The organism is Salinispora vitiensis, from assembly GCF_000378825.1.
In the GTDB taxonomy this organism is placed as follows: Bacteria; Actinomycetota; Actinomycetes; order Mycobacteriales; family Micromonosporaceae; genus Micromonospora; species Micromonospora vitiensis.
Genome location: NZ_KB900388.1, coordinates 2898116 through 3010662, shown reverse-complemented (window position 1 = coordinate 3010662; position 112547 = coordinate 2898116). Strand labels below are relative to the sequence as shown.

107 protein-coding genes, 2 tRNA genes, 10 pseudogenes and 1 riboswitch (2 of these 120 running past the window's edge) are annotated in these 112547 nt (G+C 69.6%); of the genes and pseudogenes, 66 read left to right on the top strand and 53 right to left on the bottom strand.

Annotated features, from left to right (window positions below; all coding sequences use genetic code 11):
- A pseudogene (locus tag SALPAC2_RS26695) lies at nucleotides 1-126 on the bottom strand (condensation domain-containing protein) (its annotated part extends 363 nt beyond the left edge of the window); the annotation flags it as partial.
- A 243-nt stretch (nucleotides 127-369) separates the two neighbouring features.
- Here SALPAC2_RS26695 and SALPAC2_RS27920 point away from each other — a divergent pair.
- The gene (locus SALPAC2_RS27920) at nucleotides 370-654 is read left to right on the top strand and encodes a hypothetical protein (RefSeq protein WP_223874153.1); all 285 of its coding nucleotides are present in this window, start codon (nucleotides 370-372) and stop codon (nucleotides 652-654) included.
- On the opposite strand, the gene SALPAC2_RS0114040 is transcribed toward SALPAC2_RS27920, so the two are convergent.
- Nucleotides 611-1288 (bottom strand): response regulator, encoded by a 678-nt coding sequence (locus SALPAC2_RS0114040; RefSeq protein ID WP_018217273.1) that lies wholly within the window; start codon nucleotides 1286-1288, stop codon nucleotides 611-613. The genes SALPAC2_RS27920 and SALPAC2_RS0114040 overlap by 44 nt on opposite strands.
- Entirely contained in the window at nucleotides 1285-2478 is a 1194-nt protein-coding gene (locus SALPAC2_RS28195) for a sensor histidine kinase (protein WP_018217272.1), read from the bottom strand. Before SALPAC2_RS28195 ends, SALPAC2_RS0114040 begins: the two co-directional genes overlap by 4 nt.
- A gap of 111 nt (nucleotides 2479-2589) precedes the next feature.
- On the opposite strand from SALPAC2_RS28195, the gene SALPAC2_RS0114030 reads away from it, so the two are divergent.
- The 4 genes from SALPAC2_RS0114030 (at nucleotide 2590) to SALPAC2_RS26180 (ending at nucleotide 4961) form a co-directional block, all read left to right on the top strand.
- Nucleotides 2590-3507: an ABC transporter ATP-binding protein gene (locus SALPAC2_RS0114030; RefSeq protein WP_026184729.1), complete on the top strand. Its 918-nt coding sequence runs from the start codon at nucleotides 2590-2592 to the stop codon at nucleotides 3505-3507.
- Entirely contained in the window at nucleotides 3504-4346 is an 843-nt protein-coding gene (locus SALPAC2_RS0114025) for an ABC transporter permease (protein ID WP_018217270.1), read from the top strand. The genes SALPAC2_RS0114030 and SALPAC2_RS0114025 overlap by 4 nt, the downstream gene beginning before the upstream one ends.
- Nucleotides 4347-4421: 75 nt before the next feature.
- A complete protein-coding gene (locus SALPAC2_RS0114020; protein WP_018217269.1) occupies nucleotides 4422-4682 on the top strand; it encodes a PLDc N-terminal domain-containing protein in 261 nt (86 codons plus the stop codon).
- Nucleotides 4683-4814: 132 nt separating this feature from the next.
- Nucleotides 4815-4961 carry a hypothetical protein gene (locus SALPAC2_RS26180; RefSeq protein ID WP_397540882.1) on the top strand — a complete coding sequence of 49 codons (147 nt, stop codon included), beginning with the start codon at nucleotides 4815-4817 and terminating at the stop codon, nucleotides 4959-4961.
- A 49-nt stretch (nucleotides 4962-5010) separates the two neighbouring features.
- Here the strand turns inward: SALPAC2_RS26180 and SALPAC2_RS0114010 are convergent, their stop codons facing one another.
- Together SALPAC2_RS0114010 and SALPAC2_RS27310 are read right to left on the bottom strand one after the other, a co-directional pair.
- Nucleotides 5011-5658 (bottom strand): LysE family translocator, encoded by a 648-nt coding sequence (locus SALPAC2_RS0114010; RefSeq protein ID WP_018217268.1) that lies wholly within the window; start codon nucleotides 5656-5658, stop codon nucleotides 5011-5013.
- A 35-nt stretch (nucleotides 5659-5693) separates the two neighbouring features.
- Complete coding sequence (locus tag SALPAC2_RS27310; protein WP_018217267.1) at nucleotides 5694-5834, bottom strand: hypothetical protein; 141 nt, start codon at nucleotides 5832-5834, stop codon at nucleotides 5694-5696.
- Between the two features lie 84 nt (nucleotides 5835-5918).
- On the opposite strand from SALPAC2_RS27310, the pseudogene SALPAC2_RS27900 reads away from it, so the two are divergent.
- Nucleotides 5919-6087 (top strand): annotated as a pseudogene (locus tag SALPAC2_RS27900) (NAD-dependent epimerase); the annotation flags it as partial.
- Nucleotides 6088-6188: 101 nt separating this feature from the next.
- Here the strand turns inward: SALPAC2_RS27900 and SALPAC2_RS0114000 are convergent.
- From SALPAC2_RS0114000 to SALPAC2_RS26955, 3 genes are all read right to left on the bottom strand, one after another.
- Nucleotides 6189-7949 (bottom strand): ABC transporter ATP-binding protein, encoded by a 1761-nt coding sequence (locus SALPAC2_RS0114000; protein WP_018217266.1) that lies wholly within the window; start codon nucleotides 7947-7949, stop codon nucleotides 6189-6191.
- Complete coding sequence (locus SALPAC2_RS0113995) at nucleotides 7946-9751, bottom strand: ABC transporter transmembrane domain-containing protein (protein ID WP_018217265.1); 1806 nt, start codon at nucleotides 9749-9751, stop codon at nucleotides 7946-7948. Before SALPAC2_RS0113995 ends, SALPAC2_RS0114000 begins: the two co-directional genes overlap by 4 nt.
- Before the next feature lie 148 nt (nucleotides 9752-9899).
- On the bottom strand, nucleotides 9900-10022 hold the full coding sequence (locus SALPAC2_RS26955) for a LysR family transcriptional regulator (RefSeq protein ID WP_223874154.1): 123 nt from the start codon (nucleotides 10020-10022) through the stop codon (nucleotides 9900-9902).
- 270 nt (nucleotides 10023-10292) lie between these two features.
- Between SALPAC2_RS26955 and SALPAC2_RS24815 the strand changes: the two genes are divergently transcribed.
- Nucleotides 10293-10772 carry a hypothetical protein gene (locus SALPAC2_RS24815; RefSeq protein ID WP_018217264.1) on the top strand — a complete coding sequence of 160 codons (480 nt, stop codon included), beginning with the start codon at nucleotides 10293-10295 and terminating at the stop codon, nucleotides 10770-10772.
- 11 nt (nucleotides 10773-10783) lie between these two features.
- Here SALPAC2_RS24815 and SALPAC2_RS0113985 read toward each other — a convergent pair whose 3' ends face one another.
- On the bottom strand, nucleotides 10784-11770 hold the full coding sequence (locus tag SALPAC2_RS0113985; protein WP_018217263.1) for a hypothetical protein: 987 nt from the start codon (nucleotides 11768-11770) through the stop codon (nucleotides 10784-10786).
- A gap of 78 nt (nucleotides 11771-11848) precedes the next feature.
- On the opposite strand from SALPAC2_RS0113985, the gene SALPAC2_RS0113980 reads away from it, so the two are divergent.
- Complete coding sequence (locus SALPAC2_RS0113980) at nucleotides 11849-12070, top strand: hypothetical protein (RefSeq protein WP_018217262.1); 222 nt, start codon at nucleotides 11849-11851, stop codon at nucleotides 12068-12070.
- Between the two features lie 11 nt (nucleotides 12071-12081).
- Here the strand turns inward: SALPAC2_RS0113980 and SALPAC2_RS0113975 are convergent, their stop codons facing one another.
- Nucleotides 12082-12771: an N-acyl homoserine lactonase family protein gene (locus tag SALPAC2_RS0113975; protein ID WP_026184728.1), complete on the bottom strand. Its 690-nt coding sequence runs from the start codon at nucleotides 12769-12771 to the stop codon at nucleotides 12082-12084.
- 73 nt (nucleotides 12772-12844) lie between these two features.
- Here SALPAC2_RS0113975 and SALPAC2_RS26170 point away from each other — a divergent pair, with 73 nt between their 5' ends.
- The 4 genes and pseudogenes from SALPAC2_RS26170 to SALPAC2_RS28510 all read left to right on the top strand — a co-directional run.
- Nucleotides 12845-13066, top strand: coding sequence for an NUDIX domain-containing protein (locus SALPAC2_RS26170; RefSeq protein ID WP_162173369.1), 222 nt, complete (start codon nucleotides 12845-12847; stop codon nucleotides 13064-13066).
- 541 nt (nucleotides 13067-13607) lie between these two features.
- Complete coding sequence (locus SALPAC2_RS0113970) at nucleotides 13608-13922, top strand: nuclear transport factor 2 family protein (RefSeq protein WP_018217260.1); 315 nt, start codon at nucleotides 13608-13610, stop codon at nucleotides 13920-13922.
- Between the two features lie 22 nt (nucleotides 13923-13944).
- Nucleotides 13945-14442, top strand: a complete 498-nt coding sequence (locus SALPAC2_RS0113965; RefSeq protein ID WP_018217259.1) for a GNAT family N-acetyltransferase — start codon at nucleotides 13945-13947, stop codon at nucleotides 14440-14442.
- A 34-nt stretch (nucleotides 14443-14476) separates the two neighbouring features.
- Nucleotides 14477-14533 (top strand): annotated as a pseudogene (locus SALPAC2_RS28510) (hypothetical protein); the annotation flags it as partial.
- A 55-nt stretch (nucleotides 14534-14588) separates the two neighbouring features.
- Here SALPAC2_RS28510 and SALPAC2_RS28190 read toward each other — a convergent pair.
- From SALPAC2_RS28190 to SALPAC2_RS28625, 14 genes and pseudogenes are all read right to left on the bottom strand, one after another.
- Nucleotides 14589-14870 (bottom strand): annotated as a pseudogene (locus SALPAC2_RS28190) (transposase); the annotation flags it as partial.
- Nucleotides 14813-15430 (bottom strand): IS256 family transposase, encoded by a 618-nt coding sequence (locus tag SALPAC2_RS24810; protein WP_018217258.1) that lies wholly within the window; start codon nucleotides 15428-15430, stop codon nucleotides 14813-14815. The pseudogene SALPAC2_RS28190 and the gene SALPAC2_RS24810, both read right to left, overlap by 58 nt.
- A 90-nt stretch (nucleotides 15431-15520) precedes the next feature.
- Nucleotides 15521-15646: pseudogene (locus SALPAC2_RS28505) on the bottom strand (IS110 family transposase); the annotation flags it as partial.
- A gap of 865 nt (nucleotides 15647-16511) precedes the next feature.
- Nucleotides 16512-17063 (bottom strand): annotated as a pseudogene (locus tag SALPAC2_RS0113950) (transposase); the annotation flags it as partial.
- Nucleotides 16978-17577 carry a reverse transcriptase/maturase family protein gene (locus SALPAC2_RS28500; protein WP_223874159.1) on the bottom strand — a complete coding sequence of 200 codons (600 nt, stop codon included), beginning with the start codon at nucleotides 17575-17577 and terminating at the stop codon, nucleotides 16978-16980. The gene SALPAC2_RS28500 and the pseudogene SALPAC2_RS0113950, both read right to left, overlap by 86 nt.
- A 585-nt stretch (nucleotides 17578-18162) precedes the next feature.
- The gene (locus tag SALPAC2_RS26145) at nucleotides 18163-18471 is read right to left on the bottom strand and encodes a hypothetical protein (protein ID WP_263404679.1); all 309 of its coding nucleotides are present in this window, start codon (nucleotides 18469-18471) and stop codon (nucleotides 18163-18165) included.
- A gap of 293 nt (nucleotides 18472-18764) precedes the next feature.
- Nucleotides 18765-19052: an ISAs1 family transposase gene (locus SALPAC2_RS27305; protein ID WP_018217256.1), complete on the bottom strand. Its 288-nt coding sequence runs from the start codon at nucleotides 19050-19052 to the stop codon at nucleotides 18765-18767.
- Between the two features lie 46 nt (nucleotides 19053-19098).
- Entirely contained in the window at nucleotides 19099-19455 is a 357-nt protein-coding gene (locus SALPAC2_RS26140) for a hypothetical protein (protein WP_018215572.1), read from the bottom strand.
- Entirely contained in the window at nucleotides 19452-20609 is a 1158-nt protein-coding gene (locus tag SALPAC2_RS0113930) for a hypothetical protein (protein WP_027657354.1), read from the bottom strand. Before SALPAC2_RS0113930 ends, SALPAC2_RS26140 begins: the two co-directional genes overlap by 4 nt.
- Before the next feature lie 72 nt (nucleotides 20610-20681).
- Complete coding sequence (locus SALPAC2_RS0113925) at nucleotides 20682-21143, bottom strand: hypothetical protein (protein WP_018217255.1); 462 nt, start codon at nucleotides 21141-21143, stop codon at nucleotides 20682-20684.
- Between the two features lie 83 nt (nucleotides 21144-21226).
- On the bottom strand, nucleotides 21227-21550 hold the full coding sequence (locus tag SALPAC2_RS28495) for an ISAs1 family transposase (protein WP_050563100.1): 324 nt from the start codon (nucleotides 21548-21550) through the stop codon (nucleotides 21227-21229).
- An 8-nt stretch (nucleotides 21551-21558) separates the two neighbouring features.
- Entirely contained in the window at nucleotides 21559-22215 is a 657-nt protein-coding gene (locus SALPAC2_RS28490; RefSeq protein WP_162561337.1) for a transposase family protein, read from the bottom strand.
- A gap of 153 nt (nucleotides 22216-22368) precedes the next feature.
- Nucleotides 22369-23679: a glycosyltransferase 87 family protein gene (locus SALPAC2_RS26135; RefSeq protein WP_080636919.1), complete on the bottom strand. Its 1311-nt coding sequence runs from the start codon at nucleotides 23677-23679 to the stop codon at nucleotides 22369-22371.
- Between the two features lie 179 nt (nucleotides 23680-23858).
- Nucleotides 23859-24119: pseudogene (locus SALPAC2_RS28625) on the bottom strand (IS30 family transposase); the annotation flags it as partial.
- 237 nt (nucleotides 24120-24356) lie between these two features.
- On the opposite strand from SALPAC2_RS28625, the pseudogene SALPAC2_RS24800 reads away from it, so the two are divergent.
- Nucleotides 24357-24911, top strand: a pseudogene (locus SALPAC2_RS24800) (phosphatase PAP2 family protein); the annotation flags it as partial.
- 213 nt (nucleotides 24912-25124) lie between these two features.
- Here SALPAC2_RS24800 and SALPAC2_RS0113910 read toward each other — a convergent pair.
- The 4 genes and pseudogenes from SALPAC2_RS0113910 to SALPAC2_RS24795 form a co-directional block, all read right to left on the bottom strand.
- On the bottom strand, nucleotides 25125-26177 hold the full coding sequence (locus SALPAC2_RS0113910; protein WP_018217252.1) for an ISAs1 family transposase: 1053 nt from the start codon (nucleotides 26175-26177) through the stop codon (nucleotides 25125-25127).
- Between the two features lie 28 nt (nucleotides 26178-26205).
- Nucleotides 26206-26439: pseudogene (locus SALPAC2_RS28620) on the bottom strand (transposase); the annotation flags it as partial.
- A 639-nt stretch (nucleotides 26440-27078) separates the two neighbouring features.
- Complete coding sequence (locus tag SALPAC2_RS0113890; RefSeq protein WP_018217249.1) at nucleotides 27079-27588, bottom strand: hypothetical protein; 510 nt, start codon at nucleotides 27586-27588, stop codon at nucleotides 27079-27081.
- Between the two features lie 17 nt (nucleotides 27589-27605).
- Nucleotides 27606-28313: a TetR/AcrR family transcriptional regulator gene (locus SALPAC2_RS24795; protein WP_223874185.1), complete on the bottom strand. Its 708-nt coding sequence runs from the start codon at nucleotides 28311-28313 to the stop codon at nucleotides 27606-27608.
- Between the two features lie 86 nt (nucleotides 28314-28399).
- On the opposite strand from SALPAC2_RS24795, the gene SALPAC2_RS24790 reads away from it, so the two are divergent.
- Together SALPAC2_RS24790 and SALPAC2_RS28615 are read left to right on the top strand one after the other, a co-directional pair.
- Nucleotides 28400-29863 carry an MFS transporter gene (locus SALPAC2_RS24790; RefSeq protein ID WP_223874895.1) on the top strand — a complete coding sequence of 488 codons (1464 nt, stop codon included), beginning with the start codon at nucleotides 28400-28402 and terminating at the stop codon, nucleotides 29861-29863.
- Nucleotides 29767-30807, top strand: coding sequence for a glycosyltransferase family protein (locus SALPAC2_RS28615; protein ID WP_033662095.1), 1041 nt, complete (start codon nucleotides 29767-29769; stop codon nucleotides 30805-30807). Before SALPAC2_RS24790 ends, SALPAC2_RS28615 begins: the two co-directional genes overlap by 97 nt.
- Before the next feature lie 56 nt (nucleotides 30808-30863).
- Here SALPAC2_RS28615 and SALPAC2_RS0113870 read toward each other — a convergent pair whose 3' ends face one another.
- Nucleotides 30864-31778: an NADP-dependent oxidoreductase gene (locus tag SALPAC2_RS0113870; RefSeq protein ID WP_018217245.1), complete on the bottom strand. Its 915-nt coding sequence runs from the start codon at nucleotides 31776-31778 to the stop codon at nucleotides 30864-30866.
- A gap of 412 nt (nucleotides 31779-32190) precedes the next feature.
- Entirely contained in the window at nucleotides 32191-33768 is a 1578-nt protein-coding gene (locus SALPAC2_RS0113865; RefSeq protein ID WP_018217244.1) for an ATP-grasp domain-containing protein, read from the bottom strand.
- Nucleotides 33769-33771: 3 nt separating this feature from the next.
- Here SALPAC2_RS0113865 and SALPAC2_RS27880 point away from each other — a divergent pair.
- Nucleotides 33772-34146, top strand: a pseudogene (locus SALPAC2_RS27880) (tetratricopeptide repeat protein); the annotation flags it as partial.
- Between the two features lie 245 nt (nucleotides 34147-34391).
- Here SALPAC2_RS27880 and SALPAC2_RS0113855 read toward each other — a convergent pair.
- Together SALPAC2_RS0113855 and SALPAC2_RS26125 are read right to left on the bottom strand one after the other, a co-directional pair.
- Nucleotides 34392-34823, bottom strand: a complete 432-nt coding sequence (locus SALPAC2_RS0113855) for an Imm1 family immunity protein (RefSeq protein WP_018217242.1) — start codon at nucleotides 34821-34823, stop codon at nucleotides 34392-34394.
- A complete protein-coding gene (locus SALPAC2_RS26125) occupies nucleotides 34823-35557 on the bottom strand; it encodes a DddA-like double-stranded DNA deaminase toxin (RefSeq protein WP_018217241.1) in 735 nt (244 codons plus the stop codon). The genes SALPAC2_RS0113855 and SALPAC2_RS26125 overlap by 1 nt, the downstream gene beginning before the upstream one ends.
- A gap of 325 nt (nucleotides 35558-35882) precedes the next feature.
- On the opposite strand from SALPAC2_RS26125, the gene SALPAC2_RS0113845 reads away from it, so the two are divergent.
- Entirely contained in the window at nucleotides 35883-36539 is a 657-nt protein-coding gene (locus SALPAC2_RS0113845; protein WP_018217240.1) for a GNAT family N-acetyltransferase, read from the top strand.
- Nucleotides 36540-36657: 118 nt separating this feature from the next.
- On the top strand, nucleotides 36658-36909 hold the full coding sequence (locus SALPAC2_RS24775) for a hypothetical protein (protein WP_033662097.1): 252 nt from the start codon (nucleotides 36658-36660) through the stop codon (nucleotides 36907-36909).
- A gap of 256 nt (nucleotides 36910-37165) precedes the next feature.
- Here SALPAC2_RS24775 and SALPAC2_RS0113835 read toward each other — a convergent pair.
- From SALPAC2_RS0113835 to SALPAC2_RS0113825, 3 genes are all read right to left on the bottom strand, one after another.
- Nucleotides 37166-37238, bottom strand: a tRNA-Arg gene (locus SALPAC2_RS0113835).
- Nucleotides 37239-37273: 35 nt separating this feature from the next.
- Nucleotides 37274-37364: transfer RNA gene (locus SALPAC2_RS0113830), tRNA-Ser, on the bottom strand.
- 103 nt (nucleotides 37365-37467) lie between these two features.
- Nucleotides 37468-38238 carry a CPBP family intramembrane glutamic endopeptidase gene (locus tag SALPAC2_RS0113825; protein WP_018217237.1) on the bottom strand — a complete coding sequence of 257 codons (771 nt, stop codon included), beginning with the start codon at nucleotides 38236-38238 and terminating at the stop codon, nucleotides 37468-37470.
- Between the two features lie 143 nt (nucleotides 38239-38381).
- On the opposite strand from SALPAC2_RS0113825, the gene SALPAC2_RS0113820 reads away from it, so the two are divergent.
- On the top strand, nucleotides 38382-39500 hold the full coding sequence (locus SALPAC2_RS0113820; RefSeq protein WP_026184723.1) for a globin domain-containing protein: 1119 nt from the start codon (nucleotides 38382-38384) through the stop codon (nucleotides 39498-39500).
- Nucleotides 39501-39594: 94 nt separating this feature from the next.
- Here SALPAC2_RS0113820 and SALPAC2_RS0113815 read toward each other — a convergent pair whose 3' ends face one another.
- On the bottom strand, nucleotides 39595-41115 hold the full coding sequence (locus tag SALPAC2_RS0113815) for a peptide deformylase (RefSeq protein WP_018217235.1): 1521 nt from the start codon (nucleotides 41113-41115) through the stop codon (nucleotides 39595-39597).
- A 307-nt stretch (nucleotides 41116-41422) separates the two neighbouring features.
- On the opposite strand from SALPAC2_RS0113815, the gene SALPAC2_RS0113810 reads away from it, so the two are divergent.
- A complete protein-coding gene (locus SALPAC2_RS0113810) occupies nucleotides 41423-42202 on the top strand; it encodes a hypothetical protein (protein WP_018217234.1) in 780 nt (259 codons plus the stop codon).
- A gap of 15 nt (nucleotides 42203-42217) precedes the next feature.
- On the opposite strand, the gene SALPAC2_RS0113805 is transcribed toward SALPAC2_RS0113810, so the two are convergent.
- Nucleotides 42218-44029, bottom strand: coding sequence for a hypothetical protein (locus SALPAC2_RS0113805; protein WP_018217233.1), 1812 nt, complete (start codon nucleotides 44027-44029; stop codon nucleotides 42218-42220).
- Nucleotides 44030-44238: 209 nt separating this feature from the next.
- Here SALPAC2_RS0113805 and SALPAC2_RS0113800 point away from each other — a divergent pair, with 209 nt between their 5' ends.
- Entirely contained in the window at nucleotides 44239-44952 is a 714-nt protein-coding gene (locus SALPAC2_RS0113800; protein ID WP_026184722.1) for a class I SAM-dependent methyltransferase, read from the top strand.
- A 99-nt stretch (nucleotides 44953-45051) separates the two neighbouring features.
- Here SALPAC2_RS0113800 and SALPAC2_RS0113795 read toward each other — a convergent pair whose 3' ends face one another.
- Entirely contained in the window at nucleotides 45052-45585 is a 534-nt protein-coding gene (locus SALPAC2_RS0113795) for a YbhB/YbcL family Raf kinase inhibitor-like protein (RefSeq protein WP_018217231.1), read from the bottom strand.
- A 564-nt stretch (nucleotides 45586-46149) separates the two neighbouring features.
- Here SALPAC2_RS0113795 and SALPAC2_RS0113790 point away from each other — a divergent pair.
- Both SALPAC2_RS0113790 and SALPAC2_RS0113785 read left to right on the top strand, forming a co-directional pair.
- Nucleotides 46150-47625: an FAD-binding oxidoreductase gene (locus SALPAC2_RS0113790; RefSeq protein ID WP_026184721.1), complete on the top strand. Its 1476-nt coding sequence runs from the start codon at nucleotides 46150-46152 to the stop codon at nucleotides 47623-47625.
- A 190-nt stretch (nucleotides 47626-47815) separates the two neighbouring features.
- Nucleotides 47816-49201: an MFS transporter gene (locus tag SALPAC2_RS0113785; RefSeq protein WP_026184720.1), complete on the top strand. Its 1386-nt coding sequence runs from the start codon at nucleotides 47816-47818 to the stop codon at nucleotides 49199-49201.
- 48 nt (nucleotides 49202-49249) lie between these two features.
- Here the strand turns inward: SALPAC2_RS0113785 and SALPAC2_RS0113780 are convergent, their stop codons facing one another.
- From SALPAC2_RS0113780 to SALPAC2_RS0113765, 4 genes are all read right to left on the bottom strand, one after another.
- Nucleotides 49250-49969, bottom strand: a complete 720-nt coding sequence (locus tag SALPAC2_RS0113780; protein WP_018217228.1) for a PP2C family protein-serine/threonine phosphatase — start codon at nucleotides 49967-49969, stop codon at nucleotides 49250-49252.
- A gap of 78 nt (nucleotides 49970-50047) precedes the next feature.
- Nucleotides 50048-50404: a hypothetical protein gene (locus SALPAC2_RS0113775; protein ID WP_018217227.1), complete on the bottom strand. Its 357-nt coding sequence runs from the start codon at nucleotides 50402-50404 to the stop codon at nucleotides 50048-50050.
- 29 nt (nucleotides 50405-50433) lie between these two features.
- Nucleotides 50434-50679, bottom strand: a complete 246-nt coding sequence (locus tag SALPAC2_RS0113770) for a hypothetical protein (RefSeq protein ID WP_026184719.1) — start codon at nucleotides 50677-50679, stop codon at nucleotides 50434-50436.
- 82 nt (nucleotides 50680-50761) lie between these two features.
- Nucleotides 50762-51445, bottom strand: a complete 684-nt coding sequence (locus SALPAC2_RS0113765) for a FadR/GntR family transcriptional regulator (RefSeq protein ID WP_018217225.1) — start codon at nucleotides 51443-51445, stop codon at nucleotides 50762-50764.
- Nucleotides 51446-51777: 332 nt separating this feature from the next.
- Here SALPAC2_RS0113765 and SALPAC2_RS0113760 point away from each other — a divergent pair, with 332 nt between their 5' ends.
- Nucleotides 51778-52962, top strand: a complete 1185-nt coding sequence (locus SALPAC2_RS0113760; RefSeq protein ID WP_026184718.1) for an MFS transporter — start codon at nucleotides 51778-51780, stop codon at nucleotides 52960-52962.
- On the opposite strand, the gene SALPAC2_RS0113755 is transcribed toward SALPAC2_RS0113760, so the two are convergent.
- Nucleotides 52941-53318, bottom strand: coding sequence for an STAS domain-containing protein (locus SALPAC2_RS0113755; RefSeq protein ID WP_018217223.1), 378 nt, complete (start codon nucleotides 53316-53318; stop codon nucleotides 52941-52943). The genes SALPAC2_RS0113760 and SALPAC2_RS0113755 overlap by 22 nt on opposite strands.
- A 95-nt stretch (nucleotides 53319-53413) precedes the next feature.
- The gene (locus tag SALPAC2_RS0113750; protein ID WP_018217222.1) at nucleotides 53414-53614 is read right to left on the bottom strand and encodes a hypothetical protein; all 201 of its coding nucleotides are present in this window, start codon (nucleotides 53612-53614) and stop codon (nucleotides 53414-53416) included.
- 44 nt (nucleotides 53615-53658) lie between these two features.
- Between SALPAC2_RS0113750 and SALPAC2_RS0113745 the strand changes: the two genes are divergently transcribed.
- Nucleotides 53659-54603 carry a threonine ammonia-lyase gene (locus SALPAC2_RS0113745; RefSeq protein ID WP_026184717.1) on the top strand — a complete coding sequence of 315 codons (945 nt, stop codon included), beginning with the start codon at nucleotides 53659-53661 and terminating at the stop codon, nucleotides 54601-54603.
- Here SALPAC2_RS0113745 and SALPAC2_RS0113740 read toward each other — a convergent pair.
- Entirely contained in the window at nucleotides 54600-56702 is a 2103-nt protein-coding gene (locus tag SALPAC2_RS0113740; RefSeq protein ID WP_018217220.1) for a S9 family peptidase, read from the bottom strand. The two genes, SALPAC2_RS0113745 and SALPAC2_RS0113740, sit on opposite strands and share 4 nt — an antisense overlap.
- A gap of 54 nt (nucleotides 56703-56756) precedes the next feature.
- Nucleotides 56757-58856, bottom strand: coding sequence for a SpoIIE family protein phosphatase (locus SALPAC2_RS0113735; protein ID WP_026184716.1), 2100 nt, complete (start codon nucleotides 58854-58856; stop codon nucleotides 56757-56759).
- A 182-nt stretch (nucleotides 58857-59038) separates the two neighbouring features.
- Here SALPAC2_RS0113735 and SALPAC2_RS0113730 point away from each other — a divergent pair, with 182 nt between their 5' ends.
- Together SALPAC2_RS0113730 and SALPAC2_RS0113725 are read left to right on the top strand one after the other, a co-directional pair.
- On the top strand, nucleotides 59039-62029 hold the full coding sequence (locus SALPAC2_RS0113730) for a response regulator (protein WP_018217218.1): 2991 nt from the start codon (nucleotides 59039-59041) through the stop codon (nucleotides 62027-62029).
- Nucleotides 62026-62583, top strand: a complete 558-nt coding sequence (locus SALPAC2_RS0113725) for a response regulator (RefSeq protein ID WP_018217217.1) — start codon at nucleotides 62026-62028, stop codon at nucleotides 62581-62583. The genes SALPAC2_RS0113730 and SALPAC2_RS0113725 overlap by 4 nt, the downstream gene beginning before the upstream one ends.
- A gap of 3 nt (nucleotides 62584-62586) precedes the next feature.
- On the opposite strand, the gene SALPAC2_RS0113720 is transcribed toward SALPAC2_RS0113725, so the two are convergent.
- Complete coding sequence (locus SALPAC2_RS0113720) at nucleotides 62587-62910, bottom strand: STAS domain-containing protein (protein WP_018217216.1); 324 nt, start codon at nucleotides 62908-62910, stop codon at nucleotides 62587-62589.
- A 136-nt stretch (nucleotides 62911-63046) separates the two neighbouring features.
- Here SALPAC2_RS0113720 and hemL point away from each other — a divergent pair, with 136 nt between their 5' ends.
- The 9 genes from hemL to SALPAC2_RS0113675 all read left to right on the top strand — a co-directional run bounded on the left by hemL (nucleotide 63047) and on the right by SALPAC2_RS0113675 (nucleotide 72364).
- On the top strand, nucleotides 63047-64384 hold the full coding sequence (gene hemL, locus SALPAC2_RS0113715) for a glutamate-1-semialdehyde 2,1-aminomutase (RefSeq protein WP_018217215.1): 1338 nt from the start codon (nucleotides 63047-63049) through the stop codon (nucleotides 64382-64384).
- Entirely contained in the window at nucleotides 64384-65037 is a 654-nt protein-coding gene (locus SALPAC2_RS0113710) for a histidine phosphatase family protein (RefSeq protein ID WP_018217214.1), read from the top strand. Before hemL ends, SALPAC2_RS0113710 begins: the two co-directional genes overlap by 1 nt.
- Nucleotides 65037-65612, top strand: coding sequence for a TlpA family protein disulfide reductase (locus SALPAC2_RS0113705; protein WP_018217213.1), 576 nt, complete (start codon nucleotides 65037-65039; stop codon nucleotides 65610-65612). Before SALPAC2_RS0113710 ends, SALPAC2_RS0113705 begins: the two co-directional genes overlap by 1 nt.
- Nucleotides 65612-66469, top strand: coding sequence for a cytochrome c biogenesis CcdA family protein (locus tag SALPAC2_RS0113700; protein ID WP_018217212.1), 858 nt, complete (start codon nucleotides 65612-65614; stop codon nucleotides 66467-66469). Before SALPAC2_RS0113705 ends, SALPAC2_RS0113700 begins: the two co-directional genes overlap by 1 nt.
- Entirely contained in the window at nucleotides 66469-68106 is a 1638-nt protein-coding gene (gene resB / locus SALPAC2_RS0113695) for a cytochrome c biogenesis protein ResB (RefSeq protein WP_018217211.1), read from the top strand. Before SALPAC2_RS0113700 ends, resB begins: the two co-directional genes overlap by 1 nt.
- On the top strand, nucleotides 68106-69083 hold the full coding sequence (ccsB, locus tag SALPAC2_RS0113690; protein WP_018217210.1) for a c-type cytochrome biogenesis protein CcsB: 978 nt from the start codon (nucleotides 68106-68108) through the stop codon (nucleotides 69081-69083). The genes resB and ccsB overlap by 1 nt, the downstream gene beginning before the upstream one ends.
- A gap of 185 nt (nucleotides 69084-69268) precedes the next feature.
- Nucleotides 69269-70729 carry a menaquinone biosynthesis decarboxylase gene (locus tag SALPAC2_RS0113685; RefSeq protein WP_018217209.1) on the top strand — a complete coding sequence of 487 codons (1461 nt, stop codon included), beginning with the start codon at nucleotides 69269-69271 and terminating at the stop codon, nucleotides 70727-70729.
- Nucleotides 70729-71679 (top strand): menaquinone biosynthesis prenyltransferase MqnP, encoded by a 951-nt coding sequence (gene mqnP / locus SALPAC2_RS0113680; protein ID WP_018217208.1) that lies wholly within the window; start codon nucleotides 70729-70731, stop codon nucleotides 71677-71679. Before SALPAC2_RS0113685 ends, mqnP begins: the two co-directional genes overlap by 1 nt.
- A gap of 55 nt (nucleotides 71680-71734) precedes the next feature.
- On the top strand, nucleotides 71735-72364 hold the full coding sequence (locus tag SALPAC2_RS0113675; RefSeq protein WP_018217207.1) for a UbiX family flavin prenyltransferase: 630 nt from the start codon (nucleotides 71735-71737) through the stop codon (nucleotides 72362-72364).
- 100 nt (nucleotides 72365-72464) lie between these two features.
- Here SALPAC2_RS0113675 and SALPAC2_RS0113670 read toward each other — a convergent pair whose 3' ends face one another.
- Nucleotides 72465-72737: a BldC family transcriptional regulator gene (locus SALPAC2_RS0113670; protein ID WP_018217206.1), complete on the bottom strand. Its 273-nt coding sequence runs from the start codon at nucleotides 72735-72737 to the stop codon at nucleotides 72465-72467.
- A gap of 270 nt (nucleotides 72738-73007) precedes the next feature.
- Here SALPAC2_RS0113670 and SALPAC2_RS0113665 point away from each other — a divergent pair, with 270 nt between their 5' ends.
- A complete protein-coding gene (locus tag SALPAC2_RS0113665) occupies nucleotides 73008-73466 on the top strand; it encodes an Lrp/AsnC family transcriptional regulator (RefSeq protein WP_018217205.1) in 459 nt (152 codons plus the stop codon).
- Nucleotides 73467-73579: 113 nt separating this feature from the next.
- Nucleotides 73580-74680 carry an L-cysteine desulfhydrase Cds1 gene (locus SALPAC2_RS0113660; RefSeq protein ID WP_026184715.1) on the top strand — a complete coding sequence of 367 codons (1101 nt, stop codon included), beginning with the start codon at nucleotides 73580-73582 and terminating at the stop codon, nucleotides 74678-74680.
- A gap of 34 nt (nucleotides 74681-74714) precedes the next feature.
- Here the strand turns inward: SALPAC2_RS0113660 and SALPAC2_RS0113655 are convergent, their stop codons facing one another.
- Nucleotides 74715-76127, bottom strand: coding sequence for a DEAD/DEAH box helicase (locus tag SALPAC2_RS0113655; RefSeq protein WP_018217203.1), 1413 nt, complete (start codon nucleotides 76125-76127; stop codon nucleotides 74715-74717).
- 1463 nt (nucleotides 76128-77590) lie between these two features.
- Nucleotides 77591-79204, bottom strand: a complete 1614-nt coding sequence (locus SALPAC2_RS24765; protein WP_050563098.1) for a C40 family peptidase — start codon at nucleotides 79202-79204, stop codon at nucleotides 77591-77593.
- A 266-nt stretch (nucleotides 79205-79470) separates the two neighbouring features.
- Between SALPAC2_RS24765 and mqnE the strand changes: the two genes are divergently transcribed.
- The 7 genes from mqnE to SALPAC2_RS0113605 all read left to right on the top strand — a co-directional run bounded on the left by mqnE (nucleotide 79471) and on the right by SALPAC2_RS0113605 (nucleotide 86642).
- A complete protein-coding gene (gene mqnE / locus SALPAC2_RS0113635) occupies nucleotides 79471-80640 on the top strand; it encodes an aminofutalosine synthase MqnE (RefSeq protein WP_018217200.1) in 1170 nt (389 codons plus the stop codon).
- A gap of 37 nt (nucleotides 80641-80677) precedes the next feature.
- Entirely contained in the window at nucleotides 80678-81100 is a 423-nt protein-coding gene (locus SALPAC2_RS0113630) for a hypothetical protein (protein ID WP_018217199.1), read from the top strand.
- Nucleotides 81101-81134: 34 nt separating this feature from the next.
- Nucleotides 81135-81467 carry a DUF4229 domain-containing protein gene (locus SALPAC2_RS0113625; RefSeq protein WP_018217198.1) on the top strand — a complete coding sequence of 111 codons (333 nt, stop codon included), beginning with the start codon at nucleotides 81135-81137 and terminating at the stop codon, nucleotides 81465-81467.
- Between the two features lie 118 nt (nucleotides 81468-81585).
- Entirely contained in the window at nucleotides 81586-83466 is a 1881-nt protein-coding gene (locus tag SALPAC2_RS0113620; protein WP_018217197.1) for a M14 family zinc carboxypeptidase, read from the top strand.
- 89 nt (nucleotides 83467-83555) lie between these two features.
- A riboswitch (cobalamin riboswitch) is annotated at nucleotides 83556-83679 on the top strand.
- An 82-nt stretch (nucleotides 83680-83761) separates the two neighbouring features.
- The gene (locus SALPAC2_RS0113615) at nucleotides 83762-84697 is read left to right on the top strand and encodes an ABC transporter substrate-binding protein (RefSeq protein ID WP_018217196.1); all 936 of its coding nucleotides are present in this window, start codon (nucleotides 83762-83764) and stop codon (nucleotides 84695-84697) included.
- Nucleotides 84698-84729: 32 nt separating this feature from the next.
- Entirely contained in the window at nucleotides 84730-85830 is a 1101-nt protein-coding gene (locus SALPAC2_RS0113610; RefSeq protein ID WP_018217195.1) for a FecCD family ABC transporter permease, read from the top strand.
- Nucleotides 85827-86642: an ABC transporter ATP-binding protein gene (locus SALPAC2_RS0113605; RefSeq protein WP_018217194.1), complete on the top strand. Its 816-nt coding sequence runs from the start codon at nucleotides 85827-85829 to the stop codon at nucleotides 86640-86642. The genes SALPAC2_RS0113610 and SALPAC2_RS0113605 overlap by 4 nt, the downstream gene beginning before the upstream one ends.
- Here the strand turns inward: SALPAC2_RS0113605 and SALPAC2_RS0113600 are convergent.
- Entirely contained in the window at nucleotides 86629-87387 is a 759-nt protein-coding gene (locus SALPAC2_RS0113600; protein WP_018217193.1) for a VOC family protein, read from the bottom strand. The genes SALPAC2_RS0113605 and SALPAC2_RS0113600 overlap by 14 nt on opposite strands.
- Before the next feature lie 571 nt (nucleotides 87388-87958).
- On the opposite strand from SALPAC2_RS0113600, the gene SALPAC2_RS0113590 reads away from it, so the two are divergent.
- From SALPAC2_RS0113590 to SALPAC2_RS0113570, 5 genes are all read left to right on the top strand, one after another.
- The gene (locus SALPAC2_RS0113590) at nucleotides 87959-89212 is read left to right on the top strand and encodes a peptidoglycan DD-metalloendopeptidase family protein (RefSeq protein WP_018217191.1); all 1254 of its coding nucleotides are present in this window, start codon (nucleotides 87959-87961) and stop codon (nucleotides 89210-89212) included.
- Between the two features lie 160 nt (nucleotides 89213-89372).
- A complete protein-coding gene (locus tag SALPAC2_RS0113585) occupies nucleotides 89373-89951 on the top strand; it encodes an RNA polymerase sigma factor (RefSeq protein WP_018217190.1) in 579 nt (192 codons plus the stop codon).
- Nucleotides 89951-90880 (top strand): hypothetical protein, encoded by a 930-nt coding sequence (locus SALPAC2_RS0113580; protein ID WP_018217189.1) that lies wholly within the window; start codon nucleotides 89951-89953, stop codon nucleotides 90878-90880. Before SALPAC2_RS0113585 ends, SALPAC2_RS0113580 begins: the two co-directional genes overlap by 1 nt.
- A 229-nt stretch (nucleotides 90881-91109) precedes the next feature.
- Nucleotides 91110-93275 carry a HelD family protein gene (locus SALPAC2_RS0113575; RefSeq protein WP_018217188.1) on the top strand — a complete coding sequence of 722 codons (2166 nt, stop codon included), beginning with the start codon at nucleotides 91110-91112 and terminating at the stop codon, nucleotides 93273-93275.
- 133 nt (nucleotides 93276-93408) lie between these two features.
- Nucleotides 93409-94260 carry a menaquinone biosynthetic enzyme MqnA/MqnD family protein gene (locus SALPAC2_RS0113570; RefSeq protein ID WP_018217187.1) on the top strand — a complete coding sequence of 284 codons (852 nt, stop codon included), beginning with the start codon at nucleotides 93409-93411 and terminating at the stop codon, nucleotides 94258-94260.
- 76 nt (nucleotides 94261-94336) lie between these two features.
- Here SALPAC2_RS0113570 and SALPAC2_RS0113565 read toward each other — a convergent pair whose 3' ends face one another.
- Nucleotides 94337-95269: a serine hydrolase gene (locus tag SALPAC2_RS0113565; protein ID WP_018217186.1), complete on the bottom strand. Its 933-nt coding sequence runs from the start codon at nucleotides 95267-95269 to the stop codon at nucleotides 94337-94339.
- Nucleotides 95269-96204, bottom strand: a complete 936-nt coding sequence (locus SALPAC2_RS0113560) for a serine hydrolase (RefSeq protein ID WP_018217185.1) — start codon at nucleotides 96202-96204, stop codon at nucleotides 95269-95271. The genes SALPAC2_RS0113565 and SALPAC2_RS0113560 overlap by 1 nt, the downstream gene beginning before the upstream one ends.
- Nucleotides 96205-96554: 350 nt before the next feature.
- On the opposite strand from SALPAC2_RS0113560, the gene paaA reads away from it, so the two are divergent.
- The 16 genes from paaA to SALPAC2_RS0113480 all read left to right on the top strand — a co-directional run.
- Nucleotides 96555-97625 (top strand): 1,2-phenylacetyl-CoA epoxidase subunit PaaA, encoded by a 1071-nt coding sequence (paaA, locus tag SALPAC2_RS0113555; protein ID WP_018217184.1) that lies wholly within the window; start codon nucleotides 96555-96557, stop codon nucleotides 97623-97625.
- Complete coding sequence (gene paaB / locus SALPAC2_RS0113550; RefSeq protein WP_018217183.1) at nucleotides 97622-97942, top strand: 1,2-phenylacetyl-CoA epoxidase subunit PaaB; 321 nt, start codon at nucleotides 97622-97624, stop codon at nucleotides 97940-97942. Before paaA ends, paaB begins: the two co-directional genes overlap by 4 nt.
- Entirely contained in the window at nucleotides 97939-98763 is an 825-nt protein-coding gene (gene paaC / locus SALPAC2_RS0113545; RefSeq protein WP_018217182.1) for a 1,2-phenylacetyl-CoA epoxidase subunit PaaC, read from the top strand. The genes paaB and paaC overlap by 4 nt, the downstream gene beginning before the upstream one ends.
- Nucleotides 98760-99236: a 1,2-phenylacetyl-CoA epoxidase subunit PaaD gene (gene paaD / locus SALPAC2_RS0113540; RefSeq protein WP_018217181.1), complete on the top strand. Its 477-nt coding sequence runs from the start codon at nucleotides 98760-98762 to the stop codon at nucleotides 99234-99236. Before paaC ends, paaD begins: the two co-directional genes overlap by 4 nt.
- Nucleotides 99233-100342, top strand: a complete 1110-nt coding sequence (gene paaE / locus SALPAC2_RS0113535) for a 1,2-phenylacetyl-CoA epoxidase subunit PaaE (protein WP_018217180.1) — start codon at nucleotides 99233-99235, stop codon at nucleotides 100340-100342. The genes paaD and paaE overlap by 4 nt, the downstream gene beginning before the upstream one ends.
- Nucleotides 100343-100468: 126 nt before the next feature.
- On the top strand, nucleotides 100469-101659 hold the full coding sequence (gene mqnC / locus SALPAC2_RS0113530; RefSeq protein ID WP_018217179.1) for a cyclic dehypoxanthinyl futalosine synthase: 1191 nt from the start codon (nucleotides 100469-100471) through the stop codon (nucleotides 101657-101659).
- Nucleotides 101660-101998: 339 nt separating this feature from the next.
- Nucleotides 101999-103234: a hypothetical protein gene (locus SALPAC2_RS0113525; RefSeq protein WP_018217178.1), complete on the top strand. Its 1236-nt coding sequence runs from the start codon at nucleotides 101999-102001 to the stop codon at nucleotides 103232-103234.
- Between the two features lie 126 nt (nucleotides 103235-103360).
- Complete coding sequence (locus tag SALPAC2_RS0113520) at nucleotides 103361-104068, top strand: demethylmenaquinone methyltransferase (protein WP_018217177.1); 708 nt, start codon at nucleotides 103361-103363, stop codon at nucleotides 104066-104068.
- A gap of 204 nt (nucleotides 104069-104272) precedes the next feature.
- Nucleotides 104273-105544: a geranylgeranyl reductase family protein gene (locus SALPAC2_RS0113515; RefSeq protein WP_018217176.1), complete on the top strand. Its 1272-nt coding sequence runs from the start codon at nucleotides 104273-104275 to the stop codon at nucleotides 105542-105544.
- Nucleotides 105545-105655: 111 nt separating this feature from the next.
- A complete protein-coding gene (locus SALPAC2_RS0113510; RefSeq protein WP_018217175.1) occupies nucleotides 105656-106021 on the top strand; it encodes an NADH-quinone oxidoreductase subunit A in 366 nt (121 codons plus the stop codon).
- 14 nt (nucleotides 106022-106035) lie between these two features.
- On the top strand, nucleotides 106036-106716 hold the full coding sequence (locus SALPAC2_RS0113505) for a NuoB/complex I 20 kDa subunit family protein (protein ID WP_018217174.1): 681 nt from the start codon (nucleotides 106036-106038) through the stop codon (nucleotides 106714-106716).
- 43 nt (nucleotides 106717-106759) lie between these two features.
- Nucleotides 106760-107497 carry an NADH-quinone oxidoreductase subunit C gene (locus SALPAC2_RS0113500; protein ID WP_018217173.1) on the top strand — a complete coding sequence of 246 codons (738 nt, stop codon included), beginning with the start codon at nucleotides 106760-106762 and terminating at the stop codon, nucleotides 107495-107497.
- Nucleotides 107498-107593: 96 nt separating this feature from the next.
- Nucleotides 107594-108919 (top strand): NADH-quinone oxidoreductase subunit D, encoded by a 1326-nt coding sequence (locus SALPAC2_RS0113495; protein WP_018217172.1) that lies wholly within the window; start codon nucleotides 107594-107596, stop codon nucleotides 108917-108919.
- Nucleotides 108920-108951: 32 nt separating this feature from the next.
- Nucleotides 108952-109860, top strand: coding sequence for an NADH-quinone oxidoreductase subunit NuoE (nuoE, locus tag SALPAC2_RS0113490; protein WP_018217171.1), 909 nt, complete (start codon nucleotides 108952-108954; stop codon nucleotides 109858-109860).
- Nucleotides 109857-111188, top strand: a complete 1332-nt coding sequence (nuoF, locus tag SALPAC2_RS0113485; protein ID WP_018217170.1) for an NADH-quinone oxidoreductase subunit NuoF — start codon at nucleotides 109857-109859, stop codon at nucleotides 111186-111188. Before nuoE ends, nuoF begins: the two co-directional genes overlap by 4 nt.
- Nucleotides 111188-112547, top strand: partial view of an NADH-quinone oxidoreductase subunit G gene (locus SALPAC2_RS0113480; protein WP_018217169.1) — the 5' portion only. The gene runs 1160 nt beyond the window's last position; the window shows 1360 of its 2520 coding nt (coding positions 1-1360); the start codon lies at nucleotides 111188-111190; its stop codon lies off the right edge, out of view. The genes nuoF and SALPAC2_RS0113480 overlap by 1 nt, the downstream gene beginning before the upstream one ends.

Here is a 112547-nt window from a genome sequence, read left to right as displayed (position 1 = left end):
GATGAGCCCCGGTCGGCCCCAGTCGAACCCGGAACCGCGCTCGAACCATTCGTTGGCTGTCTCGGTGTTTCCGACCGCGTCCAGGACGGTGCGGGAGGGCTCGACTGAGGCGTGGACGAGTTGCATCGGAACGGGTGACGCCTCCAGGTGGAACGCGGTACGCATGGTTTCGCAGGAGTCGATCATACGGCGCAGTTGGGCACGAAGCACCACCTGAGCTCCCGGCATGAGCGAACTGGCCGGCATCGCCGTGCGCACGCCGCATCGCTGTCAGGGCCTCGCGGGCGCGATCACCACCTCACCGAGCGGCTCTTCGCAGCCGGTGTGGATCTCGCTTGGCTGCTGCGCAAGAGGGCCGGGATGCGGTACATGATGAACGCGATAGGCCTGGACGTCGGCGCCCGGGCGGTCCGCGGGTCGCACGGCCGGCTGCCCGGCGATCCGCGTGACGAACCGGTGCTGATCTGCACCGACCCGGCGTACGGCCGGGAGGGTTTCGCCGCGACCGAGGTCAAGGATCTGCTCCTGTGCCTGGCCGGTCTGGCCGGATGGCACGGGATGCCGGCCCCACGTGGTATGTGTCCATGTCTTTCGTGGGTGGCCGAACGGATCAGTGGGCGCTCGGCCGTACCAATCCCGACTCGTACGCGGTGATCACCAGCTGCGCGCGGTCCCGGACACCCAGCTTGCTCAGCAGCCGGGTGATGTGCGTCTTCACCGTTCCCACGCCCAGGTGCAGGTGCTCGGCGATCTCGGTGTTCGACAGCCCGCGGGCGATCAGGCCGAGCACCTCACGCTCGCGTTCGGTGATCATGTTCAGCCCGCGCGGTGTGGCCGGCTCGCCCTGCCCGGTGAAAGTGGCGATCAGCCTCCGGGTCACCCGCGGGGCCAGCAGCGCCTCCCCGGCGGCCACCAGCCGGATGCCGTTGAGCAGTTCCGCCGCCGTGGCGTCCTTGACCAGGAAGCCACTGGCGCCGGCCCGGAGCGCGGAGTACACGTATTCGTCCAGGTCGAAGGTGGTCAGGATGAGCACCTTCACGTCCGCGGTCGCCGGTGCCGAGCAGATCTGCCGAGTCGCCTCGATGCCATCCATCTTGGGCATCCGGACGTCCATCAGCACCACGTCCGGCCGAAGCTGCCCGGCCATCCGGACGGCCTCGGCGCCGTTGCACGCCTCGCCCACCGGCGTGTAACCGGGGGAGACGTCGAGCAGCGCCCGGAAACTCTCCCGCATCAGGGCGTGGTCGTCGGCGAGGAGCACGGCGACGTCCGGCGCAGCCTCGGTCATGCGATCTCCTCGTTCGCGGTGTACGGGATGTCGGCGGTGACGCGGAAGCCACCCTCGGGACGGGTCTCGGTGGACAGCGTGCCGCCGTACATCGTCACACGCTCGCGCATGCCGACGAGCCCCTGCCCCGCACGGCCCCGGTTCTGCCTACGGCCCCGGCCGTTGTCGCTCACCTCGATGTGCGCCACGCCGTCCGCCGCCCGCACCGTCACCCGGCACCGGCTCGCCTCCGCGTGTTTCATCACGTTGGTCAGCGACTCCTGGACGATCCGGTAGACGGTCAGCCCGACCGCCGTCGGCAGGTCCTCCGTGCCGCTCACCGCCAGGTAGACCCGGAACCGCGGCGACTGCAGCCGTTCGACCAGATCGGCCAGGTTGGCGGCGCCGGGGGAGGGCGTCAGCTCCACGCCCTTGTCGTCGTCGGCGCGCAGCACATCCAGCAGCCGCCGGATCTCGGTGAGCGCCGACCGGCTGGTCTTCTCGATGGTCTGCAGCGCGGCCCGGCTCTCGGCCGGCCGCTCGTCGGCGATGTGGTTGGCCACGGTCGCCTTCACCGCGATCAGGCTCAGGCTGTGGCCCACGATGTCGTGCAGCTCGCGGGCGATTCGCAGCCGCTCGTCCGCGACCGCGTCCCGGGCCGCTCGGCGGGCGTGATCGGCGCGGATCGCCCGCCGCCACCGGACCAGCCGGCCGATGACCCAGGCCGTGACCATGCTGACGACGACCACGCTCAGCTCGACCTGCCACCACAGCGGCACTTCGCTGTCCGGAGCGTCGGCAGGGGTGGTGCCGGTACGCGAGTAGAGCCACGGGATGGTGACCGCGCTGGCGGCCACGGTCCCGATCAGCGCGACCGCAGACATCACCCGGCGGGCCGTGGCCGCCGCGGAGTACAGCATCGGCGCGATCGGCAACCAGGTCATGATGAGGACGCCTATCCCGGCCGCACCGGCGGCGGTGGCGACCGTGACGGCCGTGACCGCGACGGCCCATGCCGGAAGCGGCCATCGGCGACGGACCACCAGGGGCAGACAGGCCGCCGAGGCGGCCAGCCACGCCACCCCCGCCGATTCGGTGATCCGCGGTCCCGGTGGGTCCAGCGTGGCGGTGGTGATGAAGTACGTCAGCAGGACGGCGGCAGCGGCGTCGATCAATGTTCGGCGCATCTCGAATCCGAAGAGCCGGGTCACGCGGCCACGCTATACCGATCGGTCTGGATCGGACGTATGACCCAGGTCAGACCCGAAGTTCCGACCTTGGTCAGACGCGCCGGAACCCTTCGCGTTGAGACCTTTGACCACATGATCGAGCTGGTAGAGCTGACCAAACGATACGGATCGACACTGGCGGTGGACCGGTTGTCCTTCGAGGTTCGCCCGGGCGTTGTGACCGGTTACCTCGGCCCGAACGGTGCGGGCAAGTCCACCACGATGCGAATGATGCTGGGCCTGCACCGCCCGACGTCGGGTCAGGCCCTGATCGGTGGCCGGCGCTACGACGAGATCGGTCACCCGCTGCACGAGGTCGGCGCCGTGCTGGATGCCGACGCCGCCCACCCCGGCCGAACTGCGTCAGTCCACCTAGGGTGTCTGGCTCGATCCAACGGCATCAGCAGGGCGCGGGTGAGCGCGGTGCTGGAACAGGTCGGGCTGTCGAATGTGGCGGACAAGCGGGTCGGTGGTTTTTCCCTCGGCATGAAGCAGCGTCTCGGTATCGCGGGCGCGCTGCTCGGCGATCCGGGCGTGGTGGTCCTCGACGAGCCGGTCAACGGCCTGGACGCTGCAGGCATCCGGTGGATCCGATCCACCCTGCGGTCGCTGGCTGCGGAAGGCCGCACGGTGTTGCTGTCCAGCCACCTGATGAGCGAGATGGCGGTCACCGTCGACCGGGTGCTGATCATCGGCAAGGGCCGGCTGATCGAGGACACCTCGGTCGCGGAGATGCGAGACCGGTTCGAACGCGACGTGCTGGTACGGACCCCGCGGGCGGCCGAACTCACCGCCGTGATCACTCGCCTCGGTTCCACCGTGACCATCACCGAGGACGGCGACCTGATCGCCGTCGGTATGGACGCCCCCGCCATCGGTGACGCCGCCGCGGCCGCCGGGATCCCGGTCCACGGCCTGACCCCGCGCAGCGCCACGCTCGAAGACGTCTACCTAGAAATGACCGACGAGGCCGCCGAGTACCGGGCCACCACCGAAGGGATCACCCGATGACCATCGTCCAGATCCGCCCGGTCCCCGCTGCCCCGGCGGACACGACGGCTCCCGTCCGCTCCGGCGCCTTCCGCGACGCGGTCGCCGCCGAGTTCCTCAAGGTCCGCACGCTCCGATCGACGTGGGCGTTCCTGGGCGGCGGGGTAGCCGCGTCCCTGCTCGGCGCGCTCATCCTGTTCATGCTGGTGGGGGCCTACGACGCCGCCAGCCCCGCCGACAAACTCAAGTACGAGACCGCCGACCCGACAGTGGTCACCATGCCGTTCGTGATGTTCTTCGTCGGCGCAATCGGTGCCATGCTCATCACCAGCGAATTCGGCACCCGATCCCTGGGGCCGTCCCTCCTCGCCGTCCCGCAACGCCGTACTCTGATCGGCGCCAAAGCCACCGTCGCCGGCCTCATCGGCCTGACCAGCGGTGCCGTGTTCGTCCTGTTCGCCTTCGTCGACGCCCGGCTCCTGCTCGGCGACCGGCCCGCACCCATCAACCCCTGGCCGCAGTGGACCGATGCCATCCCCACCGTCCTCTGCTCCACCCTCGTCGTCATGGCCACCACCCTGGTCGCGATGGGCCTCGGCGCCCTGCTCCGCTCCACCGCCGGCACCCTCACCACCCTCGGCTCGCTGGTCCTGGTCGCCCCGATCTTCGCCCACTTCCTGCCCACCGTCTGGCAGTTGCGCCTCGCGTCGATCCTGTTGCCCAACCTCACCCCGCAACTGGCCGGCAGCAACCACCCGTACCTGCTCTCCCCGGGTGGCGCCGTCGCCGTCGTCGCCGGCTACGTCCTGCTCGCCCTCGGCGCCGGCGCGATCACCTTCCACCGCCGGGACACCGCCTGACCCCTTTCCCGGGCACGGCGCCCCAGACCCGACCGCTCCGCTTTCTTTGCTCCGACGAACACGAAGGATCGAGAAATGACCGCATTCGCCGCTAGCGCCCCGCTCGCCGCCGCTGACCTCGCGCAGACTTTCGGCGGCATCGCCTTCTGGGGCACCCTTCTGGCCATCAACGTGATTCTCTTCGGCGCCGCCCTGGTCAGCATCTCCCGGACGCAGCTGAGTTCCCGCTCCCGTAGGCGCTGGATCTGGCTGGTCGTCCTGGCCCCGGGGATCGGCATCATCCTCTGGTTCGCTTTCGGCCGCCCAGCTACCCGCAACCGCCCCAGCAACGCCTGATCCGAAGACTCCCGCCGCGCGGCTTCCCTCGGCGCCGCAGCGGGACGATCTGGGGGCCCGCCGATACCGGCGGGGCCCCGGTTTCGTGTCCCCGATCCCCGTCCCCTTCGCGCCTACCGCGGCAACCCCGACGTGATTATCCCGTACCGCAAACCCGCCGACGGCAACGAACTTCCCGACTGGAAACAGGATCTGAACAGGCAACACCGCACCGTTCATACATGGACCGACACCGCATCCGGCATCGCCCACCTCCACAACGTCATCCTCGCCGGCTGACACCAACACCATTGCCAGACAACGCCCCCACCGAGGTGCGAGACATCCCTTAGCGAGGCGCTGATGCGTGCGTGCGGTCGAAGGCCATACTGGCCGCCAGACCCATGAGCACGACCCCCATCGTGTAGCGCTGCGCCCGCAGCCACGCCGGCTTGCGGGCGAGGAAGGAGGCCACCGAGCCCGCAATAAGCACGATCAAGCAGTTGACTGTCAGCGCCACCGTGATCTGGATCAGTCCCAAGGCCAGGCTCTGCCCGCCGACTCCGCCTTTGTCCAGGTCGACGAACTGCGGGAGCAGCGACACATACAAAACCGCGATCTTGGGATTGAGCAGGTTGGTCACCAGACCCATCGTGAACAGCTTCCTCGGTCCGTCGACGGGCAGATCCTTGGGCTCGAACGCTGATCTGCCGCCAGGCTTGACCGCATTCCACGCCAACCAGAGCAGGTAGCACGCACCCGCGATTTTGAGAGCCGTGTACATCGCCGGGACCAACGCGAACACCGCGGAGACGCCGGTCACCGCGGCGAGTAGGTACAGGAAGAAGCCCACCGCGACGCCGAGCAGGGAGATCAGGCCCGCCAGACGGCCCTGGGTGATCGACCGGGAAACTAGGTAGATCATGTTCGGACCCGGGGTAAGCACCATCGCCAGAGCGACAACCGCGATTCCCAGTCCTGCGTCGATACCGATCACGTGCGGCCTTCCTATTGTGTCACTGACGGTCGGAATCAATCCTGTCGCTCGTCAGAAATCCAATGTGTACGCAGCTCCGGGCGCAGTTCGAGGTGCAGCGGATCACGGAACACCCGAGAGAGAATGCCGATCGGCAAGGGTACCAGGAAGTAGACCAGGGGCCACCGGAATTTCATGATCAATCCTCACGTTCTTAGTGGTCGTCCATCAGTCCGAAGTGATCTTGGCGCACGAATTGCCCTGTTCGTGCCATGCCGGCTGGCCCGAACGAATACGTTGGCCGCCCGGCCTGGTGGCTGACCCGCGCCGCCGGTGGTGGCCGGCTCCTGGCGCCCAGCGGAGCGGCCTATCCAGCCGGTCGACGTACGCGACGTCGCCGCGTTCGCCCTGGTCTGCGCGGAGGACGGGAAGGTCCACGGCTCGTTCAATGCGGGGTCCCTTCGGCGGAGGGTAGCGGGACACAAAGGAGGCAGGAACGTGAGAACGTTCCCCGGTCCTAGCCGGGAGGCGTTCTCGTGGAGGGGAGCGGCTCAGCCTTCGCCGTTCCAGGAGCGCCACAGGGCGGCATAGGGCCCGTTCGCGGCGGTGAGCTCGTCGTGCGTACCGAGCTCGACGATGCGGCCCGCCTCCATGACCGCGACGCGGTCGGCGTCATGGGCGGTCTGCAGACGGTGTGCGATGGCGATGACGGTGCGATCCGAGCGGACGGCGGCCATGGCCCGCTCGGCCTGACGGGCGGTCGTGGGATCCAGCAGGGCCGTCGCCTCGTCGAGGACCAGCGTGTGCGGATCCGCGAGCTGGACCCGGGCGAGCGTGAGCTGCTGCGCCTGGGAGGCTTCTAGCTCGACCCCGCCCGCGCCCAGCACGGTGTCGAGCCCGTCGGGGAGGTTCCGTACCCAGTCGGCCTCCATCATGGCGAGCGCCTCGAGGACGGCCTCGTCGTCGGCGTCCGGAGCCGCCATCGTCATGTTTTCCCGGAGGGTGCCGATGAACACATGGTGTTCCTGAGTGATCAGGACGATACGGGTGCCCAGCTCACCGGATGCGGCCAAATCGGCGACTTTCACACCGCCGACCAGCACATCTCCGGCGTCCGGCAGGTCTACCCCGGACAGTAGCCTGCCGAGGGTGGACTTGCCGGCTCCCGAGGGACCGACCACCGCCAGCCGCTCACCCGGTCGTACCTGTAGGCCGACATCGCTCAGCACATCCCGCGCGCCCGTGTAGGAGTAGCGCACCCCGCTGACCGTGATGCGGTCGTTTTCGGGCTTCCGGACCTCGGACCGCGGCTGCTGCGCCATCAGGCCGACGCCCTTGATCCGGGCGAACGATGCACCGCTGCGCTGGAGCTGCTCGACCCAGGCGAGCGCCCGGTCGAGGGGGTCGACCAACTGCCACATGTACAGGCTGCCGGACACGACCGCGCCCAGGCTTAGCGTCCCGTTCAGGTAACTGAGGCCGCCCACCAGCAGGATGAGCGCCATGGGCAGCGAGTGGGCGAACTCGGTGACGGGGAACAGCACGGTACGCAGCCGCAGGGTGCGCACGCCCGCGGCGTACGTCGTGTCGACGGCCTTGTCGATCGCACCGTTCTGCCGGCGGCGCAGCCCGAACGCCTCGACGGTCCGGGCACCGTGGGCGGTGGAGTTCAGGGCTTCGGCCACGCCGCCCGCGGCCGCCCCCTCGGCGAGGTAGGCGTTCCGCGCGCGGGCGAGGTACCAGCGGCTGACCCACCACACCATCGGCAGGCCGACGAGCGAGCAGAGCCCCATGAGGGGGTCGAGGAGGAACACGGCCACGAAGATGAACAGCACCTGGACGCCGGCGATGAACACTTCCGGCGCCGCGTTGCGCAGCGTGGCGGCCACCGTGCTGACGTCGAGCGAGGAGCGCGTCACCAGGTCGCCGGTGCTCACCCGGTCGACGACACGCGCCGGGAGCGCGAGCGCGCCGACGATGACTTCCTCACGGAGCCGGGCGAGCGCGCGCTCGCCGAAACGGTGCGAGAAGTAGCGTGCATAGCGGATCAGGACCAGCTGCGCCAGGGCGAAGGCGAGGACGGCGGCCGCCATTCCGTCCACCTGCGAGACGGTCATGTCCCCGGCCTCGATCCGGGTGACGATCCGGCCCAGCAGCCATGGGCCGGCCAGTCCCGCGAGAGAGGCGAGGCAGGTCAGGACGAGAATGCCCGCCATGGACCGCCCGTCGTCCTTCAGGAGCCGCCAGCTGGCCCGCCGTACCGTCGCGGCATCGGCGACCGGAAGGGTCCTGGCCTCGTCGATACGGCTCATCGGGAGTCTCCTTCTCGGGCGGGCGCCGTACTGGCCGCGGGGACGCCCTCGCTGTCACCGCGGAACACGAGCGCCGCGTATCCGGGCTGGGTGGCGAGCAGTTCGCTGTGACTGCCGGCGGCCGCCACCTTGCCGTCCACTAGGTGGACGACCTCGTCCGCATGTCCGAGCAGGAGGGGGGAAGTGCCGACGACGAGGGTGGTGCGCCCCTGGCGGAACGCGCCGACCCGGGTCGCGACCGTGGCCTCGGTGTGCGCGTCCAGGGCCGAGGTGGGCTCGACGAGTACCAGTACCTCGGGATCGGCGAGCAGTGCCCGCACGAGACGGAGCCGCTGGCGCTGCCCACCCGAGACGTTGCGGCCCTGGTTGTCGAGAAGGGAGTCAAGGCCGTCGGGCGTTGACGCAACGATGTCCTGTGCCACGGCGGCGTGCAGCGCTCGCTCGATCTCCTCGGGGGAGTGGTTGTCGTGAACGGACAGGGCGGTTCGCAGTGGTCCGCCAAAGAGGTAGGAGTCGTTGTCGGATACTAGAAGCCGGCTCCGCAGCGAGGCGAGCTCGATGTCGGACAGCCTCGTGCCGCCCCAGGTGGCGTCGGATTTCTGGTAGCCCGCCAGCCGATCGACCACGGCCCGCGCCTGGTCGGGCCGGGCGCTGACGAGGGCGGTCAGCCGTCCGGGCCGCAGGGTCAGCCCGGACGCCGGGTCGTGCAGCGGGGCGGGTCCGGTGGGCGCGGCCACCCGGGCGCCGTGCTGGTCGGAATCCGGCGCCAACGCCAGGATGTTGACCACGCGCCGGGCGGACACGAGGCCGCGGGGAAGGTCGTCCGCACCCTCGATGAAGAAGGAGACCGGGACCAGGAGCGCCGCCACGTACCCGTACACGGCCACCAGCTCACCGACCGTGATCGAACCCTCGGCCGCCATGCGGGCGCCGAGCCATGTCACCAGTGCCAGGAAGAGGAGCGGCAGACAGGCGCCGAGCGCCTGTACCCAGCTTGTGAGCGAGGCCACCCGGTACCCCAACGGGACCAGGGCCTGCGAGCGTTCGCGGTAGCGCCGTGCGAAGAGCGGCTTGCCGCCTATGCCGTTCAGCACGCCCAGCCCGGTGACCATGTCACCGGCGAGGGCGGTCAGTACGCCTTGCTGTTCCCGGTGGTCGCCCTCGGCCCCGTGCAGCCGTTCCAGGAGGGGGCCGACGGTCACCGCGAGGAGCGGGACGCCGAGCAGGACGACGACCGCCAGCACGGCTGAGATGGTGAATAGGAGGACGGCGGTGGCGATGTAGGCGATCGCCGCGCCGACCCCCGGGCCCGTGATGGTCAGGGTCTGCGCGATTCGGCTGACGTCGCCGGCCTGCAGGTGGGCCAGTTCGCCCGCCGAGACATGACGCGGGAGGGTGGAGCCGAGACGGGTGACATGCCGGGTGATGACTTGCACGGTTCGGTAGGCCGCGTCGACCCGTATGAAGGTCATGGTGCGGTGGCGGAGAATCCCGAGGACCGCGATGGCGGCTCCAGCCATGAGGACCGCGGCCACCCAGCCGGCCAGCGCGTCGGTGTCCCGCGCACGCAGCCCCTCGTCGATCGTCCTGGACATGAGGTAGGGGGGCAGCATCAGGGCGCACATCCAGGTGCTGCCCCACAGGGAGCCGAGCAGGACCCGTTTGCGCTGCCGCACCGTCAGCCACCACAGGTAGCGCATCGGGCTGCGGTGATCGGGCTCCCCGGGATCGCTGTAGGGAACCCGGCGCGCACCACCGGGCAGGTCTGGTCCGTCGGTCATCTCGGTCGTCCCCTCAACCACGAGCCGACGATGTCGGCGGGCCACGTCGTCTCTTGCTCTGCCCGCTGGGTACCGGGGCCGGGCCGGGTGGCCGGGCCGGTGTTCGGGGCGTGCTAAAGCTTGGCACAGCGCGTTGGTTCATCCACATAGCGCTATGCATTGGAAATAGCTATCTACTATGGACACTGTGTTGCGTTGCCGTGGGCTGGCTAACCTTCAGCAACTCCGGTGCGCCGGCGAAGGACCCCTGCTGGACCACAGCGGCGAAGGCCCGAATCGACTGGATACTCATGCCCTGCCTGCAGATGACCGGTGACGGGGGTCAGCGGACACCCCGCACAGCCGACTTGATGGCGACGACGACAGCGCGCGATCTGGGGCTGGGCACTCCGGCCATATAGGACTATGATCATCGCCGGTCAGCACTTCCGGAGGTGTAGATAACTCTGTGAGTGTCGATCAACGCCAGGCAGGGGTGGCTATGACCGGTTCGTCGTAGCCGCCCCTCAGATCACCATCACTGGAGGATGCAATGGGGACGGGTAGACGAATCATCGGTGCTATGGCCACCCTGGTTGTGACGCTCGGGGTTGCTGCTACGCCGGCGCACGCGGCGCCGGCGACACCGTCGGGGAGCGCCCCGGTGGTAGCCACGCCGGTACCGGCAGGGTCCGCGCTGGTGGCGGGACCGACGTACCACTTCACGGACGAGGCGAGGGCGGCCGGCGACATGTCGGTTTTGGCGGACAGCCTGCCGTTCAACTACACCTTCGAGTACGAGGCGTCGTTGGAAGGCCGGCGGTTCAATACGACGACCACCCAGGTGTGCAACACCACACAGGTGTACAGCACTGCGGACATCAAGATAGAACTGTGGGTCGACACGTTCGGCTGGGATGTCCAGCAGGGCGCTACCGTCAGTTACGCTGGGGGTAAAACCAGTCACTACTGCTGGACCGGCGTGAACAGCAACAACACCTACTACTTGAAGTTCCTCAATGGCTGGGCGCAGGGCAAGGGCAGCGTCGCCGACAGCCAATGAGGCACCGCGTCTCACAATAGGCAGGAGCCGTCCGGGTCGGGGCGGCCCCTCCGCGTATGTCGTCTAACGAGCGGGTGGACCATGATGTTCACTTGTCGCGCCGTGGCGAGGTTCGCCGTAGCGGTCAGCCGCACCGGGGAGAGGCGAGAGACGTGCCCGACGGTCAGGGCGCCGACGCGGTTGTCGCACTGGGCGGGGTCGGGCACCAGTACCCGGTTGCCGATGTCCACGTTCGCGTCTGCCGGCAGGTTCCGCAGTCGCAGGCCGGTGCCGTCATCGGCTACCTGGCCGGAGTGGTCGCTGATGTCGGTATAGGCAGGACTGACGAACCCGACCGTGGTAGACGCTCTGATGGTCACTTGACCGGTGCTGGTGTCGACTGCGGAGACCTGGCCCACCAGCCCGTCGCCGGTGGCCGCCAGTTGACCCGGCTTCACGCGGCTGGTGTCGGTCACCGACACGGTCAGCGATTCAGGGCCTGCGGCGGTGACCTGCGCGGCTATCGGCTCGGCGTCGCCGAAAGCGCCACCGTCAGCCGCAGTCCCGAAGACCCGGGTCTTACCGTGGAATCCCGTGATTGTGGTGGTTAACGCCGTCGACGAAATCGGCAGTGGCTGCACACGCACCTGCCCGGGGCTGCCACTGTCGCCGTCGCGTAACTCTTGATCGACCGTCGTACTCGACACCTGCACCGAGGTCACGCCCGGCATCGCCAGCACGATCGCATTGGCGCCCCAGTAGTCCCCGCTGGCTGCCCCGACCGGCCCTTGCAGGCGAGCACTGACCAGGCTCACCACCTTGGTCGTGGCCGGATCCGGTGCCGACCAGTCGGCGCGCAGCACCAAGCCACTGCCGTCAGCACCACCTCCGGTGAAGAACCCGATCCTCGGCGTTCCCCAACCGTCGTACGGCTGCGCGATGACCACCAGACCCAGCGGGTCGGTGTGGGTGGCCAGGTGTGTGATGGGGAGACCTGCGGGCTGGACGACGATGGTCACGGGCAGGCCGGCGATGCGGTCGCCGGGTCTGCGGGGTGAACGGGTATCGGGAGGTGCGGCGGCAGTTCTGGCGGCGGATTGCGGAAGGCCTGTCGAGCGGTCACCGGCGAGGAGGAGGCCGCCGCGCTGCCCGGCGTGAAGCGGGTCAAGCTGATCTTCGACGTGGGCACGGTGGTGTCCGACGTCTACGACTCCGACTCGCGGGGCGTGGGCGTGCTCGCCGTCGGGGCCACCGGGGCGGAGGCGATCACGCGGAGCCGGGACGCGGTCTCCCGCCTGCACTTCGAGATAACCAGGTGAACGTGCCGCGGTCAGGGTAGCCAGACGGCCCGGTCGTGCGCGAACATCACGCGGGCCGGGTCGAGCCGCGCTATCTGCCGTACCCAGGCCGGCGCCGGATCCAGCGCCTCCGGGTGTCCGTCGGCGTCCGCGCGCAGGTTGGCGAAGTCGCCAGCGAACGCACTCGCGTCCCGGTGGCTCTGTCCAGCGAGGATCAGCGTCCCGTCGGAACGCCGCACCGCCAACGACTGGTGTCCGAGCGTGTGGCCCGGCGTCGGCAGGACGGTGACCCCGGGGACAATCTCCGTCTCGCCATCCAGCACCTCGTACGTCAGCCCCGGCGCGTCGACCAGCTCCGGAAGCGTGTAGTCCTCGGTGGTCCGGGCGGTTTCCAGCTCGGTGCGTTGCGTGAAGATCGGCCGACCGGCCAGGTCCGGATTGCCGCCGCAGTGGTCGTAGTGCAGATGGCAGTTGACCACCATGTCGATGTCGTCGATGGACCGTCCGATGTCGGCGAGCGCGGCTCGGATGTCCCGCCGCCGCGGCTGGTACCGTGCCTCGACCGACGGATGGGTGCCCATGCCGCTGTCGAAGAGGATCCGGCGTTCGTCATTCTCAAGCAGGTACCCGAGCACGGGTACGGCGGCAGGCGAGCCGCCGGTCTCGGCACTCGGTCGAATGACATATCCAAAATCAATGCGATACACCGAAAAGTCCTGCATCGCCTCATTGTTGCGGAGCGGTGCAACCATGCCGCGTCAGCAACACCGCCAACCGATGGAAGGATCTGCCGCGATGAGACAGGCAGCGCGTGCACTCGTGGTCGGTGCCACCGGTCGGATTCTGCTGCTGCTGACCCGCGACCCGAACCGTCCGGGCACTGATCCCTGGCGGGAGATGCCCGGTGGCGGGCTCAAGCCGGGCGAGGACGCCCCCACCGCACTCGTCCGGGAAAGGCGTCGTGCTCATCGTCCGACTCGAACAGGCCAGGCCGGGCCAGGCCGTCAACGGAGATGACCGGCCGGACTCCCTAACGGCGGGCCAGCTCGACGGCCGAGACACGCATCGCCGCCGGTGGCCCGGACGTACGCTCGATGTTGCTCGACATCCCAACCCACCTCCCGCAGCCGCGCGCTCCATCTTCACCCACACCGCCGTACGGAAGCACGGACTATCCACGCGGACTGATCTTGAACACAGGAGCCCGCAGGACTCACCCGACATCGACCCGCGCAACGCTGGCCCCGCGTACGCGTCATCGGCTGAAACCACGAACGGCACGGCATCCAACCCCGGACCCGACAAGCACACCAGAACAAGATCAAAACGGGACCGGACCCACTGAAGAACCCCCGAACAGGGGCGGACCCAGGGGATGCTCGTCGCACGAGCACCATCCGAGCACCCAACCGACCACAAGGGACAGAAAAGCGAAGGGGTCCGACCGCCATATCGACAGGTCAGACCCCTTACGATCTTGCGCGCCCGAAGGGATTCAAACCCCTAACCTTCAAGTCGACTCCGTCCGTAGAAAGCGCGTGGAGGATATTGTTCGCTTGTGGACGCCGGGGACGTGGCAGGGCTGGTCGACATTTTCGCCGCCGACGCGGTATACTCCCGGCCGGGCTATCAGCCACTGGTCGGCCGGGCGAACCTGGAACGCTTCTACCGCGAGGAACGGGTGATCAGGGGAGGCCACCACCAGATCCGTTCGATCCTGGTGGCTGGTGAAGAGGCCGCGGTGCACGGCATCTTCGACGGCACGCTGCGGGACGACTCGGAGGTTCATCTCCGATTTGCCGACTTCTTTGTCTTCACCGCCGAGCACACCTTTGCTCGGCGGGACACGTTTTTCTTCTCTCCGATGGTATGACCTGTCACGAGGTGAGGCGGCTATGATCGATTTTGGGCTGACGGACCGGGCGGGGCGCCTCGTGCGGCTGCGACCCATCGACGACGACAATTGGCGAGCGGTGGCGGACGTCGTACCCCGCGACGACCAACGGGACTTCGTCGCGCCGTCGGCCGCGCGATATGTGCTGCTCAGCATGCGTGGCGGGGTGTGGCAGTCCCTAGCGGTCTGTGCCGACGAGGAGGTCGTCGGCCATGTCATGTGGGGTTGGGACGACGACGATCAGAGGTACTGGATCGGTGGCATGGTAATCGACGCGTCGCGGCAGGGTGCTGGGCTGGGCCGGGCCACCGTACTGACCCTGGTGCGCTGGCTGATGGAGCGGTCCGACTGTCAGGGCGTCCGGCTGTCCGTACATAAGTCGAACGAACTGGCCCGCGGTCTCTACGGCTCGGTCGGCTTCCAGGAACTGGAGCTGGACGAGGACGGCGAGATCGTCGCGGAACTCACCCGCGAGCGGTTTCCGGACCCGGCGGCCTGACCCCGGCGCCACCCGGACCCCGTCCTACGGGCGGATCGCCAACGAGATCCGGGAGCGGATCAGGTCCGGTGACCTGGAGCCGGGCGACAAGCTGCCGTCGACATCCGAGTGGTGCGCCCAGTACGGCCTATCGACCGGTCCGCTTGCGCGTCACGACGCTGACCTGGCAGCATCTGCCCGGCCAGCTCCGATTTGGTGGCGAACTCAACCTCGTCGGGCACGCCGGCGCCCTGGCAGCGGTCCCGGTCGTCAGTCCACGACGCCGGTAGATACACCCGCCGGTCGATCAGGGTGGCTACATCTTCGACCCGGCGTAGGGAGTGTGTCGATTTCGATTTCCGTGTTTGGGCCTGTGGTGTGATCGAGGTTGTTAGATGGTGATCCGGTCGCCGTAGGCGAGGATCAGGGCGTTGAGGGCCTTGGCCCAACCGTAGACCCGGCCGGTGATGCTCCCACCGCCCCGGCGTTTCTGTTCGACGACGAGGTAGAGGACCTTCATCGCGGCCTGCTCGGTGGGGAAGTGCCCGCGCCGGCGGGCGGCTTGGCGGAACCGGGCGTTGAGGCTCTCGATGATGTTGGTGGTGTAGAGGACCTTGCGGACCTCGTGGTCGTAGTCCAGGAACGGCACGAACTGCGGCCACGAGGTCCGCCACAGCCGGATCACGGCCGGGTACTGGTCACCGAACTCGGCGGCGAACGCCTCGAACCGGGCCTCGGCCGCGGCCACCGTGGGGGCGGTGTAGATCTCCCGCAGGGCGGGGGTGATCTTCTGCCAGTCCTTGCGGTTGGTGTAGCGCAGCGACGCCCGCACCAGGTGCACGACGCACTGCTGGTGCACCGCCTGCGGCCAGACCTGCTCGATCGCGTCGGTCATGCCCTTGAGCCCGTCGGAGCAGACCATGAACACGTCCTCAACACCTCGGTTACGCAGCTCGGTGAGGTAGCCGGCCCACTGCTTGGCACCTTCCCCGCCGGTCCCGGCCCACATACCGAGTCTCCATGTGACTCCGGTTGATTTTGGCGGGCAGGGTGGTACGGCCGACGGAACAGGAGTCGCGTCGGCGGGGAGCGTGCTGGTTCAGGCTGCGGCGTGGATCGCCGGCGCCGGTCGGATAAAGGCCTTGCGGTCACGGATAAGCGCCCAGAGGACGTCGACGCGTCGTCGGGCGAGGGCGAGTATCGCTTGCCGGTGGTTCTTTCCTTCCGCACAAGCCGAACTCGGCCGGACCCACCCGGACGCATCGCCACACAGGGGACGCTCGTCGGACGAGCAGCCACTGAGCAGCCAAACGTCCGCAAGGGACGAGAATGCAGAGAGCCCGACCCGCGTTTCCGTAGGTCAGGCCCTCTTGATCTTGCGCACCCGAAGGGATTCGAACCCCTAACCTTCTGGTCCGTCGCCGCCGCCAAAGTTGTAGGTCAGACAGGTCACCTACGGCAGCAGGCAGCGCAGCTCGCGACCTTAGGCGCTAATGGTGTCGCTGTCGTATCTCGAACCGTCCTTAGCGCGCCAAGTTGCTTTGTACGAGCTGCCGCTTTCTCCCCAGTGGGTGAAATCGCAGTCGCTGCCCGCATGGAATTGGCCGGAGCAGCTCGAACGCGCAAGTTCGCCGTCCTCGTATACGGCAAGATCGCCGCTAATGTAGGTCCCGGAAATGTTGCCGACACTCGCCTCCACTCCGCCGCTACCGATCTTCGCGATACAGACGCTGAACGACACGCCACCAGGGCTGAAGGTGTTGCATACTGGCGCCGCCAGGGCAGGGGAGGCCGGCGCAAGAGCAAGTGACGCGGCGGTAGCCAGGCCCGCCGCAGAGGCCGTCAGCGCGGCCCTTTTCCCAGCACGAACAGTTCTGAACAGCATTTAAATCTCCGTTCTCGCAGAACCCAACGGTTCCATAGCGGATGGTTCCATAGCGGACAAACGGGGCGAATAAAATACTTCAAGATTCTTCCCCGTTTAGCTCCAATTGGGAGGATAGGGCATATGGTCCACTTCATCAAGCCCGCAGGCTCCTTAGTGGACTGCCGCGAGGAAAGGACCTGCGTAGTACGGTAGCCGCCAATTGCTAGCTGACCAGGGCGTATGCGCGGCTGAGCCGGGTACGTTGGTGGAACCAGCGTGAGCGGGCCTGGTGGCGGCGGCGCCAGATGCTCCAGTGTTGGGCGTGCTCGGGAGGTGCCGCCCGGTGCAGCGCTCTGGCCAGGAGTCGTCGTGTCTCGGGAACCGTGTAGGGGATCAGGCAGGGCTCGGCTGGTGGGGTCTGGTCGGGGGTGGCCGGTGGTGGTGCCTGGGTGTCGGCGCAGTCGCGGAGTTGGGCGGCGGCGACGGCGCAGACGGCGAGGGCGGTCATGACCAGTACGGTGTGTCGGCGGACCGCGGTGTAGAGGCGGACTTTGCACTGGTCCAGTCCGAACTGGTCCTTGCCGAACTCGAAATCTTCCTCGACGGGCCACCGTAGTCCCGCGGCGCGGATCAGCCGAGTCATGGTTGGGGGTTGCCCCTCGGGCAGGTAGCAGTAGTGGAAGGCCAGGTCACCGGTGCGTAGGTGCCGGCGTGCCAGCACCACGAGTCGGGGGCTGGCGGTGGCAATCTGCGCCCACGCGTACCACCGTTGGGTTGTCGACAACGACTTGGTAGGCGCGGTGGCGCCGACGCTGGACGCCTTGATGGTATTCAGGCAGCAGAGTCTGCTCGACGAACCAGTCCAACCGATCCAGGTAGATGTTCGACAAGACCCGTGACGCCACTCCGCCCTGCGGCGGGCCTGCAGGGCGTGGCGTGCCATCGCCAGTCCTGCAGGTACCCGACCGTGAGCATGTTGGACACCGACCGCAGGAACCGGCCGTCATGGATCTTCTCCGCCAGAATCTAGCCCATGACTGGTGATCGAGAGAGCCGGAGCAGTCGTAGATATCACCCTCAATGAACCAGTGCGTACCCTTCCAAACCTCGACCACCTCACTCAACGCGGCGTGGCAGCCCCGGCCCGGACGGAAACCGTGAGAACGGTCGGAGAACTGGACGTCGTAGTACGCCTCCAATAGCAGACGCACCACCTCAGCGACCAGTTCGTCCGACCACGTCGGCAGGCCCAGCGGGCGCGATCTCCCGTCGTTCTTCGGGATGTGCACACGCTTGACCGGCCGCCATCGGTAGCGCTCCCGACGTAGCACGTCGATGATCGCTTCGATCTTGGCTTCGCCCTGCGGTCCGGCTTTCCCGGCCTCCCTGGCGGGTCGTGACTCCCGCGACTACTACGGGCACTCCGCCGCCGTAGGACCTGCGTCCCGTAGGCGGTCCCGTGGTACGTCTTCGTCATACGTGTCGAGCCCGACGTAGGACGCCCACTCATTCCCTCACCGCCCTCGTTGGACGGTGCCCCACGCCATGGAGGTTGCATCGACCTCCGGGTTCATGCCGACGCACGACGCGGCATCGGTTTCAAGCGTAGTTCCGATGGATGCGCACATTCATCGCTGGGGATTGGGCTTCAAGCAATCCAGCCTTGGCCGTATCAGGCGGATCCCGTGACATGTCACCCCGGACGCCTCCAGACAACCGTCACGCTTCCGGCATGCTCTTGTCCCCTCGCGCTTTCGCGTCCAGGTAAGCCGGCAGCCCCAGGAACCTCCCTCCAGTTCCTCCCCGCTGCACGGGGGGATACAACGAAGCGCCTCACGGCGCACACCGGACGTGCGACTTTCACCGCATCCGGCTCAAGCAAGTCCCGTGGGTCGTCGCAGAGTGTAGGGCGCGGGGCCTGGTGCTGTGGGCATGTCCAGTGGCAATCGGCGTCGTCGGGGTGTGGCTATGCCCGGTTGGTGCGCCAGCTGCTGACGGCGGCGGTGAGTAGGTCCGGGTCCACGGCCTGTAGCAGCCGGCGGATCATCGCTTCTGACGGACGCCGGTCCGGGGATACCCAACGCGACCGCGGTTGCAGCCGGGACGTCGGCGATCCACTCGTCGATCGCGGTGTACGAGCGGTAGCCGGCCACCACGGCACATACCGCTGCGGTCACCACCACGGTCAACCGGTGCCGGACCCCACGGCGGGCGCGAGGATCCGGCAACTCCGCCAGCGCTGCGAGCAGCCCAGCAGCGGTTTCGGACACCGTGGCAGCCGGTGCGGTGGACACAGACGAGATCAGCGATGATGGCAGCGCGCGCGTGGCTCACTTCGGACGATCTGAATCAGTCATGCCCACCCTGCTACCGCCACCAAGGCGTGTCTACACCAACCACATCAAGCCGGACACCCTCACGACTTTCCCGGGGCCCTGCGACAGGGCCCCGGAGTAGTCCGGGAATGTCCGCTTGATCATGGGATGCCGTGGAGGTTGAGGGCGGCTGTGGGCGTGGTGTGAGCGCGGCGGGCGCTAGCGGTGTTGATCCAGCCGGTGAGGCGGAAGGTGCCGCGGATGATGTCGCGGAGGGTGGCCATGACGGCGGGGGTGTTGTGGGCGCGGACCTGGCTGGCGTCCTCGGCGAAGGTGACGTCTCTGATCCAGTGCACGCTGTTCCCGATGGTCCATTGTTCGCGGGCCCAGGCGGCGATCTCCTCGGGTCGGGCCTGGTGGGTGGGGAGGTAGGTGATCGCGTAGACCACTTCGCTGGTCGGGTGCGTTTCTTTTTGAGTGAGGTTGTTGTCTGGTTCATGCGGCCAGGGCGAGTTGGTCTTTGTAGCGGCTGGTGTGGGTGCGTTGGTGCTCGCGTTGGAGGTGGTAGCGCCAGTACTGGTCGAAGTCGCCGTTGGCGATGACAGCGCGGAGCAGGAGGACGGCTTCGCCGCTGGTCAGGCTCCAGCGGGCGCCGGTGATGTCGAGGCGGTCTTTGACCAGGTAGCGGCAGGATCCTTCGATCACGCCGGTGGCGATCGGCCAGCCCAGGGCAAGGGCGATGTGGTAGTTGAGGTAGGGCTGTTTGGCGGTGAGGTAGGCGGTAGCGCGTTCCAGACCGGGGGTGTGGTGGTCGGTCAGGCGTTGGATGTGGGCGCGCAGGTCGGCGATCACGCGGGTGCGTGGCCTTGTAGGAGGTCGCGGGCGGTGTGGTGGACGAAGGCGGCGCGGGCCTGGTGGGAGGGATGTAGGTCTTCGGTGGCTTTCCACAGGTATTCGAGTACGTGGATGAAGTCGATGATGATGTCGATGTGGACGCTGCGGTGTTGGGCTTCCCGTTGGAGGCAGTCGAGTTGGTGGTTGGCGCCGTCGACCAGGACCACCCAGCGGCGTTCGTGACGTGGGTCGCGGGCTTCGGCGTGGTCGAACAGGGTGGTGACCATCTCGGCGGTGCCGTGTTCCAGTGAGGCGCTGACCTGCCTGTGTTGGGCGCGTGGCCCGTTGCGGCGGGCGGCGCGTTCGCTGGCGTTGGCTGGTAGCACGTCGGCGGCGGTGCGGGGCGCCGGTGGCGTGTCGTAGAGCGCGGTGACCACCGCCATGCGGGCGCGTCCGGTGCGTTCCCGTCGGGCCAGTTGGGCCGAGGGTGGCTGCGGGCTCGGCTGTCGGGGGGCTGGTTGGGCGCGCAGCGCGGCGGGGATCATGTTCACTCCGGTCGCGTCGATGCTGAACACCAGCAGGTCACGGCCGCCGGCCAGGCCCGGGCCGGCGGTCGCGGCCCGGTCGGAGTAGAAGTCGCGGATATCGGCCGCGGCCGCCACCGCGGTGGCCATCAACTGCCGGGTGCCCAGGTGCTGGCCGGTGGCTTCGATGATCGCTTCGCGTGCGCTGCGCAGCGAGCCAGCGGCCACCCGCTGGGCGACGGCCCGTCGCAGCGGGAAGGAATACAACCGTTGCGGCAACGCCAACCGCGCGTCGGCTGGGTGGAGGTTGCCCACGCCCGGTGCCCGGTAGGCGATCCGTTGCACCTCGACGCGTCCCACCGTGGTGGCCACCAGCCGCCGATGACCGGGCTCGGCCCGGGTGCGTACCGTCCCGTCGGCTCCGGTCACCTGGTCACGACGCTGCTCGCGGACGGCCCGCGCGTCAAGCTGGTCCTGCATCAGCAGCCGCTGCAACTCCCGCCCGGCGGCGGTGACGTAGTCCTCCAGGTCGGCCTGGGTGCAGGCCAACATCTCCTCGCCGCTCAAACGCGCGACGATCTGGTCAAACTGGGTACGGGAAGCAGCGAACTCGCAGGGTTCGGGCCCAGAGTGGGGATACAGTGTCACCGGGTCTTCCTCGGGTCGGCACAGGCTTGTCACCCGGCCAACTCGGGAAGGCCCTTCATGGTTGCCCTGTTCTCACCCCACGGTCTCACCGGCCGCATCCGCGGGGACGAACACGCCTGGTCGCGGCTCGACGACCCGCCCGGCCTGCTTCAGCTTCTTCAGCCGATGCCGTACCCGCTCGACATGCCGCGCCACCCGCGGGTCCTCACCCAGACGCGCGACGACCTCCTGACAGCGCACCGGACGGCCGAACTCGATCAACACCGCGACCAGCTCATCGGCAGACCCCGCCACATCGGCAGCCGAGGCAGGCAGGCCATCACCAACCACCCGCCCTCCCGCAACAGGCGCGCCCAGATCAGCCACCGGCAGCTCACCGATCACCTCACGCGCCACGGTCAGCCGCTCCAACTCCTTACGGCACACCGACAACAGACCCGCGATCCGCTCGGCCTCCCCTTCAAGCCGGTCCGCTTCCGCCCGACAAGCCGCTTCCCGCTCAGCCAGCAGACGCGCAACCTCGCCGTACTCCACCAGTCCGACCTCCCCACCGCCCGGCCACCACCACCTACCGCAACGACCACCCACAACCGCCGGACACGACACCCCCGCCCAACTCACTCAAGAAGAAACGCACCCTCGCTGGTCCACCTCTTCGTGCCCAGCGGGCGGCGTCTGCGGCGGATCCGCACGACTTGACGGGCGTGGGGGAACACCAGGTCATCGACGGTGACGGCCTGAACCTCGCGGATCTCGGCGCGGCCGTGGCCGCGACTGCTCTGGCGATGCAGGACCGGCACCTGCTTCCAGGGCAGGCGCCGGAGCTGCGCGGCGAGTGTGGGCTGATTGTCTTTGACGGTGAACAGGTAGTGGGCGTGGCGCTGCTGCACGAGGTAGACGGCGTGGGCGCGTTGGGCGTGCATGGCATCCGCCGTGATCACCGTGTCGGTCAGGTCGGCCGCGGCGATCTGGTCCAGCAGGGGCGCGAACTCACCGATTTGTTGGTCTTCGCGGCGATCTCGCGGGCGGCGAGGGTGACCGCGTCGGTATGACGCACGGCGGACAGGATGAACACGCGACTGCCGTCGGGCCGTTTGGCCCCGCGTAGACATTTACCGCCCACCGCGACGGCGGCGCGGCGCGGCCGGTCAGCGGGGGCGGCACGGTGAGCGCGACGCTGTTCCCGCTCGGGCACACCATCCGGAGTCACCGCGGCGGTCGCGGACCGGGCCAGCGCGGCCAAGTGCCCGTACCCGACGCCGGTCAGCACGCCCGGATCAACCCTGGCGTAGGCGTCACGCAGGGTCCGCTCGTCAGGAACCGGGTACCGGCCGGTCAATGGGTTGAACGGGCAACCCAGCCGGGCCAGTTCCCGCTGTTCACAGCGTCGGACCCACTCCGCAATCGCGGTCAGCGAGTTGTGGCCGGCCGCGCTCATCGCGCACACCCCGATCGCCAGCAACGTCGCCAACCGGTACCGCACACCACGAGGATCACGAGGGTCGGCGACCTGCGCCAACCGGTCCAGCAAGCCCGCAGACGGTGAATCGGCACCGATGGCGGCAGCCGCGGCATGCCCCGCCCCGGCGATGAGCGATGATGACACAGCGAGCACGACACCCTTGGTGAGTCTTGAAGCGTAGACAACTTCATGATCCACAGGTGTCGTGCTCGCTCCTCATCCGGTCACGTCCCTCAGGACAACGTCAGGCCAAAAGGGACATTCGCGGACTCCTCCGGGGCCCTGGGCCCTGCGAGGTTAGCCGACAGGGTCCTTGCGCGCGCCCTGCGGATAACGCTCATCCCGTTCGGGCGGATCCGGATGCTCCACCGAAACATCACCGGTTTCGATCGGACCACTTTCTTTAGCTGAATCGGTCGCGCCGGCGGGTTCTGCCGCTATGCTGCCCCTAGCGTCAGGGAATGGCGCGAAGCATGCAATGAGCACCGCCAGCGCAAGCCGCATGTTTTCCCAGACAACACCGCCCGGCAAATTCGCGCCGACTGAAGTCACCGGTAGAACCATCAAGGCGACAACGACCGCAGACCACGTCCAGTTGCGCGCTGCTACTAGACTAACTGCTGCGAAAGCCGCCAGCACCAACCACACCTGATGGTGGGTCCAAGAAACCGGGGAGAACACCACGCTGGCGGCGCCCACTACTGCGCTAGCCGCCAGAAGGCTTCCCCGCTTTGTCATTTGGGCTGCTCGCCACAGTGCCACGACTACGATGGCACCACCGAGTACTAGGACAGTGGTGGTTCGGGCCGAGTCGGAGAATTCCAGGCGCAGTAAGGCACCGTTGATGGACTGGTTGCCACCGGTGGCGATATTGCCGACACGCTCAACGTCCAGCAGTTCTATCGTCCAGTAACGAATCGATTCATCAAAGAGGACGAGCCAGGTCAACCCGGTAGCGGCAATGAAGGTACCTAGCGCGTTGATGGCTGCTCGGCGTTGCCCGGTCACCCAAAAATAAGGGATGAAGATCAGTGGAGTCAGTTTCAATGCCGCCGCGATCCCGGTTGCCACACCAGCATATTTTGGGGGGACGATTTTCATCGTGTCGAGCAAAACGAGCAGGGCAAGGAATATGCTAACCTGCCCGAAACGCATATTACTACTGATGGGAGCGGAAAGAAATAATAGCAGCGCTGAGCTGGCCATCGCAACGCCTGGGGCGGCCTGCCAGGCTTCGGAGGTGACCTTCCCGGCGATTTTCGCTATCGCCATGACCGCAGCGACGGTGGCTAAAGTCCAAATCACCATCAATGTTGTAGTATTGAGGTAGGTAAGTGGAGCAAATATTAGTCCGGCAAAAGGCGGGTAAGTGAACGGCGCGCCAGTCTCGGCAGCGGCGAAGTCATAAAGGCTGCTACCTGCCTTCCATGAGTTGACACCCCCCAAATATACTTGTAGGTCACTGAGTCGGTCGGACCAAGGTCGACTCAGTCCTGCCCAAGCCTGCAAAGCGGCCACGATGCAGGCAGTCGCCCAGACCAGAGAAACCAACCATCGATTGGGGTGGGTGGCTGGCGCTATCAGTGGCTCGACCGATTTGGTATGCACCGCTGGCTCCTGTCAGTATCCGGACACTCTTTTACGCGAGGTGAAGTCTCGCCCAGCACAACGCGGCAGAATTAGACAGTGGAAGCATTCGCCTCGTCGAGCTCGACGAAAGCCTCGGAAGGCATTCCAATTATGGATCTTACGGGGTTGGTCGTTGATCTCGGAAGCCGCCATCGTCAGATCAACTCCCGGGCCAGAGTGGACATCGGCTGGGCGTAGACCCACTGGTAAGTCGCTTCGTGTTGACACCCGTGCAGCCTGGTCGTCGCGGTGGTCAGGCGGCAACTGGCCGGTGGTCGAGGCCACGACCAGCCACCTTCTAGCAACTCCCTCGACGGCCGTCTGCAGCCGCGGGGAGCCGTCGACCGGTCGATCTCCGTATATTCCAGGCCCTCAGCCAGGCCTCGGGATATCTCTTCACGACCAGTTCCGGCCAACATGTTGCGCACAACGGACGTCCTGGGTCATCAAACCGCCAAGATCAAGTCTTTGGACTATCTGAGTCGCCGTCCCGACCGTCTGGTCGAAACGTTCCACGTTGGCCGGGGTGTCGACCACGTCGAGGCTGGTCGCGTCGATCGCCAGTCATCGACGCCGGGCCAGCCATGCGCCCCCGCGCCGCCGGACCCGCTTCTCACGCCGCCCACTGCGGTTGTGTACCGTGGGAAGTGGCGATCACATACGTCTACTTCTCCCATTTCGTTGTCGCCCTCGGGGTCGCGGCGGCGCTCTGGCTCACCGCGCGGCCGCAGTGGGCGGCGTTCATGCGGCGCTGGTTCGTCCTAAGCCTTTCCGGTTTGATTACGTACTTCCTGTATCCGGCCGCCCCGCCTTGGTGGGCCGCCGAGCACGGCTTCCTGGAGCCCTTGGAGCGGCTGAGCCTGCGTGGTGGCGAGGAGTTCGGCATGCACGGCGCGTTCAGCNTTATCCGGCTGGGCCAGCTCGCGTCGAATCCGGTGGCCGCGATCCCATCGCTGCACACGGCCTTCGCCCTGTTTGTCGTGCTGTTCTTCGTGACACGGATACGGAAGCGCTACTCGGCCATCCTGTTGCTCTATCCCCTGGCGATGACGTTCACTCTCGTCTACTCCGGTGAGCACTACGTCATCGATGTCTTAGTCGGGTGGGCGTACGTCTTGGGGACTTTTGCGATCGTCGGTCTGGCCGAGCGCTGGTGGCGACGGTGCCGACGCGTAATAAAGGCTAGACGTGGACGACGACAGTTTGTGTGACAATCGCGCAGAGCGGTTGCCGGCGGCAGGATACCGTACGGAGACATAGGGTTGGGTCGGCTTGGGGTGCAGTGTCTTGATTGATGTCGGTCCTTTTTTTTCAAGCCGCTGAACCGTACGTACGAGTTGGCCCGCATGCGGCTTTCCGCAGTGTCGTCGTCAGGCGCTGGTGGTGCGGGATTGTGGTTCAGGGGTTGGGTGATTGTGTTGCCCCTATAGCGGTAGCGGGTGACCCAGGGTCATTGCTGTCGGATAGGTGCTGGTCACGGCGGTGATGAGGTCGTGGGTGCGTCGGGTGGCGCGGGCGATGTTGGCCTTGCCGTTGGTGCGATGGTAGCCGATTGAGGTGTTGCGCAGAGTGGCCAGGACGGCGGGTCTGTTGCCGGTGCGGGCTTGGTGGAGGTCTTCACGGAACGTAACGTCCCGGACGTGGTGTAAGCGGTTCTCGATGTGCCATTCGCGGTGGGCCCAGTCCTGCAGGTCGGCGGGTTGGGCCTGCTCGGCGGGCAGGGACACCGTGAAGTAGGTGGTTTCGCGGCTGGTTTTCGCGCCGGTGGTGTGGGTCCGGGTGATTCGGATGGCCTGCTGGGCGTGGGGGAACCCGATTCCGCCGGGGGTGTGCACGGTGATGGCTTTGACGGTGCGGGTCTCGCGGCGGCTGTGCCCGGTGTCGCGGCGGCGGTCACCGAGTGGGATCTCGGGCCAGGGTAGGGCTTTGAGTTGGGCGAACAGGGTGGGCTGGTTGCCTTTCGTGGGGATCATCAGGTGGGCGCCGCGAGCGGCGATCTCCTCGGCGTGGGCGGTCTGGGTGTGCAGCGCGTCGGCGATGAACGGCAGGCCGGTCAGGCTGCCCAACACGGTCTTGACCGCGTCGAGCAGCGGTGCGAACGCGGGGATTTCGTTTGATTTCGCGGCGATGGTGACCTGGGCCAGGACGATGCCGGTGCTGGTGTCGTACGCGGTGAGCAGGTGAACCTGACCGCCGTCGTGGCGGCGGGCACCTCGAAGGGTTTTCCCGTCCACGGCGATCAGCCTCCGGTACCGGTGCGGCCGAGGCGTGCTCACCGGCCGGGTGCGGGTAGTCAGCCAACCGGCCAGGGCGGTGGACAGCAGCCCGTCGTCCAGGTGAGTCAGCAGCCGCCACACCGTCGTGCCCACCGGCACCCCGCGATCGAAACCGAGCTGGTCGCGGGCCTGGGCGTCGAGATCATGCAGCCAGTCGGTGATCGCGGCGAACGACGACGCGCCGGCCAGGACCGCGCACACCGCTTTGAGGGTGTCGACGAGGTTACGCGATATGGAAGTGGTCGACGACCAGCAGCGCGTGCGGCAGCACCTGCCGGATTGCGGCCTTGAACACCGTGCACATGTCGATTGCCGCCGCCCGGATCTGGTCACGCCAGGCCTGCGGACGAGCCGCGAGTCAGCCGGTGACCGCAGCGGTGGTGCGGCCTTCGACCTGGGCGAGTAGCCCCTGTTCGTCCGACAGGTCAAAGAAGCCGACGTGGCACCGATCCGCGGTGGTGCTGGCCGTACGACCACGGTCCCAAAGCGCGACGGGCCGCGCCAGACCGCGTAGACACCAGCACAACGGTGGCCGTAGCAGGTCACCGAACCTGACCGTCCACGGGCGTTACCGGGGGGTTTTCGGGGGACAGTTCGAATATGTCAGAGGCCCTGATCAGCGTTTCCGCTGGTCAGGGCCTCTGCTCTGCGCGCCCGAAGGGATTCGAACCCCTAACCTTCTGATCCGTAGTCCCGTGCGTGCTGGTCATGCACCGAACATCCGAGCACCAAGGGAGCACCATCGCGGCTGGTAACCACCGGCGTCGTCGCGCTTGGCGGAGCGTCGTGCCTGGCTCCGACGCCGGCAGCCGTTCCGGATGTTGCATCGCCTGGCGATCCAGAGGCCTGGCAGGCGCATGGCGCTCGAAGCCCGTATCGCGTTGTGGGCATTGGCCGTCGGCGCGCTCCAGGCGATCGCGGCCCTCGTCGCGCTTGCTGTCGATGTCGCCGCTGGCCAGTAGCGGTTAACCGTTCCCCCGCATGCCGAGGGGCAACGCCCTCGGCAGCCGTGCTGGCGGGGCGGATGTCACTCTCCGCGGTCGATTGATGGGTCCGAAATCTGGTGGCGACAGGCCATGGGACGTTGAGCTGTGCCTTGTGGTCAGGGGCGCTCGGGCCAGGGGACAGCCCGTAGGCGCCAGCTGAGCACTAGGGTCAGGAGCGCAGCGGCGGCGGTGATCCAGTAGTTGGTGTGCCAGGCCCGTCCGGTGGAGAAGAACCTTGTGAGCAGCGATTCCGGTAGGGCTTGCTGAGCAACCACGAAGATTGCGAACAGAGATGGTGTGGCGACGGCGGCGGCCAGCGGGCCGGCGCCGAGGCAGAGGATCCCGCCGATGCAGGCGAAGGCGACCACGTTGCCTACGAGCCCGTGCAGGGGTGGAAACTGCGTGTCGGGGTGGCGGGTGGTGATTACCCGGTACCAGATCGGGAGGACGGCCAGAGGGGCTGCAAGCATGACCGCGGAGTAGGCCAGGTGCCCGAACCGTGCGGAGAGGTGCGCGTTGAGTTCTCGACCGTCGAATCGTGGGGTGGTGATTGCCGGGAGGACGCTGGCTAGTGCGACGGCAAGCAGTTCCGGGGTGCCCACGCCGCGGGGCGGCAGGTCGAACACCGTGCTGACCGAAAGGCTCAGCTCGGGGAACGCGGCAGCGAGGACCAGTGCGACGACGATGACGCTCGCCGCGAGAGGTCCGCCCCGCCCTGCTCCCAGCGTTCATGATAGGCGTCGATGCTGGGCGCGGGACCGGGTAGCGGCTCGACCGCAGGAGCACGCAGACCGGCGAGGCTGATCGCCAGCAGACGGCGCCGGGTGAGGTCGTCCTCCTCGGCCGGCCCGCTGGGCGGTCGGCGGCTGACCATCTCGATCAGCAGGGTAATGTCCAGTGTGGTGACGTCGTCCCGCAGCGCCCCGGCCCGCTTGGCCCGGGCGACCAGCTTTTCGGCGAGTTCCCAGACCTGCTCGCTGACCTGCTCCATCTCCACGGTGACCGGGATGCTTCCGGCGACCGGCGCCAGCGCGCCGCTGCGCTGCGCGACGCAGCGCTGCACGTACTGGACCAGGCCGGCCCAGGGGTCCTCGATGTCCAGACCCGCCTGCGCCGCGTCGGCGGTCTGCCGCATGGCGAGCAGGCAGAGCTGTTGGAGAAGCTCCTCCTTGCTGCCGTATCGCCGGTACAGGCTGCCGATCCCCAGTCCGGCCCGCTCGGCCACGGCCGCGATCGGCGCATCACTGCCCTGGGTGGTGAAGACCTCCCGAGCCGCCTCCAGCACGCGGCGGTCATTTCGCGCCTTCTCGGCATGCCGGCCACGCCTTCTCGGTCGGTCCGTCTCGGTCACCTGACCAGCATAATCCGCGCCCCTCCCCGAGCCGGAGGCGTGCGCTATAGCTCGCGGAACGGTTCGCTCCGTAATTCATTCTCATGATGGGAGCCGTCATCCGCGACTTCGCGCTCTTCCGTGACCACCGGTTCCGGCTGCTGTTCGGCGCCCGCACCGTCTCCGTCCTCGGCAGCGCCTTCGGGCCGGTGGCGCTGACCTTCGGGGTGCTGGAGCTGCCCGGCGCGACGCCGACGACCCTGACCATCGTCATCGGCACGCAATCGGTGGCGCAGATCGCGTTCATGCTCCTCGGTGGAGTCATCGGCGACCGGGTGCCCCGAAACCGACTCATCGCGGTCACCGACGTGGTGTCGGCCGCCGCGTTCGCCGCGCTGGCGGCGATGCTGCTCACCGGCTGGGCCCCGGTCGCTGCTCTGGCGGCCTGCGCGGCGGTGATCGGGTTCTGCAGCGCGCTGTTCCTGCCGGCCCTCACCGGCATCGTGCCCAGCGTCGTACCGTCCGACCTGCTGCAGACCGGCAACGGTCTGCTCCGGCTCGGCACCAACGGCGCCCGCGTCCTGGGCCTGGCGCTGGCAGGCGCTGTGGTAGCGCTCGTCGGCCCCGGCTGGGCCCTCCTGGTCAACGCCGGAGGCTTCACCGTCTCGGCGCTGCTCATGGTGCTGCTCCGGCTCTCCCCCACCCCGGTCCGGGCCGGCGCCTCCGTCCTGCGCGAGCTGCGCGAGGGGTGGTCGGCGTTCTCCTCCCGTCAGTGGCTGTGGGTGATCGTCCTACAGTTCTCGGTGGTCGGTGCGGTGCTGCAGGCCTCGTTCGGGGTGCTGGGGCCGGTCGTGGCCAAGGCTGAGCTCGGTGGCGCCCCGGCCTGGTCCGCGGTCCTGGCGGCGAACGCGCTCGGCATGTTCCTCGGCATCGCGGTCTCCATCCGCATCCGTCCGCGCAGACCTCTGCTGGTCGCCACCCTCACCGTGTTCACGATCGCCCTGCCGATCCTTCTCCTCGGAGCCGGCGCACCGCTGGCCGCCGTCATCGTCGGCGCCCTCCTGCTCGGCATCGGGTTCGACATCTTCGGCGTGCTCTTCGAGACGACCATGCAGCGGGAGGTTCCCGCGGACACGTTGTCCCGGGTGAGCGCCTACGACGCATTCGGCTCGTTCGCGCTCGCTCCGCTGGCGCTGCTCGCCGCCGGCCCGCTCGCCGAAGAACTCGGCCCGCGGCCGGCGCTGCTCGGGTGCGGCGCACTTATCATCGTCGCCACCGCCGCCGCCCTGTTCTCCCCGCAGGTGCGCCGCCTCGAAACACCCGGCCGAACGCCAGATCCGCCGACCGGTGACCATCTCCCGGTCCGGCCGGCGGACCCGGCCGTGGCCGGTGACAGCGGTCTCGACCAGCATTCGAGTCGAGCTGAGCATGGGGGGGGCCACATCTGCCGGGCTGCGCGACGGAGGCTGACCCAATGCGTGTGCTGTTCGTGTTCGAGGCCGGCGACGGGACCATCTTTCCGTACGTGCCGCTGGCCCAGGCGGTGCGCGGCGCGGGCCACGAGGTGCTGACCGCGACGCACGCCGGCGCCGTTCCGACGCTGCTGACCGCGGGGCTTCCCGCCGTCGCCAACAGCTCCCGGGCACCGCGCGACTACCGCACCGCCACCGACGGCAGTCTCATCCCGCTCCCGGCCGACCCGGTCGCCCGCGAGGAGGAACTCGGCCGCCTCGGTGCCATGATCGGCATCGACGCGCACGCTGGTCTACAGGACGTGATCGTCCACTGGCGTCCGGACGTGGTGGTCGGCTGCGCCGGCGCACTCGCCGGTCCGCTCGCGGCCGCCCAGGCGGGTGTTCCGCTCGTCCGCTTCGCCGTCGACATCGGCGAGATTCCGCTCCGCGAAGTGAGCGCGCTGGAACACCTGCGGCGGTCGGGCCACCCCGACTTGCCGGACCCGGCCCTGTCCCTGACCACCTGGCCGTTGAGCATCCGACCCGCCGACGTCGCGCCCGCCGAGCCGATCCGCCATGTGCCGTACGCGACCCCTCGCCCCTTCGAGCCCTGGATGTTCGTCAAGGGCGAACGGCCCCGGGTACTGGTCTCCGCCGGCTCCCGGGTGAGCCGCGACTACGCAATCGACCATGTCTCGGACATGATCCGCGCCGGGTCTCAGCTCAACGCCGAGTTGCTCATCGCCGAGGCGACGAGGAACACCGCGAGCGACACCAGCCAAACCGAACGGGCGCTGAACCGGTCGACCAGGTGCCCGGAAGCCGGGATGGCGGCGCAGGTGGCCAGCAGATACGCACCGGTCACCCACTGGATCGTGGATGCGGATGCGGCGAACTCCCGGCTGATCGCATCAATCGCGACCACCATGATGGTGCCGTCCATGACCGACACGATCATGCCGAGCAGGACCACGATGCCCAGCCGCATCAGCGCGGGGTCCATGCGCTGCCGATGTTCCTGCCCCGTGGCCTCCCGCCGCCATCTGGGCCGCCCCTCCTAGCCGTCGTCGCCTGATGGCGTCTCCCGATGTCCGTGGTCTGGCTCGACCAGCCTCGCTCAGCTCACCGTGAGCACGACCTTGCCCCGGCCGTGTCCGCTCTCGACGTCACGGTGCGCCGCCGCAGCCTCCGCGAGCGGGTACGCGTGCCGGACGTGCAGCTTGAACTTGTCCTGCGTGTACAGGTCGACCATCTCGCCGAGCCGGGCGGCGGAACGACCCGGACCCAGAGCAGGGATGCCAAGCTCCTCGGCGGCCTCGTCGGAGACCATGGTGCGGATTCGGTTGCGGTCCTTGACCAGTTCGACGGAGGCGTACAGTGCCTCCGGGCCGGCCGCGTCGAGCGCGGCGTCGGCGCCGTCGGGTGCCACCGCGCGGAGCCGGTCGAGCAGTCCGTCGCCGTACGCCACCGGGATGGCGCCGATGGCGCGTAGGTAGTCGTGGTTGGCCTCACTGGCGGTGCCGATGACGGCGGTCGCGCCCCAGGCCCGGGCGAGCTGCACCGCGAAGGTGCCGAGCCCCCCCGCGGCGCCGTGAACCAGGACGGTGTCACCCGGCCGGATGGTCATCGCCTCGAGAGCCATGTGAGCGCCCTGGGCGTTGCCGGAGAAGCCACCCGCCATCTCCCACGGCAGCACCTCCGGCTTGACGACGATCTGGTCAGCCGGCACGACGACGTACTCGGCGTAGCTGCCGAGCAGGCTGTAGCCGAGCACCGGGGTGCCGGTCGGGAAGCCGGTCACACCATCACCGACCTGGTCCACCAGACCGGAGAACTCGTTGCCCGGGATCCGGGGCAGGGTCGGGTCGATCGACGGTGGGGCCCAGCCCTGCCGGATGCCGATGTCGAACGGCTGCACTCCGGCGGCCTTGACCCGTACCCGTACCTGACCCGGGCCGGCCTGTGGGGCCGGAACCTCGATCAGATCCAGGACCTCGGGTCCACCGAACGTGGAGAAACCTGCTGCCTTCATGCTGGTTCTGATTCCCTTCGTGTCACAGCTGTTGGACCGGGCGCTTCGTTGGATGTGGTTCTGACAGGGGACAGGAGGGCCGGTTGGTCCACCTGGAACCGCTGGAGCGGATCCCCGACCGTGCGGTACCGGGTGTCGCCTGGGCCAGCCATGCCCACGCGTGTCGGCGCCTCCCTCCCCGCGGAGTGCCCCGGTGGGCAGAACGCCCTCGGGTCCCTGCCGGCCCACGGTAAAACCTCTACCTAAGATGAGGTCAACTCCCGATTTCGCGGTCGGGCCCACGGGGAGTGGCGTACGAATTCGCCCAGGTGACGGACGTGTCGCGCTGCCCCGACTAGCCACCGACACCAGGTAGGACCAGTGCAGTGGCTGATGTCCCGTGCGGCGTGCATGAAGTAGGCACGGCGTCGAGTCAGGCCACTGTCAGACGAATCTCCTTGAGGGCCAGGTCAAGGGTCTGGGTCACTTCTTCCGGGGAGGCGCCACGGGCGATCACGTAACCCAAGCGGTCGTACGCGTGGCGGGGCGGACGGACCGGGGTGCCCGGCCGGGTGGTGAGGGTGACCCGCTCGACGCCGGGAAGTCGCTCAGCGCTCGCCACGCCGTCGACCACCGTGAGGAGGCCCTCCCGGTCGGCGAGCAGGAACCTGATGCCGGCGTGACCGGACGGCCGCGCGGCGAGCACCGGAGGCAACCCGGCGGCGACCCGCAGCTGCTGCTCGATCAGGTCAATCCCGGTGGTCAGGCGCATCAGCTCGGGGATCATGCCGCCGGCCAGTCTCGGGTTGATCTCGATGATCGCCGGACCGTTCTCGGTCAGTCTGACCTCCGTGTGTGAGGGACCGAGCCGCATGCCGCAGGCGACGAGGGCGGAGCGCACCACATCGACGATCGTCGCAGCCGTCCGGGGTGGCAGGTCGGCCGGGAACAGATGGCCGGTCTCCACGAAGTACGGCAGCTCGCCCACCTGTTTGGCGGTGATGCCGAGGCATTCGGTGCGGCCGTTCCAACCGAACATCTCGACGCTGAACTCCGGGCCGTCGAGGAACTCCTCGACGAGTGCCGTCCGGGCCGTCGGGAGACCACGGACGTTGGTGCGCAGCTCGATGATCCGGCGAGTCTGAGCGCGGGCCTGGTCGGCATCGCCACAGAGCAGGACGTTGGTGGAGCCCGAGTCGTCGGAGGGCTTCACCACACAGGGAAACCCCACCTGATCGACCGGTCCGGCAGGGTCGGTCAACACCGCGAACCGCGGTTGACGGACGCCCGCCGCAGCCAGGGTCTCCCGCAGCTCCGCCTTGTCCCGGCAGAGCGTCACCGCCTCGACCGGGTTCGCCGGCAGGCCGAGCCACCGGGCGAGCCGGGCGGCCGTGGGCACGTAGAAGTCACTGGTGGTGGTCAGCCCTGCGATCTCCTCACGACGGAAACCGTCGAGGATCGCCGCCCGCAACCCGGCCACCGAATTGGTGTCGCAGGTCAGCACCCGGCACCCGCTCTGCTCCAGCCCGGCGTACCGAGCCGGCTCACCGGTCAGCAGCATTGGAACCAGTCCCAGCTCCCGTGCGGAGCGCATCGCCAGCATCCCGGTGCCGCTGGTGTTCGCCTCGACGAAGAGAAGGTGCCGCGGGACGTCCACGGCGACCTCCGCGCGTGCCCACGCCTCGGTGGGGGTGCCATAGCCGATCAGGGTGGGCGCGCTGCGGGACGGCAACGCGTCCACCCCCTTCTCCGTCCAGTAGTCCCGGTTGTAGACGGTTCCGGCATAACGATCGCCCCGGTCTGGGAAGATCCCGACGATCCGCTCTCCCGGATGAGCCCGTGCCGCGACGTGTCCCAACACACGGTAGACCGAGCCGGACGTGTTGCCCGCGAAGACCTGCTGCTCACGCGCCAGCGCCTCGGTGGCCTCGAACGCCTCGCGGTCGTTGAGCCAGTGGACCTCGTCGACCAGCCCTCGGTCGAGGTTCTTGGTTAGCAGGCTGTTACCCAAGCCGCTCTGCAGGCCAAGCTACGTGACCGCATCGCACCCAACGACGACGAAATCACCAGGGACACCCACATCAACACCCGCGCGGACCTGTGGATTGAGGAGATCACCGCCGAGGAACACGTCTCGCAGCAGACTATTGATAGGTACTGCACGCAGGCCAGGTACGGCCAGGCCCTCCAAGCTGACAAGCGGGCGTTGGAGATCAGCGAGGCAGTGTTGCCGGCGGGACACCCCGACATCGCGCTCCGGATGAACAACCTGGCGTACACGTTGGGGGGTCTGGGGCGGGCGGAGGAGGCGTTGCCGTTGCGGCGGCGGGCGGTGGAGATCAAGGTAGAAATTCAGCGTAGACGGTATGGTTCGAATGATGCGGGCTGATTGCAGCAACTTGCCCAGCCCTGGCTCTGGCGAGTGACTAACTGGGTGACGACTAGGTCGTACCCTGGTGGACGGACTTCGATGGACGTTCGGATCCAGCTCGATGATGTGTAATGGCTGGTGGGAGGGGCTTGGTTGTTGCCTGGGGGTCAAGGAGTCTGCCGGGCACACACGGGGCTCAAAGACACTGTGAAATGGCGGCAACCAGCCATCAACGATGTGAGCTTAGAGCAGTCCGCTTCTACCTATTGATCGTTTGTCCATTGCACGCAGGTCGGTCGCTGGCCGGTACGGACGAACTCGCGAGCGGCCTGCCGAGCGGTGTCCGGTGTGACCCGAGCTCGGTCGGGGCCGGCGAAAACGGCGTCGCCGCCGTAGTCGAAGGCGATGTCTGGGGTGCCGTCCGGCCACGGCGGGGCACCCGCCTCGACGCCGATCCCGCCTTCGGGGCCGAGCCAGAGCACAAACGACCGGTCCGGATGTCCCACGCCGATCTGCAGTGCCGGCGGCAGCGGTGCGTCCCATGGAGAAGCGTCACTAGCTAGGTGCTGCGGCGGGTAGATCCCGACGACCTGCGGAACACCGGACGCGGCGGCGTCGTTGAGGGCGGTGTCCACCTCCGCGATGGTGGAGCCGGGCCGGCGGTTACCCCGACCCCACGTGACGACGTAGCTCACTACACGATCCCCTTTCCGGTTCCCTCGTACTGGCCGACCGTTCGCACCCCAGCCGGAGCGTTCGGATCTTGCACGTAGATCGTGAGACGCGAACCCGCCGGGATGATGTGTCGCAGTATCCGATCGCAACCGTACGGGTCGTCCGTGCAGGGCTCTTTGTTGACCACGAGACTGACCTCGCACGGTGCGCCGGGACGGCGCATCTGCTGAGCGGCGCGTGACTCCACGTGATCGGTGAGAGTCCACGGAAACCCCTTCAGCCCGGGAATCGGACGCAGGTCGCTGGTAGATGCGATGTTGCGTCCGCTTTTCCAGGGCTCGGCCGATAGCGGGCGTCCGGTCGAGTCGAATGCCTGGCCGTGGGTCGGGCCGTGATCATCGGGGCGAGTGGGCAGATCCTGTCCGGCCTGCCGGATCCAGGACGGCACCGGGGCAGCGCCGCGCGTCGGAGCCGATACCGGGGGTGGTGCCGGGAGGCTGATGCCGAGAGTGCGGCCATACGCTACAAGGGCAGCTGCTGCCAGGGCCGCGTCCCGGTCTGCCACCTGTAGGCGCTCGATCGCGGCCGTGACGTGCTGCAAGGCCTGGTCGACCAGCGGGTGCCGACTGGACGCGGTTACTGCGGTGAGCCGATCGCGGGCCCGGATCGCCGCCTCGATACCAACTGCCGCCCCTGCCCGTGTCTGGGCGATGCCATCCAGGACCGTGCGCAGCCCGGCGGCGACCGAGGCCATGCTCACCGGCCGGCTCCCCAGCACATGAAACGAAAGCGTACCGGCCGGTCGATGCCGCTACATGCCCTCAACGGCCCGGCGGAGAAAGCCGGCGCCTTTCGAAAAGCGCGACGGGTGTTGCCGGTAGTAGGTCACAAGCCAGCCCAGTGGTCCCGCCAGGGCCGTATGGCCCCAGCACTCTGCGAGCGCGTGCTGCTGGCTCAGCCTGCCGCTCCGCCGGTTGCTCTTCGACCAGATTGCTCGTACCGTATGCCGAATCGCTGGTCAGGGCGGCTCCCCCCGTGGCTGCCCTGACGAGCTCTCTCGCTAGCGGAGGCAGCGGGAGTTGGCCCGGGCACTGACCGTCGTCGGGTACGGGCTGCCGTACTTCCGCCGGCTCCCGGGTGGGCTGAGCGGTGAACTGGTCGGCGCGGCCATGCCCCGGCTGGCCGACAACCCCGACCGGTACGTGCTGGAGGAGGCGGTGCCAGCCCCGACCGACGTGCACCAGGACCATCGACGGGGTGAGTCACACGGGGGAGGGCAGGTAGCTGTGATCCGGCACGCCAACGACAAGGACGCCGACGCGATCACCCAGGTGTTCCTGGCATCACGGGCGGCGGCCATGCCCTACCTGCCGCGGCTCTACGACGACGAGCAGACCCGGGCCTTCATCACCCACGTGGTCCTGCCCCAGTGCAAGACCTGGGTGGTCGAGTCCCCGGAGACCGGCGAGATCCTCGGCTTCGCCGCCCTCGAGGGCGCCATGCTCGAACACCTCTACCTGCGCCCCGACGCCCGGCGGCAGGGCATCGGCACGCAGTTGCTGGAGCAGGTGCGCAAGGCCAGCCCGACCGGCCTCACCCTGCGGGTCTTCACCCGCAACACCGACGCCCGGGCCTTCTACGAGCGGCACGGCTTCCGTCAGGTCGACGAGAACGACGGCAGCCGCAACGAGGAGAACGAGCCCGACATGACGTATGTCTGGCAGGGACGCGCCTGATGACGGGTGGCTCCACTCGCCCCGAATTGCGCCCCTATCCGCATGGCTCCCAGTCGATCGCCTCCGACGGGCAGCTCAACGTCTGGCTGCACGACCAGCGCATTGGCACCGGCTCGCGGTGCATCATCCCGATCGCGATCCGGTGCGCGGTCAGCTCGGCGTGGCCGCGCTACGCCGGGCGTTCGACGACGTCGTGACCCGGCACGAGATCCTGCGCACCGTGTACCGGGTCTGCGGCGGCTGGCCCGTGCAGGAGGTGCTGGACCCGCCGTCGGTGGCCGAGGCGCTGACCACCGTGGACTGTGCCGAGGCCGACGTGTGGGAGCTGGTCACCGCCACCGTGCCGGCGCCCGCGAGCCGGAGAGATTGACGAAGACGTACCGCCGGCGCCGCGACATCCGACCAGGGTGCGGACCCACCTCGCCGTCTCGTTCTGGGCTCGTAGGCCGAGAGGGGGAAACCATGATCAAAACCCACTGGGACCGGGCGGGCTGCCATCGGGACGGAGTGGGACGGAGGGGATGCGCGTCGCACGAGCACCCACGGAGCACCCAACCGTCCACTAGGGACGAGGCAGTAAAGGCGCCTGACCCCTGTTCTTGCAGGTCAAGCGCCTTACGATCTTGCGCGCCCGAAGGGATTCGAACCCCTAACCTTCTGATCCGTAGTCAGATGCTCTATCCGTTGAGCTACGGGCGCTGGTGCTTGGTCAGCCTACACGACTAACTTTCGCGCGGAGACTCCGGGATTCGAACCCGGGAGGGGCTTTAAAACCCCAACCGCATTAGCAGTGCGGCGCCATAGACCAGACTAGGCGAAGTCTCCCTGGCGGCCTCGCAGGCCACCGGGGGTTGAGAATACAGGGCCCCGGCCGCCGGGAGCAAAGCGACTACCCGCGGGCCGGCCGGAGGTCGGATCGCCGCGGACCTCAGAGCCAGTCGAACCACTCCTTCGGCAGCGCCGCGTAGCCGACGAAGGCCACGATGTCCAGGAGCGTGTGCGCCACCACCAGTGGCATCACCCGCCGGGTTCGGAGGAAGTACAGGCTGAAGATTACGCCCATGATCGCGTTGCCGACGAACGCGCCGAAGCCCTGGTAGAGGTGGTAGGAGCCGCGGAGCAGCGCGCTGGTGGCGACGACCGCACCGAGTCGCCACTGGAGCTGCCGCAGTCGGGTGACGAGATAGCCGACCACGATCACTTCTTCCAGTACCGCGTTCTGCACGGCGGCGAAGATCAACACTGGTGCTGCCCACCAGACGTCCGGCAGCGCTGCGGGCACCAGCGTCGCGTTGAGCCCGAGTTGCGCCGCCGCCCAGAACAGGGCCAGGCCGGGCAGGCCGATCAGCGCGGCCAGGCCGGCACCACGTACGAGATCCTGGCCGGGCCGGCGGGCGTCCAGGCCGAGCGCCCGCGCTGGATCGCCGGGGTTGCGCGCCAGCAGGTGTACGGCGAGCAGCACCGGCAGCAGGGCGAAACTGATCCCGAGCAGTTGGTACGTGAGGTCGAGGTAGGGCCGCTCAGACCGGGAGGTGTTCAGAGCGGCGGTCTGCGCCGACAGCGGTCCCTCGGCGGTGAGTTTGGCGACGATCGAGGTCAGGGCGTAGACGGCCGACTGGCCGAGCGACAAGCCGAGGACCAGCCACGTCTCGGTGCTCAGCGTCCGACGGGTCACCGGTCGGTCCAGATCGAGGGTCACCGCACCACTGTGCCTGACCCGACTCCTGATCGTGGCACCGAGGAGACCTCATGAACCGGTCGCACATTCTGTGCGACCGGTTGGCACGCTCCATGGCCATTCTTGGGTTGCCCGATCCCCGTACGGAGAAGGAGCGCGCTCCCGTGGACGACGTCGCGCGGCTACTCAAGGAGAGTTGGACCCTGGTTGAGGAGCATCGGGACCGGCTGAGCGAGCACTTCTACGCCCGGCTGTTCCTGCTCGACCCCGAGCTGCGTTCGCTTTTTCCGGCGCAGATGGCGGGCCAGGGTGATCGGCTGTTGGAGGCGATCATCACCGCCGCCCACACGGTGGACGACCCGGAGGGCTTCGACGAGTTCCTCCGCTCGCTGGGTCGGGACCACCGGAAGTACCACGTCGAGGCGGCGAACTACGAGACCATGGGCGTCGCCCTGCTGGACGCCCTGCGCAGCACCGCCGGCGACGGCTGGAATCTGACCTTCGACCAGGCCTGGCGGGACGCGTACGCCGCCATCTCGGGCAAGATGCTCGCGGGGGCGGCGGCGGACGACAACCCGCCGTTCTGGCATGCCGAGGTGCTGACCCACGTTCGGTACGGGCCGGACACGGCGGTGTTGACGGTCCGCGCCCTGCAGCATCCGTTGCGGTGGCAGGCGGGCCAGTACGTCAGTATCGAGGCGCCCCGATACCACCCGCGGGTGTGGCGGACCTATTCGGTGGCGAACGCGCCGAACGACGACAACGTGCTGGAGTTCCACGTTCGGACGCCGTCGGGTGCGGGATGGTTGTCCGGCGCGTTGGTTCGTCGGGTGAAGCCGGGTGATCTGTTGCGGTTGGCGGCGCCGATGGGGTCGATGACCCTGGATCGGGGATCGGACCGGGACGTCCTCTGTGTCGCTGGCGGCGTGGGCCTGGCTCCGGTGAAGGCGCTGGTTGAGGAGTTGGCGGGTTATAACCGGTCCCGCTGGGTGCACGTCTTCTACGGCGCCCGTACGCCGCTTGATCTCTATGGCCTGGCCGGGCTTCAGGAGCTGGTCTCCCGGCATCCGTGGCTGTCGGTGACGCCGGCGTGTAGCGGCGGTGCGGGCTTCGAAGGTGAGCTGGGCGACATCTCCGAGGTGGTCGGCCGGTACGGCCCGTGGACGGCGCATGACTGCTACGTCTCCGGGTCGGCGTCAATGGTCCGGGCCACGCTGCGGGTGCTCTCCAGCGATGAGGTGCCGCCGGAGCGCACTCGGTACGACACCTTCGGCGAGTTGTAACGGACATTACCCATCGGGCGGACCGGCACCGCCCACGACGGCCACGTCCGCCCGGCCCTCCTTCCCCCGGGCGGACGTGGCCGTACCGACGCTGTCAGTAGCGCCAGGGCTGGCCCGTGTGCCGGTACTCCTCGACCGGCACCAGCGGCACGCCGGGGGTCATCCGGTCGACGTAGAGGCGCCCTTCAAGGTGGTCAATCTCGTGTGCCACGAGGCGCGCCATGGCGTACTCGTATGAGGTGATGACCCGACTGCCGTCGAGGTGGGTGTGCTCGACGTCGATCCGCAGCGGGCGGGGCACGAGACCGCGCTGGTCGAAGAAGGAGAGGCACCCCTCGTACTGTTCGTCGGTGTCGGGTGCGGCGTCGACCACCCGCGGGTTGAGCAGGACGACGGGTTCGCCGCCGCGGTCCGGGGGGCGGACGACGGCGGCGGCGCGGCCGATGCCGATTTGCGGAGCGGCGACGCCGACCCCCTTGCTGAACGGGTGTAGCTCGTCTAGGCGGAGCAGGGCTGCGGTGAGCCGTTCCACGGTCTCCTGAGCTGCCCCGACCTCGCGGGGTAGGTCGAACGGCTGGGTGGGCTGGCGGAGTAGATCGGCATCGTGTTGGAGGATGCCGAGGCTCCGCATCCGGTCGCTTGGTCGCAGCCAGCCGGGCTCTGTCGGCTCCCCCTCGGGTCGGGACCGGAATCGCCACTGCATCCGGTAGCGGCCGTTCAGCGGCGGCTCGTCCACCGCCCAGGCGAAGATCGTTCGGTCGCCCTCCTCCCGGTGGGCCACCGGGGTACGCAGCGGGCCTTCCGCCGCGGAGAGCGAGGTCTGGGCACCCCAGACCTGCGGGTCGAGGGCGGTGGGCAGGTCGAGCCGGACGGCGAGGTGCCGGGTGGGTACCCGGACGGCCCGCTGAAACCAGGGGCCCCACTTGTCCGCCCCGACGTGGTAGGCGTACTCGATGGTGGCGCGGTCGCCTGGGTAGAGCGGGAAGCGCCGGTCGGCGTTCTCGAAGAGCAGCCAGATCTCTTTGAAGGCGTCCCGGTCGTGCTTGGTTCGCCAGTGCATCGCCTCGCGCTCCGGCCCGTCCAGCCGGTACGCGCGAAGCTGCAACTCGGCGAAGGTGAGGGGGTGCGTTCGGTGGTGCCGGTTGGAGCGGCCGGGGTCGCCCGGGTAGCGGTCAACGGCGACGCGGACGAGGTAGCGGGTGATCGGCTCGGTCCCGGCGTTGTGCAGCTCCCGGCGGATGACGCAGTGGTACGTCTCGTCCCGGTAGGTGAGGCTGGCGTGTTCCCGTTCGACGATCAGTCCGGTGCCGGGAGGCAGCCATTGCCCGGGGGCGGGTGGTTCGCGGTGCGCCGTCCGGTCGCTACGGGTGTGTCGGAGTTCGTCGTATTCGCAGAAGCGTTGCCAGATCGCTCCGCTGGCCTCCAGCACGGCCTCTGCCCGCCGGGCGAAGTCTTCGGTGGGCCGGTGCCGGCGTCCCTCCACGTGGCTCACGTACGACGGGTCGAACCCCATCAGCGTCGCCAACTGCTTCTTGGTCAGCCCTCGCTCGGTCCGGTGGCGGGCGAGTTCGACGGCGAAGGTGTCGGCCGCCCGATCGAGCGGTGATGTGGTCATCAGCTTCCTTGGGGCCGGGACTATCAGTTTCACGTTCTGTCATTGGTCGGATATAGAAGTGCCACCTTGCCGACATGAGGATTGACTTTCCAGCGATGGGGGTCGATAGTGCGGCGGCTGTTTCCCCGGGCTGGCGGGCGGGTAGTACGCCGAGGCGCGCGATGAACGGGTAGTGCGCCGAGGCGCGCGATGGGCCGGAGTCGACGGCGTCTGGGATGGGCCGAAGTTGTCGAGCCCCACAGAAGTTAGGCTAGGCTTGGCTAATCGAAGCGACGGACGACGGGGGGAGCGTCGGGTGACAACAGCTATGCCCGGCACGGCAGCTGCCGCGCCGTTGGCTCCGGTCACCATGGCGCTGCGCCAGCTCTTCGGCACCGACGACGTGCCCGGGCTGGCCCGCGGCCTGTTGGTCGCCGACGAGGCTGGTTGGTCACCCGCCACCACCCTGGTGGACGGGACGCGGCTGCCCGAGCTCCTGGCCGCGGCGGCTGACCAGTGGGGTGGCACCCGGCACGCCAGCGCGGCGCTGGCCTGGAAGGCATATAGCTACTGGGCGGCTCTGCCGGCGGCACTGGGCTGGGCCTCGGTCCGGCGGGTTCCCCTGCTTGTTCCCGCCGATGTGCTGATCCACTTCGCGGATCAGCGGTCGCTGTTCACCCTGGGTCTGCGCCGGTCGACCGCGGTGGCGGTCCTGCCCGGCGACCCGTTGGCGCTGTCCGGCCGGCCCGAGGTACGGGTGGTGGCCGGCGAGGCGGAGCTGCTCGCGGCACTCCGGGCGACGCTGCTCGACGCTCACCTCGCGCCGGTGATCGGGGCGATCCAGGCGGAAGTGCGGATCGGCACCCGAACGTTGATGGGCTCGGTGGCCGCCGGGATCGCCCACGCCATCCTGAGCGCCGCCGACCGCCTGCCGGGTTCCTCCGTCGCCACGATCGACACGTTGCTCCAGGCGCTCGACCTGCGGGATCTGGTCGAGTTGGTGCCGGGTCCGACCGGCGAACCGACGGTGCAGCGGTACACCTGCTGCCTCGCGTTCACCCTGCCTCGTCCGAAGACGTGCGCGGGTTGCTGCCTCCGCCGATCCTGATCGGGCCGGTTTCGGTCAGGAGGTGAGGTTTCGCACGTCCCAGAGCCAGACGCCCCCGGTGTAGGTCGGCGCTGTCCCGAGCAGTTTGGTCATGCCGTCGCGTAGCGCGTCGGCGTGCTCGTGCGGACCGAGGATGACTGCGCCGGCCCGCCAGTACCGCAGATCCTCCTCGGCGGCCGTCCGCTGCTGCTGGTTGATCGATGGCACCGCGCCGGTGCGCCGGATCTCCTCGAAGAACTCGCTGGTCCGGCGGGCCGGCGCGGTGAACAGGGCGACCCGGTGCCGACCGGGGCGGGTGTCCGGGCCGAGGAAGTATCCGCGGGCGATCGGCATGTCCAGTCCCGTTTCGGCCGACCACCGCAGCGGGTCGGCGTAGTGGGTGCTCGGTAGCGGCAGGGTGACGATGCTGCGCTCGTGGGTCACGTATGGCCGCCACGCGCCGGAGGCGACGAAGGCGGGGGTGGGCTCCAGCCGGACCGCCGGCAGCGGGGTCGGCAGGAGCGGCACGAGGGCCATCGCCAGTACGGTGACGGTGGCGAAGCGGATCTGCGGCCGGGCGGCGGGATTTCGGGTGGCGAGGGTCTGGGCGCGCTGCGCCCCGTAGGCGAGCAGGAGCCCGAACAGCGGGGTGATGGCCAGCGCCCATCGGGTGGGTACCACCGAGTGCAGGATGGGCAGGTTCTCCAGCACGGCCCAGGGGGCCGGGATGCCGGTGAGCTCGCCGTTGAACACGATCTCCCGGCCGAGCGAGAGCACCGCGAAGAGCACCGCGAGCAGGGCCAGGGCCCGGACGACGACATTGCGGCGCAGCCACCAGACGAGTGCGGCGACGAGCACCAACAGGGGCCAGCCAAAGAAGGCGTTCTCCTCGGTGGGGTTCTGCGTCAGCCCACGCGCGCCCGGTTCGTCGCCGGCCAGCGACTCCCGGGAGTACGCCACGTACGAGGCGAGGTCGGTGGAGTAGCCGCGGATGAGGGGGGAGAGTCCCCGGTAGGCGCCGGGGCCGAAGAACTGCACGTAGAGCGGGTACGCCAGCAGGAGGAGCGCGACCGCTGCGGCGACGCCCAGCCCGGCGAGGAATGGGCGCGCCCGTTGGCGCAGGTCGGACCGGCGGAGGGCGAGCGCGGCCATGACCACGCCGAGGCCGATCGCGGTCATCAGCAGGATTTCCAGGTTGAGGAAGGCCTGCCAGACGATGACCAGGGCGAGCAGGATCCCGTTGCGGAGCCAGCGGCCCGGCTCGCTGAGGCGCAGGGTGCGCCAGATGATCAGTGGTACGACGAACTGGGAGACGATGTTGGGGTGGGCGTTGGCGTGCGAGACCATCGCGGGTGCGAACCCGCAGAACGTGGCGCCGAGCCAGGCCGGGCCGGGGGAGCGGACCACCACCCGGGAGAGTAGGAAATACCACGATGCGGCGGTGGCTGCCATGCCCAGGGTTAGGAAGAGCAGGAAGGACATCCGCGGACCGGCCAGGATGGTGACTGGCGTCATTGGTATAGATACGGATAGTACCGATGTGTTGGCCATCAAATTGACGGCCTCCGGCACATTCATTCGCTCCGAGGTGAACGGATAGGCGAAATCGGTCACCACTCGTGAACCATGCGCCATCATCCACTCGAACTGGGACTGATCGGTGCGGTTGTCCCGGAGCCCGTCGTCGGGGTCCAGCCAGAGCCGGATAGTCACCCAGAACGCGAGCAGGACGAAGCTCAGTACTGCCAACAGGTCGACCCGCCACCGGGTACGGGGCTGGTCAGGCGGAGAGACCGGCGCTCCCTCCTCGGAGGCGTCGGTGGCGCGACTCGAATCGGCGGTAGTCATACCAATTCAGAGCGTAGTCAGGCGATGGCCGCGCTGGGCCAGGTTTTGGGCGATTGGTAGCATGTGCCGGCTCCCGGCTGCTGATCATGTACCTAGCCCGATCGCATTTCGGTCACCCCGATGACCCGATTTGTTCCGCCTTCTATGTGGATGGTTCACTCTGTCGTCCAGGCGGGGTCAAGTCAGTCCACACCGTGAGGAATCGACGTATGGCAGAAATACTTGGTAATCAGCGTGTCCAGTCTGAGGTGCTGGAAGGCCTTGCGACCGCCGTGAACCACCGCCGTTGGTTCGTCGAGCTGGCCCTGCCGTACCTCGGTGCGAACCCGATCGAGATTGGCAGCGGCCTCGGTGACTACGCGCTGGAGTGGGCCGCGCGGGTACCCCACTTCACCGCCACCGAGGCAGACCCGGAGCGACTCGTCGCCCTAAAGGAACGGCTCGCCGCCGAGCAGCCGGGCATCGAGGTTCGTGAGATGCTGCTGCCGCACACCGACCGCGGCGATTACAGCGCCGCCGTCTCGTACAACGTCCTGGAGCACATCGAGGACCACGTCGGGGCCCTGCGTGGCATGCGCGACCTGGTCCGGCCGGGCAGCCCGGTGATCATCATCGTGCCGGCGTTCGAGTTCGCGATGAGCCCCGCCGACATCGCCACCGGCCACGTCCGGCGGTACACGACGAAGACCCTGGCCGCGGCGATGACCGAAGCCGGGCTGACCGTGGAAAAGATCCACTACGCGAATGCGCTCGGACTGATCGGCTACTTCATGGCGACCAAGGTCTTCCGGCTGATGCCGAAGGAGGGCCCGATGGTCAAGGTGTACGACACCCTGGTGCTCCCGCTGACCAAGGCCGCCGAGCAGCTGGTCCGCCCCCCGTTCGGCCAGTCCGTCTTCGCGGTGGCGCGTACGCCCTCCTGACCCGACGGCCGCCCGCCCTCCCCGCGATCCGGCGCTGGTCGCCTCCGCCGTGCCCGTCGACGCCACCAGGCCGGACGCGGATCGTGGAACGCGGAACGGCTACTGCGCGACCTGGTAGGTCGGCCGGATCACCGCGCGGGCCAGGGTGTGGAAGGCGAGGTTGAAGCCCACGTACGCCGGGGAGGCGTTGGGGGTGACGTCGAGACGCTCCACGTCCAGCGCGTGTACCGCGAAGAGGTACCGGTGCGGATGATCACCGGGTGGCGGGGCGGCGCCCCCGTAATCCTGCTGGCTGTAGTCATTGCGAACCGCGAAGGCGCCGCCTAGGGCATCGCCGCTCGCGCCCCGCGGCAACTCCGTCACCCCCGCCGGCAGGTTGACCAGCACCCAGTGCCAGAAGCCACTGCCGGTCGGCGCGTCCGGGTCGAAGCAGGTCACCACGAAGCCCTTGGTCTCGGCGGGGAAGCCCGACCAGGCCAGGTGCGGGGAGAGGTCGTCGCCGCCGACGCTCGGATGGGCGTACGTCGCGTCCATCGGCTCGCCGTTGCGTACGTCGTCACTGGTGAGCGTGAACGATGGCACCGTCGGCAGCAGTTCGTACGGGTCCGGGGCGATCGGTCGTTCCAAGGTCATCGAGCCAGGTCCTTCCGGTGTGCGGATTGTCGCCTGTGCACCTTCATACCTCGTACAGCCTGGCCGGTGAACCGGAAGCGTCTCCTCGGGGCGCGGGGTCTTGCCGGCTCTGGTTACGGGGTCGGACCATGGGCGCGATCAAACCGTGGCACCTTACCCTGCTGTTGTGTCTGGTGGCATCGCTGGCGCTGATCGTCGGCCTCACGTGGTCGGTGGTGAGCCGGAGAGGTCGTCGCTGACCGCGTTTTCCCATTAGATGACTGAATTCCCATCAGTCTCGGGCGTATCACGTGGCTATTAGCGATCCAGTCAAGCGCCTTCGGTCGGCGAGGCTGGCTGATACGGTCAAAACAGACGATCCGGCACTGCGGGACGCAAACGCGCCTAGGGTGATACGAGGTGCGTTGATGGTGCTATGACACCTAAATCGACGGGCGATGTCCGGCACTGGCCCGACGATTCCGGATTTGTCTGTGACCGGGCAACCCAATGGTGCCCAAAAAATAGCCGAATTCGCGGGCCGGGCGACACTGGGTCGTTCTCCCGGTGTTGAAGGAGAAGGAAATGGAAGCCACTCGACGAAACGTCTTACGGGTCCTGGCGGTGGGTGCGGGAGTTGCCGGCGCTGCCGCCATCTCGCCCTCCGCTCTAGCGACCTACGGTGACCGTGCGCCAAGCGAGAAGAGGGCGGGGCGAGGCCCACACCCGGACCCGGGAAGGCTGACCGGGCGGTTGGTGTTCCCCGACGACGCCGACTACGACGACGCACGACTCGGGTGGAACCGACAGTTCAATCCGTACCCGCTGGTCATCGTCTTCTGCCAGGACGCCCAGGATGTAATCAATGCGATCACCTGGTGTCGTCGACACGATGTGGCTTTCCGCGCTCGCGGTGGTCGGCACGCCCTGGAAGGGTGGTCGGCGGTGGACGGCGGCGTCATCATCGACGTCAGCGACATGCAGGAGATCGAGCTGGACACGCGTACGCGCCAGGCGACCGTGCAGACCGGAGCGACCCAGGACCAGGTCGTCGAGGCGTTGGGGGAGCAGGGTCTCGCCATTCCCACCGGAGCGGAGGTCGGCGTCGGCGTCGCCGGGGTCACGTTGGGCGGCGGGATTGGTCAGCTCAGTCGTAGCCTCGGGGTGACCAGCGACAGCCTGGCGGGTCTCGATATTGTCATTCCCGACGGAGAGCGGGGCGCCCGGCTCGTCCACGCGGACGAGACGCAGCACGCCGACCTGTTGTGGGCCTCGCGTGGGGGCGGCGGCGGCAATTTCGGAATCGCGACCAAATACACGTACCACGTCCATCCGGTTTCGGATGTCGTGGTGTATCAGATTACCTGGGACGATTGGGGGTACGTCGGGGAGTTGTTCGAGCGCTGGCAGCGAATTGCGCCCTTCGCCGACGACGGATTCGGTTCGGTCTTCAACCCGAAGACCCGAGCGGACGGCCACATCTACTGTAACGGTATCTATCGCGGTTCCGAGTACCGGCTACGCGAGATAATTGGGCCGCTGATCGAGGTCGGAAACCCTCAGGTAATCACGGAGACCACCTCCTACCTGGACGCCTGGAACCAGCTCGCCGGAACGACGGACACACCGCGGAAGACGCACATCCCCTCGTCCTGGGTGTATGACCTGCTCCCCGAGCGGGGGATCGACACGATCGTTCGGCACCTAGCCGAACTTCCCGATCTCGGCGGCGAGATCTGGTGTCTGAACTGGGGCGGTGCGGTGGACCGGGTTCCGACCGACGCCACCGCGTTCTTCCACCGGAGCCCGAGGTACTACATGGAGTGGAGTGGGAACTGGGAGAACGACGAGGAGCAGAAGACGGTCATGGCGTGGACGGAGCAGTTCCGCCAGGCGCTGCTGCCCTACGTCAACGGCTCCTACGTCAACGTCCCGGACAGCAGCATCGGTGACTGGGCCACCGCGTACTACGGCGACAACTACACCCGGCTGCGTGAGATCAAGACCAAGTACGACCCGCATGAGTTCTTCCAGTACGAGCAGAGCATCCGGCCGCACTGACGAGGTGGAGCCACGAGAGTCGTTCGGATGAGAGGAGACGCCGTACGGGTGGGTGAGGGGGGCGCGTGACCAGTCGCGAGGGTGCCGGGAGGTCGCGTTGACGGCCCGCGAGCCCCGTTCCGGGCGGACATCGGCGGGGGAGGGATCCCGCGGGCGGGCCCGGCGGTGGCTGGTGGCCGCGGTCTGTCAGGTGGTCGTGTTCCTCGGCACCGTCACCACCGCGATGCTGGTCATCGCGGTGCCGCAGATCGCCGCGACGATCGGCCTCGACGAGGACGGCCAGCAGTGGCTGATCGCCGGTTACGCGCTGGCCTACGCCCTGATGTTGGTGCCCGGTGGCCGGCTCGGTGACGTGTGGCGACGGCGCGCGGTCTTCGTGGCCGGCCTGGTGCTCGCCGGGGCGGCGGCCACCTCCGCCGCCCTCGCCCAAACACCGGTCTGGCTGGTGCTCTCCGTGTTGGTGCAGGGCGGTGCGCTCGGGGCGGTGAGCCCGCAGATTCTCGGGCTGTTCCAGCAGCTGTTCCAGAAGGAGGAGCGGGGTCGTCCGTACGGTTTGCTCGGGGTGGCGTTCGGTGTCGCCCTCGGGTCCGGTCCGGTTCTGGGCGGGTTGTTGGTTGCCGTCAGTCCGGAGCACGGCTGGCGGCTGATTTTCGTCGCGGACGCCACGGTCGCCTTCCTGGCAGCGGTCCTGGGGTTTCTCGTGATTCCCGCGTCGCGGGTGCCCCCGGAACGGTTCTGGTGGCGACGCACGGACCCGGTGGGCGTCGTCTTGTTCGTCGTCGGAATGGTGGCGCTCTGGATACCGATGGTGGAGGAGACGGCCCGGACCCCGGTCCTGTGGGTGCTGGTGCCGGTCGGTGTGCTCGTTCTCGCCGGCTTCGGGTTCTGGGAGCAGCGTCCGAACCGGGCATCGCCCCTGGTTGACCTGGGCCTGCTGCGGGTCCGGTCCTACGGCCTGGGCGCGCTCATCGCGGTGTTGTTCGGCGCGTACGACGCGCTGTACTTCGTGCTCGCGCTGTACCTGCAGGATGGGGTGGGTCACAGCCCAGTTACCACCGGTCTCGTGATGGTGCCGATCGCCGGGGGCACGGCGGCGGGGGCGGTCGTCGGGGGGCGACTGGCCTGGCGAGCCGGCCGTCGAGTAGTAGCCCTCGGACTGCTGACCTCGCTCGTCGGAGTGGTGGCGGTCATGGTCGGTGATATCTTCCTGCCGACCTTCGACAGCCCGCACTCGGCGGCCCTGCCGCTGCTCCTCGCCGGCCTCGGCGCGGGCTTCGTCCTCAGCGGCCTGGGTAGCGGACTGACCAACATCCCCAACCAGGCCGTGACCATGTCACAGGTGTCCAACACGCGGGCCGGCAGCGCGGCCGGGATGTTGCAGACCGGGCACCGCCTGGGAATCTCCGCCGGGATTGTCGGCGTCAGTTCCGCGCTGTTCGTGACGTTGGACCGGACCGGCGGTGACTGGATGGCGGCTTTCCGGACCACCTTGTTGATCATCTCGGCGTTTATCCTCGCCGCCCTCCTGATCGCCCTGCTGGACATCTTCACCAAAGGGGAGGAGGCAGCGCGGTGAACAGGTCACCCGGTCTCCCGCCGGGCGCCTGTCCCGCCGGTCGGCCGCTCAGGCCGTGGTCACGTCGGACACCACGACGGTGACGTTGTCCGGCGCACCGGCTTGGTGGGCGAGCTTGACCAACTGCTCCCCGCAGAGCTCCCGGTCGCCGTACTGGGTCAGGGTGGCGGCGATCGCCTCGTGCTCGACGTAGTCGGAGAGCCCGTCGCTGCACAGCAGCAGCCGGTCGCCGGAGGTCACGGTCAGGGTCCCGATCGTGGGTGGAGCGCCGGCTCCCTGTACCGCTCGGGTCACCAGTGACCGCTGGGGATGGTGCCGGGCCTGTTCGGGGGTGATCGCCCCCTGGTCCACCAGCGCCTGCACGAACGTGTCGTCCCGGGTGATCAACCTCAGTTCCCCGTCGCGCGACAGGTAGCAGCGGGAGTCGCCGACCTGGGCCAGCACCAGCGTGTCCTCGGCGAGCAGCGTGGCGGTCAGCGTCGTCCCCATGCCCTCCCGGGCCGGATCCGCGGTGATCGCGGCGTGGATGCGCTGGTTGGCGGCGCTGACCACGGTCCGGAGCGCGTCGGCAGCCGCAGCGGGGGTGGTTGGCGGAGTCAGTTCGTCCAGGATCCGGATGACGATCTCGCTCGCCACCTCCCCGGCGGGCAGGCCGCCCATGCCGTCCGCGACTGCGAGGAGGCGCTCACCGGCCAGGGCGGAGTCCTCGTTGTTGTTCCGGACAAGGCCGATGTCGTTGCGGATGGCCGAACGGAGGATCAACGTCATGGGACCAAGCTTGCCAAGAACACCCTGCGTTCGTCTCTACGCGGGTGTGCGGGGTTGGGAAAGTCTCGGTCGGCGGGGTCACTCCTCGGCGGGCAACTCCGCCAGCGGGACGTCCAGGCGGACCGCGTCGGTGACCGCGGCGATCTGGTCGGCGGGCACGTAGACCGCCCCGGTACGGACCCGGTCGGTGGAGACCTTCAGGTAGCCCGAGTGGCGCAACCGGGCCGCCAGGTCGGCCGGTACGTCCGGCTCCTCCACCGCGGTGGCCTCGATCAACTCGTTCAGGCTGCTGCCCGGGTCGGTGGCCGGTGTCTGCACGGTCACCGCGTTCGGGTCGTCTCGCTGGACTAGGTCCACGGTGCCGATCTCGCTACCGGCGACGTCCACCACCCGCATCCCGGTGGTGACCCGGGAGAGGACACGTTGCTCGTTCATGCTGGCGCCGTTCCCGGCCGTTCTGTGCGTTAAACACCGCCCCAGCCGCCCGGAGGGCGGGGGGAGAGCTCACGCCACGTGTCGGTACCGCGGAGTAGTGCCCGGACCGTCTCTTCGGCCTCCTCGATGCTGCCGTACTCGTAGAACTGGGAGACCCCCTCCGAGCCGCCGGCGCGTTGTTCGACGTGCCACCGGTCGGCGTTGACGCGGAGGAAGACGTCGCGTCGGGCCAGGCGCCCCCATTTCCCGTTCCACCAGTGCTTTCGTTGCTCCATGACCAGGACTGTATCGAACAGGTGTACGAATGATGTCGGTACCCGTGGGATTTCCACGGGTGCCGGTGTGCTTTCGGGGTGACTAGGTCGGCGGTGGTGCCGTCAGGTAGGCGCCCGCTTCGATCGCCGCCCACTCCGGATCACCGGCCCGGATGGCGTCGACCAGCCGGGAGTGGTCCACGTAGCGGTCGGGTGTCAGGGTCTCGCCCACCGTCGCGGCGACCGTGCTTTGCATCGCGATGCCGATGGAGGCGTGCAACTCAGCGAGGATGTCGTTGTGTGCCGCCGCGACAACAATGGTGTGCAGCATGGCGTCGGCCGCCACGAACTCGTCGACCCGTCCGCCGCGCCACGCGGACTCTCGGGCGGCGAGCGCGTCGGCGAGCGCCGCCAGATCCTCGGCGGTGCGCCGTAGCGCGGCGAGTCGGGCGGCCTCCACCTCGAGGGCGCGCCGAACCTCGACCACCTCGGTCATCCGGTCGTCGGTGAGTCGGCGGGCCACCACCGGGGCCAGTTCATCAACCGACACCACGTAGGTGCCGGAGCCTTGCCGGATCTCCAGCACCCCCGCGTGTGCCAGGGCGCGGACCGCCTCGCGAACGGTGTTGCGCCCCACACCGAGGGCCGAGACGAGTTGCGGCTCGGTCGGGATTCGGCTGCCCACCGGCCACTCGCCGCCGAGGATCCGGTCGCGGAGCTGGGCGATTGTCTCCTGGACCCGTTGGCCCCGCGGTGGGACGGCGGTGGCTTCGACCTCGGGTGTCACTGGTTACATCTCCTGCCGAAAATTCATCCCATGATTGTAGGTTCGGGGGCATGACCCCGCCACCGTCCGCGACGTCCACCAGGATGAGGCCGCGCCCGCCCCGCGAGAGCAACTTTCCGGCGGTGCCCGGCCGCCCTGGCCCGCCGGGCGCTGCCACAGCGAGGGCCGGCGTTCCCGGCGACGTGGCCGCGAAGAGCGCGTCGGGCGACGTGACCACCGAGGGACTGGGCGTTCCGGGCGACGTGACCACCGAGGGACTGGGCGTTCCGGGCGGCGTGGCCACGAAGAGCGCGCCGGACGGCACGGCCGCGGCTCCGGTCGGAGAGCGCCAGGTGGCGCGCCGAGCCGCACTCGTACTCATCGGGATAATTCTGGTCGGTGCGAACCTGCGGGTCGCGGTGACCAGCCTCGGTGCGCTGCTGGACGAGGTCCGTACCGGGCTCGGACTCTCCGGAACCATGGCCGGCGTGGTAACCACGCTGCCGACGATCGCGTTCGCCGGGCTCGGGGCGATCACCCCGTGGCTGGTCCGTCGGGTCGCACCGGCTCGGGTGCTGGTCGTGGCGATGGCGGTGCTCGCCGCTGGCCAGGTGCTCCGGGTGGCCACCGACTCCGCGCTGGTCTTCGTCCTCACCAGCGCGTTGGCACTGGCCGGGGTCGCGGTGGCGAACATCCTCCTACCCCTGCTGGTCAAGCAGTACTTCCCGCACCGCACCGGACTGGCCACCGGGGCGTACACGACGGCCATGACCGCGGGCATGACGGTGTCCGCCGCCGCGGCGGTGCCGACCGCGCAGGCCTTCGGCTCCTGGCGGATCGGGCTCGGGGTCTGGGCCGGGCTGGCCGCGCTGGCCGTACTCCCATGGGTGCCGTTGGCCCGCCGGGCCCGCTCCGTTACGCGGCGATCGACGCCGACCGAGACCGCCACCAGAGTTCGGGTACGCCCGGCGCGTACCCGGCTCGGCTGGGCCATGGCCGTGTACTTCGGCACCCAGTCCCTCAGCGGGTACGCGATCATGGGCTGGCTGGCGCAGCTGTACCGGGACGCCGGGTTCCGCCCGGCGACGGCGGGCCTGCTGCTCGCCGGGGTCACCGCGCTGGGCGTGCCGGTCGCACTCCTGATGCCGACGCTGGCCGGTCGGCTGCGGACGCTGCGACCGCTGGTGCTGTCGTTGGCCGCTGCGTCAACGCTGGCCTACCTGGGGCTGGCCCTGGCGCCGTACCGCGGCGCGCTGCTCTGGATGGCCCTGCTGGCCGTCGGGCAGGGCGCCTTCTCGTTGGTCCTCGCGACCATCGGGCTGCGGGCGCGTACGGCGGAGGGGACGGTGGCGCTGTCGGCGTTCGCGCAGAGCACCGGCTACCTCATCGCGGCGCTGGGGCCGCTGCTCGTCGGCGTCCTCTACGGGGCCACCGGTGGGTGGGTCGTGCCGGTCGGATTTCTGATCTTGGCGCTGGCGGTGCAGACCGGCGCGGGCCTGGTCATCGCCCGTCCGCGCTACATCGAGGACGAGGGGTAGCGCCCCGGGGCCGACGACGCGGTGGGGTTGACGGCCTGCTCGACCGTCGGGTACGTCCGCAGCACCTCGACGAGCCCGCAGACCTCGAGGATGCGCAGCACATCGCGCTGCGGGGCGGCGAGCCGGACGCAGCCGCCCGCCTCGTCGCAGCTGTTCTTCGCGTGGATGAAGGTGGCCAGCCCGGTCGAGTCGCAGAACGAGACCTGCGTCAGGTCGAAGACCAGCCGGCTGCGGCCCCGGTCCAACAGGTCGGTGATGTGCTCCTGCAACCGCGGCGCGGTCACCAGGTCCAGCTCGCCGACGACCGATACGACGGCGACCTCGCCGCACTGTTGGATGTGCACCGTCAACGACATCCGCCGGACCTCCTGCTACCAGCAAAACGGTAACCCACCAGGGGTTGTTACGCAGATCAGGAGGCTGATTCCGGCCCGCGCCGCCGGCCTTGTGCTCACCCGGTGGTGAAGAGGCCGGCGGCGAGGACGAACAGGGTGCCGGCGGCCGACGCGCAGCAGCAGACCAGCCCGGCGGCGACCACACCGAGGATTGCCCAGACCCGCCGATCCCGGGCCATCACGCGCAGGCTGGGTCGGGGCCGGTCGCCCGTCGGCGGATCCTCCCCGCCGCTGGCGACCGGACGTTCGCTGCTCACGCCCCGGAAGTCTAGGCGGGATCCGCACCGGGCAGGATCAGGTGATGGAGCTTGTGTCTGTTGACGACATCTGGAGTGCGTCCGCCGATATCACCGGCCAGGTCCTTCGTACCCCGCTGATGCGGGCCCCGTGGGATGCGGAGCTGTGGCTCAAGGCGGAGAGCCTGCAGCCGGTCGGCTCCTTCAAGCTGCGGGGCGCGACCCACGCGGTGGCCCGGCTCACCGCGGAGCAGCGGTCGGCCGGCGTGGTCACCCACTCCTCGGGCAACCACGGCCTGGCGCTGGCGCACGCGGCGACCGCCGCCGGTGTGCCGTGCCGGGTCGTCGTACCCGAGGGGGCGCCGGCGGCCAAGGTCGACCGGATCCGGGCGTACGGCGTCGAGGTGGTGACCGTGCCACCGCCGCGCCGTGGAGCCGCGGCGCAGCAGATCGCGACGGAGACCGGCGCGGTGCTGGTGCCGCCCTTCGACGACCGGCGGATCATCGCTGGCCAGGGCACGATCGGTTTGGAGATCGTGGCGGATCTGCCCGATGTCGATGTGGTGCTGGTGCCGGTCGGCGGGGGCGGGTTGTCGTCCGGCGTCGCGACCGCGGTCCGGGCGCTACGGCCGACGGCGACGGTCATCGGCGTGGAGCCGGAGTTGGCCGCCGACACCCGGGACTCGCTGGCGGCCGGGTCGGTGGTGTCGTGGGGCGAGGAACGCACCTACCGGACCTGCGCCGACGGGCTGCGCCTGCCGCCGTCCGAGCTGACCCTCGCGCACCTGCTGGCGCGGCTGGACGGGATCGTGACCGTCACCGAGGACGAGATTCGGGCGGCGCTGAGCCGGCTGGTCCGCGACGCCCGGCTCGTCGTGGAGCCGAGCGCCGCGGTGGCGGTCGCCGCCCGGTTGTTCCGCCGCGCCGAGCTACCCACCGGGCGTACGGCTGCCGTGGTGACCGGCGGCAACGTGGAGCCGGCCGTGCTGGCCGCGGCGCTCGCCGACTAGCTCCCGGCGCGGCCGAGCTGGTCGAGCAGCCAGGCGTTGATGAACGCCTCCTCCCGCCAGGCGTCGTACCGACCGCTCGGCCCGCCGTGCCCGGCGCCCATCTCGGTCTTGAGCAGGTAGTCACCCCGCGGCGCGGTGGCCCGCAGCCGCGCGATCCACTTCGCCGGCTCGTGGTAGAGCACCCGGGTGTCGTTGAGGCTGGTCACCGCGAGGATCGCGGGATAGTCCACGGCCCGCACGTTCTCGTACGGCGTGTACGACTTCATGTACGCGTACACCTCGGGGTCGTCCAGCGGGTTGCCCCACTCCTCCCACTCGGTGACGGTCAACGGCAGCGACGGGTCGAGGATCGAGCTCAGCGCGTCAACGAAGGGAACCTGCGCGACGATCCCGGTGAACGCGTCCGGGGCGAGGTTGGTCACCGCGCCCATCAGCAGCCCGCCGGCGGAGGCGCCCCGGGCGACCAGCCGGTCGGTCGCGGTCCAGCCGGCCTTGACCAGATGCCGCGCACAGGCCACGAAGTCGGTGAAGGTGTTCTTCTTGGCCAGCATCTTGCCCTGGTCGTACCAGCGCCGGCCCAGCTCGCCGCCGCCGCGGATGTGCGCCACGGCGAAGACGACGCCCCGGTCCAGCAGGGAGAGCCGGGCGACCGAGAACCAGGGGTCCATGCTCGCCTCGTAGGAGCCGTAGCCGTAGATGACGCACGGCGCGGAGCCGTCGCGCGGGGTGCCGGCCCGGCAGACCAACGAGATCGGCACCCGGGTGCCGTCGTCGGCGATCGCCCAGTCCCGGTGCTGCTCGTAGCCCGCCGGGTCGTACGGGCGGCCGTCCGGCCCGGGCAGCACCGGCCGCTGTCGGCGCTGAATCATCCGGCGGGTGGTCAGGTCGTAGTCGTATACCGAGTCCGGGGTGACCAGTGAGGTGTAGCGGAGCCGGAGCTGACCGGTGCGGTACTCCGGGTTGCTGTCCAGGCCGACGCTGTACAGCGGTTCGGGGAAGTCGATGTCGTGCGGGTCGCCGCCCCCGATCGGTAGCACCCGCAGCCCGGTCAGCCCGTTGGCGCGCAACGTGACCACCAGGTGGTTCTCGAACGCGTCGACCGCCTCCAGGCGGGTGCCGGGGGAGTGCTCGATGAGCGGCACCCAGTCGCCGGGGGCGTCGGCCGAGGTGTACGCGAGGGCGAAGTCCTCGGCGCCGTCGTTGTGCAGGATCAGGAACCGGTGGCCGTGGTGCTCGACCGTGTACTCCACGCCCTGGCGGCGGGGGGCCACCGGGACCGGGGCGCCGGTCGGATTGCCAGCGGGGATGACCAGGATCTCGCTGGTCACCTTGCTGTGGATGTCAATGAGGAGGAACTTCTCCGAGCGGGTCAGCTCGACACCGACCCAGAACCGCTCGTCGTCCTCCTGGTAGACCACCACGTCCTCGCTGGCCGGGGTGCCCAGCGTGTGCCGCCAGACCCGGTTCGGCCGCCATGCGTCGTCCACGGTGACGTAGAAGAGCACCGAGGCGTCGGCGGACCAGGCCGTACCGTAGAACGTGCCGGGCACCTCGTCGGGCAGCAGTTCCCCGGTGCTGAGGTCCTTGACCCGGAGCGTGTACCGCTCGTCGCCGGAGAAGTCGGTCGAGTACGCCAGCCAACGTCCGTCCGGGCTCACGTCGAAGGCCCCGAGCGCGAAGAAGTCGTGCCCCGCGGCGAGCAGGTTGCCGTCGAGCAGCACCTGCTCGTCGGCCAGGGGGGCACCGTCGCCGCTGACCGGCGGGTCGGTTTCGCCGGGGTGGACGACCCGGCGGCAGTGCACCCCGTACTGCTGCCCCTCGACCGTGCGGGTGTAGTACCAGTGGCCGCCCTTGCGGGTGGGCACCGACAGGTCGGTCTCCTGGGTCCGCTGGCGGATCTCCTCGAACAGCTGCTCGCGCAGGTCCGCGAGGTGGGCGGTCCGGGCCTCGGTGTAGGCGTTCTCGGTGGTGAGGTGGGCGATCGTGGCGGGATCGTCCTTGTCGGCGAGCCAGGCGTACTCGTCAGTGACGGTATCGCCGTGGTGGGTTCGCTCGGTCGGCATCCGCTTGGCGACGGGCGCTGGGGTCTCGGTGGTCACGGCGTTACGTTACCGGCCGGGCCGCCCCGCCACCGGCCTGCTCACGCGCCGCGGCTAGCTGGCGTCGTTGCGCAGGACCAGGATCGCGATGTCGTCCCGGGGCGTCTCGGTGGAGAACCCGAGCGCGGTCGAGCGCAGCCGTGCCGCCACCACGTCCGCCGAGTAGCCGGCGAGCGGCGCCGTCGCCTCCCGGAGCCGGTCCACCCCGAAGAGTTCCCGCCCGCGCCGCCGCTCGGTGACCCCGTCGGTGTAGAAGATCAGTGCCTCGCCGGGCTCCAGGGTGAGCTCGGTGGCCGGCGAGGAGATCGAGTCGAGTAGCCCGAGCGCGGTGCCGCCGGTGCCGACGAACCGGGCCGCACCGGCGGCCGTCAGCAGCACCGGCCGGTCGTGCCCGGCGAGGTGCAGGCTGACCTCCAGCTGGTTACCCGCCTCCAGCTGGTTACCCGCACCCGGTCCGACCGCGGCCAGGGCCAGGGTGCAGTAGCGCCCGCCGCCCCGCTCGACCAGCGTCTCGTTGAGCCGGATCAGCGTCTCCGACAGCGGCTTGCCGTCCCCGATCAGCGTCCGGATGACGTCCCGGACCAGGCCGGTGAGGGCGGCCGCCTGTACTCCCTTGCCGGAGACGTCACCGATCACCACCAGCCACCGCCCGTCCGGCAGCGGCAGTACGTCGTAGAAGTCGCCGCCGACGTCCGCGTCGTCCCCGGTCGGTACGTACTCCGCGGCGAAGCCGATCCCCGACACCACCGGCAGCACGGGCGGCAGCAGCGACTGCTGGAGTGCCTGGGCGACCCGGCGGCGCTCGGCGTGGATGCGCGCGTTCTCGATCGCCAGCGCCGCCCGCCGGGCCACATCCTCCAGTACGGCGACCTCGTCCGGGTCGTGCCGGTGCCGCTGGTGCCGGCCAACAGCGAGGGTGCCGAGCCGCTGGCCGCGGGCGATCAGCGGGACGGCGAAGCCCTCGGTCGGTGCGCCGAGCGGGAGCTGGGTGCCCTTGCGGGAGGCCTCCCGCAGCCGGGACTGGACCGAGTCCGGCCCGGTCTCCGCCAGTACGGCGTGCAGCTGGGGCAGCATCGACTCGTCCGCGTGGCTGGCCGCCGCCAGGCGCAGCCGCCCCCACTCGTCGCTGGTGTGTACCGCGCACCACTGCCCCAGGCGGGGCACCACGAGCTGCGGGACGAGCGCCATGGTCAACTCGACGTCGAGCGACTGGGCGAGCAGCTCACTCGCCTCGGCGAGGAAGGTCAGCCAGGCCTGCCGGCGCAGGTCGGCCCGGTGTAGTCGGTCGTTCTCCAGGTGCAGCGAGAGCCGCTCGGCCATCAACACCGCCAGCGGTTGGGCGTACGCGGACGGTGCCGCGTCCAGCTCCAACTCGCCGACGTACGGCCGGTGCACGGTCAGCGGCACCCGGACCAGATCGTTGTCGGCCCGGGGCTGCCGGCCGTAGCGGGCCAGTAGCTGCGGTCCCTGCCCGTCGCCCCGGTCCAGCCGGACCAGGCCGCCGGCCGCGCCGACCATCTCGGCCACCCGGGCCAGCAGGCTGGTCGCGAACTCCGGCAGGGAGTCCTCCGCGTACGGGTCGGGCGCGGTCTGCATCAGCTCGCTCATCGCCGCGGCGCTCGGCGGGAAGCCGCCCTCGCTGGCGGCTTGGTCACCGGGCGCCGCCGTGGTCGGCCCGGCGGTGCCCGGGAGCCGGCCGGGGTGATCGACGGAGCCGGACCGGTCGAGTCGGAACCAGACCCCCTTACCGGCGGGCAGATACGTGGTGCCCCAGCGGCTGGCGAAGTGGTCAACCAGGAGCAGGCCCCGGCCCCGTTCGGCGATGTCGGCGACGTCGCTGCTCTCGTTGCGAACGCCGACGGTCAGCTCGTCGACCGGCCCGCGGGCGAAGTCGGAGACGGTGACGGTGAGCCCTCCTCGGTCGGCGACGACCTCAAGGTCCAGTTCGGTGCGGGCGTGCTCCACCGCGTTGGTGGAGAGTTCGGTGGTGAGCAGGAGCGCCTCGTTGGTCAGCTCCGCCAGGTCCGCCTCGGTGAGCAGCGACCGGACGAGCGCGCGCGCCGCGGCGGGCGTTCGGGGGTCGGCGGGAAGCCGGACCCGCCGGATGTGCTCGTCCGGGTTTTCGGTCGGCACGGGCCCCCTCTCCGCTGACACCTCCGTATCCTCCACCGCTGCCGTGGTGGGCGCCAACCGACCCGGCGGCGGGCCGACGCCGGTCGGCCCGCGGCGCCGGTGCCAGCTCACGTCGCGTCGGTCTGGCGCGTACCCGGTGCTGGGCACGATAGTGGGAGGTCCGGCCTGCCGGCAGCAGGCGGCCCCGAGCTGAGCGAGGATTGATGACCACGGCGAAGCAGCCGGCGACGGAGCCGTCCGCGCCGGACCCCGATGCGGTCCTCATCGAGCTGACCGAGGCGCTTCGGCGCGTTCGCCACGGCGATCTCAAGGTCCGGCTGCCGCACCGGTCGGGCCGGGCGGGCGAGTTGGCGGACGCCTTCAACGAGGTGGTGTCGCTCCAGGAACGGCAGTACCACGACCTGCGCCGGATCAGCCGGATCGTGGGCCGGGACGGGCGACTCGCCGAACGCCTGGACGACGAGGAGCTGGATGGTTGCTGGGCGGAGGGGCAGCAGGCGGTCAACTCGCTCATCGAGGACCTCGGGCGCCCGACCATCGAGATCGCGCGGGTGATCGCGGGGGTCGCCAGGGGCGATCTCTCCCAGCACGTGGCGCTGGAGCTGGACGACCGACCGCTGCGTGGGGAGTATCTGCGCATCGGGCGCACGGTGAACACCGTGGTGGATCAGCTGTCGTCGGTCGCCGACGAGGTGACCCGGGTGGCGCAGGAGGTGGGCGTCGAGGGGAAGTTGGGTGGTCAGGCCGACGTTCGGGGCGCTGCCGGCACCTGGAAGGACCTAGTCGACTCGGTGAACACCATGGGGTCGAACCTGACCGCGCAGGTCCGCAACATCTCGCAGGTGTCGACCGCGGTGGCGACGGGTGATCTGGGGCAGAAGATCACGGTTGACGCGCAGGGCGAGGTTCTGGAGTTGAAGAACACCGTCAACACGATGGTGGATCAGTTGTCGTCGTTCGCCGATGAGGTGACCCGGGTGGCCCGGGAGGTGGGTACCGAGGGGAAGCTGGGTGGTCAGGCGCAGGTGAAGGGCGTCGCCGGGACCTGGCGGGACCTCACCGAGAACGTCAACCAGCTCGCCTCCACCCTGACCATTCAGCTGCGCGCCATCGCCGAGGTTTCCACCTCGGTGACCCGCGGCGACCTGACCCAGCAGATCGCGGTCGAGGCGCAGGGGGAGGTCGCCGAGCTTACCGACAGCATCAACCAGATGATCGGGACGCTCCGCGAGACGACCACGGTCAATTCCGAGCAGGGCTGGCTGGACTCCAACCTGGCCCGGATCGGTGGATTGCTGCAGGGGCAGCGGGATCTCGGCGAGGTCTGCCGCATGATCATGATGGAGGTGACGCCGCTGGTGGACGCGCAGCTCGGCGCGTTCTTCCTGGCGGATGACACCGAGGGAAACCTCCGGCTGCGGCTTACCGCCTCGTACGGCTACGTCGCCCGTGGGCAGGACGTGACGTTCGGCCCCGGCGAGGGCCTAGTCGGCCAGGTGGCGCTGTCCCGCCGCACGATCCGGGTCCGCGGGTCGGCGGAGAGCCGGCTCCGGCTCCGCTCCGGGCTCGCGGACAGCCCACCGGCTGATCTGGTGGTGCTACCGGTCATCTTCGAGGGCGAGCTGCTCGGCGTGATCGAGTTCGCCAGCGTGACCGCCCTCTCCGACCTGCACCTCTCCTTCCTGGAACGGCTCGTCCTCACCATCGGCGTCGCGGTCAACACCATCCAGGCGAACCGGCGTACCGAGGAGCTGCTGGCCCAGTCGCAGCGGCTGGCCCACGAGCTGCAGGAGCAGTCGGCCGAACTGCAGCGGACGAATGCGGAGCTGGAGGAGAAGGCGACGCTCCTCTCCGAGCAGAAGGGCAACATCGAGACCAAGAACCGGGAGGTCGAGCTGGCCCGGCTGGGCCTGGAGGAGACGGCACAGCAGCTCACCCGCGCCTCGGCGTACAAGTCGGAGTTCCTGGCCAACATGAGCCACGAGCTGCGTACGCCACTGAACTCGTTGCTGCTGCTGGCCCGGCTGTTGGTGCAGAACCCGGAGCAGAACCTCACCCCGAAACAGATCGAGTTCGCCCGGACGATCCACAACGCCGGCACCGACCTGCTCACGCTGATCGACGACATTCTGGACCTGTCCAAGATCGAAGCTGGTCGGACGGACGTCGAGCCGGCTGAGCTTCAGTTCACCGAGGTCCGCGGCTATGTCGAGCAGGCGTTCGCCCCGCAGGCGGAGGAGAAGGGCCTCGACTTCGAGGTCCGGGTAAGCCCGGAACTGCCGAAGGAGATCGTCACCGACGTGCAGCTGCTGCAGCAGATCCTGCGGAACCTGCTCTCCAACGCGATGAAGTTCACCGACACCGGGGCGGTGCGGTTGGGGATCGCCCCCGCACCGGAGTCGGCGGTCTTCGACGTGCCGGCGTTGACCAACGCGCGGCAGGTGATCGCCTTCGCCGTCATGGACACCGGGATCGGCATCTCCGACGACAAGCTGTCGATCATCTTTGAGGCGTTCCAGCAGGCCGACGGCACGACCAGCCGCCGGTACGGGGGAACCGGTCTGGGCCTGTCGATCAGTCGGGATCTGGCCCGGCTGCTGGGCGGCGCGATCGGCGTCTCGTCGGTGCCCGGACAGGGTTCGACCTTCACCCTCTTCCTCCCCGACGTCCTGGCCCCGGATGCGGTCGTGGCGCCGGCGCCGCCCTCACCCGGCCGGGCTGGTCTCCCGTCGTCGCTACTGATGCCCGCCGTGGAGTTGCTGCCCACCACCACCGCCGATGCGACGGCGACCCGCCAGCTGGCCGGTGCCACCGTGCTGATCGTGGACGACGACGTGCGTACGGTGTTCGCCCTGACCAGCGCCCTGGAGTTACACGGGATGACCGTGCTGTACGCGGACAACGGGGCCGACGGCGTACGCCTGCTGGCCGAGCATCCAGAGGCGGACATCGTACTGATGGATGCCATGATTCCCGATCAGGACGGATACGAGACGACGCGGCAGATCCGGCGTAACCACCGCTTCGCCGACCTCCCGATCGTCTTCCTGACCGCGAAGGCGATGCCCGGTGATCGGGAGTCCGCGCTCGCGGCCGGGGGCAGCGGATACATCACCAAGCCCGTTGACCTGGACGAGTTGATCGAGCTCATCTCGTCCTGGATCAGCGGAGGCCGGAGCGAGGAGAGCTCATGACGCAGCTGGCGAAGGCGCTGCTGGTGGATGATCGGCGGGAGAACCTGACGGCCCTGGAGGCGATCCTGCAGGGGCTTCAGGTCCAGTCGGTGGCGGTGGAGAGCGGCGAGGCGGCGTTGAAACGGCTGCTCGTTGACGACTTCGCGGTGATCCTCCTGGATGCCCAGATGCCGGAGATGGACGGCTTCGAGACGGCGAGTCACATCAAGCGGCGGGAACGAACCCGGCACGTGCCGATCATCTTCCTCACCTCCGCGGACCAGGATGCCCAGCTGGCCATGCGCGGGTACGCCGCCGGCGCGGTGGACCACCTCACCAAGCCGTTCGACCCGTGGGTGCTGCGGGCCAAGGTGTCGGTCTTCGTCGACCTGTGGCTGAAGACCGGGCAGCTCACCGCGCAGTCGACCCTGCTCCAGGAGCGGGAGACCCAGCGGCGGCTGCTGAGCGACGCCATCGACGAGGCCACCGCGCTGCTTCGTGCCGAGACCGACCCGGCGGCGGTGCAGCGCGCGATCGGCCTGCTGGAGCAGGCCCGCTGGGGCAACACCGGCTGAGAATCAGTCGTCGCGGATCATCAGGGCGCTGCGCAGGCCGGTGATGTCGAGGACGCGACGCAGGAACTCGGCCACGTTGGTGAGGACCAGCAGGCTCTGGGAGTGACTGGTCTTGCGGCTGAGCACGACCAGCGTGCCCAGGCCCTGCGAGTCGCAGAAGGTGACGGCCGCCAAGTCCAGCACAATCCGAGGGGGCGGTTCGGTCAGCACCTCGTTGACGACGGTGGAGAGCTGGGCGGCCGTCATCATGTCGATCTCACCGGCGAGGCGAAGGACAACCTCGTCCCCCAACCGGTGTAACGTGATGGACAGTTCGGCACGATCCACCCGGCCACCCTAGCGCGGCGGGCCGACGCCGCCCATGATGGCGAGCTGCCGCGGCCCCAGCCGGGGGTAGCGGTAACCTGCCGGTCCCCGGGGTGCCTGCCGGTCTGCCCGCCGACGCTGACACAATGGCGACATCGTGACCGACGTTTTCCCAGCCGGACCCGGCCGCTACCCGGCCGCCGCGCCGGCCTCCGAGGCCCTGTTCGACCGCGCCTGCGCTCTTGTGCCCGGCGGGGTGAACTCCCCTGTCCGCGCGTTCCGTGCCGTCGGCGGCACCCCGCGCTTCATCGTCCGGGGGGAGGGGCCGTGGCTCTACGACGCCGACGGGCGGCGCTACGTCGACCTGGTCTGCTCGTGGGGCCCCATGATCCTCGGGCACGCCCACCCCGCGGTGGTGGAGGCCCTTCGCTCCGCCGCCGCGCTCGGCACGAGCTTCGGCGCCCCCACCCCGGGTGAGGTGGAGTTGGCGGCGGAGATCGTTGACCGCGCGCCCGTCGAGCAGGTACGGCTGGTCAACTCGGGGACCGAGGCGACCATGTCGGCGATCCGGCTGGCCCGGGGCTACACCGGCCGTACCCGGATCATCAAGTTCGCGGGCTGCTACCACGGACATTCGGATGCGTTGCTCGCCGCCGCCGGTTCCGGTGTCGCCACTCTCGGTTTGCCCGACTCACCGGGCGTGACCGGCGCGGCGGCCGGGGACACCATCGTGCTGCCGTACAACGACCTGGCCGCCGTCGAGGCGGTCTTCGCCGCCGAGGGGCCGCAGATCGCCGCGGTGATCACTGAGGCCGCCGCCGGCAACATGGGCGTGGTCGCGCCCCGCGACAACTTCAACCAGCGCCTCGCCGCCCTCGCCCACGCGAACGGTGCGCTGCTGATTGTGGACGAGGTCATGACCGGCTTCCGGGTCTCCCGCGCCGGGTGGCACGGCCTCGACCCCTGCGCCGCCGACCTCTGGACCTACGGCAAGGTGATGGGGGGCGGTCTCCCCGCGGCGGCCTTCGGCGGCCGAGCGGAGATTATGTCCCAGCTGGCTCCGGCCGGCCCGGTTTACCAGGCCGGCACCCTCTCCGGTAACCCGCTCGCCTGCGCGGCCGGGCTCGCCACGCTGCGGCTCGCCGACGACGCCCTCTATCGCCGGCTGGACGAGACGGCCGCCGTCGTGGGCCGGCTCGCCAGCGAGGCGCTCGCCGCCGCCGGCGTGCCGCACCGGCTGTCCTCCGCCGGCAACATGTTCTCAATCTTCTTCACCGATGCCGACGTCTTCGACTACGCCACCGCGAGCGCCCAGCAGGTGCCCGCGTTCAGGGCGTTCTTCCACGCGATGCTGGCGGCCGGCGTCTACCTGCCGCCGAGCGCCTTCGAGTCGTGGTTCGTCTCGACGGCGATTGACGATGCCGCCCTGGAGCAGATCGCCGCGGCGCTGCCAGCGGCGGCGGCAGCGACAGCCGCGGCAGGTCACGGGGGGTAGTGACGGTGAGTAAGACTGTGGTCCACGTGCTGCGGCACGGTGAGGTGCACAACCCGGAGGGCATCCTGTACGGGCGGCTGCCGGGCTTTCGCCTGTCGGAGCTGGGCGTGCAGATGGCGAAGGCCGCCGCGCAGGGCCTCGCCGAGCGCGAGGTGGTGCACGTCGTCGCCAGCCCGCTGGAGCGGGCCCAGCAGACCGCCGAGCCGATCGCCGCGCAGTTCGGGCTCCCGATCGGCGTCGACGAGCGGTTGATCGAGAGCGCCAACTGGTTCGAGGGTAAGAAGGTCTCGCCGGGCGACGGTTCGTTCCGCGACCCGCGCAACTGGTGGGTGCTGCGGGACCCGGTCACCCCCTCCTGGGGCGAGGCGTACCGCGCCATCGCGGAGCGAATGCTCGCCGCCCTGCAGGCCGCCCGGGAGGCTGCGCAGGGGCGGGAGGCCGTGCTCGTCTCCCACCAGCTGCCGATCTGGACGCTGCGTCGGTTCATCGAGCGTAAGCGCCTCTGGCACGACCCGCGCAAGCGGCAGTGCGGGCTCGCCAGCCTCACCACCTTTCACTTTGAGGGGTCGAAGGTGGCCGGGATCGGCTACTCCGAGCCGGCCGCTCACCTGATCGCGATGTCGTCGACGGCTCGGACCGCCAAGGGGGCCTGATGATTGTCCGGAGGTGGGCTGCCGGTCTGCTCGCCACCCTGGTCGCGGTGGCGCTCGCCGCCTGCGCCACCCCGGACTGGGGGAAGGCCTGCGGTACCAACTCCGACGGTGTGATCGAGTGCGCTCCGGATCAGCGTTTTGCCGCGCCCAAGCTCGCCGGTGAGCTGCTCGACGGGGGCAGCTACGACGTGGCGCGGGACCGCGGGCAGGTCGTGGTGGTCAACTTTTGGGGCTCGTGGTGCGCGCCCTGCCGGGCGGAGGCCGCTGACCTGGAGGCCACCTACCAGGCCACCAAGGGCTCAGGGGTGACCTTCCTCGGCATCAACGTGCAGGACAGCCGGGACAAGGCGATCGCCTTCGAGGAGGGCCGGGTCACCTACCCGAGCATCTTCGATCCCGGCAGCCGACTGGCGTTGGAGCTGGACATCCCACCGAACACCATCCCGGCGACGGTCGTGCTGGACCGGGACGGGCGGATCGCGGCGGTGATCCGGGCCGCCGTCCGGCAGGAAGGGCTCCAACCGATCGTCGAACGGGTCGCCGCGGAGTCGCCCGCCTCGACCGGCGGCCTCTGATGGGCGAGACGTTCCGGGAGATCGCGCAGTCCGGCCCGCTGCTGCTCGCCATCGGTACGGCGGCGCTGGCCGGGCTGGTCAGCTTTCTGTCCCCGTGTGTCCTGCCGCTGATGCCCGGCTACCTCTCCTACGTGACCGGCCTGGCCGGCGCCGACCTGGAAGGTCGGGGGGCGGGCGACGACTCCCGCCGCACCCCGCCGGTGACCGGGGGTGACCCGGGTGCCACCGCCGGGGCGGTCGCGGTGCGGGAACGGACCGCCCGGTTGGGGACCGCGGTCGTGAAGGGCCGGGTGCTCGCCGGCACGCTGCTGTTCATCGCCGGCTTCACCGCCGTCTTCACCGTCACCGCGGTCCTGGTCACCACGGTCGGCCAGGTCCTCTTCGCCCACGAGCGGACGCTGGAGATCGTCATCGGCGGCGTGGTGGTGCTGCTCGGACTGGGCTACCTCGGCGTGGTTCCGGGGCTGCAGCGCGAGCTGCGTATCCAACGGCTGCCGGCCGCCGGGCTGCTCGGCGCTCCCGTACTCGGCGCGGTCTTCGCGCTCAGCTGGCTGCCCTGCACCGGCCCGACCCTCGGTGCGGTGATGGGGATGGCCGTCGTCGAGGGGCAGACCAACCGGGCGGTGGTACTGGCCGTGGCGTACTGCCTTGGGCTGGGGGTGCCGTTTGTCCTCTTCGGGCTGGGGTTCCACCGCCTGCTCGGGGTCTTCCAGGCGGTCCGGCGCAACAGCCGGTGGGTCACCCGGATCGGTGGTGGACTGCTGATCCTGATCGGCCTCGCGCTGGTCACCGGTGGGTGGACCAGCTTCGTGACCCTGCTGCAGACCACCTTCGGGACGGGGCAGGTAAGCATCTGATGACGGTCACCGACGACCGGCCCGCGCCGCCGGCCGAGACACCCCGGCGCCGCCCCAACCCGGTGCTGGCGCTGCTGCGCAACTCGTGGCGGCAGCTCACCAGCATGCGTACGGCGCTGGTGCTGCTCTTCCTGCTGGCGATCGCCGCGATTCCCGGGTCGGTGCTGCCGCAGCGCGGCGTAAACCCGGAGGACGTCCGGGACTACTTCGTCGCGTACCCCGATCTGGCGCCGGTGCTGGACCGGCTCGGCGCCTTCGACGCGTTCGGCTCGGTCTGGTTCTCCGCCATCTACCTGTTGCTCTTCACCTCGCTGGTCGGTTGCATCACGCCCCGGCTGCGGGACCACGTCCGCGCCCTGCGGTCCAGGCCCCCCGCGGCGCCGAAGCGGCTGGACCGGTTGCCCCAGCACACCGTCTTCGCGGCGCCGGCCGGTGGCGCACCGGCGATCGCCGCCGTGCTGCGCCGGCACCGCTGGCGGGTGGAGGTACGCGGCGACGAGGTGTCGGCCGAGAAGGGCTACCTGAAGGAGACCGGCAACCTGCTCTTCCACGCCTCGCTGGTGGTGGTGCTCGTCGGTGTCGCCCTCGGCTCCTGGTACGGCTGGAGTGGCAACCGGGTCCTGGTCGCCGGCGCGGACAACGCCTTCTGCAACACGCAGCAGCAGTACGCCGAGACGTCGTTCGGCCCCCAGGTGGCCGGCGCCGATCTGCCCCGGTTCTGCGTGCAGCTGGACGACTTCGAGGCGAGGTTCCTGGAGTCCAACGGCCAGCCGGAGTTCTTCAACGCGAAGGTGACCGTGGACGAGGACGGCGGCACCCCCCGCCCGGCGGAGTTCTCGGTGAACTCGCCGCTGCGGCTGGACGGGGCGAACGTCTACCTGCTCGGCCACGGGTACGCCCCGGTGGTCCGCTACACCGACCGGTTCGGGCGGAGCCAGACCAGCCCGAACCCCTTCCTGGATGTCGGAGACGTCGGCTTGACCAGCGAGGGGCTGGCGGCCTTCCCGGACGCGAACGTGGACCCGGCCACCGGTGAGCGGGACCCGGACCTCCAGATGGCCTTCAGCGGCCTGTACCTGCCGACCGCCCCGCAGCAGGCTCCGTTCGTCCGGTCGGAGTTCCCGACCGAGCGCAATCCGCTGCTCAACCTCGTCGCGTACCGGGGCAATCTAGGGCTGGATGCCGGTATCCCCGGCTCGGTGTACGAGCTGGACCAGCGGCAGGTCGACGCCGGCCGGCTCAAGGAGGTTGGCACCAAGCTGCTTCAGGTCGGCGAGGTCTGGACCCTGGACGACGGCACCACGCTGGAGTTCCTGGGCACCGAGCCGTACGTCGTCCTGTCCGTGCGGCACGACCCGGGCTCGACGCTGCTGCTGGTCAGCTCCGGCACGCTGCTGCTGGGCCTGATGGGCTCGCTCTTCGGCCGCCGCCGGCGGGTCTTCTTCCGGGTGCGCCCGGCTGACCCCGCGGGTGAATCTTCGACGTCCGGTAGTAGTTTGGTCGATGCCGGTGGTCTGCCGCGCGTCGACCATCCGGGCTTCGCCGACGAGTTCACCCGGCTCGTGGCGGCGGTCAGCGGAGCCGGGCGGCGGGCCGATCCTGACGGGCCGGCCGGAGCGCGAGTAGGAGCCGAGTGATGTCCGTACTCTCCGACCAGCTGGTGACCTTCTCGATCCTGGCCTATCTGGTCGCGATGGTCGTGCACGCCGTCGAGTACGCGTTGGGCAACGCCCGCGTTCGCGTCGATCAGCCTGCCCGCGAGCTGGTCGGCGCCGGAGTCGGGGCGGCCGGCGGTGCGGTTTCCGGACCTGAGCCGACCGTCCGTGCTGCCACCGCCGCCCAGCGGACTGCCGCCCGCGCCCGCCTGGCTGGCCTGGGTGCGGTCGCGGTGACCGTGCTGGCCGCCCTGCTGCACCTCGGTGCGCTGATCGCCCGCGGGGTCGCGGCCGACCGGATGCCCTGGGGCAACATGTACGAGTTCGTCCTGACGGTCTCCTTCATCGGGGTCGCCAGCTGGTTCGTCGTGCTCTGGAAGCGCCCCACGCTGCGCCGGCTCGGGCTGCTTTTGACGCTGGTGATGGTGCTGCTGGTGGCCACCGCCGAGCTGCTGCTATACACCCCGATCGTGCCGCTGGTGCCGGCGCTCAACTCGTACTGGTTCATCATCCACGTCTCCACGATCGTCTTCAGCTCCGGTATCTTCCTGCTGGGCGTGGTGCCGGCGGGCGCCTTCCTGATGCGGTCCGGCTACGAGCAGGGCCGGCGCAGCTTCCCCTACCTGTTGGCGAAGCGCATGCCGGCCGCGGCGGCCCTGGAGCGGTTGACCTTCGGGCTGCACGCCTTCTCGTTCCCGATCTTCACCTTCGCGGTGATCGCCGGTGCGATCTGGGCCGAGGCGGCGTGGGGTCGGGCGTGGGGCTGGGACCCGAAGGAGACCTGGGCGTTCATCTCCTGGGTGGTGTACGCCGGCTACCTGCACGCCCGGGCCACCCCGAGCGTCAAACGGAACGTGGCCACCTGGCTCGCGATTCTGGGTTTCCTCACCGTGATGATGAACCTCTTCGGCGTGAATATCTTCTTCGAGGGGCTGCACTCCTACGGCGGCCTCGACTGATCTCGTAAGTGGCGGCGGCCGGGTTCTCAGCGGCGGCTAGCCGGCTCACCCGCGCGCCGCTCGACCCGCCGGTGGCCCGGTACGCCTGGCAGTCGGCTCCCTGACGCTGGGCCGCCCCTTGATCAAAGACCGTTCCCGCACCCCGGCTGGGGTGGCGGGCCGGGCGGTGGGGGAGACTTGCGGGTATGGCGGCTCGTGGCTTTCCGTACTCCGATCTGAAGGACTTCCTCGCGGCGCTGGAGCGCGCGGGCGAGCTACGGCGGGTGGAGGTTCCGGTCGATCCGACGCTGGAGTTGAGCGAGATCGTCAGCCGGACGGTTCGCGCCGGGGGGCCGGCGCTGGTGTTCGAGCAGCCGACCCGGGGCGAGATGCCGGTGGCGATCAACCTGTTCGGCACCGAGAAGCGGATGGCGATGGCGCTCGGCGTCGAGTCGCTGGACGAGATCGGGGCGCGGATCGGTGCGCTGGTGCGACCGGAGCTGCCGGTCGGCTGGAGCGGTATCCGGGAGGGCCTCGGCAAGGTCATGCAGCTCAAGTCGGTGCCGCCGCGCAAGGTGAAGACGGCCCCCTGCCAGCAGGTGGTGTACCGGGGCGACGACGTCGACCTGAACCGGCTGCCCGGCCTGCAGATGTGGCCCGGCGACGGTGGCGTCTTCCACAACTTCGGGTTGACCCACACCAAGCACCCCGAGACGGGCGCGCGCAACCTCGGCCTCTACCGGCTGCAGCAGCACAGCCGGAACACGCTGGGCATGCACTGGCAGATCCACAAGGATTCCACCGCCCACCACGCGGTCGCCGAGCGGCTCGGTCAGCGGCTGCCGGTCGCCATCGCCATCGGCTGCGACCCGGTGATCTCGTACGCCGCGAGCGCCCCACTCCCCGGCGACATTGACGAGTACCTGTTCGCGGGCTTCCTGCGGGGGGAACGGGTCGAGATGGTCGACTGCCTGACCGTGCCACTCCAGGTGCCGGCGCACGCCCAGGTGGTGCTCGAGGGCTACCTGGAGCCCGGTGAGCGGCTGCCCGAGGGGCCGTTCGGGGACCACACCGGCTACTACACCCCGGTCGAGCCGTTCCCGGTCCTGCACGTCGAGACGATGACCATGCAGCGGAACCCGGTCTACCACTCGATCGTCACCTCGAAGCCGCCGCAGGAGGACCACGGCCTGGGCAAGGCCACCGAGCGGATCTTCCAGCCGCTGCTCAAGCTGCTCATCCCGGACATCGTCGACTACGACCTGCCGGCCGCCGGGGTCTTCCACAACTGCGCGATCGTGTCGATCCGGAAACGCTACCCGAAGCACGCGCAGAAGGTGATGAGCGCGATCTGGGGCGCGCACCTGATGTCGATGACCAAGCTGATCGTGATCGTGGACGAGGACTGCGACGTACACGACTACAACGAGGTCGCGTTCCGGGCCTTCGGCAACGTGGACTACGCCCGGGACCTGCTGCTCACCGAGGGGCCGGTGGACCACCTGGACCACGCCTCGTACCAGCAGTTCTGGGGCGGCAAGGCCGGCGTCGACGCCACCCGCAAGCTGCCCAGCGAGGGCTACACCCGGGGCTGGCCCGAAGAGATGACCATGTCCCCCGAGGTGGTGTCGCTGGTCGACAAGCGCTGGAAGGAGTACGGCATCTGATGTCCGGCTCCTCCGATCCGCGGGACCTCGCGGTCTCGGCCCATGCCACCCCGGCCAGCGCGGGCTCGCGCGGACGGATCCGGGCGTTCCTCGACCTCGTGGCGATCGAGCACTCCGTCTTCGCGCTGCCCTTCGCCTACCTCTCCGCCTTGACCGCGATGCAGGTCAACGGCGGTCAGGTTCGCTGGCTCGACCTGTTACTGATCACCGTGGCGATGGTCGGGGCGCGGACGTTCGCGATGGCCGCCAACCGGATCCTGGACCGGCGGATCGACGCGCTGAACCCGCGCACCGCCAACCGGGAACTGGTGACCGGGGCGGTCAGCCTGCGTACGGCGTGGGCCGGCGCGGGCATCGCTCTGGCCGTCTTCCTGGTGGCCGCCGCGCTGCTGAACCCCCTCTGTCTGGTGTTGGCGCCGCTCGCGGTCGTACCGCTGGTCGGCTACCCGTACGCGAAGCGGTTCACCAACTGGCCACACGCGGTCCTGGCGGTGGCGCAGGCGGTCGGACCGGTCGGTGCGTGGCTCGCGGTGACCGGTACCTTCGCCGGCTCCGGGCCGGCCTGGCTGCTCGGGGTGGCGGTCGGGCTGTGGATCGGCGGGTTCGACCTGATCTACGCCTGCCAGGACGCCGAGGTGGACCGGGAGATCGGCGTGCACAGCGTTCCGGCCCGGTACGGGCTGCGGTTCGCGCTGCACGCCTCCACCGTCGCGCACGTGGTGACCTTCGTGCTCTTCGTCTGGTTCGGTGCCCTGGTCGGCTTCGGCTGGCTCTGGTGGATCGGGCTGGCGCTGACCGCGGTCGCCTTCGGCTACCAACACGTGGTCGTGAGCCCGACCGACCTGAGCCGGGTCAACCGGGCCTTCTTCACCGCGAACGGCTTCGTCGGGATCGCGCTCTTCGGCTTCGCCCTGCTTGACCTGGTGGTACGCCTCGGCCTGCGGCCCTGATCAGGGAACCGGGGGTGCCCGTCGGTGGTCGAGGGTGACCAGGCAGGCTGGGACCATGCGTGAACCATGGGTGGTCGGTGTCTCCGGAGCCTCCGGCACGCCGTACGCGGCTGCTGTCCTGCGGGCGTTGCTCGACGCGGGCGAAGCCGTTGACCTGATCGTGTCCCGGGCGGCCCGGCTGACCATCCTGGACGAGACCGGGCGGTCGTTTCGGGACGGGCACTGGGCGGAGGACCTCGCCGCCTGGCTGGGGCGCGACCTGAGCGGAGCCGATCTCCGGCACTGGCCGGCCGGTGACCTCGCCGCCGGGCCGAGCAGCGGCTCCTACCGGGCGCGCGGGATGGCGGTCGTCCCGGCGAGTACGGCAGCCTGCGCCGGCATCTCCATCGGGCTCTCCAAGGACCTGTTGCAACGCGCCGCCGAGGTCAACCTCAAGGAGCGCCGTCCGGTGGTCGTCGTGCCCCGGGAGACACCGGTGACCCGCAGCCACCTGGAGCACCTGATCGCGTTGCACGACGCCGGTGCGGTGGTGCTGCCCGCCAGCCCCGGTTTCTACGGGGCGGGAGCGGATGCCTCCGCCGCCCAGCTGGTCGACTTCGTCGCCGGGAAGGTGCTGGACGCCCTGGGTGTGCCGCACACGCTCTTCCGTCGCTGGGCGGGTGAGTTGGGAGCGGCGCGCTCCTGAGCCGGCGGTGGCGGGGCGCTTCCGAGCTGGCGGTGGCGGCGCCTTCCTGAGCTGGCGGTGGCGGCCGGAAATGGGCGGCGATCACCCGCCGGCCATCGCCTCAGTACATCCCGGCGTTGGCCGGGCCAGGCCCGGGGCCGGTCGGGGCGGCGGGACCAGCGTTGTTCGGTCGCTCCATCCCCTCCGCCTCGTCCAACATTCCCTCGCCCTCGAGCAGGGCCCGAACTTCGGATTCCCGAAATCGGCGATGCCCGCCCGGAGTTCGGATGCTGCCTATCCGGCCAGCCGCCGCCCACCTGGTCACAGTCTTCGGATCCACCCGAAACAGCGCGGCGACCTCACCCGGCGTCAGCAGGCGATCTCCAGTGTCCACAGCCCCCTCCTCGCATCGACGAAGCCCCCGGCTGAACACACTGCCCCCGGCGGTGCGAGCCCAGAGCCGTCATGAGGGACGTATGGCAATTACAGCACCGGCAGCCAACCGTGTCCGCCAAACGCGAGAAAAGCACTGATCAGGAGGTTAGGCAATGGTACCCGTAGCTGTGCCCTGTTGCGGTTGGTTCGTGAACAATGACAGGGCACGGGGCCGACCTTCGGGACCGGACGCCTGAGGGCAGGTCGGTGCTACTAGGGTCTACAGTCCGTGGACGCGATCGACCTGAACCTTATCGAACTGCTGCGGGGCAACGCCCGCCTCTCGTACGCCGAGCTTGCCCGCCAAGTGGGCCTCTCGGCACCAGCAGTGCATGAGCGGGTCGGCAAGCTGGAGTCCAGTGGAGTCATCCGTGCGTACCGGGCCGAGATCGAGCCGGAGAGCATCGGGCTGGGCGTGACCGCCCTGATCGAGATCATTGAGGAGTCCGCCGCGGACACCGACGACGTGCTGGAGTCGTTCCGCGCCATTCCGGAGATCGAGTCCTGCTACTTCATGGCCGGGGTGGAGTCGTTCCTGCTCAAGGCGAGGGTCGGCACTATCGGGGAGTTGGAGGCGCTGATCGTACGGCTGAACCGTACTCCCGGTGTCGCCTCCACCCGTACCGGGATCGCCCTGTCGACCAAGTGGGAGAACCGCCCCCAGCCCGTCGGTACGCCACCGGCCTGAGCCGACCGGCGCTCCGCCGGCGTCAACTCGTCCGCCGGGCCCGGTCGACCCCGCGCGGAGCTCGGTCACTGCGCGTGGGCCAGGATCAGGCCGCGCCGGCCCGGCTTGCTAGGTTGCTGGGCGTGACTCATCTGGACCGGTGTGACGAGGCGATCCGGGGGTGGGTGACCGAGGCGATTGCCGCCGTTGAGGCCGACGCCAACCGGTCCGCCGACACCCATCTGCTGCCGTTCCCCCTGCCTCGGCAGTGGGGAATCGACCTCTACCTCAAGGACGAGTCGGTGCATCCGACCGGTTCCCTGAAGCACCGGCTGGCCCGTTCCCTGTTCCTCTACGGGCTCTGCAACGGGTGGATCGGCCCGGGTACCACGATCGTGGAGGCCTCCTCGGGGTCGACGGCGGTCTCCGAGGCGTACTTCGCCCGGATGCTGGGGCTGCCGTTTATCGCGGTGATGCCGGCGTCCACCTCGCCGGAGAAGATCGCGAAGATTGAGTTCCAGGAGGGGCGCTGCCACCTGGTGGACGACCCGGCCAAGGTGGTCATCGAGGCACGGTGGCTGGCCGAGGACACCGGCGGCCACTTCATGGACCAGTTCACGTACGCCGAGCGGGCCACGGACTGGCGGGGCAACAACAACATCGCCGAGTCGATCTTTTCGCAGCTGGCGTTGGAACGGCACCCGGTGCCGGCGTGGGTCGTGGTCGGGGCCGGAACCGGCGGCACCAGCGCCACCATCGGCCGCTACACCCGCTTCCGGCGGCTGCCCACGAAGCTCTGCGTGGTGGACCCGGAGAACTCGGCGTTCTATCCGGCCTGGCAGGCCTCCGACTGGTCGGTGTGCACCGGCCGCGGCTCGCGAATCGAGGGCATCGGTCGACCGACGGTGGAGGCGTCCTTCCTGCCGTCGGTGGTGGACCGGATGGTGCAGGTGCCGGACGCCGCCTCGCTGGCCGCGATGCGGGCCGGGTCCGCGGTGCTCGGCCGTCGGGTCGGCGGCTCGACCGGCACCAACCTTTGGGGTGCCTTCGGCCTGATCGCCGGCCTGCTCGCGGAGGGGAAGACCGGCTCGGTGGCCACCCTGATCTGCGACGCCGGAGACCGCTACGCCGACACCTACTACGCCGACGACTGGGTGGCCGCCCAGGGGCTCGATCTCGCCCCACATCTGGCGACCATCGAGCGGTTCCTGGCCACCGGCGCCTGGCCGGCCTGAGGAGTTCCCCCCGGCCGGCCCGGCGCCGGCCGGGTCAGTAGCTGTTCGCGGCGGGCCGGCCGCCGAACCGCCGGTCCCCCGACCGTCGCTCCGATCGGCCTTCCCCCGACCGTCGCTCCGATCGGCCTTCCGTCGGCCGGCCCGGGTGGCGGCGATCGCCGGAACGTACCGGTTCACCGCGGCGGTGCCGGTCTGGGAACCGGCGCGCCCCGTCCGGCCGGCCAGCGCGGGGGCGCGGCTCGGGCTCGTCCCGAACGGGTACGCCGCTCGGTTCCCGCGCTCCGGTCAGCTCGGCAAGTGCCGGGTCGCCGGCTCGCACCCGGGTCTGCGCCGGGGCCACACCCGCCTTTTCCAGCATGGCGAGGGTGCCGCGGCGTTGTTTCGGCAGTGCCAGGGTCGCCACCGCGCCGGTTTCGCCGGCCCGTGCGGTCCGCCCTGCTCGGTGCAGGTAGTCCTTCGGGTCCTTCGGCGGGTCGACGTGCAGCACCAGCGATACGCCGTCGACGTGGATGCCGCGGGCGGCCACGTCGGTGGCGACCAGGACATTCGTCCGGCCTTCCCGAAACTCGGCCAGGGTGCGGGTACGCATCCGCTGGGTCTTGCCGCCGTGCAGGCCACCGGCGCGTACCCCGACTGCCGCGAGCTGCCCCACCAGCCGGTCCACCCCGAGTTGGGTCCGGGCGAAGACCATCGTCCGCCCCTCCCGGGCCGCGATCGACGCGACGACCGAGAACTTGTCCTGCGGCGGGATCAGCAGCAGGTGATGATCCATCGTTGCCACCGCCGCCGTCGGTGGCGCGGTCGAGTGGGTTACCGGGTCGGTCATGAAGCGCCGTACCAGCGTGTCCACGTCTCGGTCCAGGGTGGCCGAGAAGAGGAGCCGCTGCGCGTCGGCGGGGGTCTTCGCCAGAAGTTCGGTGACCTCGGGCAGGAACCCCATGTCGGCCATCTGGTCCGCCTCGTCCAGCACGGTGACCTCGATGTCGTCGAGGCGGCAGACGCCCCGCTCGATGAGGTCGGCGAGCCGGCCAGGTGTGGCCACCAGCACCTCGACGCCACGTCGTAGGGCACTGATCTGCCGGTCGTAGGGCACTCCGCCGACCGCGGTCCGCAGGAATACCCCGATCGCCCGGCCGAGCGGGAACAGGGCGTCGCTGACCTGCATAGCCAGTTCCCGAGTCGGTACCAGCACGAGAGCGCGCGGGTGACGGGAGCGGGCCCGTTCCCCGTCCGCCATCCGGGCGAGCAGGGGGAGGCCGAACGCCAGCGTTTTTCCGGAGCCGGTCTGGCCGCGGCCGAGAACATCCCGGCCGGCGAGCGCATCCGGCATGGTGGCGCGCTGGATTTCGAACGGAGTGGTGATCCCCTGCCGGGCCAACGTCCGGACCAGGGGTTGGGGCAGGCCGAGCGCGGCGAAGTCGAGGAGTTCAGGGGCGGACGGGGGCATGCCAGGGTCGATCGACGTGGTCAAGAATGGCCTTTCGAGTGGGGCGCATCTTCGCGATGGCCGCCGCGACGGAATGCCGCCGGATCACCCGCAAGATCGCCCATGGGCGCGCGAAGGGGCGCGCCAGGTCAGTTTCCGCGCCAGTGTACGGCGATGTCCCACCGCGCCGTGCACCCGCAGCGGCACAGTGGGCGGGCTCACCCGCTGGAGAGGTTCTGGAACGCCCCGTCCAGCGCGTTGTTGGCGATGAGGACGACCACGACACCGATCGCCACCAGCAGGGCGAGCGAGGCGGCCAGGGCGACCAGCACCCGGGTATTGCTGGAACGTTGCTCGTTCGATATCTCCGTCCGGCCCTGGGCGAGGATGTGCCCGGTCAACGAGCCCGAGTTCTCCACCGGGTTGACCGGGAAAGCGACGGTGGACAGGCCCGACCCATCACCGTAGAGGCTGCTGAGGTCACCCTCGTGCGGGTTTTGGCGCCCGGTGCCCGGCCGTTGCTGGTGGCCGGTCGCGGGGAAGGCCTGGGTGGCGGCCGAGGCTGAGGTGGGGAGGGCCTGGGTGGTGGCGGCCGGGGCCGTGGTGGGTTGTTGGTGGCCGGTNGCNNGGAAGGCCTGGGTGGCGGCCGAGGCTGAGGTGGGGAGGGCCTGGGTGGTGGCGGCCGGGGCCGTGGTGGGTTGTTGGTGGCCGGTTGCAAGGAAGGCCTGGGTGGCGGCCGAGGCTGAGGTGGGGAAGGCCTGGGTGGTCGCGGCCGGGGCCGCCGGCGGTGGTGACTCCGGGTGGACCGCGGAAACCGGCGATGTCGCGGTGCGCGGGGCGGGGAATGGGCCGGGCGCGGGGACATCGGCTCGCCTGGACGGCCCGGTGCCGCCACCGGAGGTGACCGGTGGTGGTGGGAACGGGGAGGTCGGCGCCGGGTCGGTTGGCGCGGGCACCGGCGGCCCAGATGGCGCCGGGGTCGGGGGTACCGGGGCAGGTGGCGCCGGCTGTGGTCGGACCGGCCCCGGCGGGTGGGGACCGGGGGCCGGGGCCGGCTCGGGTGCCGGCGGTGTTGGGTCCGGAACGGACGGCTCGGGTGGCTGCACCGGCTCGGGCGGTCGTACGGGTTCGGGTGGCTGCACCGGCTCGGGCGGTCGTACGGGTTCGGGTGGCTGCACCGGCTCGGGCTCGCTGGGGCCAGCCTGGTGGTCGGTCCAGGCCTGCCCCGGCGCTGACCGAATAACCGTCGTGTCCGTGGCGGATGGGTCCACCGGGTCGTTCTGCTCGGCCATGTTCGCCCTCCGCGCCGTGCTCGCACCCGGTCTCGTGCCATCCGAGCCGGGAGTGCCTGGTCTCACCGTGCCACATTCCGTTCAGGTAGCACAGCCGGAGCAGGGCTACCGGCGGTCTGCCGGGTCACCCCCGGGTGTCCGGCTACGGGTGGCGCTGACCGTGTGGCCGGCTGGGCGGCGCGGTCGCGCCGGCTACGGCCGGAAGGAGTCGAAGCTCAGCCGGAATGAGCTCTCCTCGCCCAGCAGGAATGAGCTGTCGGTCGGTACCGCCGAGGGCGAGACGGTGGGGGACGGCGGTGCCGAGAACGAGGCGGTGGGCGGTGGGGTGCTGGTCGGAGACGCCGAGGGTGAGGTGGTGGGGGACGTGGTGGTGCTGGGGCTGGTCGTGGGCGATGGGGGGTCGGTTGGCGAGGTCGAGGGGGATGGGGTGGTGCTGGGGCTGGTCGTGGGGGATGGGGTGGTGCTGGGGCTGGTCGAGGGGGATGGGGTGGTGCTGGGGCCGGTCGAGGGCGACGGGGTGGTGCTGGGGCTGGTCGAGGGGGATGGCGTCGGCTTCGGGGTGGCCGAGGCGGTCGGTGTGGGCGTCGGGGTTGGCGTGGGCGCGGGGATCCCGTCGACCACTCGTGTTGCCGCGTAGAGGCGCGACCAGGTCACAGTTGAGATCTTGACCACGTCGCCGCTACTCGGGGCGTGGACCATCCGACCGCCGCCGATGTACATGCCGATGTGGTGGATGCTGGTCCAGCTCGAGCCGGAGGCGAAGAAGAGAAGGTCACCGGGGAGGAGGCCGGTCCGGGGAACGGTGCGGTGCCGGGTCGCGTAGTACTGGTCGCGGGAGACCCGGGGCAGGCCGCGGTAGCCGGCCGAGCGGTAGGCGGCCCAGATCAGGCCCGAGCAGTCGAACCGATCCGGTCCCTCGGCCGCCCAGAGGTACGGGTCACCGAGCTGGTCCAGCGCGTAGCCGACCGCCGCGCGGGCGGTGGGGTGCGCGGCGAGCCCGTTCGCGGTTTCGTTGGCGACCCACTGCGCGCCGAGCGCCTGCTCCGCCGCCTCCTGCTGACGCTCCAGCTCCAGCAGCTGGGCGGCATTGTCCTGGCGGAGAGTGGTGAGCTTTGCCTTCTCGCTCTGCAGCGCCTGCTCGGTGCTGGCATAGGAGGCGTTGACGGAACGTAGCCGAGACTGCGCCGCCGTCATCACCTGCTGCGCGGCCTGCTCGTCGGCGCGGGCGCGGTTGAGCTCCCGGGTCGCTGCGGTGGTCTCCCCGCCGGCGACGTCCCTCCCCCGGGCGAGGCCGGAGAGCTCGCTCAGATCCTGGAGATCGTCGGCGAAGGGCGCGGAGGGCAGCGCCGCAGCCGCCTTGAGCGCGTCGGCGGCCGCGGCATCGGCGCGCGACTGGGCCTTGGCCAGCGCGGTCAGGGCCACATTCAGCTCCCGCTCGGCGGCGACGAGCTCTGCCTCCGCCTCGGTGCGCTGCTGCTTGAGCAGGAGTAGCTCGTCACTCAGCTGGCCGATGCGGGCCTCGGCCGCGTAGATCTGGGCGGCGAGCGGCCCGTCGATGAGGTTGTTGACCGGCGTGGTGGCCGACGGGGCGAGCGGTTCATCGCCGGGCAGGCTGAGCGGGCCGGACAGGACCGGGCGGGCGCCACTGTCGGGCACGGTGTTGGGCAGCGGCGGATCGGCGTAGACCGGCGCGCTGAGGGCACCCGCGGCGATGATGCCCAGCAACGCGGACCAGAGCTTGGGACGGAGCACCGGCGAGATCACTGGGTTTCGTCGAGGTAGCCGTCCGTAGCCGCTGTCGCCCATTCCGCTCCTTGTCTGGGTCAATCCGTGCATTGGGTGCACACGGTGGCCGGACGCTACCAGTGGTGTGTCGCGCCCGGCATTCCCTGTCTTATCGCACGCGGGCAGCAGTGTCGATGTGTGGCCGGGTTACGAGTGGCTGAGAATTCGGCTAACGGCGAGGGCGGAGAGCGGTGAGGTTCGTCGCGGCCCACCGCCCGCGCTGACTGTTGGTTCGCCGGCCCACGTAGGCTCGACCGGGACCGCAGGCGGAAGGGACGGGGCTGGAGATGGACGCCGGACTCAAGCGCGAGCTCGAAGCGAAGGTGTACGCCGGCGAGCGGCTGACCCGCGCGGACGGGATCGCCCTCTACGACAGCGACGATCTGACCTGGCTGGGTCGGCTTGCCCACCACCGGCGGACCGAGCTCAACGGCGACCGGGTGATGTTCAACGTCAACCGGCACCTGAACCTGACCAACGTCTGCAGCGCCAGCTGTGCGTACTGCTCGTTCCAGCGCAAGCCGGGCGAGAAGGACGCGTACACGATGCGAATCGACGAGGCGGTTCGCAAGGCCAAGGAGATGGAGGACGAGCAGCTCACCGAGCTGCACATCGTCAACGGGCTGCACCCCACCCTGCCCTGGCGCTACTACCCGAAGGTGCTCCGTGAGCTGAAGGCGGCGCTGCCGAACGTCCGGCTCAAGGCGTTCACCGCGACCGAGGTGCAGTGGTTCGAGAAGATCAGCGGCCTGAGCGCCGACGAGATCCTGGACGAGCTGATGGACGCCGGCCTGGAGTCGTTGACCGGCGGCGGTGCGGAGATCTTCGACTGGGAGGTGCGGCAGCACATCGTGGACCACGCCTGCCACTGGGAGGACTGGTCCCGCATCCACCGGCTGGCGCACAACAAGGGCATGAAGACCCCGTCAACCATGCTGTACGGGCACATCGAGGAGCCCCGGCACCGGGTTGACCACGTGCTGCGGCTGCGGGAGCTGCAGGACGAGACCAATGGCTTCGTGGTCTTCATCCCGCTGCGCTACCAGCATGACTTCGTCGACTCGGCGGACGGCAAGATCCGTAACCAGATCCAGGCGCGGACGACGATGGCCTCGCCGGCGGAGTCGCTGAAGACGTACGCGGTGTCCCGGCTGCTCTTCGACAACGTCCCGCACGTGAAGTGTTTCTGGGTGATGCACGGGCTCTCGGTCGCCCAGCTGTCGCTGAACTTCGGCGTGGACGACCTGGACGGCTCGGTGGTGGAATACAAGATCACCCATGACGCCGACTCGTACGGCACGCCGAACACCATGAACCGGGCTGACCTGCTGGACCTGATCTGGGATGCCGGGTTCCGCCCGGTCGAGCGCAACACCCGGTACGACGTCGTGCGCGAGTACGACGCCGCGCCTTCGCTCGCCGAGCGTCGCGCCGAGCCGCAGCAGGTGTGGGCCTGATCGTGCTGGTCGACGGTTCGCGTACCCTCGTAGGGCTATGACCGAGCAGCGCAACAGAATTCCCCGGCGAGATGCCGAGGGGCGGGTGCTGACCCTGGGCGACCTGCTCGGGGTGAGCCTGGCCGGCTGGGTTGTCGGGGTGCTCGCGTTGGCGACCCTGGACCTGGGCTTCAGCTCGCTCACTTCGGGGGAGTTCGGCCAGGCCAACGGATGGTTGGCGGTGATCCTGCCCGCCTGGCTCTACTGGGACGACTTCCGCGCCTGGGGGTTTGGCGCCGCCCGGGTGGTGTCGGGCCTGGCGGCCGGAGCCGTGGGGCTGACCCTCGGCCTGGTGGTGTCTGGTTTCACCGCTGACCTGCCGCCGGTGGTCTCCGGCGGGCTGGGCGCGGCGGTCTTCACCGTCGGGTACGCGGTGGTGTGGTTCCACGGGGTGCGGTGGCTGGCCCGGAGGACGGGCTGAGGCCGCCGTCGACGGCGGAGAACGGAGTACGGAGATGAGCGCGGCGGTCAAGTACACGCTGGGCCGGATCGGGCTGTTTGTCGCCGTGCTGGCGGCCCTCTGGCTCGTGGAGTTGAATCTCTTTGTCAAGCTGATGGTGGCGTTGATCTTCTCGGCGGCGCTCTCCTTCTTCCTGCTGCGTCCGTGGCGGGAGGAGATGGCCGAGGAGATGGCCGCCGCCACCGAGCGGCGGCGCGCGGAGAAGGAGCGGCTGCGCTCGGCGTTGGCCGGCGAGGACGAGGCCGGGGCGGATTCGACGGAGCCGGGCGGCGAGGGTGACGCCGGGACGGGCTCGGCGGAGCCGGGCGGCGACGCGCCGAAGTCCTGATCCTGGACGGGTCCCATCGAATTTATACATGGAAGAATATTGATATGACCATGCGCTGAGTGGTGGAGTGTGCGGTACCAGGCGGGAAAGGTTTCCCGCGCTCGTCAGGAGGTTGTCCATGGCCTTCCGCACCCCCACCCTTCGCCGCCGCCTCGCGCTCGTCGTCGCCGCGGGGTTCGGCCTGCTCACCTTCGCCGCGTCACCGGTCTCCGCGAACACCACCCCGGAGGCCACCGGTGAGTCGGCCGCCGTCCAGTACCGGGTGCTCGGCCCGCGTACCGTGACCGACCGCAGCGCGGTCGCCAGCACCGGCGCCGCGATCGACTACTCCGAGCACGGTGTCCTGCACGTCACCGCCACCGCCGCCGAGGCCGCCGCGATCACCAAGCTGGGCTTCGAGCTGGAGAAGGTTCCGGTAACCCCCACCGGCCACGACCACGACCACGGGGACGTCGGCATCTCTGACTTTCCGCCCGCCGACTCCGACTACCACAACTACGCCGAGCTGACGGCGGTGGTGAACCAGGTAGTGGCGGAGCACCCCAGCATCGCGCGGAAGATCAGCATCGGCACCTCGCACGAGGGCCGGGACCTGATGGCGGTGAAGATCTCCGACAACGTCGGGACCGACGAGGACGAACCAGAAGTCCTCTTCAACTCCCAGCAGCACGCTCGGGAGCACCTGACCGTGGAGATGGCGATCTACCTGCTCAACCTCTTCACCGACAACTACGGCAGTAACTCCCGGGTCACCAACGTGGTCAACAGCCGGGAGCTGTGGATCATCCCGACCGTGAACCCGGACGGCAGCGAGTACGACATCGCCACCGGCTCGTACCGGTCGTGGCGCAAGAACCGGCAGCCGAACAGCGGCTCGTCCTGGGTCGGCACCGACCTGAACCGCAACTGGGACTACCTCTGGGGCTGCTGCGGCGGCTCCTCCGGCTCCACCTCGTCGGGCACCTACCGGGGCCCGTCGCCCTTCTCCGCCCCGGAGACCGATGCGGTGCGCGACTTCGTGGACAGCCGGGTCGTGGGCGGAGTCCAGCAGATCAAGGCCAACATCGACTTCCACACCTATTCCGAGCTGGTGCTCTGGCCGTTCGGCTACACGTACAGCAACACGGCCCCGGGGATGACGGCCGACCAGTACAACACCTTCGCCACCATCGGCGGGGAGATGGCGGACACCAACGGCTACACCCCGCAGCAGTCCAGCGACCTCTACATCACCGATGGCAGCAGCATCGACTGGATGTGGGGGGCGCACGGGATCTGGGCGTACACCTTCGAGCTGTACCCCGGCTCCGCCGCGGGCGGCGGCTTCTACCCACCCGATGAGGTCATCCCGGCGGAGACCGCCCGCAACCGCGAGGCGGTGCTGCTCCTCTCCGAGTACGCCGACTGCCCGTACCGGGCGATCGGCAAGGAGGACCAGTACTGCGGCGGTGGCGGCGGCGGGGAGACGGTCTGGGCGGACACCTTCGAGACCGCGACCGGCTGGACGATCAACCCCAACGGCACCGATACCGCCACCACCGGCCAGTGGGAGCGGGGTGCCGCCCAGGCGACCAGCTACTCCGGCGCCAAGCAGCTCACCCCGTACGCGGGCGGTAACGACCTGGTCACCGGACGGCTCGCCGGCTCCTCGGTGGGCACCCACGACATCGACGGCGGCGTGACCAGCGCCCGCTCCCCGGCGGTGGCCCTGCCCTCGAGCGGCACACTGACCCTCTCGTTGGCCTGGTACCTGGCGCACTACTCGAACGCCTCCTCGGCCGACTACTTCCGGGTCAGCGTCGTGCACAGCGGCGGCACCACCACCCTGCTCAACCAGGCCGGCGCGGCGACCAACCGCAGCGCCTCCTGGTCGGTGGCCAACCTCGACCTGACGCCCTACGCCGGCCAGTCGATCCGGATCCAGGTGGCGGCGGCGGACGCCGCCGGCGGGAGCCTCGTCGAGGCTGCCGTCGACAACGTCACCATCACCGTTTCCTGAATCCGGGTGGGGGCCCTTTCCCCGGGGCCCCCACCCCACCCCACCTCGTCACACGTCTGCGGCCAACTCCGGGCGCCGGCCCGACCGTGCGCTACCGTGCTACCGACCATCCCGCAGCGAAGCCGGTGGGAAACCGGCACTGTCCCGCAACTGTGATGCCCCGGGTCGTCCCCGGGGACGAGTCAGGTCGCCTGCGGTCGGTCGCGATACGCGCTCTCGAGGAAGGGCGCCTCGTGGACGGGCACCCTCGGTCCCTGTCGGCGAAGCACCAACTCCTCGACCGACAGGAGGCCCGATGTCCAGACGTACCCCCCGGTTCCTCACCGCGGCCCTCGCGGTGGCCGCGCTCGCGCTCGGCGGCTGCGCCGAGAAGAGCACCGATTCCCCCGCCGACGACGGCGCGTCCAGCGCCGCGACCTTCCCGGTAACCGTCGGCTCGCTGACGCTGGAGGAGCAGCCAGAGAAGATCATCTCGCTGTCGCCGACCGCCACCGAGATGCTCTTCGCGATCGGGGCGGGGCCGCAGGTCGTCGCGGTCGACGACAACTCCAACCACCCGGCGGAGGCACCACAGACCGACCTCTCCAGCTTCCAGCCGAACGCCGAGGCGATCGCCGCCCACAACCCCGACCTGGTGCTGCTCTCCGACGACCGCAACAAGATCGTGGACCAGCTCACCACGCTGAAGATCCCGGTCTTCCTCACCCCGGCGGCGGTCACGCTGGACGACACCTATCGGCAGTTCACCGAGGTCGGCGCGCTGACCGGGCATCCCGCCGAGGCCGCCGACGTGGTCAGCCAGATCCAGGACGACATCGCGGAGTTGGTCGCCGACCTGCCCGAGCGGGCGGAGAAGCTGACCTACTTCCACGAGCTCGCCCCCGAGCTGTACACCGCCACCAGCAAGACCTTCATCGGCTCGCTCTACGCGCTCGCCGGGCTCGAGAACATCGCCGACCCGGCCGACGCGGACGGCGCGAGCGGCGGCTACCCGCAGCTCTCCGAGGAGGTCATCATCCAGGCCAACCCGGACTTCGTTTTCCTCGCCGACACCAAGTGCTGCCAGCAGAGCGTCGCGTCGGTCCAGGAGCGAGCCGGCTGGGCGACGATCACCGCCGTACAGGAGGGCCAGGTCGTCGCGCTCGACGACGACATCGCCTCCCGGTGGGGCCCGCGCGTCGTCGACCTGCTACGCACGATCATCGAGGCGACCGCCGAGGTCCCCGCGTGACGCTGAACCGGCGACGGTAGTAGGGCCTTCTCATGCGGCAGGTGGTAACCAACCGCCCCTCCGGCCAGCCGGAGGGGCGGTCAGCCGCGGCTCGGCCCGCCGGGCTGCGGCCCGGCTGGCTCGTCGCCGGGCTGGCCGCGGTCCTGGCCGCCCTGGTGGCGGGCGTCTCCCTCGGCCCGATCAGCCTGCCACCCGGCAGCGTCGCGGTCGAGCTGCTGAACCTCCTCCCCGGGGTCGGCCTCGACAGCGGGCTGACCGAGCGGGAGGTCGCCATCATCACCGAGCTGCGCCTGCCCCGGGCCGTACTCGGCCTGCTCGTCGGCGGATTGCTCGCCCTGGCCGGCGGCGCCTACCAGGGCGTTTTCCGCAACCCGCTCGCCGACCCGTACCTGCTCGGGGTCGCGGCCGGCGCCGGTTTCGCGGTCACCGTGGTGATCACCGCTGGCGGGGTCGGCGGGGCGCTCACCGGGCTGCCGGTCACCATCCCGCTGGCCGCCTTCGTCGGCGCGATCGGCGCGGTCACGCTGACCTACCTGCTCGGCTCCGCCGGCGGCCGAAGCCGATCACCGGCGACCCTGATCCTGGCCGGGGTGGCGGTCTCCGCCTTCCTCTCCGCCGGCCAGACGTACCTGCTGCAACGCAACTCAGACAGCATCCAACAGGTCTATGCCTGGCTGCTCGGGCGGCTCGCCACCGCCGGCTGGCACGACGTACGGCTGGTCCTGCCGTACTTCCTGCTGACCGCCGTGGTGGTCCTGCTGCACCGGCGGGAACTGGACGTCCTCTCGGTCGGCGACGACGAGGCGACCAGCCTGGGCCTGCACCCGCAACGCTCCCGCTACCTGCTGATCGCCGCCGCCTCCCTCGGTACCGCCGCCGCGGTCTCCGCGTCCGGGCTGATCGGCTTCGTCGGGATCATCGTGCCGCACGCCGTACGACTGCTCGCCGGCTCCAGCTACCGGGTCATCCTGCCGCTGTCGATGCTCTTCGGCGGGGCGTTCCTGGCGCTCACCGATGTGGTCGCCCGGACCGCCGCCGCCCCCGAGGAGATCCCGATCGGCGTGGTGACCGCCCTGCTCGGCGGCCCGTTCTTCGTCCTAGTCCTGCGCAGTGCCCGGCGGGTGCTGGGATGAGCGCACCGGCGGTGGCGGTCCGCGACCTGCGGGTCCGGCTGGCCGGCGTACCCGTCCTCACCGGGGTCGACCTGAGCGTCGCCACCGGCGAGTGGGTGACCGTGATCGGCCCGAACGGCGCCGGCAAGTCGACGCTGCTGCGCGCCGTCGGCGGCCTGCTGCCCACCGGGGGCGCGGTCTCCCTCTTCGGTACGCCGATCCAGCAGCTGCGTCGCCGGGACCGGGCCCGGGTGGTGGCGACGGTCGCCCAGTCGCCGGTGGTGCCGGCCGGAATGTCGGTCCTGGACTACGTGCTGCTCGGCCGCACCCCGTACATCGCGCCGCTGGGCCGGGAGTCCACCGCCGACCTGGCCGCCGCGCACGATGTCCTGGGCCGGCTGGACCTCACCGGATTCCGAGACCGGGAATTGGCCACCCTCTCCGGTGGCGAGCGGCAGCGGGTCTTCCTGGCCCGGGCCTTCGCCCAGGGGGCCACCCTGCTGCTGCTCGACGAACCGACCAGCGCGCTGGACATCGGCCACCAACAGGACGTCCTCGAACTGGTCGACCAGCTCCGCCGGGCGCATGGCCTGACCGTGGTGGCGACCATGCACGATCTCTCCATCGCTGGCGAGTACGCCGACCGGATGGTGCTCCTCGCGGACGGTCAGGTGGCCGCCGCCGGCAGCCCCCGGGAGGTGCTCACGACGGAGCTGCTGGCTCGCCACTACCGCGCCACCGTGAAGGTGATCGACGGCGAGCGCGGCCCACTGGTGGTACCCGTCCGCCCCGCCTCCGCACCCGACGGGGTGCCGAAGGTCAGGGCGGGGTGATCGCGTTGAAGAGGGCACCCTGTGGGTCGCGCAGGGCCGTGCAGCGACCGGCTGTGGTGTCGCGGGGCGGCACCAGGATCGCCCCGCCCAGGGCGGCGGCCCGGGCGGCGGTCGCGTCCACGTCCTCCACCCCGAAGTACACCGACCAGTACGCGGGCGCGCCGGCGGGATAGTCGCCGAGCGGCGCGGTCATCCCGGCGACGATCTGGTTGCCGAGGCGCCAGCCGGTGTGCCCGGCCGGACCGGTTGGCGGCTCGTCCGGCTGCCAGCCGAAGACCAGCTCGTAGAAGACCTTCGCGCCCTCCGGGTCGGGGGTGACCAGTTCGGTCCAGCTCATCGCCCCCGCCACTCCGAAGACCTCGCCGCCGGGCATCGTGAACGGCTGCCACACACACAGCGTCGCGCCCGCCGGGTCGCTCAGCACCGCCATCCGACCCCGGTCGAACATGTCGAAGGGGGGCACCACGAGCTGCCCGCCGGCCTCCTCGACCCGCGCGGCCACCAAGTCGGCGTCGTCGGCGGCCACGTAGATCGACCAGATCGGCACCTGCTCCGAAATGGCCGGCAGCCCGGCACCCGCCACCGCCTGGCCGTGGCGGAGGAAGTCGGTGTAGCCGTTCGCCTCGGGCTCCGGTGCGATCCGGCCGGTCCAGCCCAACAGCTCCGGGTAGAAGCGGCGCGCGTCGTCGAGGTCCGGCGCGGCCAGGTCAGCCCAGCAGGGCGTGCCCGCCGGAACGATGCCCACGTCAACCCCTCTCGTCCGAGGCGGGCCACGGTGGCTCGCCCCGACCCGCATGATGACACTGCCGCAGCCCGTCCGGCGGGAAATGGGCAAACGTCAACGCCAAGAGGTGACTCGAGCCTCCGCGCTGCCCTGGCTGCTGGTGGTTTCGCAGCGGCTGGACCCCCACGTGAGACGCCAATGCGTTCCTGAACAAAATGCTCAATCTGTCTCCGACTAACGCCGGGCTGACTGCCCCGGTCGGGTGAGGTAGGTCGGGCTGTGCGGGGTCTGGGGGCACCCATATCGCTACCATAAGTAGGTGGGCGACACGGAGATCATCGTTGAGGTCATCTGGCCGTCACTGGTGTCGGTGTTGTCAGACGGCAGGCTTTCGTACTCGGCCATTGAGGGGGACTCGGGCCAGTTTCGGAGGTTGTGACGTCGGGCGCGACATTGGGGTTCGCGCCGAGGGCGATGGCGACGCGGTTCTTGGTGGCGAATTGACGCACACTCATCTTTCCAAAAACAATGCCCGGGAGGCTGGAGACCCATGTCCTCGAAAACTGGAATACGTCGCTCCCTCCCGGCGACATTGGCCGCGCTGGCCCTCGCCGTCAACGGTGCTCTGGTGCTCGAGACAGCACGTCCGGCCGAGGCTCGGGCCGCCGGTGGGCGGCCTTCCTTCCAGCTGCCATTCCCGTGCGGCGAATCCTGGCAGATCTCCACTTATCGCGGTCATGACGACTACGACGTCGACATGTTCGCGAACGGTGGCAACACGGCCGGCCGAGCTCTTCTCGCCGCCGCCGCCGGCACCGTCTCGTATGCTGGTTGGGACGGTGGCGGCGGCTGGCACGTCGAGCTCAACCACGGCGAGGGCTGGGAGTCGCTCTACCTGCACATGGAGTCACCCCCGGTGGTCTACACCGGACAGTGGGTCCGGCAGGGGCAACTGCTCGGCAAGGTGGGCAGCACCGGCAACTCAGGCGCCCCTCATCTGCATCACGAGCAGCGACACGAAGGCGCCAAGGTGGAGGCCTACTTCAACGGCATCCGCTCGGAAATCACGACGGACGGTTTTCCCTCCGGGGAGCCGCTGTCGCCGCCGGTCAATGCCGTTAGTGCTAATTGTGGCGATATTTCCGTCTACGGGATCCTGCCGGATGGCAGGCTGACCTATTCGTTGGTCGAGTCGGGATCAGGTCGGCTCTTGAAGGATTTGACATCGAGTGCGACGTTGGGTTTCACGCCGAGGGCGATGGCGACGCTGAACTTCAACACCATTCTGTTGACCTCGACGGAGGATGACCTGTATCGGGTTGATGTGGTCACGAATGATGCGTCGTTGGTGTTCGATCCGCCGGTGAAGATTTTTGGTGGCGGATGGACGCACACCCATCTTTCCTATGACGGTGCCGGGGGTCTGTATGGGCTTACTTCGGAGGGAGTGTTGCAGCGCCATACCGTGACCGCGACGAAGCCGACGGGTAGTGAGACCGTCAATTGGGTGACGGTCGGCAGTGGTTTCACCCTCAAGACGCTGACCACGACCGGGCCGGACTGGATCCTCGGTACGGATTCGGATAATCGATTGATGTCGTACAAGCTTAATGGAGTGGGTAGGTGGGAGTCCGGCGAGCTCAAGTCGAGCACCGGGCAGGACATCACCCACCTGCTGTCTCCCGGCGCCGGCATCTACTACGGCCGTACCAGCGATGGCGTCCTGCACCGATACGGCGACCGGAACCCGTACGACAACAACGGCAGCGACCTGTACGAGCAGGGCAGGGTGACTGATTCCGGCTGGAACGAGGTCCTGCTCTCCGCCCAACCCTTCGGCTTCTAAAGAGTGCGCTTCGGCGGCTTCCGATCGGCAACGGCGGCTGCCAGACGAGGCCCGGTACTCACCTTCACCAGCGTGCATCGGCCTGCGGCCCGCAGCGGGGTAGGGCCACCCAGTCCGACCGTGCATGCAACAAGATCGGTCCGGCCGGACAGGGTTAGGTGTGACAACCCGATTGCACCCACCGGATCAGGAACTCTGGTCGGCGTTGGCCGGCGGCGACGAGGCCGCGTTCGGTCAGCTGTTCGACCGGTACGCCCGTGCGGTCCACAACCATGCCTTCCGGCTCTGCGGCTCCTGGTCGGTCGCGGAGGACATCACCCAGGCGACGTTCCTGGTGGCCTGGCGTCGGCGTGGCGAGGCCCGCCTGGTTGACGGTTCCGCGCTGCCCTGGCTGCTGGTGGTGGCGACCAACACCGCCCGTACCGAGTGGCGCTCCGCCCGGCGATGGCGGGCGCTGCTGCGCCGGGTGCCGCAGGAGCGGGAGGCCCACGCCGACCCCGCCGACGAGGTCGTCGGTCGGCTGGACGACGAACGCCGGATGGCGTCGGTCCTCTCGGCGGTCCGCCGGCTGCCTCGCGCGGAGCGGGAGGCGGTCGCCCTGTGTCTCTGGTCCGGCGTTCCCTACGCCGAGGCCGCGGCCGTGCTCGGGATCAGCGAGGTCGCGCTCCGCTCTCGGGTGAGTCGCGCCCGGGCCCGGCTGGCCCGGAAATTCAGCACCGACAACAGGCAGGAGCAGTGATGACCGAGCTCTTCGACCCGCCCCCCGAGCGGGACTTGCCCGCCCGGCAAGTGACCCGGATGCGCGCCGAGTTGCTCAGCACGATCAGCCGGCCGCAGCGACGTTCGACTCGGCTGCGGGTCGCCGTCGTGGCGGCCACGGCGGTCGTGGCTGTCAGCGCGGTCCTACTCGTTGGCAGGCCGGGCCTACCCGGAGCAGAGCCCTCCGGCGGGTTCGAACTAGTGGCGATGGGTCCAACCGAGCTGAGCCCGACGTTGCACAGGTCGGTCGAGCAGTGTCTGGATTGGAATGCGCAGGAGTCGTTGCACACCGAGAGTTCAGCCGAAGGCGGCGACGCCAGCGAAGGAGGTGCGCCGGGGGCTTCCTGGCCAGCGGTGACAGCGGATGACCTGGCGGTCGCCGCCCAACGGGACGACACGGCCGCCCTGCTCTTCCTGACGGAGGCGGGTTACTTCACCTGCGAGGTTTTTTGGGGCCGGGCTGGACGAGCGCCCGGCGGGGGCCTCGGCGGCGTTGCGCACTGGTCGCAACGGGACTGGTTGCCCGGTCCGGTGCAGTGGCTCAGCCTCAGCTCGACTGAAGCCGACGGCGGCGACGTGGCCGTGAGCGGCCGGATCAGCGCCCGCGTGCATCGCCTCGTCCTCGAACACGGCGACGGCGGGTCGACCACCGCCCGGCTCGCCTCCGGGGTCTTTGGACTGGTCACCAAGGGTGCCGAGGTCAATCGGAACGCCGAGTTGGTCAGCTACGACGCCGACCGAAACGAGATCGACCGTCGGCTGCTGGTCGACGGGGTCTGGGAACTCGAGCACTGCTACGTCGACCCGTCCGGCCAGATCATCAACCCCCCGATGGTCGGCGAGGACGAGCCGCATCCTGAGTCGCCGTTGGTCGCCGACTGCCGCCCTGCCGAACGCTGGACCCGGTAGCGGGTAGGCGCGGGCAATTTATCTTGCAGCCCGGTGCGGTGTCTCTGCCGATTGGAGGAAGTGCCGGCGTTGCTGTCGACGGCCGCCAGCGAAAATCCGTCGATGGGAGTGGTCGGAGGGGCTAGGCTGGTCGATCCGTGCGCTCTCGCGCCGCGCCGAGGCACAGCCGGTACCCGACGTGGGTGGCCGGGCGGCCAGGTCACCCTGTCGACCCGGAGGAACCGTCGTCATGCCTGCCGATCACGCCGCTGGCAGCACCGCTAGCCGTACCGTTGACCTCACTGTTGAGCTCGACGCCGAGCGTGCGCACATGGCCGCGTCGCGGGCCGCCCTGCACGCGATGCGCGAGCATGCCGAAGCCATGTACGCCGTCGGCGCGAAGATCGCCGGGGACCCCTTCTCCGCCGAGACCCTCGGGGTGGCGTTGGCCCGGCGGGTGGCCGAACTCGCCGACGACCCCCGCACGCCGCTGTTCTTCGGCCGCCTCGACCTCGACGGGGCCGCCGAGCCGGGAGCAGATCCTGAGCCCGGAGCTGCCGCTGAGCCCGGTCCCGCCCCCGAGCCGGGAGCGGGCCCGGTGCCCGGCCGGTACCACATCGGACGGCGGCACGTCACCGACCAGCTCGGTGAGCCGCTGGTGTTGGACTGGCGGGCGCCGGTCAGTCGCGCCTTCTACCAGGCCAGCGCCGGTGACCCGCAGGGCGTACGGATCCGTCGTCGGTTCGGTTTCGCCGGCGGCGACCTGACCAGCTTCGAAGACGAACGCCTCGACCAGGGCGAGGAGTTCGGCACCACCAGCAAGATCCTGATCGAGGAGATCGAACGCCCCCGGGTCGGGCCGATGCGCGACATCGTCGCGACGATCCAGCCCGAGCAGGATGAGCTGGTTCGCGCCGACCTCGACACCTCGATCTGCGTACAGGGGGCACCCGGAACCGGTAAGACCGCCGTCGGTCTGCACCGGGCCGCGTACCTGCTCTATCTGCACCGGGAGCGGCTTCGGCGTACCGGCGTGTTGATTCTCGGGCCGAACCCGGCGTTCCTCGGCTACATCTCGGCGGTCCTGCCCGCGTTGGGGGAGCTGGAGGTGCGGCAGGCCACTCTGGAGGGGCTCATCGGGCGGGTGTCGGTCTCCGGTGTTGATCCGGTCGAGGCCGAGGTGGTCAAGCATGACCCTCGGATGGCGACGGTGCTGCGGCGGGCGCTCTGGTCCCGGTTGGGGCGGGCGGAGTCCGCGATCCAGGTATCCGACGGCGCCTACCGGTGGCGCATCGATCCGGGGGTGCTCACCCGCCTGGTTGACGACACCCGGCGGGAGGATCCCGCGTACCTGCTCGGCCGGGAACGGGTCCGCGCCCGGGTCGTCGGTCTGCTGCAACGCCAGGCCGAGACGCGTTCCGGCGAGTCACCGGGGGAGCCGTGGCAACGGCGGATGGGAAAGGCCAAACCGGTGGTCGAGTTCCTCGACGCCTGCTGGCCGGCGGTGACGCCGCAGTCGCTCGTCTTCGAGCTGCTCAGCGACGCGGAGGCGCTGGCCCGCGCCGCCGAGGGCATCCTCAGCGAGGCCGAGTGTCAGGCGCTGCGCTGGCCCCGGCGCTTCCGGAGCGTCAAGAGCGTCCGGTGGAGCAGCGCCGATCTGGTGCTGCTCGACGAGGCCGCCGGGCTCCTGGAGCGGGAGCCGAGCCTGCACCACATCATCATCGACGAGGCGCAGGACCTCTCCCCGATGCAGTGTCGGGCCATCGCCCGGCGCACCACCCACGGGTCAATCACGCTCCTCGGTGACCTCGCTCAGGGCACGGCGCCGTGGGCGGCGACCGACTGGGCGGAGTCGCTGCGGCACCTGGGCAAGCCGGACGCGGCGGTGGTGCCGTTGACCACCGGGTTCCGCGTACCGGAGGCGGTGGTGGCGCTGGCCAACCGGCTCCTGCCCGCGCTGGAGGTGAACGTCCCCCCAGCGGTGTCGTTGCGTTCCGACGGCGAGCTGGTCCTGCGCCGGGTGGACGACCTGGCCGCCGAGGTGGTCGCGGAGCTGGCCGCGACCCGCTCGCTACCGGGGTCGGTCGGGGTGATCGCCGCTGACCGGCACTTGGACGAGCTGCGGGCCGCGCTCGTCGCGGCCGGCGAAAAGCCCGGGGAACTCGACGCCCCGGAGAGCGGGCGCGTCACCGTCGTCCCGGCGACGCTGGCCAAGGGCCTGGAGTACGACCACGTGATCGTCGTCGAACCAGCCGAGATCGTGGAAGCGGAACCGCGCGGACTGCACCGGCTCTACGTCGTGCTCACGCGCGCGGTGACCCGGTTGACGGTGCTGCATGCCCGCCCGCTGCCCGGAGTGCTCGCCACCGATGCGCTCGACCAGGCCGCCGGTGCCGCGGTGCCCGCTTCGGCGTGACTCACGCCGCCGGGCCCCTTGGCGGCCGGCCAAGACAAGCGCATGACGTCCGGGTTTGGTGTTGGCTGCGGTGTTGGCCACTTCGGCCCTGACCCGGCGTCGCGGTACGCGGTGGCGGCGATACGGTCGGGGCATGGTAGAGCCGGTCGCACGCCCTCGGGTCGGGCACATCCAGTTCCTGAACTGCCTGCCGATCTACTGGGGGCTGATGCGCTCGGGCGCCCTGATCGATGTTGACCTGCACAAGGATTCGCCGGATCGGTTGAGCGCCGCGCTGGTCGCCGGTGATCTGGACATCGGCCCGATCACGCTGGTGGAGTACCTGCGCAACGCCGACGACTTGCTGCTACTGCCCGATCTCGCGGTGGGTAGTGACGGACCGGTGCTCTCGGTCAACGTCGTCTCGACCCGCCCGCTGGCCGACCTCGACGGGCGCCGGGTCGCGCTCGGGTCGACCTCGCGGACCGGCGTGCTGCTGGCTCAGCTGCTGCTCGCCGAGCGGTACGGGGTGCGGCCCGAGTACTTCCGCTGCCCGCCGGACCTCACCCAGATGCTGCTGGAGGCGGACGCCGGGGTGTTGATCGGCGATGTGGCGCTGCGCGCTCTCCTGGATGCGCCGTCCCGCGAGCTCACCGTCACCGATCTCGGCCAGGCGTGGAACGAGTGGACCGGGCTACCGATGGTTTTCGCCGTCTGGGCGGTCCGTCGGGACTTCGCCGCCGCGCATCCCGGCCTGGTCAAGGAGGTGCACGAGGCGTTCCTGCGGTCCCGGGACCTCTGCCTGGCCGAGTTGGACCAGGTGGCGACGGCGGCGGCCCGCTGGGAGAGCTTCGACGCGGAGACGCTGGCGACCTACTTTCGGCGGTTGGACTTCAGCCTGGGGGATCGCCAGATCGCCGGGCTGCGCGAGTTCGCCCGCCGGGCCGCTGCCGCTGGCGCCGTCCCCGAGCTTCCCGCCGGCGGCCCGGCCCGCTTCGTCGGCTGACCACCGCGGCCTGCGTCGACCACGTTGGCCCGCCCGCCTTGTCGGCGGACCAACTCGTGGCTGCGGCCGTCGCCGGTCAGAGCGGTTCGGCCAGCAGGGCTTCGGTGACTTTCTGGCAGTTGTCCATGCCGACCTGGTAGCCCTGCGCGACCGGGTAGCGCAGCATCACGCCCATCGTCCAGGTGTCGCCGATCGCCAGGCAGTTGACGTGGTTCTCCTGCTCGCGGGTGCGGTCCACCCAGCCGTTCTTGATGGCGATGGTTTCGCCGACCGCCGACGGGAACGCCTTGCGGATGCCGAAGTCACCGGCGCCCCGGACCGACCGCATCTCCTCGAGGAGCCAGTCCGTCCACTCCGGGCCGGCGGCCGTGCCGTCGGCGATGCACTCGCCGAGCCGGGCGGTGTCCCGCGGGGACAGCTCGGTCCGGCTCCAGCCGCCGTCCTCGGCGACGTTGCTGTCGGTCAGCTCGCACCGGGACAGCAGGCGCTCGATGGTTACGGACCCGCCGAGGTTGTTGTAGAACTCCTGGGTAAGGGTGTTGTCGCTGTCCCGGATGATCTTGGTGGCCTCGGCGAGCTCGGTCTCGGTCGGGGTCCTGCCCGCCTCCACCGTGCGGCGCAGGTAGTCGGCGACGATCCAGGATTTGATCATCGAAGCCGTGGTGCTGGTCTCGGTCATGTTCTCCGAGCCGATGATCTCACCGGTACGGCGGTCCAGCACACTCCAGGCGTACCAGCCGTCGATGTCCAGGCTGGTGAGATCGGTCGCTGCGAAGGGCAGCGGTTCGAGGGTCGGGCTCGGCGATGGCGTGGGCTGGGCCTGCTCTGCGGGGTCGTCGGACTGCTCCTGTGCTGGGCCTTCGCCCCACCGGGCCGTGGCCGCCGACTCGAAGGGTGACCCGGGTAGCAGGCGGAGGGAGACCAGCACGAAACCGATCAGGATGGCCGTGATCGCGGCCACCTTGAGTAGTGAGGTGCCGCCCTGCTGCGCGTCGGGCCGGCTGGCCATCAGAGGTCCCCGGTCGGCTGCTGCGGCACCTTCAGAGCGGCGCCGGGCTGCGGGGTGACGAGCTGGGTGGCGACGCTCGCGCAGGTCTGGGCGCCGTAGTCGAGCCCACTCTGCTGCGGGTATCGCATCATCACGGCGAGACTCCACTGGTCGTTCACCGCGAGGCAGTTGACGTGCCAGTTGCCGTCGTAGTTCAGCGCCGTCCACCCGTTCTTCATGCCGACCGGGCCCTGACTGGTGATCGACTCGGGGAGGCCGTCGATGATCCCCCAGCGGCCGCCTCCGGAGCGCGCGTTCTGGTCGTCTGCGGCGGTCGTACCGCGAACCTGACTCATCTCGTCCAGCAGGAACTCGGTCCACGTCGGCCCGGCGGCCGTGCCGTCGGCGATGCAGTCGCCGAGCCGGACCGCGTCCCGGGGGGACATCTGGGTGAAGCTCCACCACCCGATGTAGCCCGGCACGGTGCCGGGTTTGGTATCGGTGAGGCCGCAGGTGCTGATCATCCGGTCGATGGTGGCCGACTTGCCAACCTCCCGGTAGAGCAGGTTCGCCGCGTCGTCGTTGCTGTCCCGGATCGCGGTGGTGATGGCCTCGCGCATCGTCGTCGAGAGCGACTCGTCGCCGAGCTGGTTCAGGTAGTCGGCGGCGAACCAGATCTTGATCATTGATTCGGTGGAGCTGGTGTCGGTGAGGTTCTCCGCGCCGGAGATCGTGTCGGTCTGGCGGTCCATCAGCGCCCAGGAGAGGAACTCGCCCTCGAAGGGCACGGACACCGGTGCGTCGGCCAGGGTCGGCGGCGGGGGCGCGGAGGGGGCGGGCGTGGGGATGCTCGCCTCGGAGTCGGTGCCGCCGTGATCGAGGCGGGCGTACGCAGCGGGAATGATCAAAGCAATTCCGAGGACGACCGCCAGGACGGCTAGCAACCGGGGACGCATAACTGGGTGAACTCCAGATGTCGGGGCCAGGGGGCCGGCTCGCAAGGCCGGGGGAGGGATCGGCGCGGTCGAGGCGGGGGCGGCCTCGGTTACGTAAACGATCGCCGGCAGCAGGTCGGTGTGACCGGGGGGAAGTCTACGTCTGGATTTGCGCCGTGCCGAGGCTCGCTCGCGGTGGAGGCGTGCCATAAGTGGCGGGAGTTGCGGACAGTGCGCGCTTTCTACCCCTTTATGGGGGTGAGTTGTGACTCGGCTCATAAGGGGTCGGTACGGTGCGGAGTGCACGCCCTCGGCCCGGAAACCTGTTACACCCCCTAGAGATTGGTGTGCTGAGCTGTAACACTTGAGGCATGTATGGGAATGACTTCCCCGCCGACGACACCTCCAGCGGCCTGCTCGGCGAGGTCGAGGCGGCCGAGACGGCACTGCGGGAGGCGGCCGAGCGTGGGCGGCACGGTGCCGCGGGCGCGGATCCGGCCGCCTACTTCGCCGAGGTCATCGCCGCCGACCAGAAGGTCGAGCCGCGGGACTGGATGCCGGAGGCGTACCGTGCGACCCTGATCCGGCAGATCGCCCAGCACGCCCACTCCGAGATCATCGGAATGCAGCCGGAGGGCAACTGGATCACCCGTGCCCCCTCCCTCAAGCGCAAGGCGATCCTGCTCGCCAAGGTGCAGGACGAGGCCGGCCACGGCCTCTACCTCTACGCCGCCGCGGAGACCCTCGGCGTCAGCCGGGACGAGCTGGTTGACCTGCTGCTGGCCGGTCGGCAGAAGTACAGTTCGATCTTCAACTACCCGACCCTCAGCTGGGCCGACATGGGCACGATCGGATGGCTGGTGGACGGCGCGGCGATCGTCAACCAGGTGCCCCTGTGCCGCTGCTCGTACGGGCCGTACGCGCGGGCGATGATCCGGATCTGCAAGGAGGAGTCGTTTCACCAGCGGCAGGGGTACGAGCTCCTCCACACCCTCGCCCACGGCACCCCCGCCCAGCGGGAGATGGCGCAGGACTCGGTGAACCGCTGGTGGTACCCGTCGCTGGCGATGTTCGGCCCGCCGGACACCGACTCCACCCACTCCGCCCAGTCGATGGCCTGGAAGATCAAGCGTTTCTCCAACGACGAGCTGCGCCAGCGCTTCGTGGACATGTGCGTGGGCCAGGCCGAGGTGCTCGGCCTCACGCTTCCCGACCCGGCGCTGTGCTGGAACGACGAGCGCGGCGGGTACGACTTCACCCAGCCCGACTACGCGGAGCTGATGCGGGTGATCAAGGGGGCGGGTCCGTGTAACCGGCAGCGGATGGAGCACCGCCGCCGGGCGCACCGGGAGGGCGCCTGGGTCCGGGCCGCCGCCGCCGCGTACGCGGCCAAGCAGGCGAGCAAGAAGGAGCAGGCGAGCAAGAAGGAGAAGGTGGCGTGAGCGAGTACAGCGAGCCGACCAGCCAGCCGGGTGGGGCTCCGCCGGCGCCCCTCTGGGAGGTCTTCGTCCGGGCCCGGCGCGGACTGGCGCACACCCACGTCGGCAGCCTGCACGCGGCCGACGCCGAGCTGGCCCTGCACAATGCCCGGGACCTCTACACCCGGCGACAGGAGGGGGTGTCGATCTGGGTGCTGCCGGCCGCCGCCATCACCGCGTCGAGCCCGGACGAGAAGGACGCCTTCTTCGACCCGGCGGCGGACAAGGTCTATCGGCACCCGACCTTCTACGAGGTGCCGGAGGGGGCTGCTCACCTGTGACCGCGCATGTCGAACAGACCGGACCGGAGCCCGTGCCGACCGCGCCGGGGACGACATCGGCGGTGCCGGGGATGACGCCGGCCGCGCCGAAGCCGGTCACCAAGCGCTTCGAGTTCGTCCTGGGTCTCGCCGACGACGCGCTCGTCGCGGCCCAGCGGCTGGCCGAGTGGTGCACCCGCGGGCCGGAGATGGAAGAGGACATCGCCCTGGCCAACATCGCCCTCGACCAGCTTGGGGCGGCCCGCCTGCTGTTGACCTACGCGGGCGAGTTGGAGGGAGCCGGACGGGACGAGGACGCGTTGGCGTACCGGCGCGACGACCGGGAGTTCCGCAACTGCCTCCTGGTCGAGCTGCCCAACGGTGACTTCGCGGTGACCATGGCGAAGCTGTTCTTTCTGGCGGCGTACCAGGTGCCGCTCTACACCGCGCTGGCCGGCTGCGGCGACGAGCGGCTGGCCGCGATCGGGGCGAAGGCGCGCAAGGAGTCGGCCTACCACCTGGAGCACGCCTCGTTGTGGGTGCGGCGGCTCGGCGACGGCACCGACGAGTCGCACCGTCGGATGCAGGCGGCGGTGGACGAGGTCTGGCCGTACCTGCACGAACTTCTTACCCCGGACCCGGCCGCGCCGGTCGACCCGGCCACCCTGCGCGCCGACTTCGACTCCGTCGTCTCCAGGGTGCTCAGCGAGGCCACGTTGACGGTGCCCGAGACCTCCTGGACGCCGGCCGGCGGTCGGAACGGCCTGCACACCGAGCACCTGTCCTACCTGCTCGCCGAGCTACAGGTGCTGCACCGCGCGCATCCCGGAGCGTCCTGGTGACGACCGCCCGGGCCGCGGTGGCCGCGGTGGTGGATCCCGAGCTCCGGGTGATCACCATCGAGGAGCTCGGCATCCTGCGGTCGGTTGCCGAGGAGCCGGCCACCGGCCGGGTGGTGGTCACCATCACCCCCACCTACACCGGTTGCCCGGCGATGGATGTGATCCGGGCCGACATCCGTCGGGCGCTCGCCGCCGCCGGCCACCCGCAGGCCGAGGTCCGGACCGTCTACACGCCGGCGTGGAGCACCGACTGGATCACCGAGGCGGGGCGGGCCAAACTCGCCCGGGCCGGCATCGCCCCACCCGGTCCGGTCCGCCCAGCCGGCCCGGTACCGCTGACCCTGACCGTCCGCTGCCCGTGGTGCGGATCCCCGGAGACCGAGCAGATCAGCCGCTTCGGTTCGACCGCGTGCAAGGCTTTACGACGCTGCCGATCCTGTACCGAACCCTTCGACCACCTGAAGGCACTGTGACTGTCACGATCACCCGGCCGACCCGTCGTCGGCCGGTCTTCCACCCGCTGCCCGTGGCCACCGTCGACCGGCTCACCGCCGACGCGGTGGCGGTCACCTTCGCCGTACCGGACGAGCTGCGCGCGACCTTCGCGTTCGCGCCCGGCCAGCACCTGACCGTACGTCGGACGACGGAGCAGGGCGAGGAGGTACGGCGCTCGTACTCGATCTGTTCGACGCCCCAGGAGCTGGCCGAGCGGGGCCGGCTGCGGATCGGGGTCCGGGAGATCCCCGGCGGTGCCTTCTCCGGGTACGCCTGTGGGGCGTTACGGGGCGGGGACACCGTCGAGGTGCTGCCGCCGCTCGGTCACTTCACCACCGCGCTGCGCCCCGACCGGGTACGCGCGTACGCGGCGGTGGCCGCCGGCTCCGGCATCACCCCGGTGCTCTCCCTGGTTGCCACGGCCCTGGCCGTCGAGCCGGCCAGCACCTTCACCCTGGTGTACGGCAACCGTGCGGCGAACACCGTGATGTTCGCCGAGGAGCTCGCCGACCTGAAGGACCGGTATCCGACCCGGCTGCACCTGGTCCACGTGCTCTCCCGCGAGCAGGGTGAGTCCCCCCTGCTCTCCGGCCGCATCGACGCCGAGCGGCTGGGCCGGCTGCTGGACACCATCGTGCCGGGCGAGGCGATCGAGGAGTGGTTCCTCTGCGGCCCGTACGGGCTGGTGACCGAGGCCCAGCGAGTGCTGGCCGCCCGGGGTGTCCCGGAGGCCGCGGTGCACGCCGAGCTCTTCCACGTGGATGCGCCCCCGGAGCCGGTCCGCCGCCCCGAGCACCGGCCGACGGCGGGTACCGAGGTCACGATCGTCCTGGACGGGCGTTCGTCAACGGTGACCATGGGGCGGGCGGATCGGGTGCTGGACGCGGCGCTGCGGGTCCGCGCGGAGCTGCCGTACGCGTGTAAGGGGGGCGTCTGCTCGACCTGCCGGGCGAAGGTCGTGGCCGGCGAGGTGACGATGGCCCGCAACTACGCGCTGGAGCCGGACGAGCTGGCCGCGGGTTACGTCCTGACCTGCCAGTCCAGCCCGACCACCGATCGGCTCACGGTTGACTACGATGCCTGAGCCCACCGGGTGGGGCCGGCCGCGGACGGTCGGCCACCCGGGCGGCGAGGGGTTGACGGCCGGAGAGCTCACACCGCCGGTGGCCGCTCGTCACCGGTCGGGCGGGGGCGACGTAGGCTCGGGAGCGTGACGGTGAGCCGGGAGATCAACGACATCCTGCAACGCGGCGCGGACGGCGGGCGGATTACGCCTGAGGAGGCCCTGCTGCTCTACACCGAAGCGCCCTTGCACGCGCTGGGTGAGGCGGCCGACGCGGTACGGCGGCGGTGGTACCCGGACAACATCGTCACGTACCTGATCGACCGCAACATCAACTACACGAACGTCTGTGTGACGGCGTGCCGGTTCTGCGCCTTCTACCGAGCGCCCAAGCACCGGGAGGGCTGGACCCACCCGACGGAGGAGATCCTGCGCCGCTGCGGTGAGGCGGTCGAGCTGGGCGCCACCCAGGTGATGCTGCAGGGTGGGCACCATCCCGACTACGGGGTGGAGTACTACGAGGAGCTCTTCTCCTCGGTGAAGCGGGCCTACCCGCAGCTCGCCATCCACTCGATCGGCCCGAGCGAGATCCTGCACATGGCGAAGGTGTCTGGGGTGGGGCTGACCGAGGCCATCACCCGGATCAAGGCGGCCGGCCTGGACTCGATCGCGGGCGCCGGCGCCGAGATGCTGCCGGCCCGGCCGCGGAAGGCGATCGCGCCGCTGAAGGAGTCCGGTGAGCGCTGGCTCGAGGTGATGGAGCTCGCCCACCAGCAGGGCGTCGAGTCGACCGCGACGATGATGATGGGCACCGGGGAGACCGCCACCGAGCGGATCGAGCACCTCCGGATGATCCGCGACGTGCAGGACCGGACGCGGGGTTTCCGGGCGTTCATCCCGTGGACCTACCAGCCGGAAAACAACCACCTCAAGGGGCGGACCCAGGCCACTACCCTGGAGTACCTGCGGCTGGTGGCGGTGTCCCGGCTCTTCTTCGAGACCGTGCCGCACCTCCAGGCGTCGTGGCTCACCACCGGCAAGGATGTCGGTCAGCTCGCGCTGCACATGGGGGTCGACGACCTGGGCTCGATCATGTTGGAGGAGAACGTCATCTCCTCGGCCGGAGCGCGGCACCGTTCGAACCTGCACGACCTGATCGGGATGATCCGGTCGGCGGACCGGATCCCCGCTCAGCGGGATACCCACTACCGGCGACTCGCCGTGCACCGCACTCCCGCCGAGGACCCGCGGGATGACCGGGTGGTGTCGCACTTCTCGTCGATCGCCCTGCCCGGCGGTGGCGCCGGGAAGACGCTGCCATTGGTGGACGCCGGCTGAGGTGGCCGGCCGGCACCACCCGCGGATGAGGGTTTCCACGGGTGGGTCGGACGGTCCGCGGCGGTGGGCCGTAGGTATCGACCTCGGTGACCTGTTCGCTGACGCGAGGGTCCCCGTTGTGGATGACAAACCCCATTAATTCGGATATTCCCCCGGCGTGGTTGCGTGGGATTGCGTCAGCCTGCCCGCACAGTGGGCTAGCCAGGGTGATCGTCGCCCGCTAATGTCCCGGCCCGGTGCCTCGGGTCCGGCGAGCCTGCCCGGGCCGGCCCGTCCTGATCAAGGGTGGCGGGCCGCCGCTCGTTTTCGAATTCGTGTCCCTAACCCTCGGGGGGATCGATGATGTTGCTCCACCGTCCGTCGCTGGCCCGGGTCGGGGCGGTCGCCCTGCTCGTCGCGGCCGGCAGCATCGGGGTGTCCGCTCCGGCGCACGCCGCCGACCAGGCCGACCTGGCATTGATCCCGCTCAGCTACGAGCTGGCCAAGGGCGTCGAGGAGGCCAGGGCCAAGCCCTTCAAATTCCAGATCAGCAACGTCCGTGGCACGGCCGACGCGAAGTCCGTGCGGGTGACGGTCGAGACGGCGAACCTCAACGAGCGCAAGGTCGGCGTGGTCGTCCCGGCGGGCTGCGAGGCCGCCGGCACCACGTTCAGCTGCCTACTCGGCGATCTACCCGCTGGCACCACCGAGGACTTCGGCATCCCCCTCTTCTCCCTCGGCAAGCGCGGTGACGCTGGTCATCTGGTCGTCACCGTGACCTCGGCCACCGCCGATCCGGTCTCGGAGGACAACAAGCTCGTCCACCCCGTCGCGGTCGCCAAACCCGGCTACGACCTCACCAGCTGGGTGCAGGACGTCTACGCCGACGTGGAGGTGGACGGCGACGACAGCGGTGAGCCGGCCCGGACGCCGGTCCGGCCCGGCGGGACCGCGCCGCTGGACTGGGCCGTGTACAACCACGGCAGCCGCTCGGCCACCGGTATCGCGTACGGGTTCACCCTGCCGGCCGGCGTCGACTTCGCCGAGTTGCCGGTGGGCTGCACCGAGTCGGGTCTCGACGGCCAAGTGCACTGCACCGACCCCGGCGCGGTACTGGAACCCGGCGAGTTCTACACCGCACCGGCGCGGGTGCGGGTGGGCGCGGACGTGACCGAGTCGGTGCTCCGCCCGGGCTTCCTCTACTCGGTGGGTCTCGATCTCGCCTCCGGTGCACCCGAGGCGGCGCCACGTACCGCCTCCGATCTCCAGCTCCGGGCGTTCGCCGAGGTCGACCCCGGTGACGGGGTGGCCCAGTTCGACGTCTTCGTCGGCTTCTCCGCGTCCCCGGAGCCGACCCCCACGCCGACCGGGGAGCCGACCGGTTCGCCGAACCCGATCGCCACGGCGGCTCCGGACGCCACGGCGGCGCCGGACGGCTCCGGTGGCGGCGGCGGCCTACCGGTCACCGGGGTGCAGGTCGGTCTGATCGGTGGCGTTGGTGCGGCCGTACTGCTGGCCGGTGCGGCGATGTTGCTGATTTCGCGGCGGCGGAAGGTGGTCCTGGTGAACCCGGGACAGGAGCGGGACACCGACTGACCCTGGTCAGTGGCGACGGGGTGGGGCGGCTCGACGGCCGCCCACCCCCGTTCCGCGGGCTCCGGCGTGGATGGCCTGGTAGGGGGCCCTCCCGGCGGGAGGTGCGACGACTGGCACAGTGGAGGGGTGAGTACGTCTCAGGGCCAGCGCGCCAGCCTGGACAAGCAGCCGCATGAGGTCGCCGCGATGTTCGACGGGGTGGCCGCCCGCTACGACTTGGCGAATACCGTTCTCTCCTTTGGGCAGGACCGGTCCTGGCGGCGGGCGACCCGGGCCGCGCTGGGCCTGCGACCTGGCGAGCGGGTGTTGGACGTGGGTGCCGGCACCGGCGTCTCGACCGGGGAGCTCGCCCGTTCGGGGGCGTACGCGGTCGGCGCCGACCTCTCCCTGGGCATGTTGGCCGCGGGCCGGCGGACCCGCCCCGAGGTGCCCCTGCTGGCCGGGGACGCGCTGCGGTTGCCCTTCGCCGATGCCAGCTTCGACGCGGTGACCATCTCCTTCGCGCTGCGCAACGTGCAGGACACCGCGGCGGCGCTGCGGGAGCTGGCCCGGGTCACGAAGCCCGGCGGCCGGCTGGTGGTCTGTGAGTTCAGCACCCCGGTCAACCCCGCCTTCCGCACGATCTACCTGTCGTATCTGATGCGGTCGCTGCCGGCGGTGGCGCGGTCGGTGGCGAGTAGCCCGGACGCGTACGTCTACCTGGCGGAGTCGATCCGCGCGTGGCCGGACCAGGCGGCGCTGGCGGAGCTGATCGGGTCGGCGGGCTGGCAGCGGGTGGGCTGGCGCAATCTGACCGGCGGCATCGTCGCGCTGCACCGTGCCTTCCGGCCGTGACGGCGGCGCCCGTGCCCCGGGTGGGCCGGCCGCAAAACGGCGATTCGTGCCGAAGTGAGACGCCATCTCGCCCCTACCGCCGCTGACCGGCAGGTTTCTCGTAAGTTAGGTGCCCCTAATATGCAGCCGGTACCTGGCCGGTCATAGACTCCATACCGTCTGGCTTGTGAACGTTTTCACGAGCGTGCGGGAGGGGAGGTGCGGATGACCACGGAGAACGACGCCGAGGTGATCGTCGTGGGCGCGGGCCCAGGTGGTTCGGCGACCGCGTACCACCTGGCCCAGCACGGCGTCCGAGTGTTGCTGCTGGAGAAGACCGAGTTCCCCCGGGAGAAGGTCTGCGGCGACGGGTTGACCCCGCGCGCGGTGCGCCAGCTGCTGCGGATGGGCGTGGACACCTCGGCCGAGGCGGGCTGGGTGCGCAACCGTGGCCTGCGGGTCGTCGGTGGTGGCCTCCGACTCGAGTTGGACTGGCCCGACCTGGCCAGCTTCCCCAACTACGGCCTGGTGCGTCCCCGGCTGGACTTCGACGAACTGCTCGCCCGGCGCGCCGTCGCCGCCGGTGCTAAGTTGCGCACCGCGGTGGAGGTCACCGCCCCGATCTTCGACCGTGCCGGCCGGGTGGTCGGGGTCGAGGCGGCGGTCGGCCCGGAGCGGGAGCCGGCCACCTTCCGGGCGCCCCTCGTGGTCGCCGCGGACGGCGTGTCCGGCCGCTTCCCGCTCGCCCTCGGGCTGGCCAAGCGGGATGACCGACCGCTCGGCGTGGCGGTCCGGCGGTACTACCGCTGCCCGGCGAAGCACGATGACAACTACCTCGAGTCTTGGCTGGAGCTGCGCCGCAAGGGCAGCGACGCGCTGCTGCCCGGCTACGGCTGGATCTTCGGGCTGGGCGACGGCCGGGTGAACGTCGGGCTCGGCGTCCTAAACTCCTCCTCCGCTTTCGGTAAGACGAACTACCGGCGGTTGCTCACCGACTGGCTCGCCAACACCCCCGAGGAGTGGGGGATCGCCGACGAGGCCAACGCCGAGGGGTCGATCCTCGGTGCGGCGCTGCCGATGGGCTTCAACCGGGTGCCGCACTACTCGCGCGGCACACTGCTCGTCGGCGACTCCGGCGGCATGGTCAACCCGTTCAACGGCGAGGGCATCGCGTACGCGATGGAGTCGGGGGAGTTGGCCGCGGAGATCGCGGTGCAGGCGCTCGCCCGTCCGGCCGGCGTCGGGCGGGAGCGCGCGCTGATGGCGTACCCGGCGGAGCTGAAGGCCCGGTTCGGCGGCTACTACCGGCTCGGCGGCGTCTTCGTGAAGCTGATCGGCCGTCCCGAGATCATGCGGGCGGCCACGAAGTACGGCCTGCCGCACCCGATGTTGATGCGCTTCGTGCTCAAGTTGCTGGCCAACCTGACCGACCCGCGCGACGGGGATGCGATGGACCGGGTCATCAACGCGATGACGAAGGCGGCGCCGGCTGTGTGACGCGGTCTGGATCGCGGTGTGTTTTGACCCCGCCGGCAATCGCCGATCGGGATGTGAATAGTGTGATATTTGTCCAGCATCGAGGGCAGGGAAGGACGAGCAGGAGAAACGATGTCGCTCTCGCCTTACATACCGATCATCGGGTTGTTCGCCCTCGCCGCGGCGTTCGCGCTGTTCTCCGTGGCAGCCGCCCGCCTCGCCGGTCCGCGCCGCTACAACCGGGCCAAGCTCGAGGCGTACGAGTGTGGAATCGAGCCGAGCCCGCAGCCGGTCGGCGGCGGTCGGTTTCCGATCAAGTTCTACCTGACGGCGATGCTCTTCATCGTCTTCGACATCGAGATCATCTTCCTCTTTCCCTGGGCTGTCTCGTTCGATGCCCTGCCGATCTTCGGCCTTGTGGAGATGGTCCTGTTCATCGTCGCGGTCTTCGTCGCGTACGCCTTCGTGTGGCGGCGCGGCGGCCTGGACTGGGACTGAGGAAGGAACCGTAGATGGGTATCGAGGAGAAGCTCCCCGCCGGTGTCCTGCTCACCTCGGTGGAGAAGTTCGTCAACTGGTCGCGTAAGTCGTCGGTCTGGGGGGCCACCTTCGGCCTCGCCTGCTGCGCCATCGAGATGATGGCGGCCGGCGGACCGCACTACGACATGGGCCGTTGGGGCATGGAGGTCTTCCGGGCCTCACCCCGGCAGGCCGACCTGATGATCGTTGCCGGGCGGGTGAGCCAGAAGATGGCCCCGGTGCTCCGGCAGATCTACGACCAGATGGCCGAGCCCCGCTGGGTGCTGTCGATGGGCGTCTGCGCCAGCAGCGGGGGCATGTTCAACAACTACGCGATCGTCCAGGGCGTTGACCACGTCGTGCCGGTGGACATGTACCTGCCCGGCTGCCCGCCCCGGCCGGAGATGCTCATCGACGCGGTCCTCAAGCTCCGCGAGAAGATCATGCACGAGCCCCTCGGTCCGAACGGCCGCAAGATGGCGGAGGCCCGCAAGGCCCGCGGCGACGTGCCGGTCGTGCCCTACGGGTCGATGCCGTCGTCGTACCGCAGTGACAAGGCTCGTCGCGCCGAGTGGACGAAGGCTGTCCGCGAGGGCCGCGAGGAGCAGCTGCGGATTGAGAACTGGATGAAGGCCCAGCCCCACCTGCAGCAGTACGAGGGGTTGAAGAAGTGACTGAGCTTGCGAGCCCCGCGGTCGTGAACGGAGGGCCGGTGACATGAGCGCACCTCAGGACAAGACGGACGACGGTGGCGTGCCGGTGCCGGTGACCCCGGCCGGGGCCACCGGTGGCGCTCCGGCCGAGCTGCCCCCGTCGAGCCCCGCCGGGCGCGGGATGTTCGGCGACCAGGGCACCGGTGATGTCTCCGGCTACGGCGGGCTGGTCCGCCCGCAACGGCCGATCGAGGCGGCCACCCGGCCGTACGGCGGCTACTTCGACGAGGTCACCGACGCGCTGGAGGAGGCGTACCCGGCCTTCGGCGAGGCGATCGAGAAGGTCGTGGTCGACCGGGGTGAGCTGACCCTGCACATCCGCCCGGAGCGGATCGCCGAGGTGTGCCAGGTGATGCGGGACGACCTCTCGCTTCGGTTCGAGCTCCTCTCGTCGGTATCCGGGGTGGACTACCTCGGCGCCGACGCCCGCCGGCTGCACGTGGTCTACCAGCTGACCTCGATGACCTACCGGCGTCAGGTGCGGCTGGAGACGGCGGTCTCCGCCGAGGAGCCGCACCTGCCCAGCGTGACCAGCGTCTACCCGACCGCCGACTGGCAGGAGCGGGAGGCGTACGACATGTTCGGCGTCATCTTCGACGGTCACCCCGGCCTGACCCGGATCCTCATGCCGGACGACTGGGAGGGCCACCCGCAGCGCAAGGACTATCCGCTGGGTGGTGTGCCGGTCGAGTACAAGGGCGCCGAAATCCCGCCACCGGACCGCCGGAGGTCGTACCAGTGAGTGAGCTTGCGAGCCCGGTCGCGAACGGAGGGCAGGGACGGTGAGCGCGAGGAGTGAGCTTGCGAGCCCCGCAGTCGCGAACGGAGGGCAGGAAGAGTGAGCGCGTCCAACTACGCCACCGAGCGGGAGACCGCCGAGGGCAAGGTCTTTACCGTCACCGGCGGGGACTGGGATGTCGTCCTCTCCGGCACTGACCCGCTCAACGACGAGCGGATCGTCGTCAACATGGGTCCGCAGCACCCGTCCACGCACGGGGTGCTCCGGCTGGTGCTGGAGCTGGAGGGCGAGACGGTCCGTGAGCTCCGCTCGGTCGTCGGCTACCTGCACACCGGCATCGAGAAGAACATGGAGTTCCGGAACTGGGTTCAGGGCTCGGCCTTCGTGACCCGGATGGACTACCTCGCCCCGCTGTTCAACGAGACGGCGTACTCGCTGGCGGTGGAGAAGCTGCTCGGCATCGAGGAGCAGGTCACCGAGCGGGCGACCATCATCCGGGTCCTGATGATGGAGCTCAACCGGATCTCCTCGCACCTGGTCTGGGTGGCCACCACGGCCATGGAGCTGGGCGCGATCAACATGATGCTCTACGGCTTCCGGGAGCGGGAGTACGTCCTGGAGATCTTCGAGCTGATCACCGGGCTGCGGATGAACCACGCCTACGTCCGCCCGGGCGGGGTGGCGCAGGACGTGCCGGACGAGGCGATCGCCAAGATCCGTGACTTCTTGAAGCTGATGCCGAAGAAGCTCGCGGAGTACGAGAAGATGCTCTCCGGCCAGCCGATCTGGCTGGAGCGGACGCAGAACGTCGGGGTGCTCGACGCGACCGGCTGCCTCGCGATGGGCGTGACCGGCCCGGTGCTGCGCTCCGCCGGCCTCGCCTGGGATCTGCGCAAGACGATGCCGTACTGCGGCTACGAGACGTACGAGTTCGACGTGCCGACCCACACCGATGGTGACGTCTGGGGCCGGTACCTGGTTCGGCTGGCCGAGATTCGGGAGTCGTTGAAGCTCGTCGAGCAGGCGGTGGACCGGCTCCGGCCGGGCCCGGTGATGGTGGCGGATCGGAAGATCGCCTGGCCGGCGCAGCTCGCCATCGGGGTCGACGGCATGGGTAACTCGCTGGAGCACGTGGCAAAGATCATGGGGCAGTCGATGGAGTCGCTGATCCATCACTTCAAGCTCGTCACCGAGGGCTTCCGGGTCCCGCCCGGCCAGGTGTACGTGGGCATTGAGGCACCGCGGGGCGAGCTGGGTGTGCACGCGGTCTCCGACGGGGGGACCCGGCCGTACCGGGTGCACTACCGGGAGCCGAGCTTCGTCAACCTCCAGGCCCTGCCGGCGATGGCCGAGGGCGGCCTGATCGCGGACGTGATCGCCGGTGGCGCCTCGCTGGACCCGGTGATGGGTGGGTGTGACCGGTGAGTGACGCAGTCGCGAACGGAAAGGGGGCACCGATGACCGTGTTCTCCGAGGAGACCCGGGCGCGGGCCCGGGAGATCATCGCTCGGTATCCGGCCGATCGGTCCCGCTCGGCGTTGCTGCCGCTGCTGCACCTGGTGCAGTCGGAGGAGGGGTATGTCTCCCCGGCCGGCATCGCGTTCTGCGCCGAGGTGCTGGGGCTGAACAAGGCCCAGGTCGGTGCGGTCGCCTCGTTCTACACGATGTACAAGCGGCGGCCGACCGGCGACTGGCTGGTCAGCGTCTGCACCAACACGATGTGCAACGTGCTGGGCGGCCAGGAGGTGTACGACGCCCTGGTCGAGCACCTCGGTGTCGGGCACGAGGAGACCACGGCCGACGGCACGATCACCCTGGAGCACGCCGAGTGCCTGGCGGCGTGCGACTACGGACCGGTGATGACGGTCAACTACGACTTCTTCGACAACGTGGACTCGAAGACGGCGGTCGGCGTGGTCGACGAGCTGCGGGCCGGTAACCGGCCGACTCCGAGTCGCGGTGCTCGGCTCTGCCAGCTGAAGGAGATGTCGGTGCAGCTCGCCGGCTTCGCCGACGAGCGCGAGGGCGCGGTCGCCGACGGGGGCCCCGGCGAGCCGACCGTGCGCGGGCTGCGGCTGGCGCAGGAGCACGGCATCGCGGTAACCGGGTTCGACCCGAACACGCCGATCCGCAGTAAGGCCGAGGCCGAGCAGGCCGCCGCCGAGGCGAAGGCGAAGGCCGAGGCCGCCAAGCCCGCCGCCGCTTCGGCTGGCGCGGCCAAGGAGAGCCGGCCGGCCGGTTACGCCAAACCCGCCAGTGACGCCAAGCCCGCGGGGGACGACGCGCCGGTGAAGGAACGCTCGTTGAAGGACGCAGCGGCGGGCATGGGAGATGCGGCCGGGAACGAAAGGGGCGCGGACCAGTGACCACTCCTCGGCCGGAGACGCTGGCCAAGCTCACGCCGGTGCTCACCAAGCGCTGGCTGTCACCGGACGCCTGGCGGATCGGCACCTATGAGCGGCTGGACGGTTACGCCGCGCTCCGCAAGGCGTTGGGTGCCCACCCGGACGACCTGATCCAGCTGGTCAAGGACTCCGGGCTGCGCGGGCGGGGCGGCGCGGGCTTCCCGACCGGCCTCAAGTGGGGGTTCATCCCGCAGGAGCCGGACGGCAAGGCCCCGACCCGACCGCACTACCTGGTGGTCAACGCGGACGAGGGCGAGCCGGGCACCTGCAAGGACCTGCCGCTGATGACGCACGACCCGCACTCCCTGATCGAGGGTGTGATCATCGCGTCGTACGCGATCCGGGCCAACCGGGCCTACATCTACATCCGCGGCGAGGCGGTGCACGCCGCCCGTCGGCTGCGCCACGCGGTGCAGGAGGCGTACGCCCGGAACTACCTCGGGAAGAACATCCTCGGCAGCGGCTTCGACCTGGAGCTGGTGGTGCACTCGGGGGCCGGGGCGTACATCTGCGGTGAGGAGACCGCGCTCCTGGACTCGCTGGAGGGGTTCCGCGGCCAGCCCCGGCTGCGCCCGCCGTTCCCGGCGACCCACGGTCTGTACGCCAGCCCGACGGTGGTGAACAACGTCGGCACCATCGCCTCGGTTCCGTATCTCGTGCTGGGGGGTGCCGCCTGGTGGCGGAGCATGGGCACGGAGAAGTCCTCCGGGCCGATGATCTACTCGCTCTCCGGCCGGGTCGTGAACCCGGGCCAGTTTGAGTGCTCGATGGGGGTCACGCTCCGCGAGCTGATCGAGCTGGCCGGCGGCATGCAGCCGGGGCACTCGCTGCGGTTCTGGACGCCGGGCGGCTCGTCAACGCCGCTGCTGACCGCCGATCACCTGGACGTGCCGCTGGACTTCGAGGGAGTGGCGGCGGCGGGGTCGATTCTCGGCACCACGGCGACGCAGATCTTCTCCGACCAGGACTGCCCGGTCTACGCGACGTACCGGTGGCTGGAGTTCTACCACCACGAGTCGTGCGGCAAGTGCACCCCGTGCCGGGAGGGCAACTACTGGATGGTCCGGGTCTACCGCCGGATCCTCTCCGGCCAGGGCACCCAGGAGGACCTGGACACGCTCCTGGACACCTGCGACAACATTCTCGGCCGCTCGTTCTGCGGCCTCGGTGACGGTGCCACCAGCCCGGTGACCTCCTCGCTGAAGTACTTCAAGCAGGACTACCTCGACTATGTCGAGGGCCGGACCGCACCGAAGCTTTCCGACAAGCAGTTGGTGGGAGCCCACTGATGACGGACGTAGCCAAGCAGACCGAGACGGTCACGCTCACCATTGACGGTATCGAGGTCACCGCCCCCAAGGGGGAGCTGGTGATCCGGGTGGCCGAGCAGATGGGCGTCGAGATCCCTCGGTTCTGCGACCATCCGCTGCTGGCCCCGGTGGGGGCCTGCCGGCAGTGCCTGGTCGAGGTGGAGGGGCAGCGTAAGCCGGTCGCCTCCTGCACCCAGACCGTCGCGGACGGCATGGTGGTGAAGACGCAGCTCTCCTCTCCGGTTGCCAAGAAGGCGCAGGAGGGGATGATGGAGCTGCTGCTCGTCAATCACCCGCTCGACTGCCCGATGTGCGACAAGGGCGGCGAGTGCCCGCTGCAGAACCAGGCGATGTCGACCGGCCGTACCGACTCCCGGTTCCACGAGCACAAGCGCGAGTACGAGAAGCCGCTGGAGATCAGCACGCAGGTGCTGCTCGACCGCGAGCGGTGCGTGCTCTGCCAGCGGTGCACCCGGTTCTCCGAGGAGATCGCCGGCGACAAGTTCATCGACCTGATGAACCGCTCCTCGGCCGAGGAGATCAACATCTACCGGGACGAGGCGTACGGTGACTCGGAGAGCGAGGACGGCGACGTGCCGTTCAACTCGTACTTCTCCGGTAACACCGTCCAGATCTGCCCGGTGGGGGCGCTTACCGGCGCGCAGTACCGCTTCCGCGCCCGCCCGTTCGACCTGGTCTCCAGCCCCAGCATCTGCGAGCACTGCTCGGCCGGCTGCGCCCAGCGCACCGACTGGCGGCGGGGCAAGGTGCTGCGGCGGCTGGCCGGCGACGAACCGGCGGTCAACGAGGAGTGGAACTGTGACAAGGGGCGCTGGGGCTTCCAGTACGCCCGCGCCACCGACCGGTTGACCACCCCGCTGGTCCGGGACGAGCGCACCGGCGAGCTCCGGGAGGCCTCCTGGAGCGAGGCGTTGACGGTAGCCGCCGACGGGCTGCGGGCCGCCCGCGACGGTGGGTCGGGTACGGCGGTGCTCACCGGCGGTCGGCTGACCGTCGAGGACGCCTACGCGTACGCGAAGTTCGCCCGGGTCGCGCTGCAGACCAACGACCTCGACTTCCGGGCCCGGCCGGTCTCCCGCGAGGAGGCCGACTTCCTGGCCAGCTCGGTCGCCGGAGCCACCGATGTCAGTTACGCCGACGTCGAGCGGGCGCCCGCGGTGGTGCTGGTCGGCCTGGAGCCGGAGGAGGAGTGCCCAATCCTCTTCCTGCGGCTGCGCAAGGCGCACCTGAAGAAGAACCTGACGGTCTACGCCATCGCGCCGTTCGCCACCCGCGGCCTGGAGAAGCTCGGTGCCAAGCTGGCCCGGGTGGTGCCGG

Excerpts from the sequence above, each read along its gene's own strand:
- SALPAC2_RS0113515 (WP_018217176.1), top strand. The coding sequence starts at position 104,273 with ATGACCACGGAGAACGACGCCGAGGTGATCGTCGTGGGCGCGGGCCCA.
- SALPAC2_RS0113755 (WP_018217223.1), bottom strand. The coding sequence starts at position 53,318 with ATGTCGTTGACGGTGCACATCCAACAGTGCGGCGAGGTCGCCGTCGTA.
- SALPAC2_RS0113625 (WP_018217198.1), top strand. The coding sequence starts at position 81,135 with ATGAGCGCGGCGGTCAAGTACACGCTGGGCCGGATCGGGCTGTTTGTC.
- SALPAC2_RS0113730 (WP_018217218.1), top strand. The coding sequence starts at position 59,039 with ATGACCACGGCGAAGCAGCCGGCGACGGAGCCGTCCGCGCCGGACCCC.
- SALPAC2_RS0114000 (WP_018217266.1), bottom strand. The coding sequence starts at position 7,949 with ATGAGCCGTATCGACGAGGCCAGGACCCTTCCGGTCGCCGATGCCGCG.
- SALPAC2_RS26125 (WP_018217241.1), bottom strand. The coding sequence starts at position 35,557 with ATGGCCTCGGTCGCCGCCGGGCTGCGCACGGTCCTGGATGGCATCGCC.
- SALPAC2_RS24790 (WP_223874895.1), top strand. The coding sequence starts at position 28,400 with ATGGGAGCCGTCATCCGCGACTTCGCGCTCTTCCGTGACCACCGGTTC.
- SALPAC2_RS0113685 (WP_018217209.1), top strand. The coding sequence starts at position 69,269 with ATGGCGGCTCGTGGCTTTCCGTACTCCGATCTGAAGGACTTCCTCGCG.
- SALPAC2_RS0113870 (WP_018217245.1), bottom strand. The coding sequence starts at position 31,778 with ATGAAGGCAGCAGGTTTCTCCACGTTCGGTGGACCCGAGGTCCTGGAT.
- SALPAC2_RS24765 (WP_050563098.1), bottom strand. The coding sequence starts at position 79,204 with ATGGGCGACAGCGGCTACGGACGGCTACCTCGACGAAACCCAGTGATC.
- nuoE (WP_018217171.1), top strand. The coding sequence starts at position 108,952 with ATGACCGTGTTCTCCGAGGAGACCCGGGCGCGGGCCCGGGAGATCATC.
- SALPAC2_RS0113560 (WP_018217185.1), bottom strand. The coding sequence starts at position 96,204 with ATGCGTCCCCGGTTGCTAGCCGTCCTGGCGGTCGTCCTCGGAATTGCT.
- SALPAC2_RS0113620 (WP_018217197.1), top strand. The coding sequence starts at position 81,586 with ATGGCCTTCCGCACCCCCACCCTTCGCCGCCGCCTCGCGCTCGTCGTC.
- SALPAC2_RS0113795 (WP_018217231.1), bottom strand. The coding sequence starts at position 45,585 with ATGACCTTGGAACGACCGATCGCCCCGGACCCGTACGAACTGCTGCCG.
- mqnE (WP_018217200.1), top strand. The coding sequence starts at position 79,471 with ATGGACGCCGGACTCAAGCGCGAGCTCGAAGCGAAGGTGTACGCCGGC.
- SALPAC2_RS0113975 (WP_026184728.1), bottom strand. The coding sequence starts at position 12,771 with ATGCAGGACTTTTCGGTGTATCGCATTGATTTTGGATATGTCATTCGA.
- SALPAC2_RS0113780 (WP_018217228.1), bottom strand. The coding sequence starts at position 49,969 with ATGACGTTGATCCTCCGTTCGGCCATCCGCAACGACATCGGCCTTGTC.
- SALPAC2_RS24815 (WP_018217264.1), top strand. The coding sequence starts at position 10,293 with ATGGCCACCCTGGTTGTGACGCTCGGGGTTGCTGCTACGCCGGCGCAC.
- SALPAC2_RS27310 (WP_018217267.1), bottom strand. The coding sequence starts at position 5,834 with ATGAAATTCCGGTGGCCCCTGGTCTACTTCCTGGTACCCTTGCCGATC.
- SALPAC2_RS24810 (WP_018217258.1), bottom strand. The coding sequence starts at position 15,430 with ATGTGGGCCGGGACCGGCGGGGAAGGTGCCAAGCAGTGGGCCGGCTAC.
- SALPAC2_RS0113610 (WP_018217195.1), top strand. The coding sequence starts at position 84,730 with ATGCGGCAGGTGGTAACCAACCGCCCCTCCGGCCAGCCGGAGGGGCGG.
- SALPAC2_RS0113805 (WP_018217233.1), bottom strand. The coding sequence starts at position 44,029 with ATGACTACCGCCGATTCGAGTCGCGCCACCGACGCCTCCGAGGAGGGA.
- SALPAC2_RS0113745 (WP_026184717.1), top strand. The coding sequence starts at position 53,659 with ATGGAGCTTGTGTCTGTTGACGACATCTGGAGTGCGTCCGCCGATATC.
- ccsB (WP_018217210.1), top strand. The coding sequence starts at position 68,106 with ATGTCCGTACTCTCCGACCAGCTGGTGACCTTCTCGATCCTGGCCTAT.
- SALPAC2_RS0113815 (WP_018217235.1), bottom strand. The coding sequence starts at position 41,115 with ATGACCACATCACCGCTCGATCGGGCGGCCGACACCTTCGCCGTCGAA.
- SALPAC2_RS0113630 (WP_018217199.1), top strand. The coding sequence starts at position 80,678 with ATGACCGAGCAGCGCAACAGAATTCCCCGGCGAGATGCCGAGGGGCGG.
- SALPAC2_RS0113705 (WP_018217213.1), top strand. The coding sequence starts at position 65,037 with ATGATTGTCCGGAGGTGGGCTGCCGGTCTGCTCGCCACCCTGGTCGCG.
- SALPAC2_RS0113565 (WP_018217186.1), bottom strand. The coding sequence starts at position 95,269 with ATGGCCAGCCGGCCCGACGCGCAGCAGGGCGGCACCTCACTACTCAAG.
- SALPAC2_RS0113505 (WP_018217174.1), top strand. The coding sequence starts at position 106,036 with ATGGGTATCGAGGAGAAGCTCCCCGCCGGTGTCCTGCTCACCTCGGTG.
- SALPAC2_RS0113775 (WP_018217227.1), bottom strand. The coding sequence starts at position 50,404 with ATGAACGAGCAACGTGTCCTCTCCCGGGTCACCACCGGGATGCGGGTG.
- SALPAC2_RS0114020 (WP_018217269.1), top strand. The coding sequence starts at position 4,422 with ATGACCGCATTCGCCGCTAGCGCCCCGCTCGCCGCCGCTGACCTCGCG.
- SALPAC2_RS0113800 (WP_026184722.1), top strand. The coding sequence starts at position 44,239 with ATGGCAGAAATACTTGGTAATCAGCGTGTCCAGTCTGAGGTGCTGGAA.
- SALPAC2_RS28615 (WP_033662095.1), top strand. The coding sequence starts at position 29,767 with ATGCGTGTGCTGTTCGTGTTCGAGGCCGGCGACGGGACCATCTTTCCG.
- SALPAC2_RS0113790 (WP_026184721.1), top strand. The coding sequence starts at position 46,150 with ATGGAAGCCACTCGACGAAACGTCTTACGGGTCCTGGCGGTGGGTGCG.
- SALPAC2_RS26170 (WP_162173369.1), top strand. The coding sequence starts at position 12,845 with ATGAGACAGGCAGCGCGTGCACTCGTGGTCGGTGCCACCGGTCGGATT.
- SALPAC2_RS0114040 (WP_018217273.1), bottom strand. The coding sequence starts at position 1,288 with ATGACCGAGGCTGCGCCGGACGTCGCCGTGCTCCTCGCCGACGACCAC.
- resB (WP_018217211.1), top strand. The coding sequence starts at position 66,469 with ATGACGGTCACCGACGACCGGCCCGCGCCGCCGGCCGAGACACCCCGG.
- SALPAC2_RS0113725 (WP_018217217.1), top strand. The coding sequence starts at position 62,026 with ATGACGCAGCTGGCGAAGGCGCTGCTGGTGGATGATCGGCGGGAGAAC.
- mqnP (WP_018217208.1), top strand. The coding sequence starts at position 70,729 with ATGTCCGGCTCCTCCGATCCGCGGGACCTCGCGGTCTCGGCCCATGCC.
- SALPAC2_RS0114030 (WP_026184729.1), top strand. The coding sequence starts at position 2,590 with ATGATCGAGCTGGTAGAGCTGACCAAACGATACGGATCGACACTGGCG.
- SALPAC2_RS0113570 (WP_018217187.1), top strand. The coding sequence starts at position 93,409 with ATGGTAGAGCCGGTCGCACGCCCTCGGGTCGGGCACATCCAGTTCCTG.
- SALPAC2_RS0113810 (WP_018217234.1), top strand. The coding sequence starts at position 41,423 with ATGCCCGGCACGGCAGCTGCCGCGCCGTTGGCTCCGGTCACCATGGCG.
- SALPAC2_RS0113575 (WP_018217188.1), top strand. The coding sequence starts at position 91,110 with ATGCCTGCCGATCACGCCGCTGGCAGCACCGCTAGCCGTACCGTTGAC.
- SALPAC2_RS0113700 (WP_018217212.1), top strand. The coding sequence starts at position 65,612 with ATGGGCGAGACGTTCCGGGAGATCGCGCAGTCCGGCCCGCTGCTGCTC.
- SALPAC2_RS0113605 (WP_018217194.1), top strand. The coding sequence starts at position 85,827 with ATGAGCGCACCGGCGGTGGCGGTCCGCGACCTGCGGGTCCGGCTGGCC.
- SALPAC2_RS0113525 (WP_018217178.1), top strand. The coding sequence starts at position 101,999 with ATGATGTTGCTCCACCGTCCGTCGCTGGCCCGGGTCGGGGCGGTCGCC.
- SALPAC2_RS0114025 (WP_018217270.1), top strand. The coding sequence starts at position 3,504 with ATGACCATCGTCCAGATCCGCCCGGTCCCCGCTGCCCCGGCGGACACG.
- SALPAC2_RS0113510 (WP_018217175.1), top strand. The coding sequence starts at position 105,656 with ATGTCGCTCTCGCCTTACATACCGATCATCGGGTTGTTCGCCCTCGCC.
- SALPAC2_RS0113965 (WP_018217259.1), top strand. The coding sequence starts at position 13,945 with ATGATCGATTTTGGGCTGACGGACCGGGCGGGGCGCCTCGTGCGGCTG.
- SALPAC2_RS27920 (WP_223874153.1), top strand. The coding sequence starts at position 370 with ATGATGAACGCGATAGGCCTGGACGTCGGCGCCCGGGCGGTCCGCGGG.
- paaA (WP_018217184.1), top strand. The coding sequence starts at position 96,555 with ATGTATGGGAATGACTTCCCCGCCGACGACACCTCCAGCGGCCTGCTC.
- SALPAC2_RS0113615 (WP_018217196.1), top strand. The coding sequence starts at position 83,762 with ATGTCCAGACGTACCCCCCGGTTCCTCACCGCGGCCCTCGCGGTGGCC.
- SALPAC2_RS0113770 (WP_026184719.1), bottom strand. The coding sequence starts at position 50,679 with ATGGAGCAACGAAAGCACTGGTGGAACGGGAAATGGGGGCGCCTGGCC.
- SALPAC2_RS26955 (WP_223874154.1), bottom strand. The coding sequence starts at position 10,022 with ATGAGTATCCAGTCGATTCGGGCCTTCGCCGCTGTGGTCCAGCAGGGG.
- SALPAC2_RS0113500 (WP_018217173.1), top strand. The coding sequence starts at position 106,760 with ATGAGCGCACCTCAGGACAAGACGGACGACGGTGGCGTGCCGGTGCCG.
- SALPAC2_RS0113675 (WP_018217207.1), top strand. The coding sequence starts at position 71,735 with ATGCGTGAACCATGGGTGGTCGGTGTCTCCGGAGCCTCCGGCACGCCG.
- SALPAC2_RS0113655 (WP_018217203.1), bottom strand. The coding sequence starts at position 76,127 with ATGCCCCCGTCCGCCCCTGAACTCCTCGACTTCGCCGCGCTCGGCCTG.
- SALPAC2_RS0113580 (WP_018217189.1), top strand. The coding sequence starts at position 89,951 with ATGACCGAGCTCTTCGACCCGCCCCCCGAGCGGGACTTGCCCGCCCGG.